This window comes from Marichromatium gracile, assembly GCF_004343155.1.
Taxonomy (GTDB): domain Bacteria; phylum Pseudomonadota; class Gammaproteobacteria; order Chromatiales; family Chromatiaceae; genus Marichromatium; species Marichromatium gracile.
In genome coordinates this window covers 457,221-572,563 of sequence record NZ_SMDC01000002.1, presented here as the reverse complement: position 1 = coordinate 572,563, position 115,343 = coordinate 457,221, and the positions used below count along the sequence as shown (strand labels likewise).

Sequence of the window (115,343 nt, the reverse complement as noted above, 5' to 3'; positions counted from 1 at the left end):
TATTGCGCACGCGGCGGCTGGCAGGGATTGAACGGCCATTATGCGGCCGGAATCCTCGAGGGGGTGGCGCACTTCCACCCCGAGCTGGCCGAACGACTGCTCGCGGCCCCGGAGACACCCGCCGGACCGCCGGCCCTGTGAACGAACCCTCCAGCGAGGAGCCCGCTATCGTGCACACATCGCCACTCTGTATCTTCGGCGAGGTCCTGTTCGACCACTTCCCAGACGGTCGTCAGGTCCTCGGCGGCGCCCCCTTCAACGTCGCCTGGCACCTCCAGGCCTTCGGCGCCGACCCGCGCTTCGTCAGTGCCGTCGGCGCCGACGCCGAGGGCGCGCGGGTGCGCGCCGCCATGGCCGACTGGGGGATGGACACCGGCGCACTGCAGACCGCCCCCGCACACCCCACCGGGCGGGTCGAGGTCAGCCTCGAGCGCGGCGAGCCGAGCTACGACATCGTCGCCGACTGCGCCTACGACCACGTGCGCGCGGCCTCCGAGCCAGCCCCCTGCGGCCTGCTCTATCACGGCACCCTGGCGCTGCGTCACGCCGACGCCCGCGCGGCGCTGGAGGGGGTCCGCAGCGCCGGGGTCGATCAGGTCTTCGTCGACGTCAATCTGCGCGATCCCTGGTGGTCACGCGAGCAGACCCTGGCGCTGATCGGCGCGGCCGACTGGGCCAAGCTCAACCACGACGAGCTGGTGCTGCTCGACGACGCCGACACCGATGCCGACACCCCGCTGGCCAGCCGCGCCCGCGCCTTTCTCGAGCGTCACCGGCTCAGTGGACTGCTGGTCACACTCGGCGGCGACGGGGCGCTCGGACTCGGGGTCGACACGGCACCGGTCCACGTCGCCCCGCAGCCGGCGCAGGAGGTCATCGACACCGTCGGCGCGGGCGATGCCTTCGCCGCAGTGACCATCCTCGGACTGCTCCAGGACTGGCCGCTGCAGGCCACCCTCGAGCGCGCCCAGGCCTTCGCCTCGCGTATCGTCGCCCAGCGCGGCGCCACCGCCGCCGAGCCGGAGCTCTACCAGCCGTTCATCGAGCGCTGGGGACTAACCACCTAACCCGAGCGCCAGCCGCCCGTCCGGTCGCCGAGACCCGGGCGGACACGCCCCCGTCCATCTGGAGCATGCATGTACGAACAGGTTTCACACGCCCTGCTGAACGACATCCTCGATGCCTTCAGTCATCAGCTCAGACGTGAGGACCTCCGGCACTTTTATACCCGCCTGGGGGCGAACTTCTACGCCATTCACTCGCTGTTCGGGCACCTCTACGGGCACCGTCAGGACTTCAAGGAGCAGACGGTCCGGCTCACCGAGCGACTGGCGCGCGCCTATATCGAGCGCCCGGCGCCGCTCAAGGAACTCGACATGGCGCGCGAGGCCGACCACAACTGGTTTCTCGACCAACAGTGGGTGGGGATGGCGCTCTATGCCGACGGCTTCGCCGGCAACCTGCCGGGACTGATCGAGCGCCTGCCCTATCTGCAGGAACTCGGGGTCAACATGGTGCACGTGATGCCGATCCTGCGCTGTCCGCAGGGGGCGAGCGACGGCGGCTATGCGGTGAGCGACTTCCGCGACATCGACCCGCGCATGGGCACGGTCGAGGACGTGCGCGCGCTCGGCGCGCGGATGCGCGAGCGCGGCATGCTGCTGACCCTCGACGTGGTGGTCAACCACACCTCCGACGAGCACGACTGGGCGCGACGCGCGCGCGCCGGCGAGCGCGCCTTCCAGGACTTCTACTACACCTTCCCCAACCGCGACGTGCCCGACATGTTCGAGGCGACCATGCCGGAGATCTTCCCCGAGACCGCGCCGGGGAACTTCACCTGGGACGCCGAGATGCAGCGCTGGGTGATGACCGTCTTCAACAACTACCAGTGGGATCTGAACTACGCCAACCCGGCGGTGTTCATCGAGATGCTCGACATCATCCTGTTCTGGATCAACCAGGGCGCCGACATCATCCGCCTCGACGCCGTGGCCTTCCTGTGGAAGAAGATCGGCACCACCTCGCAGAACGAGCACGAGGCGCACCTGATCCTGCAACTGATGAAGGACTGCTGTCAGGTGGTCGCGCCGGGGCCGCTGTTCATCGCCGAGGCGATCGTCTCGCCCTCGGAGATCATCAAGTACTTCGGCGAGGACGCGGTGATCGCCAAGGAGTGCGAGATCGCCTACAACGCCACCTTCATGGCACTGCTGTGGGACGCGGTGGCGACCAAGAACGCCAAGCTGCTCAACCAGGGCATCCAGAGCCTGCCGCACAAGCTCGACCGCGCCACCTGGCTGAACTATGTGCGCTGTCACGACGACATCGGGCTCGGCTTCGACGACGCCGACATCCGCGCCAGCGACTACGATCCCTATCACCACCGGCGCTTCCTCATCGACTGGTTCACCGGGGTCTACGCGGGCTCGCCGGGGCGCGGACGCCCCTTCGGCGTCAACCCCAAGACCGGGGATGCGCGCATCTCCGGGGCGCTGGCCTCGCTCGCCGGGCTGGAGGCCGCGCTCGAGAGCGGCGATCAGCAGGCCATCGACCAGGCCGTCGACCTGATCCTCACCCTGCACGCGATGATCCTCTCCTTCGGCGGCATCCCGCTGATCTGGTACGGCGACGAGCTCGGCACCCTCAACGACAACTCCTTCCTCGAGGACGCCACCAAGGCCGGCGACAGCCGCTGGATCCATCGCCCGCGCATCGACTGGGGACGCGCCGAGCGCCGCCATCAGCCGGGGACGGTCGAGCAACGCATCTTCGACGGGCTGAGACAGCTGATCGAGGTACGCAAGCACACCCCGGCGTTCGCCGATTTCAACAACCGCGAGCTGATCGAGGTCGCCAACCCGCACCTGTTCGTCTTCCTGCGCGCCCACCCGACGCTGCAGAGCGGCGCGGTGGTGGTGGCGGCCAACTTCGACGCCAACCCGCAGTTCCTCGACCTCGACGTGCTCAATCAGCGCGGGCTGTTCCGCCAGGGCCAGATCGAGGACCTGATCACCGGCGAGTCACCGGCGCTGTTCAACAACCGCATGGTGATCCCGCCGTTCCACTTCTACTGGCTCACCAACCAGCGCGCACGCGCCCAGCTCTGAGCCGGGCGACACACCGACGCGAATCGGCTCAATACCCCCAGCCCCCCGGGTGGGGGTGCTGGACCGGGTGGTGCGGCGGATAGGGCGCCGGCATCCCGCCATGCGGTGGATAGGGCGCGGCGGGATGACGCGGCGGGTAGTAACCCTGCGGCGGATACCAGGGCGTCTGCGGCGCGACCGGGGGCGCGGCGGGGACGGCGTCCTCGGTCGGCTCGAGGGCAACGGCCCCATCCGCCGCCGCCCCGGAGGTATCGGCCTGATCGGTGCTCGTGTCGACGCTGGTCGCAGGTTCGACGGCCTCCGTCTTCACCGTCAGCGTCTCGAGCGTCTCACCGTCGTCATCGCGCGTCTCGGCGTCGGGGTCGGGCGCGGCGACCTCCACAGCGGCGGCGCGACCCGTCTCCTCGCTCTGCGCCGGCTCGATCTCATCGACCAGCGCCGAGGCTTCCGGCTCGGCATCGACGTCCGGCGTCTCGCTGGCGGACTGCGTCTCTACCGCCGGCACGACCTCCGGGGCATGCACCACACGGCCGATCGGCGCCAGCGACGGTGCCTCACGCTTCGCCTGCGTCCACCACTCGGGATGGAAGTCCACCAGATAGACGTAGACGCCCCCGAGCAGGGTCGCCACCAGCACCGTGCGCACCAGCAACCGCTCCCAGTCGAGCCGGCGCAGACGGTCGAACAGATTCAACAGCTGTTTCATCACTCTCGTCGCGAGAACCCGGTCCGACAGACCAGGGGGATAGCTCCCGCCCGCAGGCGGCCTCTCTCGCTTACCTCCATCGTGATCGGCGCTATCTCTTCGGGTGAATGTGTCCGACGACCAGGCCGCCGGCACCGGGGATTGAACCGCGAAGCCGCCAGCGACACAAAGGGCTCGACGCTCAAAGCCCCGCCAGCGGTCTCTCTCCCGTCGTGGCGGCCCCTGACCGCACCCCCCCTCGGGGGTACGGCGGTCCGGGCCGTACCGGGCGAAGCGAGTGACAGAGCACGACTTGAGGCCGAGCGGGAGTCTGGTCGCGCGGTCACGCATCCCAGTCTACGACGCTGGAGCAACAGCCAGCGACCAGCGGGGAGCTGGCGCCAGGATATCGAAAAAAGCCCTCCGCGCGTTCCGCGACCTCGCGGATCAATCCCGCGGGTCGCCGGCCGCCCTCTACCCTTCGTGGACGGAAGCGTTATTATGTAAGGTTTCCCACGATCAAGACCTTCGAGCAGACGCCGCCATGACGAACCCATCCCAGACAGGTGCCTCCATCTTCTTCGACGTGCTCGCCGATCTCGGGGTCGAGCACCTGTTCGGGCACACCGGCGGTGCCATCATCCCGCTGCACGTCGAACTCAACCGACGCATGCGCGCCGGCCAGGCGACGCCGCAGTTCGTCCTCTGTCGCCAGGAGGGCGGCGCCGGGCATGCCGCCGAGGGCTATGCCCGCGCCAGCGGTCGGGTGGGTGTCTGCATCGTCACCTCCGGCCCGGGCGCGACCAATCTCGCCACGCCGATCGCCGACGCCTACAAGGACTCGCTGCCGACCCTGTTCATCACCGGTCAGGTGCCGAGCGCGGCGATCGGCTCCGACGCCTTCCAGGAGGTCGACACCGTCGGCATGACCCGACCGATCTCCAAGCACAACTATCTGATCAAGGATGTCGGGGATCTCGAATGGGTGTTGCGCGAGGCCTATGAACTGGCCACCCATGGCCGCCCCGGCCCGGTGGTGATCGATCTGTGCAAGGACGTCCAGCTCACCGAGCGCACCAGCATCAACCCGCCGCGGATCCGTCACCGCGAGCAGCCGGCCTTCGACACCGCGCGGGCCGATGCCATCCTCGAGGCGCTGGCCAGCGCCGAGCGCCCGGTGATCAAGGCCGGCGGCGGGGTGATCCACGCCGATGCCGCCGCCCGGCTGGCGCAGCTGGCCGAGCGCTTCGAGGTGCCGGTGACCACCACCTTCAACGCCCTCGGCGCCCTGCCCTTCGAGATGCCGCACAACCTCGGCATGCCGGGGATGCACGGTACCATCCCGGCCAATTATGCACTGCGCGAGGCCGACTTCATCCTCAGTCTCGGCGGTCGCTTCGATGACCGTGTCGCGGTCAAGGGCTTCGCCGCCGGCAAGCGCATCGCCCATATCGACATCGACCCCTCGGAGATCGACAAGACCATCTCCAGTCATCTCAACCTGGTCGCGCCGCTCGACGTTTTCCTCGACCACGCGCTCGCCACCAACCGCTCGGCCCGCCACGCCGAGTGGCTCGCGCAGGTCAGCGCATGGCGCGAGCAGATGCCCAAGTCCTACGGCGAGGGCGACTACATCAAGCCGCAGGCGGCCATCGAGGTGATCTCCGAGCTCACCGAGGGCCTGGCCACCGTCTCCACCGGCGTCGGTCAGCACCAGATGTGGGCGGCGCAGTACTACCGCTTCCGCCGTCCGCGTCAGTGGATCAGCTCCGGCGGTCTCGGCACCATGGGCTTCGGCCTGCCGGCGGCGATCGGCGCCTGGTACGCCGACCCCGAGCACCCGGCGGTGCTGATCGACGGCGACGGCAGTTTCCAGATGAACATCCAGGAGCTCGGCACCGTGGTCGCCAACCGCATCCCGCTGAAGATGTTCGTGCTCAACAACAGCTTCCTCGGCATGGTGCGTCAGTGGGAGGACATGATGGACGGCGGTCTGCACTACGAGACCTGTCTGGCGCGCAACATCGACTGTCCGCCCGACTGCACCGAGCTCGACCAGACCTGCCGCCGCCAGATCCCCGATCTCAGCGGGCTCAAGCACGTCTACCCGGGGTTGAAGACGATCCGCATCCAGCATGTCGACGAGCTGCTCCCGGGCATCGCCGAGGCCCTCGCCGAGCCCGGCCCAGTGGTGGTCGACGTGTGGATCGACAAGGCCGAGAACGTGGTGCCGATGGTGCCGCCGGGCCAGGGTCTCAACGAGATGATCATCGACTGCTGAGTCCGCCCCCGTCCCCGGGCCGCGCGCCCGGGGCGACTTGCCCCGCCCCGCCCGTCCGACACCATTGCATTGTCATTGCGAATCCTCAAGCTTGAAAGAATCAATCACTGGATTGTTGCACCTGCGAAAAGCGACCTGATCTACTGCTGACCCTGGGTCGGACAGGCCATGCGTGCCCGTCCCGGGCGTGCGGCGTGCCGCGAGCGTGCGCCCCGGTCGGCCCGACGGCGACACCGAGGATCATCGAATCGCCCCTCGTCGCACGAGGGAGGGAGAGGTAGCTAGGATGAACGAACGCATCGAGATCGGCGGTCTGCGCATCGCCACGCCCCTGTACGCGCTGGTCCGCGACGAGATCGCGCCCGGCACCGGGATCGACCCCGAGGCCTTCTGGCACGCCTTCGCCGAGCTGGTCGGCGACCTGACGCCGCGCAACCGCGCGCTGCTCGCCACCCGCGACCGGCTGCAACGCCAGATCGACGACTGGCATCGCGCCCGTCGCGGCCAGCCGCACGACGCCGCGGCCTACCAGGCATTTCTCACCGAGATCGGCTATCTCCAGCCCGAGGGGCCGGACGTCCAGGTCGAGACCCGCGACGTCGACCCCGAGATCGCCGCGCTCGCCGGCCCCCAGCTGGTCGTCCCGGTGAGCAACGCCCGCTATGCGCTCAACGCCGCCAACGCCCGCTGGGGCAGCCTCTACGATGCGCTCTACGGCACCGACGCCATCGCCGAGGACGACGGCTGCGCGCGCGGCGCCGAGTACAACCCCAAGCGCGGCGCGGCGGTGGTGGCGCGCGCCGCCGAGCTGCTCGATCAGGCCGTGCCGCTCAACCGCGGCTCGCACCGGGACGCCTGCGGCTATCGGGTGCTCGACGGCACGCTGCTCGTCGACCTCCCCGACAACAGCCAGACGATGCCGCGCGACCCCGCCCAGTTCGCCGGCTATCGCGGCGACCCCGATCAGCCCGAGGCGATCCTGCTGGTCAACCACGGGCTCCACATCGAGCTGGTGATCGACCCCGAGCGCGGGGTCGGGCGCGAGAGCAAGTCGGGGCTCGCCGACGTCCTGCTGGAGTCGGCGCTGACCACCATCCAGGACTGCGAGGACTCGGTCGCCGCGGTCGACACCGAGGACAAGGTCGGGGTCTATCGCAACTGGCTGGGGCTGATGAAGGGAACGCTCACGGCACGCTTCGACAAGGGCGGACGCAGCCTCGAGCGCAGTCTCGCCGAGGACCGTCACTACACCCGCCCCGACGGCGCCGCGCTGACCCTGCCCGGGCGTGCGCTGATGCTGGTGCGCAACGTCGGCCACCTGATGACCACCGACGCGGTGCTCGACGCCGCCGGCGAGCCGGTGCCCGAGGGCATGCTCGACGGCATGGTGACCGCACTGTGCGCGCTCCACGACATCCACCCCGAGCACGGCCGCCACCGCAACTCGCGCGCCGGCAGCCTCTATATCGTCAAGCCGAAGATGCACGGCCCCGAGGAGGTCGCCTTCGCCGTCGAGCTGTTCGCCCGCATCGAGGACGCCCTGGGGCTGGCGCGCAACACCCTCAAGATCGGCATCATGGACGAGGAGCGGCGCACCACGCTCAACCTCAAGGCATGCATCGGCGCCGCGCGCGAGCGGGTGATCTTCATCAACACCGGCTTCCTCGACCGCACCGGCGACGAGATCCACACCGACATGGAGGCCGGGCCGGTGCTGCGCAAGGCGGAGATGAAGCAGGCCGAGTGGCTGCGCGCCTACGAGGACTGGAACGTCGACGTCGGGCTGGCCTGCGGGCTGCGCGGACGCGCCCAGATCGGCAAGGGCATGTGGACCATGCCCGACGAGATGCGCGCCATGCTCGAGACCAAGCAGGCCCACCCCGCCGCCGGCGCCAACTGCGCCTGGGTGCCCTCGCCCACCGCCGCCACCCTGCACGCGCTGCACTATCACCAGATCGACGTCGCCGCGGTGCAGGCCGAGCTTGCCGCCAACGGCCCGCGCGCCCGGCTCGAACAGCTCCTCGAGATCCCGCTCGGCGACCCCGCCGGCTGGACCCCGGAGCAGATCCAGCAGGAGCTCGACAACAACTGCCAGGGCATCCTCGGCTATGTGGTGCGCTGGATCGACCAGGGCGTCGGCTGCTCCAAGGTGCCGGACATCACCGACGTCGGACTGATGGAGGACCGCGCCACCCTGCGCATCTCCAGTCAGCACCTGGCCAACTGGCTGCATCACGGGGTGGTCGATCGGGCCCAGGTGCGCGCCGCGCTCGAACGCATGGCCGCGGTGGTCGACGCCCAGAACGCCGCCGATCCCGACTACCGGCCGATGGCGCCCGATTTCGACGGCGTCGCCTTCACCGCCGCCTGCGAGCTGATCTTCGCCGGACGCGAGGCGCCCAGCGGCTACACCGAACCCACCCTCCATGCCATGCGCCGGCGCTTCAAGACGCAGCAGACCGCCGCCTGAACCCGCCCACCGCCCCGACCGCGCGTCGGGGCGGAACATCTCCAGCCCGCGCCTACACTAAGTCGGTACCGGTCCCGGTCCGCCACCCGCCGCGCGACCGGCGCGGGTCGCCCCAGCCTGGCCCGCGGGGAGGCGTCCATCAGGGAAGAGCCATCAGCGACAACGGGCGGCAGCCAACCACCACAGGAGCCAAGCCATGACCGCTACCCAGATCGCCGGTCGCGCGCTGGAGTTCGACAACAAGGGACACCTGGTGCACTTCGAGGACTGGGACCGCGAACTCGCCGAGGCCCTGGCCGAGGAGGAAGGACTGACCCTCGGCGAGTGCCACTGGAAGGTGATCGAATTTCTCCGCGCCTACTACGCGATGCACGAGATCCCGCCCTCGCCCAAGGTCGTGATCCGCAGCATCGGCAGCGAGGTCTCGGCCCACGTCCCCTGCACCCGCAAGCACCTCGAGGGGCTGTTCCCCGGCGGCGGCTGCAAGCAGGCCTGCCGGATCGCCGGACTGCCGCGCTACTATTGTCACTCCTGCTGACCCGATGAGCCGGGGCGCGCGACGCGCCCCGCCCCGAGCCGATGACCACACCCACCGACGCGAAGAAACCACGCCGCCGCCAGCTGTGGCGCTGGGGCCTCAACCTGCTGCTGTTCGTCGCCGCGCTCCAGGCGATCGACTGGTGGAAGACCCGGCCGCTGCCGAGCGGCGAGGCGCCACCGCTGCAGGGCATCGCCCTCGACGGCGAGAGACGCACGCTCGCCGACTATCGCGGCGCGCCGCTGCTGGTGCACTTCTGGGCGAGCTGGTGCCCGATCTGCCGGGTCAGCGAGGGCGCGATCGCCGCCGTCGCCGAGGACCACCAGGTACTGACGGTGGCGATGCAATCCGGCAGCGACGCCGACATCGCCGCCTATCTCGACGCCCAGGGGCTCGATCTGGTGGTCATCCCCGACCCCGACGGGGCGATCGCCGCGCGCTGGGGCGTCGGCGCGGTGCCGACCAGCTTCGTGCTCGACGCCACGGGCGCCATCCACAGCTCGACCATGGGGCTGAGCACCGCCCCGGGGCTGCGCGCCCGACTGTGGGCGGCGGCGCAGGGCGCACCCGCGGCGGAGACTTTGCCGCCCCCCGCGGCTCGCCTATAATCGCCCGCATTAGCATTCATCGATATACCAGACCAGACACGGAGTGCAGCGATGCCGACCTACGACTACCGTTGTGACGCCAACGACCGGGTGATCGAAGTCAGCCACCGCATGAGCGAAACCCTCTCGACCTGGGGCGAGCTGTGCGCGCGCGCCGGCATCGAGCCCGGCGACACCGCGCCCGAGGCGCCGGTACACCGTCTCGCCACCGGCGGCAACCTGGTGACCAGCACCAGCCTCGGCAGCGGCACCGCCCCGAGCTGCTGCCCCAGCGCCGGCGGCTGCTGCAGCAACGGCATGTGCGGGCTCTGAGCCGCGCCACGGCGCCGGGCGCTCAGCGCCCGCGCGCCACCAGCCACCCGGCGAGCAGGATCGCCCCGCCCCCCAGCAGTTCACGCCAGCCCAGCGCCTCGCCGGCCAGCCAGGCCGCGGACGCCACCCCCACCACCAGCTCGAGCAGCAGCACCAGCGCCGACAGCGCCAACGGCAGGCGCGCCATGCCGTACTGCAGCGCGGCCATCATCAGCCCCACCCATAGCGCGCCAATCAACAGCGCGACCAACACCGGCACGAGCGCCGAGGGCGGCGGGGTCCCCAGCACCAGCGCCAACCCCACCGCCAGCGGCGGCGCCAGCGCCCAGGCGGCGAGGTTGCGCACCGCCGCCGGCAGCGCGCGCGCGGCGCGCACCTGCACCGTGGTCAGCGCGAAACCGACCCCGGCGACCAGGCCGAGGGCGGCGCCCCGCCCGGCATCGTCCCCGGCGAGCGCGGCACCGCCGAGCAGCGTCCACACCCCGAGCAGCGCCACCACCAGCGCCGCCAGGGTGCGGCGCCTCGGGCGCTCGCCGAGCAGCGCCCAGCCGAGCAGCAGGGTCCACAGCGGGGCGAGATAGAAGAGGATCAGCACCGGCGCCACCGCGCCCTCGAGCACCCCGAGGCTGACGGCGAGCACCGAGCCCGCGGCGCTCGCGCCGATGCCGAGCAGCCGCCAGGGCGCGCGCCGCGCCACCGCCAGCTGATCGCGGGCGAACCACAGCCCGACCAGCGCCGCGCCGCCGTAGAACAGTGCCACCGCCCAGGGCCCGTCGACCCCGGCGCCGGCCACCAGCCGCAGCGGCAGCCAGTAGAGCCCGCACAGGGTGGCGCCGAGGATCAGCGCGAGCAGCGCCCGGCGCCGTTCAGCGATGACGGGGGCGGCGGCCGGCATCAGGCGTGCGGCAGGTCTCGCGGCAACCCGACCCCGGTCTGGGGCAGACCCTCGCCGAGGGTCACCGGCAACGAGAAGCGCTCGCCACCGCGCACCACCTCGAGTTCGATGCGATTGCCCGGGGCATAGTTGTCGAGCACGTCGAGCAGGTCATCGAGCGAGCGCACCCGCCGCCCGGCGGCGGCGACGATGAGATCGGCGGCGACCAGCTCGCCCTCGCGCGAGATCAGCGCCGAGCGCAGCCCGGCGGTGGCCGCCGGCGAGCCGGGGTCGACCTTGAGCACCACCACGCCGGCGGTGCCGAGCAGCGCGCCGACGCGCTCGCTGAGGGCGCGGTTGGTGACCACACCCAGGGTCGGGCGCAGATAGCGCCCCTGGGCGATGAGCCGCGGCACCACCCGGTTGATGGTGTCGACCGGGACGGCGAAGCCGATCCCGGCGAAGCTGCCCGAGGGGCTGAAGATCGCGGTGTTCATGCCGATCAGACGCCCGGCGCTGTCGATCAGCGGGCCGCCGGAGTTGCCCGGGTTGATCGCCGCGTCGGTCTGGATGAGGTGATCGATGGTGCGCCCGTCATCGCCCGGGATGCTGCGATCGAGCGCCGAGATCACCCCGGCGGTGAGGGTGTAGTCGAGCCCGAAGGGGTTGCCGATGGCGAACACCTTCTGCCCCACCCGCAGGTCGTGACTGCTGCCGAGCGAGAGCGGCGGCGGACCGGCGATCGAGGTGGCGATGCGCAGCACGGCGATGTCGTGCTCGGGGCTGACCCCCACCAGCCGCGCGGCATAGGTGCGCTGATTGGAGAGACGGACATAGGCCGCCTCGATGTCGGCGACCACGTGATAGTTGGTCACCACATGCCCGGCGCGGTCCCAGACGAAGCCCGAGCCGGTACCGCGCGGCACCTCGAGCACGTTGCGGGTGAGCAGGTCGAGCACCCGCGCCGAGGTGGTGATATAGACCACCGAGGGGTTGGCGCGCTCGAAGATCGCGATGGTGGTGCGCTCGTCGGCGGCGAGTTCGCCGCGCGCCTCGATCTCGCGCGGCTCGGCGTAGTGGGCGAAGATCAGGTCCTCGACCCAGGGGCGCAGAAACAGCGCCACCAGGAAGAAGACCACGAACCAGAAGAGAAAGCGGGAGAGCGCGAAGGCGTGCATGGCGATGGCCGGCCGGTTGCTTCGGTCAGCAATTGTATACCGCAGCCGCTCGCCGGTGACCTCTCGGCCTCAGGCCGGGCTCGGCGGACCATCCTCGACGCCGCGCCGCGGCCAGGAGGAGAGGATCGCCTTGACCAGGGTCGCCAGCGGGATGGCGAAGAACACCCCCCAGAAGCCCCACAGCCCGCCGAACACCAGGATGGCGACGATGATCGCCACCGGGTGCAGGTTGACCACCTCGGAGAACAGCAGCGGCACCAGCACGTTGCCGTCGAGCGCCTGGATGATGAAATAGGCCACCGTCAGCCAGGCGAAGGACGGTCCCCAGCCCCACTGGAACCAGGCCACCAGCAGTACCGGCACGGTGACCACCGAGGCGCCGATGTAGGGGATGATCACCGACAGCCCCACCAGCAGCGAGAGCAGCATCGCGTAGTTCAGGCCGAAGGCGTAGAAGGTGGCATAGCTCACCCCCCAGACCACCAGGATCTCCCACACCTTGCCGCGCACATAGTTGGAGATCTCGCGATCGACGTCCTTCCACACGTGCCCGGCGATGCCGCGATGACGCGGCAGCAGACGACGGAACCAGTCGAGGATCAGGTCCTTGTCCTTGAGGAAGAAGAACACCAGCAGCGGCATCAGGATCAGATAGACCATCACCGTGATCACCCCGACCACGCTCGCCAGCGACCACGACAGCACCTGCTGGCCGAAGGAGATGACCTCGGAGCGGATCGCCGCGATCAGCTCCTCGACCTGCTCGACGGTGACCAGCTCGGGGTACTGCTGCGGCAGCGCCAGCAGCGCGTCGGTGCCCTCGGCGATCATCGAGGGCAGCTGCTGGACCAGCTCGGTGATCTGGCGCGAGACCAGCGGCATCACCCCGAACAGCACCAGGGCGACGAAGGCGATGAACAGCAGGTAGACCACCAGCACGGCGGGCAGGCGCGGCATGCCGCGGCGCTCGAAATAGCCGGCGAGCCCCTCGAGCAGATAGGCGATGACGATGCTCGCGAGCACCGGCGCGAGCGCGTCGCCGAGGAAGAAGACCACGGCGAAGACCACCAGCAGCAGCAGCGCGAGAAACACCACCTGAGGGTCGGAGAAATGACGACGGAACCAGTCGGTGATGATGTTCATGGGTCGGGGGCTCAATCCTGCACGGGCTCACTGGCCCGCAGTTGCTGATAGTAACGCTCGAACAGGGCCTCCAGGTCGTCGATCACCGCCGGCGCCGGGCGCCCCTGCAGCACGTGCTCGGACATCAGCGCCGAGGTCTCCTCGAGCATGGCCGCGCGATCGAGCATGGGATAGCCGCGCGACAGCCGCTTGATCGCCGCCACCACGCTCTCGCCCTCGGGGCGCGGCTCGGGGGCGGGTTCGGGCTCGAGGACGGCCGTCTCGTCGAGGCGAGCGGCGCGATCGGCCAGGAACTCGGCGAAGGCGAGCAGGGTCTCGCGCTCGGCGGCGGGCAGCGCACGGAACAGTCGCAGCAGCCGGGTGGCGGGTGCGGAGCGCGGGGTGATCGGCGTCAGCATACACGCGCGCCCCGCCCGGAGCACCGTCGCGCGCACCGCGCCGGCTCGCTCGACGCGGCACGGCGGACGTGGAGCAGAGTCATGATTCGTCCTGGGACTGATAGTGGACCTGGAAGTAGGTGCGCGCGAAGTCGAACAGCTCATCCACCACGCGCAGCCGGAACTTCTGTTTCTGGTGCACGAATGAGAACGGACGATAGAGCGGGGGGTCAAGCGGAACGGCCGCCAGGGTGCCGAGCTTGAGCTCCTTGGCGATGGTGGCGCTGGAGAGCACCGAGACCCCCATCCCGACCTCGACCGCACCCTTCACCGCCTCCGGGCTGCCCAGCTCCAGCACCACCTTGAGCGCCTCGAGACAGAAGCCCTGTTCGCGCAGGTACTCGCGGATCACGTTGCGCGTCCCCGAACCCTCCTCGCGACAGATAAACGGATGTTCGAGCAGGCGCTCGAAGGGGACCGCCTCGAGCGCGGCGAGCGGGTGTCCCGGGGGCATGATCGCCACCAGGCGATCGCGCTGACAGGACTCGACGACCAGATTCTTGTTGCCCACCGGGGCCTCGACGATACCGAGATCGATGGCGTTGGTCTCGACCAGCGAGACCACGGTGTCGGTGTTGGCGACCTTGAGCTGGATGGAGACGTCGGGATAGCGCGCCTTGAACTCGCCGAGCAAGGGGGGCAGCAGATACTCGGCGATGGTGGTGCTGGCGCCGATGGTGAGGGTGCCGCTGACCTCGCCGGTGATCTCGCGCACCGCATTCTCCATCTCGGCATAGAGCTCGAAGATGCGGTCGGCGGCCTCGAAGACCACCCGCCCGGCGTCGGTCAGGCTGATGCGGTTGTGGGTACGATCGAACAACCGGGTGTCGAACTGCTCCTCGAGCTGACGCACCTGAAAGGTGACCGCCGGCTGGGTCATGTGCAAGGCCTCGGCTGCCTTGGTGAAACTCAACAAGCGTGCAACCGTATGGAACACCTGGAGTCTGCGATCCGCCATCTCGATCCGGGCCTGATCCGATTTGCCTGAATAAAAAATGCTTATATCACAATGAGCTGATATCCACACCCCCGAGATCAGCCATTCCGCCCGAACGGCGCCACCGTACACCCTTGGTATTCGGGCAGCGCACGCACCGCTGATTCCCTCAATCCATGGGTGGATTAGCGTCAGCGCTTCGCATACAGTTGTGCGCCGCCGCCCGGGAGTAACAGAACGGCAACATGGCGCAACCCGTATCCCGTCCGTGCGCCCGCTGCATGTCGGCGGTTCTCGCGAACCCGCTGCTGTTTCGCCCGACCGGCTCCGCGGTCGAGAAGACCGTCCCGAGACGGCACCGACACGGTCACCGGCCAACAGAGATCATCGTCGATTCGACCTCATCCAGAGACAGCAAGCACAGAGGGATATCCATGTTCCAACGCCAGCTCCCCCATGCGGTCGCCCTGACCGCAGCCGTCGGCGCATTCGCCGTCCAGGCCCCGGCACAGGCCGCCGGCTTCGCCCTGCCCGAGGCATCGATCGCCGGTCTCGGTACCGCCAACGCCATGGTCGCCAACCCCGACGAGACCGGCGCCTTCGCCTACAACTCGGCGGCGATCGCCTTCCATGACAACTCCAGCATCGCCGTCGGCGGGCTGCTGATCAGCCCGTCCTTCTCGGTGCGCACCGCCAGCGGCGAGCACGAGAGCCAGGGCGCCGACTGGCTCGCCACCCCGCAGATGCAGATCGCCGCACGGATCAACGAGCGCTGGAGCCTCGGACTCGGGGTGAGTGCACCCTTCGGGCTCGAGACCCGCTGGGAGGACGGCACCTTCCCGGCGGTCAGCGGCACCCGAACCCTCGCCGTCCCGGCACCGCTCGACCCCGAGGTTCCGCTCGGCCAGCCGACCGCGAGCAAGCTCGAGGTGATCCAGATCGCCCCGACGGTGGCCTACCGGGTCAACGACGCGCTCAGCGTCTCGGCCGGACTCGATCTCTACTGGGGCAAGAGCGCCAAGCTCAACTCCACCGCCGGACAGCTCAGCGGCGACGGCGCCGGGGTCGGCTTCAACCTCAGCGCGCTCTACGTCCAGGGCCCCTGGAGCCTGGGCGCCTCCTTCCACTCCGCCTCCAGCGTCGGTCTCGACGGTCACTATGTCGCCAACAGCCAGACCCTGGTCGCGATCGGCGCCGCCGAGCAGAGCCAGGCGGCCAAGATCGACTTCGACCTGCCCTGGCGCCTGCAGCTCGGCGTGCGCTATGAGTTCAACCCGCAGCTCGCCGTCGAGTTCGACTGGACCCGCACCGGCTGGACCGAGTTCGACACCCTGGAGATCAAGGGCCGCACCACCGGCGATCTGATCTTCGCCGACACCAACGGCTGGACCGACACCAACGCCTACCGTCTCGGCGTGACCTATCAGCTGCGTCCCGACACCCAGTTGCGCTTCGGCTACGCCTTCGACGAGACCGGACAGGGCGACGACCACTTCAGCGCCCGTGTGCCGGACAACGATCGTCATCTGTTCAGCATCGGCGTGGCGCACAGCCTCGACCGCGGCCTCTCGCTCGAGGCCGGCTACATGTACGTGATGGCCGAGGACCGCAACTATCGCAGCAACACCGCCTACAGCGGCCACGGCGTCAACGGTACCGATGCCCTCGACGGCGACTACGAGATGGATGCCCACATCTTCGGTCTCGAGCTGGTCAAGGTCTTCTAGGAGCGTCAGGAGCCGGGCGCGGGGACCGATCGTCGGCCCGCGCCGGAAACGAAAAACGCCGCCCGTGCGGGCGGCGTTCGAAGACAGCGGCAAGGGTTCGCCGAGTCAGATATAAAGACAGATATCGCTTTCGCCGGCGAACTCGAAGAAGGACGTGGCCCCCGCGTACTCGACCCCATCGATGAAGTCATCGGTGTCCATGTCGAAGAGATCGACGGTCATCTGACAGGCAACCAGCTTGACCTCGGCCTCGAGACAGAGTTCGCGCAGCTCCTCGATGCTCGCCACGCCCTTGCTCTGCATCTTCTTCTTCATCATCGCGGTCATCATGCCCTGCATACCGGGCAGCGCCAGCCCCAGCACCGGGAACCACTTGTCCATGCCCAGCGGCATCGGCATCCCCGGGTTGCCCAGCGGCGTGACCTCGAGCTTCGGCTCCTTTTTCAACAGCTGCAGCCCGTAGAAGGTGCAGAAGATCTGGGTCTCGTAGCCCAGTGCCGCCGCGGTGGACGCCAGGATGAAGGGCGGATAGGCCCAATCGAGCGAACCCTTGGTGGCGATGATCGCCAACTTCTTGTCTTCCATTCAGTCCTCCTCGTGGGTCACATCGAGGCGCGCGTGCGTCGCGCGCGATACAGCCGGCGTCGAAACCGTCAGGACTTCTTGATCAGGAAGTGGAACTTGCCCCCATCCTCCTTGGATTCCATCAGCTCATTGCCGGTCTGCTTGGCAAAGGCGTCGAAGTCGCGCACCGAGCCCGGATCGGTCGCCACCACATGGAGTACCTGACCGGCACTCATCGCGTTCAGGGTCTTCTTGGCGCGCAGGATCGGCAACGGGCAGTTGAGGCCGCTCGCGTCGAGTTCTTGGTCGAAGTCTGCCATCGGGTACCTCCGGTTCAGGGGCTGGTGGGTGAAAGAACGGATGTGAATCCGAGGGTTCGGCGTCATAGGCGAACCCCAATTAAAAAGGCAACATATCAGGTTGATGAGTCAACCGTTTCCTGATCAGCAAAGCCCTGACGCCAGCTTCATGCAGGTGGCGCGACCGGATAACCGTGGCGTGCCCAGGCAATGATCCCGCCACGCAGATTGATGACGCGGTCATAGCCCTGCTGCTGCATGTAGGCACAGGCCTGATAGGAACGCGCACCACTGCGGCAGTAGAGCACGATATCGCGATCGCGCGGCAGTTCGGCGAGACGCAGCGGGATCAGGTGCATCGGCAATTGCATCGCATCGGGAATCATGCCCTGCGCCATTTCGGCGGGCGTGCGGATGTCGACCAGTAACTGATCCGCTCCATCGCTGATGCGTTGCTGTAATGATTCGGAGTCGATCTCGTTGATCACCGGGGCTTCTACCACAATTCTAAGTATTTAAGTATATTAATGACTTTTGACAACCAACTCAATGACGCTGTGGGGCCTAAACCCCTGAGATGACCATGGAACTTCTCCCCATCTTTCTCGACATGCAGGGGCAGCCCTGTCTGGTGGTCGGCGGCGGCACCACGGCGGCACGCAAGGCCGGCAACCTGCTGCGCGCGGGCGCCGAGCTCACCCTGATCTCCCCGACCCTGAGCGATGAACTCGCCGAGCTGGCCGAGAGCGGCAAACTGCGCCATCTCGCGCGCTGCTTCGCGCCCGAGGACATCCCCGGCAACCGGCTGGTGATCGCCGCCACCGATGACCGCGACACCAATCATCGCATCGCCGAGATCGCCAAGGGACACGGCATCCCGGTCAACGTGGTCGACGACCCCGAGGCCTGCAGCTTCCTGCTGCCCTCGATCGTCGATCGCTCGCCGGTGGTGATCGCCGTCTCCACCGGGCGCGCCTCGCCGGTGCTCGCCCGATTGCTGCGTACCCGGCTAGAGGGGCTGATCCCGGCCGGCTACGGGCGGCTCGCCGAACTCTGTCGCCGCTACCGCGCGCCGGTCAAGCAACGTTTCGACGACGCCCGCGACCGACGCCGGTTCTGGGACCGGGTGCTGCTCGGCGGGGTCGCCGAGCGTATCTTCGCCGGCCAGCAGGACGCCGCCGAGCGACTGATCCGCCAGGAGCTCGACGCCGACCCCGAGCACAGCGAGCTGGGCGAGGTCTATCTGGTCGGCGCCGGTCCCGGCGACCCCGATCTGCTCACCTTCCGTGCCCTCAGGCTGATGCAGCAGGCCGACGTGGTGGTCTACGACCGTCTGGTCTCCACCCCGATCCTGGAGATGACCCGCCGCGACGCGCGCCGCATCTATGTCGGCAAGCAGCGCAACCATCACGCCATGCGTCAGGAGGAGATCAACCGGCTGCTCGCCGAGCTGGCCAAGGACGGGCACCGGGTGCTGCGTCTCAAGGGTGGTGATCCCTTCATCTTCGGGCGCGGCGGCGAGGAGATCGACACCCTCGCCGCCGAGGGCGTGCCCTTCCAGGTCATCCCCGGGATCACCGCCGCCTCCGGCTGCGCCTGCTACAGCGGCATCCCGCTGACCCACAGAGACTACGCGCAATCGGTGACCTTCGTCACCGGCCATCTCAAGGACGGCACCATCGACCTCAACTGGCCGGCGCTCGCCCAGCCCAACCAGACGGTGGTCTTCTACATGGGGTTGGCGGGGCTGCCGGTGATCGTCGAGCGACTGCGCGAGCACGGCGTGGCGGGCGACATGCCGGTGGCGCTGGTGCAACAGGGCACCACCCACATGCACCGGGTCTATGCCGGCACGCTCTCGACCATCGTCGAGCAGCTCGCCGCCGATCCGCCGGAGCCGCCGACGCTGATCATCGTCGGCGAGGTGGTGCGCCTCCACGACAAGCTCGGCTGGTTCGAACCGCCCGAGACCGCCGCCCCGGCCACCGGCGCGCCGATCCCCTGAGCGTTCGCGCACCGAGCCACGCCATCGGGCGCGGCTCGACGGCCTGATCGTCTCGGGTTCGGCGAGCGCCGCCGCTCGCACCCCAGCGGCGCCAGCACAACGACTGAGGCCGCAGCCGGGTCAGCCCCCGAACAGCGCCTTCAACCGCGCCCGCGACGACTTCGCGCGAAACGCCCCGAAGACCTCGTCGAAGGCGGCGCGATCGCCCTGCTGCTGCGCCAGCAACTGGCCGACCAGGGCGCCGATGGCGAGCAGGGTGTCGCTGTCGGCCTCGCCCGCCTCGAACATCCGTCGCGCCAACAGGCGCAGACGCTCGGCCTGCACCGCCCGATCCTGGAAACCGCCGAGGTTGTCAAGGAGGTCCTTGGTCTGACGGATCGCCTTGCGGATCTCGCGACGCGGATAGAGGCTGTGGAAGAACTCCATCATGTAACGCAGCTTCTTGCAGCGCTTGCGCAGCGCGTGCAGCGCCTCCGGCGGTGAGTCCACGCCGATCGCCGCGCCCTCGCGCAACACCTGGCGCGCCAGCCGCCGCAGCCGGGCGTCGACCACCGCCTTGACCGGGCGCCGCGCGGCGGGACCCAGCGCCTCGGGCGCGAGCGGGGTGTCGAGGAAGTCGTGCCAGTCGGCGAGCAGCCGCGCGCACGTCTCGCCGCCGAGTTCGTCGGCCAGCGCCCGCTGCGCCGCGGCGTGATCGGCGTGCAGACGCTCACCCAGGGGATCGAGGGCGCCGCGCAGCGCCTCGGGCAGCCCGGCACGCTGGTGCGCGAACTGCTCGAGCTGGACGTCGAGATCGCGCACCGGCCCGGTGACCCGCTGCAGCCAGGCAAACCCCTCGCGAAAAGGCCGCAGCCGCGTCTCCGGGAAGATCGCCCCGAACTGACCGAGCGCCGAGCGGGTGCGCCGGGTCGCCACCCGCAGATCATGGAGGAACTCGGGATCGATCGCCTCGCGCGCGCCCTCGACATTGGCCTCGAGCGTCCCGAGCAGCTCGCGCAGCACCGCGCGCGCGGCCTCTTCGGCACGGGTCTCGGGAGCGATGTCGAGATCGAGCTTGGAGGAATAATCGCCCGGATAGCGTCCGATCGCCGCGAGCGCCTCGACCACCACCGAGACCCTGGCCGGGCGCAGCGCGAGCGTCCGTTCGAGCCCGTCGATCAGACGCTCGCGCTGGCGCCGCGCGCCCTGACCGGGCAGCACCCGCAACCGCGGCGCCAAGGCCCCCGCCGCCGCGCCGTTCGGGTCGCGATACCGCGTGCGCTCGATGGCGAACCTGAGCAGGGTATGATCGTCGTCACCCAGCACGCGATGGATCTCGGCCTGGGTGTCGAGCTGTATCAGCGGCAACAGACGACGCCCCCCGCAGCAACCGAGCAGCCGCTCGCGCAGCGCCCCCGCCGGGAGATGCGCCGGGAAGTCCGGTGGCGCGTCGAGCTCGAGCACCAGCTGGCGCTCGCGCGGATCGAGCGGCAGGCGGATCAGGTGCCAGCGTGGGCCGCGCCCCTGACAGGCGAGCATGGCGCCGTCGCCATGGACCGCCCAATCGAAGGTGTCGTAATGGATTCGTCGGGTCGATTCGGTCGAGGACGGCGCCAGCCGCCCCTGCCCCCGGACCCAGGTCTCGAGACGTGCGAGCGAGACATCCGCGGGCAACAGATAGTCATCAGATTCCGATTCGCGCATGAACAGCTCCTGCAGACGGCACCGGCCCCGATTGACACAGCAACCGCTGGCGCGAGGCGTGCATTCAACGGGGTGTCGGTGTCATTATGGAAAATTTTCCGGGCAAGGGTGTGCCGGTCCGGCCCGCAGAATCGGAATCGTCACCATTTTGGGCTAGGGTCAATGGAACCGGCGGCGCGGCGACGCGCCCTAAATCCATCGACCTCATCCCGAAATCCATACAAGGACATCGCATCATGAGCAAGCTCGATCAACTGCGCTCCATGACCACCGTGGTCGCGGACACCGGCGACTTCGAGTCGATCGTCGAGTACCGCCCCCAGGACGCCACCACCAACCCCTCGCTGATCTACAAGGCGGCGCAGATGCCGCAGTACCGCGAGCTGGTGGAGGACGCACTCGATTTCGGCCAGACCAAGGGCGAGGGCGAGGAACGCACCCGCTGGAGCATGGACAAACTGGCGGTGAACTTCGGCACCGAGATCCTCAAGATCGTCCCCGGCCGGGTCTCCACCGAGATCGACGCGCGGCTGTCGTTCGACACCGAGGCCACGGTGCGTCGTGCCGAGGGCCTGGTCGAGCTCTACGAGGCCGCCGGCGTCGATCCGCGCGAGCGGGTGCTGTTCAAGATCGCCTCGACCTGGGAGGGCATCCGCGCTGCCGAGCGACTCGAGCGCCAGGGCATCCACTGCAACCTGACCCTGCTGTTCAGCTTCGCCCAGGCGGTGGCCTGCGCCGAGGCCGGGGTCACCCTGATCTCGCCCTTCGTCGGTCGCATCCTCGACTGGTACAAGAACGCCGAGAACGTCGCCGGCTACCCCGCCGACGAGGACCCGGGCGTGTGCTCGGTCACCCGTATCTACAACTACTACAAGCGTCACGGCTACGAGACCGCGGTGATGGGCGCGAGCTTCCGCAATCTCGACGAGATCCTCGAGCTTGCCGGCTGCGACCTGCTGACCATCTCCCCGGCGCTGCTCGGCGAGCTGGCCTCGACCGACGGCGAGGTCTGCCGCCGACTCGACCCCGAGCGAGCCCAGGGCATGGAGATCGAACGGGTCAGCTTCGACGAGACCAGCTTCCGCTGGGCGCTCAACGAGGATGCCATGGCCACCGAGAAGCTCGCCGAGGGCATCCGACTGTTCGCCGCCGACACCCGCAAGCTCGAGCAGTTCACCCGCGAGGTCTGTCAACATTGCTGACACCACACCAGCCCCGTAAGCGCTTCGGGCAGAACTTCCTCCACGACCAGGGCGTGATCGCCCGTATCCATGCCGCCATCGCCGCGCGCCCCGGCGAACGCCTGGTCGAGATCGGTCCCGGCCAGGGGGCGATCACCGCCGGACTGCTCGAGGCCGTGGGGGAGCTCGACGTGGTCGAGCTCGATCGCGACCTGATCGAGCCGCTGCGCGCGCGACTCGGCGGGCGCGGCACCCTGCGCATCCACAATGTCGACGCGCTGAAGTTCGACCTCTGCGCGCTGCGCCAGGGGCCGGAGGAGCGGGTGCGGGTGGTCGGCAACCTGCCCTACAACATCTCCACACCGCTGCTGTTCCACTTTCTCGCCCAGTCGCACTGTCTCGCCGACCTGCACCTGATGCTGCAGAAGGAGGTGGTCGATCGCATGGTCGCCGAGCCCGGCAGCAAGATCTATGGCCGGCTCTCGGTGATGGTGCAGACCCAGTGCCGGGCGCGCAGCCTGTTGCGCATCGGGCCCGGCGCCTTCACTCCAGCCCCCAAGGTCGACTCGGCCGTGGTACGTCTGGAGCCGGTCGCGGACCTGTATCCGCTCGCCGATCCCGAACGCCACGCCCGGATCGTCGCCGCCGCCTTCGGCCAGCGACGCAAGACCCTGCGCAACAGCCTCTCCGGGCTGGTCACGCCCGAGCAGTTCGAGCGCGCCGAGATCGATCCGATGCGCCGCGCCGAGACCCTCTCGGTGACCGAATACGCCACCCTGGCCAATGCCGCGACTTGCCAAGACGGACAAAAAACAGAAAACTAAAGGGTTTTTCGAGCAGCGACGCGAAACGAGGTACCGACATGCCGGAGGAGCGACTGGACGACAGCGATGACGTGATCGAGGCCGAGGCGGAGACATCCTCCGGACTCGAGACCGTCACGCTGGCGCGCGCCAACGACGTCCTGCCGACCGAGCTGCCCCTGCTCCCGGTCGCCGCCCGCCCCTTCTTCCCCGCCCAGGCGGTGCCGCTGACGATGAGCGCCGAGCACTGGGCGCCGACGCTGCAGCGGGTGGCCGACAGCGAGCACAAGATCCTCGGCGTGGTGCTGGTCGGGGTCGAGCGCTCCGAGGACGCCACCGCCGATGACTTCTACGCCATCGGTACCGCCTGCCGGGTGCACCGCATCCATCACCAGGACGGCCAGCTGCAGGTGCTCGTCGAGTGCCTGCAGCGCTTCCGCCTCGCCGGCTGGCTCGCGCGCGAGGCGCCGTTCAGCGCCCGGGTCGAGTATCTGCCCGAGCCCGACGGCGGTCCCGACAGCGAGGTCAAGGCCTATGCCATGGCGGTGATCAACACCATCAAGGAGTTGCTCCCGCTCAATCCGCTCTATGTCGAGGAGCTGCGCATGTTCCTCGACCGCTTTGGCCCCGATGATCCATCGCGACTGGCCGACTTCGCCGCCAGCCTCACCACCTCCAGCGCCGAGCAGCTCCAGGAGGTGCTCGAGACCCTGCCGCTGCTGCCGCGCATGGAGAAGGTGCTGGCGCTGCTCAACACCGAGCTCGAACTGGCGCGCGCGCAGCAGAAGATCCGCCGCAGCGTCGAGGAGAAGATGCAGAAGCATCAGCGCGAGTTCTTCCTCCGCGAGCAGCTCAAGGCGATCCAGAAGGAGCTGGGCATCGCCAAGGACGACCGCACCGCCGAGATCGATCGTATCGAGGCGCGCATCGCCGAGCTCGATCTCACCGAGCAGGCGGCCAAGCGTGTCGAGGAGGAACTCGACAAGCTGCGCATCCTCGAGACCGGCTCGCCGGAGTACGCCGTCACCCGCAACTATCTCGACTGGGTGAGCCTGCTGCCCTGGGGCCGTCACTCCACCGACAAGCTCGACCTCAAGCGCGCACGGCGCATCCTCGACCGCGACCACTACGGGCTCGAGGACGTCAAGCGGCGCATCCTCGAGTTCCTCGCCGTCGGCATCCATCGCGGCGAGATCGCCGGCTCGATCATCCTCCTGGTCGGCCCGCCCGGGGTCGGCAAGACCTCGATCGGGCGCTCCATCGCCGATGCGCTGGGGCGACGTTTCTATCGCTTCTCGGTCGGCGGCATCCGCGACGAGGCCGAGATCAAGGGCCACCGACGCACCTATATCGGCGCCATGCCCGGCAAGTTCGTGCAGGCGATGAAGGATGCCGGTACCGCCAATCCGGTGATCCTGCTCGACGAGATCGACAAGATCGGCGCCTCCTACCACGGCGACCCGGCCTCGGCGCTGCTCGAGGTGCTCGACCCGGAGCAGAACGGCGACTTCCTCGATCACTATCTCGACCTGCGCTTCGACCTCTCCAAGGTGCTGTTCGTGTGCACCGCCAACCAGCTCGACACCATCCCCGGTCCGCTGCTCGACCGTATGGAGGTGATCCAGCTCTCGGGCTACATCGCCGAGGAGAAGCTGCAGATCGCGCGCAAGTACCTGCTGCCGCGCCAGATCGAACGCGCCGGTCTGGAGAAGGGTGCGGTCAAGCTCGACACCCGCACCCTGCGCGCGCTGATCGAGGGCTATGCCCGCGACGCCGGGGTGCGCCGGCTCGAGAAACAGCTCGGCAAGATCGTGCGCAAGATCGCCGTCGAGCTGCTCGAGGACGCCGAGGCCCCGGTCGCGGTCGGTCGCGACCAGCTCCAGGGCTATCTCGGCAGTCCGGTGTTCCGCGACGAGCGCAAGCTCTCCGGACCGGGCGTGGTCACCGGGCTGGCGTGGACGGCGATGGGCGGCGCCACCCTGTCGATCGAGGCGGCGCGCACCCACGGCTTCAATCGCGGCTTCAAGCTCACCGGCCAGCTCGGCGAGGTGATGAAGGAGTCGGCCGAGATCGCCTACGGCTTCCTGGTCGGCAACGCCGAGCGCTTCGGCGTCGACCCGGCGTTCTTCGAGCAGTCCTTCATCCATCTCCACGTCCCCGCCGGTGCCACCCCCAAGGACGGCCCCTCGGCCGGCATCACCATCGCCAGCGCGCTGCTCTCGCTGGCACGCGACGAGCCGGTACGGCGCATCGCCATGACCGGCGAGATCACCCTCACCGGCGAGGTCTTCCCGGTCGGCGGCATCCGCGAGAAGCTGATCGCCGCGCGCCGTGCCGGGATCAAGGAGATCGTGCTCCCGGCCGACAACCGCGGCGAGTTCGACGAGGTCCCGGAACATGTGCGCAAGGGCCTGACGGTGCACTTCGCCTCGCGTTTCGACGACCTGCTGGCGCTGCTCTTCGAGCCGTCGACCAAGCGGCGCGGCACGCGCCGGGGCACGCGTCGCTGATGCCGCTCCAGACCATCGAGCGGCGCCTGGTCCGCGCGCTCGTCGCCGGCTGCGGTGACGGGCGTCCGAGCGACGCCCCGGCGCTCCGTCCACCCTGCCACGACTGACCCCATCCGGAAGACGCTGAGGGACTCCTTCAGGGATGAACTCAGCGTGGCCAGGAGCCGTCCCCGTGCCACCGCGCGACTCGGGACGACAGCCGCCCATCTCAGTGTCTTCCCGGCGCGCTCCCCGATCCGCCCGCCATACCGACGGCCCCGGGTCCCCCCGCAGCAAACGCGCCCGATCCCGTGAGACCACCATCTCGCACCACGATCGCACGCCCGTCCCGGCCCGATCCCGGCCAGCGGCGGCGTCACCATCATCCGACATTGCAGAGGGCATCGATCATGCGCCAGACGCATACCGCCTATATCGACGGTCGTCCGACCCCGCGCCGCGACGACCAGGCCAGCTTCGCGACCATCAACCCAGCCGACGGCTCGGTGCTCGCCGAGGTCCAGTCCTCCGACGCCGCCGAGATCGAGGCCGCGGTGGCCGGCGCCCGCGCCGGTCAACGCATCTGGGCCGGCTACACCGCCGTCGAGCGCGCCCGGGTGCTGCAGCGCGCCGTGGCGCTGCTGCGCGAGCGCAACGACGCGCTCGCCGAACTCGAGACCCGCGACACCGGCAAGCCGCTCTCCGAGACCCTGGCCGTCGACATCGTCACCGGCGCCGACGTGCTCGAGTACTACGCCGGGCTGGCCGCCGCCATCGAGGGCACGCAGATCCCGCTGCGCGAGACCAGCTTCGTCTATACCCGGCGCGAACCGCTCGGCGTGGTCGCCGGCATCGGCGCCTGGAACTATCCGATCCAGATCGCGCTGTGGAAGTCCGCCCCGGCGCTGGCCGCGGGCAACGCCATGGTGTTCAAGCCGAGCGAGGTCACCCCGCTGAGCGCGCTCGAGCTGGCGGCGATCTATACCGAGGCGGGACTGCCCGACGGGGTGTTCAACGTCGTCCAGGGCGACGGCGCGGTGGGCGCCATGCTCACCGCCCATCCGGGCATCGACAAGGTCTCCTTCACCGGCGGCGTCGACACCGGCAAGCGGGTCGCGGCGGCGGCCACCGGCTCCACGCTCAAGGAGGTCACCATGGAGCTCGGCGGCAAGTCGCCGCTGATCGTCGGCGAGGACGCCGACCTCGCGCTCGCCGCCGACGTGGCGATGATGGCCAACTTCTACAGCTCCGGTCAGGTCTGCACCAACGGCACCCGGGTGTTCGTGCCGACGGCGCGCCTGGCCGAGTTCGAGGCGGCGGTGCTCGAGCGCGTCGCACGCATCCGCGTCGGCGACCCGCTCGACCCCGAGACCAACTTCGGCCCGCTGGTCGGTTTCGAGCACATGGCCCAGGTGCTCGATCATATCGACGCCGGCAAGCGCGAGGGCGCGCGGCTGCTGTGTGGCGGCGAACGGCTCACCACCGGCGCGCTGGGAGACGGCGCCTATGTCGCGCCGACGGTGTTCAGCGACTGTCGCGACGACATGCGCATCGTCCGCGAGGAGATCTTCGGCCCGGTGATGAGCATCCTCGGCTACGCCACCGAGGACGAGGCCGTCGCCCGCGCCAACGCCACCGACTACGGCCTGGCCGCCGGCGTGGTCACCCCCGACCTCAAGCGCGCCCATCGTCTGATCCACCGTCTCGAGGCCGGCATCTGCTGGGTCAACACCTGGGGCGAGTCGCCGGCACAGATGCCGGTGGGCGGCTACAAGCACTCCGGCATCGGTCGCGAGAACGGTATCGAGACCCTGATGCACTACACCCGCACCAAATCCGTCCAGGTCGAACTCGACACCTTCGAGTCGGTGTTCTGACCTGCGCCCGGGCGGCCCCGCGCCGCCCCTCGACGACCACCATCCCAAGCCTGCGCTTCCCCCGACCGTGCCCAGCCGGCCGGCGCGGGAGCGCTCGCCACCACAGGAGCCCCCATGCACGAGAACAATGAATACGACTACATCATCATCGGTGCCGGTTCGGCCGGTAACACCCTGGCCGCGCGACTGACCGAAGAGGCCGGGGTCTCGGTGTTGCTGCTCGAGGCGGGCGGACGCGATCACCGACTCGACTTCCGCACCCAGATGCCCGCCGCCCTCGCCTACCCGCTGCAGGGCCGACGCTACAACTGGGGCTACCAGACCGACCCCGAGCCGCACATGGACAATCGCCGCATGGACTGCGGACGCGGCAAGGGGCTGGGCGGCTCGTCGCTGATCAACGGCATGTGCTACATCCGCGGCAACGCCCTCGACTTCGACCACTGGGCCCGGCGCGACGGACTCGAGGACTGGACCTACCGCGACTGCCTGCCCTACTTCAAGAAGGCCGAGTCGCGCGACATCGGCGGCAACGACTATCACGGCGCCAGCGGCCCGATCGGGGTGGCCACGCCCAAGGCCGGCAACAACGAGCTGTTCGCGGCGATGATCGAGGCCGGGGTACAGGCCGGCTATGCGCGCACCGACGACCTCAACGGCTATCAGCAGGAGGGCTTCGGCCCGATGGACCGCTTCGTCACCCCGCAGGGGCGGCGGGCGAGCACCGCGCGCGGCTATCTCGACATGGCCCGTCACCGCCCCGGCCTGGACATCCTCACCCGCGCCACCACCGACCGTATCCTGTTCTCCGGCAAGCGTGCCGTCGGCGTCGCCTTCGAGCATCGCGGCAAACAGCAACAGGCCCATGCCCGCCGCGAGGTGCTGCTCTGCGCCGGGGCCATCGCCTCGCCGCAGATCCTGCAGCGCTCCGGGGTCGGCCCCGGCGCCTGGCTCGCCGAGCACGACATCCCCGAGGTGCTCGATCTGCCCGGCGTCGGCAACAACCTCCAGGACCATCTCGAACTCTACATCCAGTACGAGTGCCGCCAGCCGGTCTCCATCGCCCCGGCGCTCAAGCCCTGGAACCAGCTGCGCATCGGCGCCGAGTGGCTGTTCGCCGGCAGCGGACTGGGCGCGAGCAACCAGTTCGAGGCCGGCGGCTTCATCCGCTCCCACGCACGCTTCGAGTGGCCCAACATCCAGTACCACTTCCTGCCCATCGCGGTGCGCTACGACGGACGCAACGCGGTCAAGGCCCACGGCTTCCAGGCCCATGTCGGCTCGATGCGCTCGCCCAGCCGCGGCCGGGTGAAGCTCAACTCGCGCGACCCCAAGGCGGCCCCGAGCATCCGCTTCAACTACATGTCGCAGCCGCAGGACTGGGAGGAGTTCCGCGCCGCCATCCGCATCACCCGCGAGATCTTCGCCCAGCCGGCGCTCGCCCCCTACACCGGCCGCGAGATCGCGCCCACCGCCGAGCTGCAGAGCGACGCCGAGCTCGACGCCTTCGTCCGCGCCCACGGCGAGACCGCCTATCACCCCTCCTGCACCTGTGCCATGGGCAGCGGCCCCGACAGCGTCGTCGACGGCCAGGGCCGGGTGCACGGGCTCGAGGCGCTGCGCGTGGTCGATGCCTCGATCATGCCGCAGATCATCACCGGCAATCTCAACGCGACCACCATCATGCTCGCCGAGAAGATCGCCGACCGTATTCGCGGAATCGACCCGCTGCCACGCGCCGAGGTGGATTACTACCAGGCCCAGGGCGCGGCTCCGCGACGCGACGCCTGATCCGGCGTCCGGGGCGTGACGCCGCGACGTCACGCCCGCCATCCGGTCCCGTGGCCCCGCGGCCATCAGCCCGACCCATCGGCGGGTCGAGGAAACGCGCTCCGTCACCGCGACGGGACGCGTTTCCCGGCACCGAGCGAGGGTCCGGTCAGGGACCGATCCCTTCCAGCAATCGATACCATCAACCATGCAAAGCTTCATCGACGACGACCACGGCCAGCGGCCGCTCGAGGTCAATCGCACGGTGTTCATCGCCTCGGCGGCGCTGACCGCGCTGCTGATCGCCATCACCATGCTCTTCCCCGCCAGGACCGAGGCACTGCTCGGGCTCGCGCTCGGCTGGGTCTCCGACCACTTCGGCTGGTACTACATGCTCGCGCTCGCCGCCTATAGCGGCTTCGTGCTGTTCATCGCGCTCTCGCGCTACGGCGACATCCGTCTCGGCCCGGATCACGCCACCCCGGACTTCAACTATGTCACCTGGGCGGCAATGCTGTTCTCGGCGGGCATCGGCATCGACCTGCTGTTCTTCGGCGCCTCCGAGCCGCTCGCCCACTTCCTCACCCCGCCCGGCGGCGCGGAGACCGCGCTGCAACCGGCCGAGCGCGCCGCCATCGCCCAGACCTTCCTCCACTGGGGGGTGCACGGCTGGGGGCTCTACGCCCTGATGGGCATGGCGCTGGCCTACTTCGCCTATCGCCACAAGATGCCCCTGGCGCTACGCTCGGCGCTGGTGCCGCTGATCGGGCGCAAGCGCGCCGCCGGCTGGATCGGTCACACCGTCGACACCTTCGGCGTGGTCTGCACCCTGTTCGGCATCGCCACCAGCCTCGGTATCGGCGTGCTCCAGGCCAACGCCGGCATGACCCACATCTTCGGCATCGAGTCGAGCAAGCTGGTCCAGGCGGCGATCATCGTCACCGTCATCATCCTCGCCGGCCTGTCGGCGATCTCCGGGGTCGAGCGCGGCGTGCGCCGACTCTCGGAGATCAACATGGGCTTCGCCACCCTGCTGCTGATCGCGCTGCTGTTGATGGGACCGACGCTGTACCTGCTCAACGGTCTGGTGCAGAACATCGGCGACTACTTCCAGGGCCTGATCGGCAAGACCTTCGACGTCTACGCCTATGACGGCGCCGAAGGGGCCTCCTGGAAGGCCGGCTGGACGGTGTTCTTCTGGGCCTGGTGGCTGGCCTGGTCGCCCTTCGTCGGGCTGTTCATCGCGCGCATCTCGCGCGGGCGCACGCTGCGCGAGTTCGTGCTCGGGGCGATGTTCATCCCGCTCGGCTTCATCTTCGCCTGGTTCTCGATCTTCGGTAACAGCGCCATCGACCTGGTCAACAACGGCGCCGTCGAACTCGGCGAGATCGCCGTCAACGACCCGGCAATGGGCCTGTTCGCCTTCTTCGACCACTATCCGGCCGCCTCGCTGTGGTCCGGCCTGGCGGTGGTGCTGGGGCTGATCTTCTTCATCACCTCGGCCGACTCCGGCGCCCTGGTGCTGGCCAACCTCAGCACCAAGGGCCTGACCTCGGAGCAGGATGCGCCGATCTGGCTGCGCCTGTTCTGGGCCGCGCTCACCGGGTTGATCACCCTCGGGCTACTGTTCGCCGGCGGCTTCAACTCGCTGCAGTCGGTGGTGGTGGTCTCGGCGCTGCCCTTCTCGGTGATCCTGCTGCTGTTCATGTGGTCGCTGCACTACAGCCTGCGTCAGGAGGCGACCAAGCGGAAGGCCGAGAACATCGACTTCGCCCCGGCGATCTCGGACAAGGGGCTGGGCTGGAAGGAGCGGCTCTCGCGCATCGTCCACTTCCCCTCGCGCCAGTTCGTCGAACAATTCCTGCACGAGACCGTGGAGCCGGCGATGGCGGAGGTCTCGCAGGCGCTCAATCAGCGCGGACTCGACACCGAGCTGAGCCATGACACCGAGGACCACCGGCTGTGTCTGCAGGTCAAGCACGGCAACGAGATGGACTTCTTCTACATGGTCAACCTGATCGGCTCCGCCAAGCCGGTGTTCGCGCTCGGCCAGTCCGGCAACATCGCCGCGCACCACGAGAACGAGCGCTACTACCGCGCCGAGGTCTTCCTCCGCGAGGGGGGCCAGGAGTATGACCTGGTCGGCTATAGCAAGGCCCAGGTGATCAACGACATCCTCAACCAGTACGAGCGGCACATGCAGTTCCTGCATCTCGACCGCTGATCCCCCCCGCACCCGCGCGCCCGGCGCGGGTGTCCAGCTCCGGCGCCCAGCGGCGCCGGGGCCACTCGCCCTCCCCGGCGCGGATCGCGACCACCCGGGCGTCGATTTGACAACCGCCGCGCCGACTCGACAGGATGACGGGGACATATCCGATGCGTCCCATCCGGCACCAAGCGCGTGCCGCACCATCCATGACCCGGTCACACCAGGCCAGGACGCATCATCACCCGGACGCACAAGCACGCGTCCCGAGTCGCGGGAATGCCCGCGCTCGTCCAGCCTCCAGGAGTCCTCGATGAGCGACCACCACGACATCCTCGAACGCGCACTCGCCTCCGGCGACAAGGACGCGATCACCAGCGCCTATCGCGAGTGGGCGGCCAACTACGACGCCGATCTCACCGGCAAGATGGACTATGTCGCCCCGGCGATCGCCGGGGGATTGCTGATGGAACACCTCGACGACCCGAGCGCCGAGGTGCTCGACGCCGGTTGCGGCACCGGACTCGCTGGCGCTTGCCTCCATCGGGCGGGCTACCGCCTACTCGACGGTCTCGACTACTCGGTCGACATGCTCGAACAGGCCCGCGCCAAGGGCATCTATCGCAGCCTCGACCAGGGCGACCTGACCAGCCGCCTGGCAATCGCCGACGACCGCTACGATGCCGTGCTCTGTGTCGGCACCTTCACCTGTGGCCATGTCGGTCCGCAGGCGCTGCACGAGCTGATTCGCATCACCCGCCCCGGCGGTCACATCTGCTTCACCGTGCGCGACCGCGCCTGGGCAGAGGACGACTACGCCCGCGAGATCGCCGCGATCACCGACGCCGGGCGGTGGCAGGAGATCGAGACCCGCACCACCGACTATATCCGCGAGGAGGGCTCGCAGGGTCAGGTCTGTCTCTACCGCGTCGCCTGATCGCCCTCAGTCGCCGGCCAGCTCGCGCGCCAGCGCGCCGAGCCGGCGCAGCGCCCGTTCCACCGCCGGGGTCCAGGGCACCGCGGCATTGAGCCGCAGACAGTCGCGATACTTGCCGCTGGCCGAGAACATCGGCCCCGGGGCGATGCTGATCCCCTCGCGATGGGCGCGCGCGTGCAGCGCCATGCTGTCGATCCCCGCCGGCAGCTGCAGCCACAGCAGGAAACCGCCGCTCGGTCGCGTCACCCGGGTGCCGGGCGGGAAGTGACGCTCGACGGCATGACGCATCCGCCCCACCGCCAGCGCAAACCCCGCGCTGACCTCGCGCAGATGACGCAGATAGGCACCGCTGGCGAGCAGCTCGGCGAGGGCGAGCTGGAGCACCGAAGGTGCGGCCAGGTTGGTGGCGTACTTGAGGAATTCGATGCGCTCGAACTCGACGCCCGGCGCGACCCAGCCCACCCGCATCCCCGGCGACAGGGTCTTGGAGAAGGAGCCGCAGTAGATCACCCGCCCCTCCCGGTCATAACACTTGGCGGTGTCCGGGCGCACACCCGAAAAGGCCAGATCGCCGTAGATGTCGTCCTCGATCAGCGCCACCCCATGAGCGGCCAGCAGCTCGCTCAGGGCACGCTTGCGCGCGCTCGAGAGCACCGCGCCGAGCGGGTTGCTGAAGTTGGTGGTGACGATACAGGCGGCCACCGACCACTGTTCCAGGGCGAAACCGAGCGCCTCCAGACTGATGCCCTGGGCCGGGTCGGTGGGGATCTCCAGCGCCTGCAGCCCGAGCGCATCGAGCGCCTGCAGCAGCCCGTAGTAGGTCGGTGACTCCACCGCCACCACATCGCCGGGACGGGTGAGCGCGCGCAACGCCAGCGTCACCGCCTCCAGACAACCGCTGGTGATCAGCAGCGCGTCCGGGTGCAAGGGGGTACCGTGTGCGCTCAGGTGGCGGGCGACCTGGCGACGCAATGCCTCGAGTCCGGGCGGGAAGGCGCAGTCGATCGCCGCGTCGGGATAGCGCCGGTAGGCGCTGGCCACCGCCCGCGCCAGCGCCTTGCGCGGCAACAGCCGGGGATCGGGCACCGCCGCGCCGAGCTGGACGAAGGCCGGGTCGTTGGCCGCCTGCAGCAGCCGCAACACCATGTCCTGCCCGCGCACCGGCGCCGGTGCCGGGGGTGGCGTCGAGATCGCCGGCTGGGCCGAGCGGGTCGGCGCCTGCACGTAATAGCCCGAACGTGCCCGCGCCCGCACCCGCCCCTGCGCCTCGAGCCGGTGCAGCGCTTCGAGCACGGTGCCGATACTCACCCCGAACTCGCGTGCCAGCCGGCGTACCCCGGGCAGCCGCTCGCCCGGGCGGTAGAGCCCGTCGCGCATCCGCGCCTCCAGCGCGGCGGCGATCTCGGCATAGCGATAGGATGTCGACATAACAGGTACAGTTTCCCGACAACCGACCGGTACAGATGGCGCGAGAGCGACAACTGTATCGGTCATTTTCCTTGGATTTGTCTCTGTGCCCGCCGCAGCGGGCCGCCTAGCCTAATGACTCGCAAGCTTAGGCAGGAGGAACACGGGATGTCGACATCGAAGGGACGACAGGCGTTGGGATGGTTCGCAGCGCTCGCGGCACTGCTCGCCATCGTCGCGCTGGGCACGGAGATCGGCCCGCCAGTGGCCGGGGAGGCAAGCCCCACGTGCCGCGCCTGTCCCTGAGCGGTGTCCGGCGGGCGACGGCGCCGCCGGAACGGTGGCTCAGTCGAGCTCCTCGAGACACTGCGCCAGCGAGTCGCGCCAGTGCGGCATCGCCAGCCCGAAGGTGCGCTCGAAGTGACCGTTGTCGAGCACCGAGTAGGCCGGACGCGGCGCCGGCGCGGGATACTCCGAGGAGGGGATCGGGGTGAGGTTGCAGCCCTCGCCACAGGCCTCGAGGATGGCGCAGGCGAAGCCGTACCAGCTCACCTCGCCGCCGCCGGTGAGGTGATAGAGACCGCCGACCTCGTCGAGGTCGAGCTCGCCGCGCAGCACCCGGTAGAGCACCTGGGCGGTCATCTCGGCGAGCATCCGGCTCCAGGTCGGCGAACCGATCTGGTCGTCGACCACGCGCAGCTCGTCGCGCTCGGCGAACAGCCGGCGCATGGTCAGCAGGAAGTTCGCGCCGCGCGCGCCATAGACCCAGCTGGTGCGGAACACCAGGGCGCGGGCGCCGGCGTCGAGCAAGGCGCGCTCACCGGCGAGCTTGGTCTCGCCGTAGACGTTGAGCGGATCGGGCTGGTCATCCTCGGTGTAGGGACGCCCGAGGGTGCCGGAGAAGACGAAGTCGGTCGAGTAGTGCACCACCGGGACGGCGCGCTTGGCGAGCAGCACGCCGAGTTCACCGACGGCATCGGCGTTGATCCGCTGGGCGCTGTCGCGGTCCTGTTCGGCGCGATCGACCGCGGTGTAGGCCGCGGCGTTGATCACCGCGTCGGGACGCGCCTCGTCGACCAGCCGCGCCAGCGATTTCGGGTCCATCAGATCGATGGTCGGCCCGTATTCGCCCTCGAGCGAGGCGGCCACCACCTCGCCCAGCCCGGCGAGGGTGCGACGCAGCTCCCAGCCGACCTGGCCGTTGGCGCCGATCAGCAGCAGGCGTGGACGCTCGGGGGTCTGGTGTTTGTGACTCATGCGTAATCCTCGTAGCCGGGGAGACGATCCGCCGGGATATCGGCCAGACAGCGCGCCGCGCCGTCCTTCTGCGACAGCGACGGCGCGCCCTCGAGCGGCCATTCGATACCGATCGCGGGGTCGTCCCAACGGACGCTGAACTCGGTCTCGGGACTGTAGTAGTCGGTGTTCTTGTAGACGAACAGGGCATGCTCGCCGGTCACCACGAAGCCGTGGGCGAAGCCCGGCGGCACCCAGAACTGGCGCTTGTTCTCGCCCGAGAGGGTCACCCCGGTCCAGCGGCCGAAGTGCGGCGAGCCGCGGCGAATGTCGACGGCGACGTCGAACACCTCGCCCTCGAGCACCTGTACCAGCTTGCCCTGGGCGTGCGGGTGCTGCACGTGCAGGCCGCGCAGCACGCCGTGGGTCGAATAGGACTGGTTGTCCTGCACCAGCGGCGGGATGCCGAATTCGGCATAGCGGTTGGCGCGATAGGTCTCCAGGAAGTAGCCGCGCGCGTCCCCGAACACCTTGGGTTCGAGGATCAGCACGCCCGGCAGTTCGGTCTCGATCACCTGCATCATTGCACCCGTTTCAGCAGTCCCAACAGATACTCGCCATAGCCGCTCTTGCGCAGCGCCTCACCGGTGGCGCGCAGGGCCGCGGCGTCGATCCAGCCGTTGAGATAGGCGACCTCCTCCGGACAGCAGATCTTCAGCCCCTGGCGCTTCTCGATGGTCTCGATGTACTGCCCGGCCTGCATCAGCGACTCGTGGGTGCCGGTGTCGAGCCAGGCGGTACCGCGACCGATGCGATCGAGATAGAGCTCGCCGTGCTCGAGATAGCGCGAGTTGAGATCGGTGATCTCGAGCTCGCCGCGCGCCGAGGGACGCAGCGTGCGCGCCAGCTCGCAGACCTTGCCGTCGTAGAAATAGATCCCGGTCACCGCCCAGTTGGATTTGGGGGCGGTGGGTTTCTCCTCCAGCCCGATCACCCGGCCATCGTCGTCGAACTCGGCCACGCCGTAGCGCTCGGGATCGGAGACGTAGTAGCCGAACACCGTCGCCCCCGACTCGCGGGCGCTCGCCGCCTTGAGCTGATTGACCAGACCGTGACCGTAGAAGATGTTGTCGCCGAGGATCAGGCAGCTGGGGTCGCCGGCGATGAACTCCTCGCCGATCAGGAAGGCCTGCGCCAGTCCGTCCGGGCTCGGCTGCTCGGCGTAGGAGAGCTTGATGCCCCACTGACTGCCGTCGTCGAGCAGCGCGCGAAAGTGCGGCAGATCGCGCGGGGTGGAGATGATCAGGATGTCGCGAATCCCCGCCAGCATCAGCGTCGCCAGCGGGTAGTAGATCATCGGCTTGTCGTAGACCGGCAGCAATTGCTTGCTGAGGGTCCGGGTGAGCGGATAGAGACGGGTGCCGGATCCGCCGGCGAGGATGATTCCCTTTCTGTTCATGCGTCGCTCCTCAGTTGTCGGCACCACCGAGACGCTCGCCGCGATAGCTGCCGTCGGTCACCCGCGCGCACCACTCGGGGTGGCCGAGATACCACTCGAGGGTGCGCCGCAGCCCGCTCTCGAAGGTCTCCTGCGGCGTCCAACCGAGCTCGCGCCGGAGCTTGGAGGCGTCGATCGCATAGCGACGGTCGTGACCGGGGCGGTCCTTGACGAAGGTCTTGAGCGCGGCGTGGGGGCGGTGCGGGGCGTCGGGCAGCAGCTCGTCGAGCAGCGCGCAGAGGGTATCGACCACCTCCAGGTTGGTGCGCTCGCTGTTGCCGCCGACGTTGTAGACCTCGCCCGGGGTACCGGCCTCGAGCACCCGCCAGATCGCCCGGCAGTGGTCCTCGACGAAGAGCCAGTCGCGCACGTTGCCGCCGTCGCCGTAGATCGGCAGCGACTCGCCGCGGCAGGCCTTGAGGATCATCAGCGGGATCAGTTTCTCGGGGAACTGATAGGGCCCGTAGTTGTTCGAGCAGTTGGTGGTGAGCACCGGCAGGCCGTAGGTGTGGAACCAGGCGCGTACCAGGTGATCGGAGCCGGCCTTGCTCGCCGAGTAGGGCGAGTTGGGGGCATAGGGCGTGGTCTCGGTGAAGGCCCCGGTGGGGCCGAGCGAACCATAGACCTCGTCGGTGGAGACATGGAGGAAGCGGAAGCCCTCCGGCTCGCCGCGCTCGGCCCAGTAGGCGCGCGCGCTCTCGAGCAGATTGAAGGTGCCGACCAGGTTGGTCTGCACGAAGTCGCCGGGGCCGTCGATCGAGCGATCGACATGGCTCTCGGCGGCGAAGTTGACCACCGCGTCGACCTGATGCTCGCGCAGCAACCGCGAGACCAGCTCGCGGTCGCCGATGTCGCCCTGCACGAAATGATGACGCGGCTCGTCCCCGAGGTCGGCGAGCGAGTCGAGGTTGCCGGCATAGGTCAGCAGATCGAGGTTGACCACCCGGACATCGGACTGGGCGAGCGCGAGGCGCACGAAGTTGCTACCGATGAAACCGGCACCACCGGTGACGAGCAGGGTCTGCATGGATCTCTCCTTGAGGTTCGGATCAGAACGGGATGTCGTCGTCGAAGTCCGCCCCGCCGCCGAACCCGCCCGAGGGTGCGCCACCCGAGGGTGCGCCGCCGCTGCCACCGCCGGCATAGCCGCCACCGGAGTAGCCACCGCCCTGGGGCGCGGCCTGAGGCCCCCCCTGGCGGGCGCCGCCCTGGGGCGCGCCGCGCGGCGGCTCGTCGTCGAAGGGCGCGGAGCTGCCGTAGCCGCTGCCACCGCCGGCGCGACCATCGAGCATCTGCATGGTACCGCTGATGTCGACCACCACCTCGGTGGTATAGCGGTCCTGGCCGTCCTGGCCCTGCCACTTGCGGGTACGCAGCTTGCCCTCGATATAGACCTTCGAGCCCTTGCGCAGATACTGCTTGGCGACCTCGGCGACCTTGCCGAAGATGGCCACGTTGTGCCATTCGGTGCGCTCGCGGGTCTCGCCGGTGGCGCGGTCGCGCCAGCTCTCGCTGGTGGCCAGACGCAGGTTGGCCACGGCGTCGCCGCTGGGCATGTAGCGGATCTCGGGGTCGGCCCCGAGGTTGCCGATCAGGATCACCTTGTTGACACCACGTGTCGCCATCTCTTCCTCCCGCCTGACGCGGCGCGCCGGGCGTGTTGCATTCGTTTCGAGTGATACAGGAGGATCGACGCGCGCCCGTCCCCGGGCGGCGCCGATCCGATATTCGGTTCGTCTCCGTCGTCACCGCCGCGGGCGATGACCCTGCGGGGCCTGCGCGGGGTCGGATCTCAGGCGCCGGCCGAAAGGGTCTGCAATCTTGCCCAATCGAGTCGACGACTGTCCACCTTCAGGTAGGCCACGCCCTCGTCGAGCGCCACCACCGCCTCGCGCACCCCGGGCTCGGCGAGCAGCCGCCGCTCCAGCGCCGCCGCATCCCCCGCCCCCGGCGCCAGCGTCAGCACCCGCCGCCCCAGGTCCTCGGGCATGCGCATCCCCGCCACCAGCGCGACCCAGGCCAGCGACACCAGCACACCGACCAGATAGACGGCATCCGGGCCGAAGCGCTCGTGTGCCCAGCCGCCGAGCACGCCACCGAGGAAGGCGCCGACGAACTGGGCGCTGGAGAACACCCCCATGGCGGTGCCCTTGGCACCGGCGCGCGCGCTCTTCGAGACCAGCGAGGGCAGCACCGCCTCGAGCAGGTTGAAGATGGTGAAGACCACCACCAGCAGCGCGCCGAGCACCCACAGCGACTGCCCGAACAGGGCGAAGCCGAGCATCGCCGCGCCGAGCGCGATCACCGAGCCGAGCAGCACCCCGCGCGCCTGACCACGGCGCTCGGCGAGGACGATGAAGGGCACCATCGCCGGGATCGCCAACAGCACCACCGGCAGGTACAGCCGCCAGTGCGAGGCCGCCTCCAGCCCCGCCGCCTCGACCGAGAGCGGCAGCACCACGAACAGGCTGACCATGGTCAGGTGCAACATGAAGATCGCCAGATCGAGCCGCAGCAGGGTCGGGTTGGCGAGCACCCCGCGCAGCTGATCGAGCGCCGGCTGGGCGTCGCGATGGAGCTGCGAGCGCTCGGGATCGGGCACCAGGGTGTAGAGCAACACCATCCCCGCCACCGCCAGCACCGCGGTGAGCCAGAAGATGCCCGAGACCCCGATCCAGCGCGCCAGCACCGGGCCGAGCACCAGCGCCGCGGCAAAGGACAGCGCCACGCTGATGCCGATGGCGGCCATGCCCTTGGTGCGCACCTCCTCGCGGGTGAGATCGGCGGTCAGCGCGATGATCGCCGCGGCGATCGCACCGCTGCCCTGCAGCACCCGACCGACGATCACCCAGTGGATGCTGTCGGCCAGCGCCGCCACCACGCTGCCGGCGGCAAACAGCAGCAGGCCGCCGAGGATCACCGGCTTGCGCCCGATGCGATCGGAGAGCAGCCCGAGCGGGATCTGCAGCAGCGCCTGGGTCAGGCCGTAGGCGCCGATCGCCAGCCCGATCAGCAGCGGGGTGGCGCCACTGAGCTCGTGCGCATAGAGCGCGAACACCGGCAGGATCATGAACAGACCCAGCATCCGGGTGGAGAAGATGGCGGCGAGTCCGGCGGCGGCGCGCCGTTCGGTGGGTGAGAGGGGCGGGCTCGGTATCTCTGTCTGGCTCACGGCCGCTGGCCTTTGCTTCTGGTACGCGAAGCTTCGCATAATAGCAGTTTGCCCCGGGCCGGCGCAGGCCGGACCATCGGCGCGACGGCGATCGCGTCGCCCGCCATCGACATCGAGACCTCTGCGGCCAGCCCATGGACACCATCCGCATCCGCGGCGCACGCACCCACAACCTCAAGGGGATCGACCTCGATCTGCCGCGCGAGCGGCTGATCGTCTTCACCGGGCTATCGGGCTCGGGCAAGTCCTCGCTCGCCTTCGACACCCTCTACGCCGAGGGTCAGCGGCGCTATGTCGAGTCGCTCTCGGCCTATGCCCGGCAATTCCTCTCGGTGATGGACAAGCCCGACGTCGACCACATCGAGGGGCTCTCGCCGGCGATCTCGATCGAGCAGAAGACCACCTCGCACAACCCGCGCTCGACCGTCGGCACCATCACCGAGATCTACGACTATCTGCGCCTGCTCTTCGCCCGCGCCGGCGAGCCGCGCTGCCCCACCCACGGCGTGGCGCTCGCCGCCCAGACGGTCAGCCAGATGGTCGATCAGGTGCTCGCCCGCCCCGAGGGCGAGCGGCTGATGCTGCTCGCCCCGGTGGTGCGCAACCGCAAGGGCGACCACCAGCGCCTGCTCGGCGAGCTGCACGCCCAGGGCTTCGTGCGCGCGCTGATCGACGGTGCCATCCACGAGCTCGACGCACTGCCGGCGCTCGATGCCAAGCGCCGACACGACATCGCCCTGGTGGTCGATCGCTTCCGCGTGCGCGCCGACCTCGCCAGCCGTCTGGCCGAGTCCTTCGAGACCGCGCTGGCGCTCACCGAGGGCGTCGCCAGCCTCGTCGCCCTCGACGCGCCCAATCAGCCGTTGCTCACCTTCTCGGCCAACTTCGCCTGCCCGCACTGCGGCTACAGCATCACCGAGCTCGAACCCCGCGCCTTCTCCTTCAACAACCCCGCCGGCGCCTGCCCGGAGTGCGACGGTCTCGGCATCGAGCAGTTCTTCGACCCCGACAAGGTCGTGATCCACCCCGAGCTGAGCCTCGCCGGCGGCGCGGTGCGCGGCTGGGACCGGCGCAACGCCTATTACTTCGGGCTGATCCGCGCGCTCGGCGCGCACTACGGGTTCGACGTCGAGACCCCCTGGCGCGAGCTGCCCGAGACGGTGCGCGAACGGGTGCTGTTCGGCAGCGGCGAGGAGCGCATTCGCGTACGCCTGCCCAACGAGCGCGGCCCGGGGCGCGAGCGCCCCTTCGAGGGGGTGATCCGCAACATGGAGCGGCGCTACCGCGAGACCGAGTCGAACACCGTGCGCGAGGAGCTGGCGCGCTATCTCTCCCACCAGCCCTGCCCCGCCTGTCAGGGCTCGCGACTCAACCAGGCGGCGCGTCACGTCTTTCTCGGCGAGTACAACCTGCCGGCGCTGACCGCGCTGCCGGTGGGCGAGTCGCTGCGCTTTTTCGAAGGGCTCAGGCTCGCCGGCGCACGCGGCGAGATCGGCGCCAAGGTGATCGACGAGATCGCCACCCGGCTGCGCTTCCTGGTCGATGTCGGACTCGACTACCTCACCCTCGAGCGCAGCGCCGACACCCTCTCCGGCGGCGAGGCCCAGCGCATCCGCCTGGCCAGCCAGATCGGCGCCGGGCTGGTCGGGGTGCTCTACATCCTCGACGAGCCCTCGATCGGGCTGCACCAGCGCGACAACGCCCGGCTGCTGCGCACCCTCACCCATCTGCGCGACCTCGGCAACACGGTGATCGTGGTCGAACACGACGAGGACGCGATCCGCGCCGCCGACCAGGTCGTCGACCTCGGCCCCGGCGCCGGCACCCACGGCGGTCGGGTGATCGCCCAGGGCAGCGCCGCGGAGATCGCCGATGATCCCGCCTCGCTCACCGGACGCTATCTCAGCGGCGCCGAGCGCATCGCCATCCCGACACAGCGCCACCCCCCCGACCCCGAGCGCCAGCTGCGCATCCTCGGCGCGCGCGGCAACAACCTGCGCGCGGTCGACGTCGCCATCCCGGTCGGCACCCTGTGCTGCGTCACCGGGGTGTCGGGCTCGGGCAAGTCGACGCTGATCAACGACACCCTCTACCCGGTCGCCGCGCGTCACTTCAACGGCGCCAGCCTGCGCCCGCGCCCGCACGGCGCGATCGAGGGGCTGGAACACTTCGACAAGGTCATCGACATCGACCAGAGCCCGATCGGGCGCACCCCGCGCTCCAACCCCGCGACCTATACCGGGCTGTTCAACATGGTGCGCGAGCTGTTCGCCAGCGTCCCCGAGGCGCGTGCCCGGGGCTATGGCCCGGGGCGCTTCAGCTTCAACGTCAAGGGCGGACGCTGCGAGGCGTGCAAGGGCGACGGGCTGATCCGCGTCGAGATGCACTTCCTCCCCGACGTCTATGTCCAGTGCGACACCTGCCAGGGCCGACGCTACAACCGCGAGACCCTGGAGATCCGCTACAAGGGCAAGCGCATCGACGAGGTGCTCGACCTCACCATCGCCGAGGCGCTGGAGTTCTTCGCCGCCATCCCGCTGATCCAGCGCCGGTTGCAGACCCTCGTCGACGTCGGCCTCGCCTATGTCCGCCTCGGTCAGAGCGCCACCACCCTCTCCGGCGGCGAGGCGCAGCGCGTCAAGCTCAGCCGCGAGCTGGCCAAGCGCGGCAGCGGGCGCACCCTCTACATCCTCGACGAGCCGACCACCGGGCTGCACTTCCACGACGTGCGCCAGCTGCTCGAGGTGCTCCACCGGCTGCGCGACCAGGGCAACACCGTGGTGGTGATCGAGCACAACCTCGACGTCATCAAGACCGCCGACTGGATCATCGACCTCGGCCCCGAGGGCGGCGACAAGGGCGGCGAGATCGTCGCCACCGGCACCCCCGAGGCGATCGCCGCCGAACCGCGCTCGCACACCGGGCGCTTCCTCGCCCCGCTGCTCGCGCGCGGCTGGTAGCCGAGACCCGCTTCACACGACGCCGGCACACCGAGGCCGGCGAGGAGTCCATTCCCAGGTGCAAGAGACACCCCTGCAGATCCTCAACCGCGTCTTCGGCTACGAGCGCTTCCGCGGCGATCAGGCCGAGATCATCGACCGCCTGCTCGACGGCGACGATGCGCTGGTACTGATGCCCACCGGCGGCGGCAAGTCGCTGTGCTATCAGATCCCGGCGCTGCTGCGCCCCGGCACCGCCATCGTGGTCTCGCCGCTGATCGCGTTGATGCAGGATCAGGTCGACGCGATGCGCCAGCTCGGCGTCGCCGCCGCCTACCTCAATTCATCCCTCGACCCGGAGGCGGCGCAGGGCGTCGAGGAGGCGCTGCGCGCAGGCACCCTGGATCTGCTCTACGTCGCCCCCGAGCGGCTGCTCACCGAGCGCTTCCTCGGCCTGCTCGGCGAGGCGCGCATCGCGCTCTTCGCCATCGACGAGGCGCACTGCGTCTCGCAGTGGGGGCACGACTTTCGCCCCGAGTACATCCAGCTCGGGCTGCTCCACACGCGCTGGCCCGAGGTGCCGCGCATCGCCCTCACCGCCACCGCCGATGCGCCCACCCGCGCCGAGATCGTCTCGCGCCTGGGGTTGGAGCGGGCGCACCAGTTCGTCTCCAGCTTCGACCGCCCGAACATCCGCTACCGGGTGGTGGAGAAGGCCAACCCGCGCCAGCAGCTGCTCGACTTCCTCCGCCGCGAACACCCCCAGGACGCCGGCATCGTCTACTGTCTGTCGCGCAAGCGCGTCGAGGAGACCGCCGCCTTCCTCGCCGCCGAGGGCTTCACCGCTCTGCCCTATCACGCCGGGCTCGCCGCCGAGCAGCGCCGCGCCCATCAGGCCCGTTTCCTGCGCGAGGAGGCGGTGGTGATGGTCGCCACCATCGCCTTCGGCATGGGCATCGACAAGCCCGACGTGCGCTTCGTCGCCCATCTCGACCTGCCCAAGAGCCTCGAGTCCTATTACCAGGAGACCGGCCGCGCCGGGCGCGACGGCCTGCCCGCCGATGCCTGGATGACCTACGGCATCGGCGACCTGGTCACCCTCAGACGGATCATCGAGGACTCCGAGGCCGACGAACGCTTCAAGCGCATCGAGCGACAGAAGCTCGACGGCATGCTCGGCTACTGCGAGACCATCGCCTGTCGCCGTCAGGTGCTGCTCGAGTACTTCGGCGAGCACCTCGCCGAGCCCTGCGGCAACTGCGACACCTGTCTCGAGCCGGTCGACACCTGGGACGGCACCGAGGCCGCGCGCAAGGCGCTCTCGTGCATCTATCGCACCGGCCAGCGCTTCGGCAGCGCCTATCTCACCGACGTGCTGCTCGGCAAGGACAACGAGCGCATCCGCCGCTTCGGTCACGACCGGGTGAGTACCCATGGCATCGGCCAGGAACTCGGCGCGGCGCAGTGGCGCTCGGTCTATCGCCAGCTGGTCGCCGCCGGGCTGGTCGAGGTCGACCACCAGGGCCACGGCGCGCTGCGCCTCACCGAGCGCAGCCGCCCGCTGCTGCGCGGCGAGGCCCGCATCGAGCTGCGCCGCGACCCCGAGCCGCGACGCGCCCAGCGCGCCCGCCAAGGCGCCGTCGAGACCGCGCCGCGCGACGCCGAGGCCCAGGCGCTGTGGGAGGCGCTGCGCGGCCATCGTCGCGAACTGGCCCAGGCCAACAACGTCCCGGCCTATGTGATCTTCAACGACGTTACCCTGCAGGAGCTGCTCGCCCACCGCCCGCGCGATCTCGACGAACTCGCACGCATCAGCGGGCTCGGCGAGGCCAAGCTCGAACGCTTCGGCGCCGGACTGCTCGCCGTGCTCGGGGCCCATGCCGCCGAACACGGCCGCCCCGAGGGCACCGCTGCGCCGCCACCGCGCGCCACGCCCCGGCCCCGCGCACCGCGCGGGCTCGGCGACAGCGAGCGCGAGACCCTGACGCTGGTGCGCGCCGGCGCCGATGTTGCCACCATCGCCGCGCGCCGCGGTCTCAAGCCGCGCACCATCCACGGTCATCTCGCCCGCGCGGTGGCCGCCGGCGAGCTCGACGCGGCCACCGCCACCGGGCTCGACGCCGCCAGCCTGAAGCGCATCGAGACGGCCTTCGCCGCGCTGCCCGAGAACGCCATCAGCCCGCTGCGCGCGCTCCACGAGGCCCTCGGCGGTGAGTTCGACTACGGCGTGCTGCAGTGCGTGCGCGCCGCCCTGGAGCGTGATTGATCCGATGTCCCGACTGATCCTGCTCAACAAGCCCTATGGCGTGCTCTGCCAGTTCTCCGGCGAGGGCCCAACCCTCGGCGACCACGTCCCGCTGCCCGGCGTCTATCCCGCCGGGCGGCTCGACAAGGACAGCGAGGGGCTGCTGCTGCTCACCGACGACGGCCAGCTCCAGCACCGCATCAGCCACCCCCGACACAAGGCCTGGAAGACCTACTGGGTGCAGGTCGAGGGCACCCCGGAGGCCGCACAACTCGACGCACTCGCCGCCGGCGTCACCCTCAAGGACGGCCCGACCCGTCCGGCACGGGTGCGCGCCATCGCCGAGCCCGCGCTGTGGCCGCGCGAGCCGCCGGTGCGCTTTCGCAAGTCGGTGCCCACCGCCTGGATCGAGATCGCCATCCACGAGGGCCGCAACCGCCAGGTGCGGCGCATGACCGCCGCCGTCGGGCTGCCCACCCTGCGTCTGGTGCGCATGGCCATCGGCCAGTGGCGGCTCGACGGTCTCGAGCCCGGATGCTTTCGCGTGCTCGAGCTGCCGGCCACAGGCCGTCGCTCGAATGCGCGTCGCAGGACCGCAAGGCGTCCCCGCTGAGCCAACCGACGCCATCACAATCCCCGACACGGATGCATGCGACCCGCCGCGGTATTGCGTAAACGCAATAAATCGACGCATCTCCCAGGATACCCACCCCGATCGTCATACACTGGGCGCCCAGGGCGCTGCCGAAGCGGCCCGCGCCCTGCTCAACCAAGGCCCAGGTCTCCAGCGTCCCGCCGCGGAGACCTGGGTCGACAGCTGCATACCGGATGCGAAGACCGGGGCCCGTGCGCCCCTGCCCGGCACGCTCTCAGGAAGGAGACGACCGCCGCATCTGGCCGAAGTCAGGACATCAAGTGTTTCCGGCACAAGGAGAACGCCTTCATGGACAGGCTCCATCACCATCTCCCGGCGCTCGCCCTCGGCGACCCGCTGCACCATCTCAACATCGGCCTCACCCCGATCTGCGACCCGCGCCCGAGCGCACCCGACCATCTCACCCTGAGCGCCGCGATCAAGACCGGTCAGGCGCACCTGCAGACGCACGATGCCCGCGCCCAATCGCCAGGGGCGAGACTCGACAACCAGAGCACGCGTCCGCTGCTGCTGCTCGAGGGCGAGTCGCTCAGCGGCGCAGCGCGGGATCAGGTCCTCGATCACAGCCTGCTGGTACCGCCACGCAGCACCATCGGGCTCGCCCTCTCGCCGCTCGGACGGTCATCCGCCCAACAACCGGGCAACCGCCCCCGATCCTCCGGCCAGCTGCTGTTCGCCAGCGCGCGCGCGCGCAGCGCAGCGCGGCTCAGCACCCGACTGTTCGGCGAGCCCCCCTATCCGGGACGGCCGCAGGAGCTGTGGGAAGAGGTTGCGCACAAGCGCGCGCGCATGGACTGTGACGATCCGGCGCGCCCCGGCCTGGAGGCGCTCTACGACGAGTACGCCGAGTTCATCGCGCAATACGTCGCGGCCCTGCCGCCGCGACCCGACCAGATCGGCGCCATCCTCGCCATCAATGGTCGGGTCTGCGGCTTCGAGCTCTTCGCCCATCCGGCCATCCTCCATGAGCTGCTGCCGCGGATCATCGCCAGCTATGCGCTCGATGCCATCGAGTGCCTGAACTTCACCCTCCGGCGTCCCCGGCCGGAGAACCCCGGCACCCTGCTCGACGCCCTGAGCAGCGCCCCGGTGATGCCCCTGCCGCTCGGCGCCGACAGCGAACTGCTGCGTCTGGCCGCGCCGGGGCTGAGCGGCGGCGCACTGATCGCCGAGGGACGACTGCTGCACCTGCACGCCTATCGCAGCCCCTTCCCCGCTCAGCCCGAGGAGCCTCCGAGCGCACCACCACAGCTCAACGGCTGAAGGACGGCGACGAGCTTCCAGCCGCCAGCCGCCAGCAACCAGTGGGTGCCCGACCCCACCATCGCCGTCAGAGACACGCGCTGACCGGCGGCTGGTCGCTGAAGGCTGGCGGCTGACTTCCCCGTCGCCTTGTCGCAAACCCCGCAAAGACGTCGAGTGTCCTACAGCACAGTGCAGCGGCCGCGACGATTACGCTTTCGATTCATGTGGTTAGGATACGGCACACTCCGTGCTTCCCACTCTCCTGCAAGAGGATCTCGCCAGGAGTGACCGATGAAGCAGAGAGAGATCGCCGCGCTGCTCGACGCGCCGGCCTGCGCGCACAACCACAAGAGCAAGTCGGGATGCGCGCGACCCAAGCCGGGAGCGACCGCCGCCGACCTGCTGGTCGGCTGGACCGAGCTGCTCGTCGGGGTCGGCGCCGAGACCATGACCGCGGTCGCCCCGGGCAATGTCCCGGTGCTCGTCCGCGCCCGGTGCGCCGAGATCCGCACCGGCGATCTCGAGGACCTCGGACGACAGGCCGGGACCGCGCGCCGAGCTGCTGGTGACCAAGGCCCACGGCGCGCAGAGCGCCGCACGGCTCGGCATCGCGCTGTTGCGCAACGGCTTCCCGCAATCCGATCGGCTCGACGGTTGCCACCGCACCTGGATCGGCGACCGCTGGACTCGCGACACCCGCTTCGAACTCGCCAACCTGGCGCTCGAACGCGAGCGCGGCGAGCTCCATCCCTATCGCTCGCGCCTCAAGCAGTGGTCCGAGCACGAACGCACGGCGGCCTGGCCGGGAGGCACGGATGCAACGACGACTGAGGCTGCTCGAGAGCGCCACCGCAACGACCGAGCACCCGCTGCGCGTGGCCTTCGCCAGCAGCGATCGCGCGCGGATCGACCAGCACTTCGGCGCCGCCCGGGCCTTCACCATCCACGGCGTCGACCGCACCAGCCACCGGCTGCTGGAGGTCATCGAGTTCAAGACGGGCGTGCTCGACGGCAACGAGGACAAGCTCGGCGAGCGCATCGCCGCGCTCGAGGGCTGTCTCGCCGTCTATTGCGAGGCGATCGGCGCCTCGGCGGTCAGGCAGCTCCGTGCCGTCGGCGTCCAGCCGGTCAAGGTCCCGTACGGCACCCGGATCCGCGCCCAGATCGCCGCCCTGCAGGGCGAGCTGCGCGGGCGGCCCAGCCCCTGGCTGGCACGCGCGCTCGCCCCGCCCAGGCGCGGTGAAGCGCAACACGCAAGCGTCGACCAGATGGAGGCAGAGGGATGGAGCGAATGATCGAGACCGTCGCGGTGGTGACCGCGAGCGCCCCGCCACGCGCCTGGGTCGCGCCCGGCAGTGCCAGCGCCTGTTCCGGCTGCGCCCAGTCGGGCTATTGCGCCGGGGCCACGACAGGACGCCGCGGACGCGCCCGGCAGATCGTCATCGACGACCCGCTCGGACTCAGCCCCGGCGAGTCGGTGGTGATCGGCATCCCCGGCGCCGGGCTGCTGCGCGCCGCCACCCTCGCCTATCTGCTGCCGCTGCTGGCGCTGGCCGCGACCGCCTGGGCCGGCACCCGCTTCGCGCTGCCGCTGTGGGCCACGCTCGGCGGCGCGCTGCTGGCACTCGGCGCCGGACTGTGGCTGGCCGAGCGGCTCGGGCGCGACGCGCCACGCCCGGTGGTGCTACGCCGCCTGTCCTGACCCCATCCCCCAGATCCCAGCAGGAGAGAACACGATGAGCGACACCCCAGCCGCGCCACTGCCCACCCGCGGGCTGCTCGAGAGCGACTTCATGGTCGAGATGGTGCGCCAGATGCGCGCGCTCGACGCCTATGGCCAGTACGAGCACCTCGCCAACGCCGACCTGCTCGAACCCTTCGTGCTCACCAAGGAGATGCGCCGCGAGATCCCCATCGTCGGCGATCCCGACGAGATCGTGGTCGAGCGGGTCAAGGCCTTCTACAACGCCATCGCGGCGCTGATCGAGGCCGAGTGCGGGCTGATGGCGGTGCCCCTGGTGCACCTCAGTCACGAGGGCTTCGGTCGGGTGTTGATCACCACCGGCAAGCTGGTGGTGCTCGACCGCACCCTGCGCGACGTGCACCGCTTCGGCTTCCCCAGCCTGTCGCGGATGAAGGACGAGGCCGACAAGTATCTCTCCGTCGCCATCGAGCTGATCGGCGAACACCCCAAGGTCGCCGGACTCTGAGCCGCCCTGACACAGACGAGACAGAGACCATGGATCCGCAACACCGTCAGGGGCTCGAGCGCGCCGCGCGCAAGGCCAAGCGCATCGCCAACGAGCGCGCCGCCGAGCTGCACGATCTGGTCGAGGAGCGCCTGCCCGGCGCCTATGCCGAGCTGCCGGCGCTCGCCCAGGCCACCTACGACGCCTGTCTGGCGTGGGCCGAGGCCGACGCCAGACTCAAGGCCGCCGACGGGGCCTGACCCCGTCGCGATCATCGAGGATCAACACGCGACCGGCCCGGCGCCGATCGCGCCAACCGTACCGCGCGGCCGGTCGAGAGCCGCGGATTGGGAGCACTGCACCATGACTGTCATCACCGGTATCACCCGGGGCGGGGTCGAGTGGACACCGTCGTTCGTCATCACCATCGACCAGACCAGCTGCATCGGCTGTGGCCGCTGCTACAAGGTCTGTCCCCGCAAGGTCTTCGAGCTGATCGATCGCGACGAACTCGATCTCGACGAGATCGAGGACGATGACGACGATTTCGACGACGCGCCCGGCATGGTCATGAATCTCGCCGATGCGCTCGATTGCATCGGCTGCGCCTCCTGCTCGCGGGTCTGTCCCAAGGGCTGTCTCAGCCACCAGCCGAGCCCGGTGGCGGCCTGAGCCCGACGCGGACCCGGTGGGTCCGCGTCCCTCACTCCCGGACTCAGTCGCGCTCGCCCATCGCCACATAGTCGAGCGACTCGGGTCCGACATAGAGCTGACGCGGCCGGGCGATGCGCCCGCCCGCGCCGGCCTGCTCCCACCAGTGGGCGATCCAGCCCGGCAGCCGCCCCATCGCGAACATCACCGTGAACATGTTGGTGGGGATGCCCACCGCGCGGAGGATGATGCCGCTGTAGAAATCGACGTTGGGATAGAGCTGGCGCTCGACGAAGTAGGGATCCTCGCGCGCGATCTCCTCGAGCCGACGGGCGATGTCGAGCAGCGGATCGCGCCGCCCGAGCTGGGCGAGCAACCGCTCGGCCACCCGGGCGAGGATCTGCGCGCGCGGGTCGAACTGCTTGTAGACCCGGTGACCGAAGCCCATCAGCCGCACCTTGCTGTCGCGGTCCTTGGCCAGACGCACGTACTCCTCGGGGGTGATCCGCCCCTGATGGATCTCCTCGAGCATCTGCAGCACCGCGACATTGGCGCCACCGTGCAAGGGTCCCCACAGCGCGCACACCCCGGCGGCACAGGCGGCGAACAGGTTGGCCTGGCTGGAGCCGACCATGCGTACCGTCGAGGTCGAGCAGTTCTGCTCGTGATCGGCGTGGAGCAGCAGCACCAGGTTGATCGCGTCGCGCACCAGCGGCTCGCAGACGTACTCGGCATAAGGATCGGAGAACATCATGTGCAGGAAGTTGGGCACATAACGCTGCTCGGGGTGGGGATAGATATAGGGCCGCCCGATGGAGTGCCGATAGGCGTAGGCGGCGATGGTGCGGATGCGGCTGATCAGCCCGGCGGCGGCGGCGCGGAAGCGCTGCTCGTCCTCCAGCTCGAACAGCTCGGGGTGGAAGCAGGAGAGCGCGTTGATCATCGCCGAGAGGATCGCCATCGGCGGTGCGGCGCGCGGGAAGCCCTCGAAGTGATGCTTCATGCCCTCGTCGAGGTTGGCGCAGGCGGTCAGTTCGGCGGAGAAGTCGGCATACTCGCGGGCATTGGGCAGATGACCGAAGATCAGCAGCCAGGCGACCTCGACGAAGTTCGGGCTGTGCTCGAACTGCTCGATGGGGATGCCGCGATAGCGCAGGATGCCCCGTTCGCCGTCGATATAGGTGATGGCGCTGCGACAGCTGCCGGTATTGGCATAGCCCGGATCGAGTGCGATCAGCCCGGTGCGGGCGCGCAGCGTCTGGATGTCGAGCGCGCGCTCGCCGGCGCTGCCGGTGACGATGGGCAGTGAGTGGTGCGCGTCACCCAGGATCAGGGTCGCTTGGTCGGACATGGAGAGAGACTCCGAGAAGATACACAGGGACCGGGTGGCGCGCCCCGGAGAGGGCGCGCGCGCTCGGGATCGGAGTCGATGGTGTAGCGCGATCGCGCCCGTCTGGCAAGAGGCCGGATGGCGGGGCGATCGCAGGGCCCCTTGGGGCGTCGGCCGGCGGCCCGAGGGCCGGCGCCGCGAACAGGCTAGGTCATCACCTTGACGAAGGCCGCCATGTCGCGGGCGCGACCGGCCGCGCCCCGTGCCTTTCAGATCTCGGCGACGAGCTTGTCGTAGAAGCCGAGGAAGTCTTCCGGGGTCGGGCCCTCGCGCCACTCGATCGCCGAGCGCGGGTGCTGGTTGAGCTGACCGGTGAGGTTGTAGGGCAGCGAGGGACCCCAGTCGAGCTCCTTGCGCAACGGCAACATGTACTTCTGGATCACCTCGACGATCGGACGAACGTCGAACTTGGGATTGCGCAGGAAGCCGAGCAGCAGCTCGGTGTGGCAGTTGCCCGCGCCGCGGCCGAAGCCGTAGATGGTCGAGTCGACGCGGTTACAGCCGAGGATGATCGCCTCGATGGTGTTGGCGAAGGCCAGCTGCAGGTTGTTGTGGGCGTGGATGCCGATCTCCATGCCCTTGCCGGCGAGCGCGTCGGTGTACTTGTGGTAGAGCCGGTCGATCTGCTCGCGGTAGAGGTAGCCGAAGCTGTCGACGATGACCATGGTCGAGGCTGGGGTGTGGGAGACGGCCTCGAGGACCTTGTCGATCTCCTCCTCGGTGATGTTGGAGACCGCCATCAGGTTGGCGGTGGTCTCGTAACCGAGCTCGTGGGCGTGGTGGATCATGTCCACCGCCTCGGAGACCTGGTGGGCATAGAAGGCCACGCGGATCATCGACAGCGGGCTGTCGGCCGCCGGCACCAGGTCCTGCTCCCAGTCGCTCTTGCCGGCATCGGCCATGGCCGCGAGCTTGAGCCCGGTCTTCTCGGCGTCGTGGTCGCCGACGATACGACGCATGTCGGCCTCGTCGCAGTGACGCCAGGGGCCGAACTTGTCCTTGGGGAAAACCCGCTTCGAGTTCTTGTAGCCGATCTCCATGTAGTCGATCCCGGCATCGATACAGGCGTGATAGACGGCGCTGACGAAGGCATCGTCGAAGCGATGGGCATTCACCAGCCCCCCGTCCCGAACCGTGCAGTCGAGGACCTTGAGTTCAGGCCGGAAGGTGATCCAGGGGGCCTTTTCGGACATCGTTCGTATCTCCGCGAATTCCAATGGTTGACAGATCATTATTGAGCGCCCCGGCCCGCCGATCAAACCGATCTGGCCGAGGGTGGTCGCAGGGGCGGGGCAATCCCGCCGCAACCGATCCGCAACCGTCCCGTCGCGGACGCGCCACGCCACGGTCACTTCCCCAATCTATCCTGACGCGACCTGCGTGAACACGCATTGCGAAAACCCGATCCGGTCCACCCGCCTGGAGCCCACGCTTGAAAACCGCACCGACACTCGCCGACCGCATCGACCAACGGGTCTTCGACGCCATCTATTCGCGCGCCCTGGTCTACAACACCTGCTGGGAGGATCCGGCGGTCGACCGGCTGGCCCTCGAGCTGACCCCGGACGACACCCTGCTGGTGATCACCAGCGCCGGCTGCAACGTGCTCGACTACGCCCTCACCGGGCCGCGACGGATCCACGCGGTGGACGCCAACCCGCGCCAGAACGCACTGCTCGAACTCAAGCTCGCCGGCATCCGCGCGCTCGACTTCGACGACTTCTTCGCCGTCTTCGGGCACGGCTACCACCCGGCGTTCCGCGACCTCTACCACGACGCCCTGCGCCAGACCCTCTCGCCCTTCGCCCGCGCCTTCTGGGACCGGCGCGCGGCCTGGTTCGGCAACCCCGACGGCAGCTTCTACTTCCACGGCCTGTCGGGCATCGTCGCACGGCTCTTCCACGCCTATCTGCGCGCCCGGCCCCGGCTCGCCGACAGCGTGCGCGCGCTGTTCGCCAGCGCCGATCTCGATCATCAGCGCGAGATCTACGACACCCGCGTCCAGCCGCTGTTCTGGACCCCGGCGCTCAACTGGACGCTCTCGCGCCAGCTCACCATGAGCCTGCTCGGCGTCCCCCACCCTCAACGCAAGGAGGTCCAGGCACAGCACGCCCAGGGCGTCGCCGGGTTCATCCGCGAGGCGCTCGAATACGTGCTGCGCCAGCTGCCGATCGCCGACAACTACTTCTGGTCGGTCTATCTGCGCGGTCGCTACACCCCGGCGTGCTGCCCCGAGTATCTCAAGCGCGACAACTTCGCCGCGCTCAAGGCCGGGCTGGTCGAGCGCATCGTGCCGCACACCTGCACCGTCACCGAGTTCCTCCACGCCACCGACGAGTCGATCTCCAGGTACGTGCTGCTCGATCACATGGACTGGATGAGCTCCTACCACCCCGAGGCGCTCGCCGAGGAGTGGCAGGCGATCCTCGACCGCGCCAGCGCCGATGCGCGGATCATCTTCCGCAGCGCCCATGTCGCGCCGCGCTATCTCGAACGGCTCGAACTCGGTCCCGAGCGTACCCGCTTGAGCGAGCGTCTGCGCTTCCACCCCGAGCGCGCCGCCGCGCTCAACCGCCTCGACCGCGTACACACCTACGCCGGCTTCCACATCGCGGACGTGCGCGCATGATCGGCAGCGACGCGCGCATCCTCCTCCACCTGCTGCGCGGCCAGCGTCGCCAGGGCTCGCACGCCGAACGGCTACAGCACTTCTACGCCCCCCAGGCGGCACACTACGACCGCTTCCGCGAGCGCCTGCTGCACGGGCGCGCGCAGCTGATCGCCGCACTCGACCCGGCGCCCGGCGCCTATCTGGTCGAGCTCGGCGCCGGCACCGGACGCAACCTGCTCTATCTCGGAGAGCGCCTCGACAGCCTCGGCCGGATCGACCTCGTCGACCTCTGCCCGGCGCTGCTCGACGAGGCGCGCCGGCGCACCGCCGGCCTCGCCAGGGTGCGGGTGATCGAGGCCGACGCCGCCGACTATCGTCCCGAGGGGCCGGTCGACTGCGTCTACTGCGCCTACTCGCTGACGATGATGCCCAACTGGCGGGCGGTGCTCGCAAACGCCCTCGCCATGCTCAGCCCCGGCGGCACCCTGGGGGTGGTCGACTTCTACGTCTCCGACGCCCGAGGCGGCCCCGGCAACGCCCGCCACGGCGCTCTCGCCCGCGTCTTTTGGCCCCGCTGGTTCGCCCACGACGGCGTCCACCCCAGCCCCGAGCCGCTGCGCTGGCTGCGCGACCACCTCCCCGACCACCAGCTCGACGAACACCTCGCCCCGGTCCCCTACCTCCCCGGCCTGCGCGTGCCCTACTACCGCTTCGTCGGGCGCAAGTCGCTCGCGGACAGCCGTCAAGACTGAACCGCAAAGACACCAAGAACGCAAAGATTTCGAGGGTTGAGTTGTCGCCGGAAGATCGAACCACGAAGCTTCGTAGGTCGGGTTAACCGTCAGTCGACCGCCCGATCGACGAGGCGGTGACATTCGTGGACGGTTACGTTTTGTACGAAAAGTAATGCCTGAGGCATCTGCGGATGCAAGCAAGCGTGAACATTGCCGAGAAACTGGTCGCCAACTTGTCGTAACGGATGGCGATTCGTCGACAGGATTTGAGCCAGCTCTCGGTCGGGACATTGTCCCAGCAGTTGCCGCGCCTTCTCATCGAGCAGCGCATACCGTAGCGACGTAGGCGCTGCTGGAAGGCGTGGCTGGCGTACTGGCTGCCTCGGCTGGAGTGGTACAGCAGCCCCGGTGGCGAAGGGCGCCGAGCATAGGCCATGTCGAGGGCACTGGTGACCAGCTCGGTATCCATGTACGCCGTCGCTTTTCGCAGGGTCGTGTTCTCTTCGCGAAGCTCGGCAACCTCGGCGCGTAGCCGCGACAGCTCCACCTTCTCGGGCGTTACGCCTTGCCCGCACTCGCTTCCAGCTTCCCCGCCTCGCTGCGCCGCAGCCAGTTGCGCGCTGTCTGCTCCGCCAAGCCCATCTCGCATGCCACCGAGGCGATGTTGTACCCCGACTGCACCCGTTTAACCGCCTGCTCCTTGAACTCCAGCGTGTATACCCGCTTCGGGATCTTCTGCATCGTGCCCTCCAAGATTTGATCGTCAGTCTACGTCAATCCTTGGGGGACGAAATTCGGGGGGAATCTCACCTCGGAGACCTTCACCGCACGGGCAATTCCGGCCAGGGAGATTTTTTCCAGCAGCAACCGATCGATTAGTTCGAGGGTTTCCTGAGAAACCGGTCCCTTGGCAGGATGGAGAACGAACTGACGACCGCAATCTTGACACTTGTACAACTGCTTGTTCAGCCGGTTGAATCCATTTTTGTTCACATGGTTGGAGTGACACTGCGGACATGTCAGATACATCTCATTCATCCTTAAAGCAAGAGATTCTGATCTTATCGAAACCTATCGGTCAGGGCACTACCCGAGATTTTAATTTCTCCATCAATAGGTAACTAAAGAGTAGCGGCTAGATGTTGAAGCGCCTTTTCTGTGACAGGGTGTCCTGGTTAAGTGCGCCGTTGACTTTAAGATTTTATTAGCGTTAATGAGGTGACGCTGCGGCGGGTTACGTTGACAACTTAAATCTCAATTAGCTGGCCATGCTATTTGAGGCCGAGGTATAAGCTCCAGGTGAAGTTGCAGTATAAATGCCGTGCATAATGGGGTAGAATTATGCGCCATGAGAATTAGTTGTCTTTTTGAAAAGGGATTTGTTAAGCCATGTTGGTCTACAACGCCACCAAGCAGCAATTTATCGACGATGTGCGAGCCAACATCATCGCCGACGCCATACAGAACGAGGTGGCGAGAAAACTGAACCGAAACTCGCCGCGCAATGAGGTGAAATCTTGGGAATGTTCTCTCCGTTTCATGATGAGCGCCCTGCTCGATGAAGGTATTCCCGCATCGGCTGGCGTGGCCATCGAGTATAACATTCCGCTGACCAATCGCCGGGTTGACTTCATTCTGACCGGCAAAAACCATCAACGGGATGATGTAGCGGTCATCGTGGAACTGAAACAGTGGCAGTTCGTCGAAGTGACGAAGAAAGATGCCATCGTGCGCACCCAACTGGGCGGCAGTGTACGCGAGACTAATCATCCTTCGTATCAGGCGTGGTCTTATAGCGCGCTGATCGCGGACTACAACGAGACAGTACGCTCCGAGTCGATAAGATTGGTGCCCTGCGCCTATCTGCACAATATGAAGCAAGCAGATGAAATCAATGATCCATGCTACGAGCCGCACACCAGTCTGGCTCCAGTCTTCATCTCGCCAGACGCCCTGAAGCTCTCGGAGTTTCTGAGCAAGCACATTAAGTATGGCGACAGCAACGGAATTATGTATCGCATCGAGCATGGTGTGATAAAGCCGAGCAAAAACCTGGCGGATGCGCTGGCATCTATGATGCAGGGAAACGCCGAGTTCCTGATGATCGACGAACAGAAGCTAGTCTATGAAACCGCTATCGATCTTGCGCATCGTGCAGGTAGCGAAAACAAGAAGTGCCTGATCGTCAAGGGCGGGCCGGGCACCGGCAAGTCGGTGGTTGCCATCAATCTGCTGGTAGAGCTGACAAAGCGCGAGATGATGACGCAATACGTGTCACGTAACTCTGCACCTCGGGAGGTCTTCAAGAAGAAGCTGACCGGCACGAGCAAAAAGACCCATATCGACAACCTGTTCAAGGGCTCAGGCAGCTACGTCAACGCAAAGCCTGATACTTTCCATGTGCTAATCGTGGATGAAGCGCACCGCCTGAACGAAAAGTCCGGCATGTATCAGAATCTGGGAGAGAGCCAAATAAAAGAGGTGATCACTGCGTCTCGCTTATCGATTTTCTTCATCGATGAGGCACAGCGCGTGACGCTCAAGGACGTGGGCACGGTTGAGGAGATCCGGCGGCGGGCTGCTGAATGTGGGGCCGACGTGCAGGAGTTGGAGCTGGCGTCGCAGTTTCGCTGTAATGGTTCGGATGGTTACCTAGCATGGCTAGATAATGCCCTTCAGATTCGCACTACGACCAACATCGATCTGAGTGACATCGATTACGAATTCCAAGTGTTTGATGACCCGTCAGCGATGCGCCGGGCGATTATCGAGAAGAACCGAAAGACCAACAAGGCGCGCATGGTAGCGGGTTATTGCTGGCCCTGGGCGAGCAAGAAGGACAAGCACGCCATGGATATCGTCCTCCCCGAACATGGCTTCGAGGCCCAGTGGAACCTTGATGATGACGGCATGCTGTGGGCCATCGCTGAAGACTCCGTCGACCAGATCGGCTGCATCCACACCTGTCAGGGGCTCGAGTTCGACTATGTGGGCGTCATTATCGGAGAGGACTTCGTTATTCGCGGCGGTCGCGTGGTGACAGACGCTGGGAAGCGGGCAGAGCAGGATCGTTCCGTTCGTGGCTACAAAAAAATGTTCAAGGAGCAGCCCGAAAATGCTCGAGTCCTAGCGGACCAGATCATAAAGAACACCTATCGCACACTGATGACGAGGGGGCAAAAGGGCTGTTACGTCTATGCTACCGATCTCGAGACTCGAGAGTACTTTTCGGCTTTTGTTCGTTCGCAAGAAGCGACCGAGCCACTGGACGTGGCAGAGGATACCGGTACACTGGATGATTTGCATCTTCCCATCATGACGCGTGATGAGGTAGTGCCATTCGAGCGCCACGTACCCGTGTACGACCTAAGCATCGCCGCTGGAGAATTCGGAGAGATGCAGATCGCCAACGCTGAATACTGGGTCGAGCTGCCCGACTTCATGCGAGTAAGCCCCGACCTGTTTGTCAGCCGGGTGGTGGGGGAGTCTATGAATCGACGCATCCCTAATGGTGCCTGGTGTCTGTTCCGTGCGAACCCTGGCGGCACACGGCAAGGTAAGGTCGTCGTGGTGCAGCATCGCGCTATTGAAGACCCTGACCACGGCGGTAGCTTCACGATCAAACTGTACCAGAGCGAAAAGATCGAAGAGTATGGCGAGTTGATGAATAAGCGCATCGTGCTAAAGCCCCAGACCAATGCCTTCGGCTATAAAGATATCGTGCTTGAGGAGGAGCTTGATGATCTAAAGGTCATAGGCGAATTCCTTTCCGTGCTGTGAACGAGTAGGTGACTGAATGGTTGCCTATGCCGATGTCGACTGGATAGCGAACAGCAGAGTAGGCATGCCACCGCTATCCGATACTGCAGAGTAAGGTGATTCTAGAGATGTCAGATCCGTTCAAGCAGTTCCGTGATGCCATGGATCAGTTTGCCGCCGAGCGCGACTGGGACCAGTTCCACTCGCCCAAGAACCTAGCCATGGCGCTGACGGTAGAGGCAGCTGAGTTGCAGGAGTGCTTCCAGTGGTTGACCGAGGCGCAGTCGAGGGAGCTAGATGAGCTACAATTGGCCGCAGTGCGCGAGGAAATTGCCGATGTCCAGCTCTATCTGATTCGGCTGGCGGGCAAGCTAGATGTGGATATCGAAGCGGTATGCCGGGAGAAAATGGAGAAAAATGCGGAGAAATATCCCGCAGACCAAGTGAAAGGCAGCGCAAAAAAGTACACGCACTATCAGAATTGATTTAAGCATGAGCCCATGCTCGCGCTCGCGACGTTCTGTACGAAAACTCTGCTTGTTACACTGACCTCGTTCTTGCAGAAGAAGATGTCAGGTGTCGAGACGCTGCGAACTCCCAGAAGACGCCTGGGAGTTGATCGCCGATCTGTTTTCCCGTCCGCAGCATACCGGTCGCCCGCGCCGGGATGGCCGCCTGATGCTCAACGGCATCTTCTGGGTACTGTGCTCGGGGGCAGCGTGGCGTAACCTGCCCAGCGTTTCGGTCCCTGGTCGACGGTCTACCAGCGGTTTCGCGACTAGCGTGACGACGGCACCTTCACCAAGGTCCGGGAGCGATTGCAAACCCGCCTGCGCGAGGATGGGCTGATCGATCTGCTCTGCGACGCCAAGGGTGTCCCTTTGAATTTTCTGCTCTCCACAGGCCAGCACAGCGACATTCGCTATGCCCAAACGCTCCTCGATCAGGTCCGCTTGCCCAGCGCTCACCGAGATCGCCCGCGCTCCCGCTGCCGCCAACTGCTCGCCGACAAGCGCTACGATGCCGAGGACTTACGCCGCTATTGCGATCGGCGCGGCATCCGTCCGGTGATCCCACAGCGCAAGGGCGTGCGCAAACCCAAGCCCGGCCGCCCTCGGACACTCAACAAGCCCAGCTATCGCAAGCGTAATATCATCGAGCGGTTGTTCGGCTGGCTCAAGTTCTGCTAACGAATCGCCACCCGTTACGACAAGTTGGCGATCAGCTTCTCGGCAATATTCACGCTTGCTTGCATCCGCAGATGCCTCAGGCATTACTTTTCGTACAAAACGTACGGCGCTCAGAGCGTTGCTTCGGGGGCGGCGATCAGGGCCATGCGGACGAGTTCGGCGAGTGAGCCGGCGCGCATCTTTTCCATCACCCGGGCGCGGTGGGCCTCGACGGTCTTGGCGCTGACGCCGAGCGCGGCGGCGATCTCCTTGTTGGACTTGCCGTCGGTGACCATCGCCATGACCTCGTGCTCGCGCGGGGTGAGTTCGGCCAGGCGCATGGCGATCTGGGCGCGGGTGGCCTGGGAGGCGCGGTGGCGCTCGTCGTAGTCGAGGGCGTTGCGGATGCTGTCGAGCAGGTCCTCGTCGTGGAAGGGCTTCTCGATGAAGTCGAAGGCGCCGGCCTTCATCGCCTTGACCGCCATGGTCACGTCGCCGTGGCCGGTGATCAGGATCACCGGCAGACGGTAACCCTCGCGGGCGAGATAGCTCTGCAGCTCCAGCCCGCTCATCCCCGGCATGCGCACGTCGAGCAGCAGGCAGCCGGCGCGCCCCGGGTAGTGGTTGGCGAGGAAGGCGTCGGCCGATTCGAAGGTCTGTACCGACATCCCCGTGGACTCGATCAGCCACTGCAACGAGGTGCGCATGGCCTGGTCGTCGTCGACGACGAACACGGTCGCGTCATGATGCATTGCTATTCCCAACTTGCGATGGTTGCTGCGCCGTCTCCTCCGCCTCGGCGGCGGCGAGCGGCAGCGCGATGAAGAAGGTCGAACCGCGCCCGGGCATCGACTCGGCCCAGATGCGGCCCTCGTGATTCTCGATGATGGTCTGGCTGATCGCCAGCCCCATCCCCATGCCGCTCTCCTTGGTGGTGACGAAGGCGTCGAACAGCTCCTCGATGCGCTCCGGGACGATGCCCGGGCCGCTGTCGCGGATCGCTACCCGCGCCTCGCCGGCTTCCTGCCAGGTGCGGATGCTCAGCTGCCGCGTGAACGCGTCGACCTCTTCGAGGGCGTCGAGCGCGTTGCGCACCAAATTGAGCAGCACCTGTTCGACCTGGACCAGATCGACCCGCACCGGGATCGGCTCGGGGGCCAGCGCCAGCGCGATCGCCAGATCCAGGCGCCGGGTCTCGAACTCGACGAAGGAGCAGACCTCGCGCACCAGGTGGTTGAGATCGGCCTGGGCGCGGATCGGCGGTTGCTTGCCGACCAGGGCGCGCAGCCGGCGGATGATCTCGCTGGCGCGCTGCGCCTGGGCGGTGATCTGCCCCATGGCGCCGATCAGCGCCTCGGTCTCGCCCGCCCCGCCCTGCAGCCGCCGCGTACAGCCGCTGGCATAGTTGACGATCGCCGCGAGCGGCTGGTTGAGCTCATGGGCCATGCCGGTGGCCACCTCGCCCATGGTGCTGAGACGACAGACATGGACCAGCTCGGCCTGGTGCTGGCGCGACTCCTGCTCGGCACGGCGCACCGCGGTGATGTCGCGGGCGTAGATGTTGACATAGCCGAGGTCGGCGATGGGCGCGAACAGCAGCGAGAACAGCTGACCGGCGACCTCGAGCTCGCACTCGCGCTGCTCGGCGTCATCGAGCGCCTGGGCGACCTCGGCGCGCCACGGCTCGGGGAGCAGGTCGCCGGGCTGCGCCGCCCAGGCGGTGAGCAGCGGACGCGAGGCGTTGTTGGCATAGACCAGCAGCCCGCTGGCGGTGACGCGCAGGATGGGGTTGGGGCTCTCGCTGGCGAAGCGCGCCAACCCCTTGATCTCCTGCTCGGCCTGCTTGCGCTCGGTGATGTCGTGGATATAGAGGGTGTAGAACCGCTCGGACTCGAGCACGATCGGGGCGATCGAGATCTCCACCGGCACCTGCTCGCCGTCGGCGCGCAGCGCGCGCAGCTCGCCGCGCCCCTGGGGTCCGGCGTCGGGACGACGCGAGCGCTCGAGCAACACGCTGAAGCCCTCGCGTGCGGTCTCGGGCAGACAGTCGCGCACGAACACCAGCCCCAACGCATGTTGACGACGATGGCCGAGCAGACGCTCGGCGGCGGGGTTGAACTCGATGACGTGACCGGCGTGGTCGAGGGTGACGATGGCATCGAGCGAGGCCTCCATCATCGCCGCCTTGAGCGCCTCGCTCTCGCGCATCTCGGCCTGATGACGACGGTTCATCTCGTCGCGCGCGGCCAGTACCAGCTGACTGAAGTGCTGGATCCACTCCTCGAGCAGCACCAGCTGGTTGCCGCCATGGTAGTCGAAGCCGGGCTCGGCGATGCCGAGGGCGCGCTGGGAGAAGCGCGTCATCCGCTTGAGCACCTTGTTCAGCCGCGAGGAGACGAGATAGATCACCGCGGTGAAGACGATGATGAACACCGCCGCGGCGATCCCGCGCTGGCGCCGCTCGAAGATGCTCACGTGGCGCGACATCTTCTCCACCGCCGCCTGCGAGACGAAGGTGGCGAACAGCAGATTGGAATCGGCGCCCTCGTACTCGGGCAGGGTCTGGGAGGTGATGACGTAGAGCGCGTGCCAACGATCGAGCGTGGTGCCCGGCGGCAGGCTCGCGGTATCGAGGCTGGCGACGATGCGCTGGTCGTCGCCGTCGACCAGCGCCACCGCGGCGCGACCGACGTCGACCCCGCGCTGCGAGGCGGCGAGGAAGTCGTCGTCGACCGGCACCAGCACCACCAGATGTCCCATGTCGTAGCCCCCGGCGTCGATCACCGAGTCGCTGACGATCAGATAGAGCTGCTCGCCGAGACGATCGATCACGGTACGCACGTCGCGGGTGTCGAGCAGGTTGGAGGGCACCTGTACGGCGAGACGCTCGGGCACCGGGCGATCGCCGGCCTGATAGAGCTCGCGCACCCGCCCCTCGACATCGGTGAGCAGCACATGGCTCGGCGGGCTGAGGGCGTCGCGCTCGAAGAAGTCGGGCAGCCAGTGCGGGCGGAACTCCTTGTAGAGCACCGGCGGGTCGGTCGTCTCGCGCGACCAGAACAAGGGCTCCAGATACTCCGAGAGACGCTGATAGTTGGCCAGCAGCCGGGTGGTGGCGGCATAGCTCGAGAGATAGCGATCGAAGCGGATCAGGCTCTCGCGGGCGCGCAGTTCGAGCTGTGCCTCGAGCTCCTGGCCGAAGATCTTGTTGACCTGCCGACTCTGGATCTGCTCGAGCATCGCCCACACCACGAGCCCCGCCGTCAGCCCCACCACGATCGAGATCAGTGGCATCGGCACGCGTCGCAACAGACGGAACAAAAATGGTTTAATGACGATCCGCTTCAAGCTTGGCAACTCAACTCAAACAACCAAAACACACCAATGGACACCATGGACTTCGATATCACCCGCGCCCAGACCCCTTCCCTGCTGCGACGTCTCGGCGCGATCTGCTACGACGGCCTGCTGCTGGTCGGCATCCTGATGATCGCCACCGGGCTCGTCTCCATCCCCTATGGGCTGATCACCGGCAGCGACTACTACCACAACGCCCTGGCGCTCAACCTGATGCGCCTGATCCTGGTGGCCGTGGTCGGCGCCTTCTTCGTCTACTTCTGGACCCACGGCGGTCAGACCCTGGGGATGCGCGCCTGGCGCCTGCGCGTGCTCACCGACGAGGGCCAGCCGCTGACCACCGGCGCGGCGATCAAGCGTTTCGGCTGGGCCTTCGTCAGCCTGCTGCCGGCCGGCCTGGGGCTGCTGTGGAGCCTGTTCGACGGTGACAAGCTCGCCTGGCACGATCGCAAGTCGCAGACCCGACTGGTGCTGGTCGCCAAGCAGTGAAGCGTCGCACCGGGCGCCGCGCGGCGCCCGGTGCGTTCAGCCGACCCGGCGCAGCAGCACCATCGCCCCGGCGCTGAACAGCAACGGCGGGGCCAGTGCCGCAAGCAGCGGGCTCAAGCCGAAGAGCAGCGCCAGATAGGCCAGCGTCCGGCTGATCAGATAGTACAGGATGCCGATCAACACCCCGGCGAAGATCCGCCGCCCCATCCCCGAGCTGCGCGCCGAGCCGAGCAGGATCGGGATCGCCACGAAGATCATCGACAGCGTCAGCACCGGGTGCAGCACCTTGCCCCAGAAGGCGACCTCGTAGGCGCCGGCGTCCTGACCATTGACGCGCATGAAGCGGATGTATTTGTAGAGCCCCCACACCGGCAGCGCCTGGGGCTCGGCCACCACCACCTTGAGCAGTCCCGGGTCGAGCATCGAGTCCCAGCGCGCCTGGGCGATGCGCTCGACCTCCACCCCGTCGGGCCGCACCCGACTGCGCGCGATGCCCTGCAGCACCCAGCCATCGTCGACATAGCGCGCCCCGTCGGCATGGGTCGACACCAGGGTGCCGGCGGCGGCATCGACCTGGAAGATCGAGATATCGCTCAGGCTGGTGCCGGAGCGGATCTCGCGGATATTGACATAGGCGCCGTCGTCGACCGCCCAGAAGCCGTCGGCGGTCTGCTGCGCCACCTCACCGGAGAGCGCCTCGCGCCTGAGCTCGGCGCCGCGCTGCTCGGCCAGCGGCGCGAGCACCTCGCCGAGCACCACCGCCAGCAGCGCCAGCAGCACCCCGCCGAGCATCGCCGCGCGCACGATCTGCGCCACCGACACCCCGGCGGCGCGCAGCGCCACCAGCTCCGAGCGGCTCGCCAACGTGCCCAGGCCGACCAGGGCACCGATCAGGGTGGCGATGGGAAAGAGCTGATAGGCATAGCCCGGCAGGCTCAACAACATGAAGGTCATGGCCCCGCCGAAGCCGAAGCCGTCGACTCCGGCGGCTTCCATCTCATCGGCAAGGACGAAGAACCCGAGCAGGGGCAGCAACACCCCGAGCGTCACCAGGGTGCCGACGACGACGGCGCCACCGAGGTAGCGATCGATGATCCGCATCGCTCAGCCCCGCCCCCGACGGGCGATGCGAGACGAACAGGGGGCCAGGAGGCCGAGTTTCAGCACGCGCATTTCTTCCGGTAGACTCGATGCCCACATCCTAACATCCGCGCGCGGGCCGACCCTCACCCGATCGCCCCGACGACGCCGGATGATGCACGTCGAGTACACACCTCTCGCGGCCCCGGCTGCGGCACCCGACCGGGCTGCCGATCCGTGCCGCCATTGCAGGAGTCCAGCATGGAATTCAAGATCAAGACCGGCGACCTCGCCAAGCAGAAGACCCCCTGTCTCGTCCTCGGCGTGTTCGAGAAGCACAGGCTCGGCGCCCCCGCCGAGGCCGTCGACAAGGCCTGCGACGGCCAGCTCACCGCGCTGCTGAAGAAGGGCGACATGAGCGGCGAGAACGGTCGCACCCTGCTGCTCTACGGCCTGCCCGGGGTGGCCGCCGAGCGGGTGTTGCTGGTCGGTTGCGGCAAGCGCAAGGAGTTCGACCGCGCCGCCCAACGCAAGGCCGTCACCGCGGCGGTCGACGCCCTCGCCCAGCTCAACGCCGGCGAGGCGCTGTGCACCCTCGCCGAGCCACTGCCGCGCGAGGCCGATCGCTATCTGGCGCTGCGCGACATCGTGGTCGCCGCCGCCGCGCGCGACTATCGCTACAGCCGCACCAAGGACACCGACAAGCTGCCCAAGGTCACGCTCAAGCGCCTCGCGCTGTGGGTCGAGAAGAAGGCGCAGCAGACCGAGGCCGAGCAGGCGATCGCCCATGGTCGGGCGATCGGCGATGGCGTCGCGCTGGCGCGCGAACTCGGCAACCTGCCGGGCAACATCTGCACCCCGAGCTATCTCGCCGAGCAGGCCGAGACGCTGGCCGCCGATCATCCCAAGCTCACCACCGAGATCCTCGACGAGGCGGCGATGGCCGAGCTCGGCATGGGCGCCCTGCTCTCGGTCTCGCGCGGCAGCCGCCAGCCGGCGAAGCTGATCGTGATGCACTACCGCGGCGGCGCCGAGGACGCCAAGCCGGTGGTGCTGGTCGGCAAGGGGCTGACCTTCGACGCCGGGGGCATCTCGCTCAAGCCCGCAGCGCAGATGGACGAGATGAAGTACGACATGTGCGGCGGGGCGAGCGTGTTCGGCGCGCTGCAGGCGGCCTGCGCGCTGGGCCTGCCGATCAACCTGATCGGCGTGGTGCCGGCCTCGGAGAACCTGCCCGACGGCGCCGCCAACAAGCCCGGCGACATCGTCACCAGCATGTCGGGCCAGACCATCGAGATCCTCAACACCGACGCCGAGGGCCGGCTGATCCTCTGCGATGCGCTCACCTACAGCAAGCGCTTCGACCCCGAGCTGGTGATCGACCTGGCCACCCTCACCGGCGCCTGCGTGATCGCACTCGGCGCCCACGCATCGGGACTGTTCACCGCCGATGACGCGCTGGCCGAGGAGATCCTCGGCGCCGGCGACCGCGCCGGCGACCGCGCCTGGCGGATGCCGCTGTGGGACGACTACCAGCCCCAGCTCGACAGCAACTTCGCCGACATGACCAACGTCGGGGGTCGCGAGGGCGGTGCCATCACCGCCGCCTGCTTCCTCTCGCGCTTCACCAAGGACTACCGCTGGGCGCACATCGACATCGCCGGCACCGCCTGGCTCGGCGGCAAGGAGAAGGGCGGCACCGGTCGCCCGGTGGCGCTGCTCACCGAGCTGCTGCTGACGCGCGCCGGGGTCGCGCCCAAGGCCGGCTGAACGAGACGCGCCCCGCCGGACCGGGTCCGACGGGGCGCGCATCGGGCCGGGGATGATCCCCGGCCAACGGCTCAGGCGGCGCGCTCAGCGCGACCAGTCGCGCATCAGGTACTCACGCAGCATGGCCTCGGCATCGATCCGTTTCAGCCCCTCGTTGAGGGTCTGACGCCAGCGATCGCCCTCGGGCCCGTTACGAAAGGCCGCAAGCAGTGCCTTGGACTCGAGCAGCCGGGCGTTCATCCGCACCGCCCCGGGCTCAACCGGTTCGAGCAACGGATCGCGCGCCAGCAGATAATCGAGCACATGGCTGTCGATCACCGCGGCATCGAGGCGCTCGGCGGCCACCTTGCGTGCGTTCTGCGCATCCGAGACCACCGTCTCGACCTGGATGCGCTCCTCGGCGACGGCGGCATCGAACGCCGCGGTATTGACATAGCCCTGCACCACGCCGATGCGATAACGCTCGAGATCCTCGATCGTTTCCCAAACGACCGGCTCGGCGCTGCGCTCCACCAACCCCAGTGGCCCGTACCCGAGTGGCTCGGAGAAGGTGAACTCCTCGCTCTCGTAGGCATACTCGGGCAGGTAGGCGACGAACCCCGTGCCCGGGGTCGTCACCAGCTTCACCGCCCGCGACCAGGGGTAGAACTCGACGATCAGTTCATCGCCCATGGCAGCAAAGGCCGCCCGCGCCACCGCGATCACCGCCCCCTGTTGCGGCAGCTCGGCACCCGAATAGGGTGGCCATTCGAGCGAGGTCATCCGTACCGTTTCGGCGGCGGCCGGGGCCGCAACCAGCATGCCCAACAGGGCTGCCAACACCTTGCCGTTCATGAGTCCTCCTTAGAGATGGCTACAGGGCGAAGCTCCGTGAGACGCTGAACAGCACACGGGTGTCGCCCGCCGCATAGCTCAAATCGGTGCCACTGACCCCGAGCGAGAAGTCGAAATCCTGCCACGAGCGGTTGGCCATCACCTGCCAGTGGAGATAGCTGTCCTCGCCCTCGTCCCAGGCGAAGCGATCGCTATCGAGGCTGGTCGAACGGTCGACCCAGGCCGAGACCGACCAGTCGTCGTTGATCTGGAGGTCCTTGCGCAGCATCACCACCACGTGGCCGACGTCGAGGCCGAAATAATCGTAGGTGTACCAGACATTGAGGTTGAAGCCGGCGTAGCCGAGCTTGACGTAGGCCTCAGGGTAGTTGCCGTCGCTGCTGTGGGTGGCGCCGTGATAGGTGTAGACGGCCACCCCGGTGTCGAGACTGATCCCGGTGTCGAACTCGGTGGCATAGCCGAGATAGGTATCGAACTCGACATGGGTGTCGTCGTCGAAGTCGACGTTCGAGGCCCAGGCGCCACCGTAGATGCCGCTCTCCCCGGCCCAGTCGAGACTGGCCTGGAGCGCCGGCTTGTGGCCGGTCTGGGTGACGCCGTTGAACAGATAATCGGAGACGCCGGTGAAGGTCGCCGACCAGTCCGCGTGCGCCGGACCGGCGAGCGTGGCCCCCAGAACGGCGGCGAGGGCGGCATGCTTGATGGTGTCGTTGTCTTGTTTCTGCATGTATTTCTCTGGCTGTTGAGACATGGGCGCAACACCGCACCTGGCCACGCGATTGAGCGGGCCATTTCGGGAGAGCGCACCCCCCGAGTCACGCACGGAATTGCACCCGGTCCGCGAGCGGGCGCCACGATGGCCCGCCCCTGGCTGAGATCAACTCGGATCCCTTGTGAGACGTCACACCGGAAGGCGTGACGGTGGCGCGAAACCTCGCGCGCACCCAAATCCATTGGGAGCGGAGCAGCGTCCGCCCTGCCTGGCCGACACCGATCCGGGCACCGACGGGCGCCTCCTGATGAAATGGACGAGCCTCCCGTGGCCGTCCAGGGTCGCTCAGAGCCGGAACTTACCAAACAGCGCGCGCAATCGCGTCACGCTGGCCGCCAACCCCTCGCCCGAGTCGCTCGTGGTCTGCGAGGCGGCGACGGTGCGCTCGTGGACCTGCTGAATATTGCCAACGTTGCGCTCGATCTCGGCGACCGTGGCGCTCTGCTGCTCGGCGGCGGTAGCCACGCTGCTCATCATCTCGATGATTCGCTTGATCGCGGCATCGATCTCCTCGAACGCCTGACCAGCGGCGGAGGCCTGGTCGACACTATGGCGCGACTTCGCCCGCCCCGCTTCCATCGCGCTCACCGCTTGTTCGGTGCGCCGCTGCAGACCGGCGATGGTCTCCTGGATCTGCGTCGTCGACTCCTGGGTACGCTGCGACAACACCCGCACCTCGTCAGCCACCACCGCGAAGCCGCGCCCCGCCTCACCGGCGCGCGCCGCCTCAATCGCGGCGTTGAGCGCGAGCAGGTTGGTCTGATCGGCGATGCCGCAGATCACATCGAGGATGCCGGTGATCGCCTCGGTGCTCTGGCGCAGTTCACCGATCACATCGGCGGCCTGATCGACGCTCTCTGCCAGCTCACCGTTGGACAGATTGGCCGCGCGCACCTGATCGAGACCGGAGCCGGCACGCGTACCAGCCTCTTCTCCAGCCTCGGCCACCAGCGCGGCGTTGCGCGCCACCTCGTCGGCGGTCGCGCTGAACTCGTTGAGCGCGGTGGTGAGCATATAAAGGTCTTCCTGCTGCTGGGCGAGCTGACGGCTGAGATCGCCTGCGGTGTCACTGGTGCGCTGCGCAGTGCCGCTCAACCCGCCGATCACCGTCTCGACCTCGATGACGATCTCGCGGATCGAGCCGATGAAACGGTTGAGCGCCTGTGCCAGCTCTCCGAGTTCATCGGCGCGGTCGCTCTCGACCTGCTTGCTGAGGTCGCCCTCGCCCTCGGCGATATCGCGCACCCGCGTCAAGATCCCGGCCAGCGGCTTCAGCACCAATCGGGTCAGGGCGAAGCTCACCGAGACCACCAGCACCAGGTTGAGCACGAGCACGATCAACACGTTGCGCACCAGCGCCTCGTGCACGGCCTGGCGCAGCGGCTCGGGCGAGACGAAGAGCGACACCCTGCCCAACGGATTCTCCAGCCCGTTACCGGTATAGACCAGCTCGCGCGAGACCACATCCACGCCCTCGGGCTGTGGCATGCGCTCAATCGAGGCGACCTCGGGCCGAGCGGAAAAGCCGGCGACGAACTCGCCATCCACCCCCTCGACGGCCACGGCGACGATCGCGGGATGCCCCATCTCGCCACGCAGGATGTCATCGACCGTGGCCATCGCGAAATCCCACAGCGGTTTGGGCAGACCGGTCTCCAGCCGCTCGAAGGCGGCGGTGATGTCATGCTGCTGACGCGCCGTCTCGGTAGCCTCGACCCGCATCACGTCCCAGACGCCATAGCTGACCAGCACCACCGAGACCACGAGGATGAGTGCCAGATTCAGTTTCGTCTTCAGACCGCTTGTCATCTTGATCAAATCCCTCGGTGGCAGTTGGCGAATCGCTATCATCGGGTCGGGAGCGGCGGGGCATCATAGAGACCGCAACCTGGCCATCGCCCCTGACGACATCGCCGATCAGCAATGGCACCGCCAAGCGATCCGGCCAATGAGACGAAACGGTGAAAGAGGTCGGGCAGAGACGGCATTCGGTCGCCCGAGCCGCGGGATCCGGTTGCAGATAGCTGCCGTCCATATCCGGACTATTCTGTATAAGCGCATCGTCGCGAAGGGCCGGATCGGCAGAAACAGGCGGGTGCCGCTTGACAATAGCCACGGCGACATGACTTAAGACAGGATCCTTGCATGCCCACGGCGATCCACCACGCAGCGATTGAGCACTTGGAATCCCCATGCGGGACAGCAGCGACAGCTCGAAGCCGGCCAGGGCCAATGGTGACACAGACGTTTGCGCGCATCATCACATGCCCCACGTCGCAAACTCAACCATCGAGGCATGTCATCACAGGTTCACCAGCGCTGATGACTGGACGAGGGCGCACGCGCCAGGCGCGGTCATGCGTTGCTCCCTACAGGGACGGGGAGCGCGCGAGGAGTGCATCCAACCCCATTGACATGCGCAGCGGCAATCCATGCCCGAGGCTTCGCAGACTGAGAAGTTGAGCAGCATGATTCATAAGAATTCCATCAAATTCAAATTGATATTCGTGATCTCGGTGATCACGCTGCTGCTGATGTGCGTCCTCTTCTTCCTCCAGCTCTACAACTCGTTCCGGCTCGAATCGGCGATCGAGCGCAGCAGCCTCAGCACCCTGCAGGACTATATCGAGCAGGAACACACGGCCATGGTCGACAAGTTCGAGGAGGACATCGAGCACTACCTGCAGATGATGGCCCTCACCGTCGCCCACGAACTCTACAATCTCAACCTGCTCTCGCTCCAGGACAAGACCGACAAGCTCGTCCAGCACCAGGCGGTGTGCTCGATCGCAGTGATCGACAACCTCACCCACGAGGCGATCGCCAGCGCGCGCCGCCAGGGGGTGAGCGGCTGCATGCCGCGCACCCTGGAGATCGTCTACAACGACGAGTCGATCGGTCGGCTCGAGGTCGAATACACCCTGGCGCCGATCCAGCAACTCATCGGGGAGAAACGACGCCAGCTGCACGAGACCCGCGAGCATCTGCACGAGGACATCGCCAGCGCCACCCGTGAGAGCATCATCGTCCAGACCCTGATCTATCTGTTCGTCACCCTGATCCTGGTTCGCCTGACCGCGCGCCAGATCAATCGCAACATCATCAACCCCATCTACGCCCTGATGGACGACATGCAGCGCATGCACAGCCAGGACCCGGTCGCGCTGCAGCTCAGGAATCGCCCCCACAGCAACGACGAACTCGGCAAGCTCAGCCGCTATTTCTACGACAACATCGCCGAGCTGATCTCCCAACTCAACCAGCGCGCCAACTACGACAGCCTCACCCGCCTGCTCTCGCGCCAGCGCCTGATCTACGACATCGAGCACGCCGCCAGTTTCAACCTCGCGATCCTCGACATCGACCGCTTCAAGGAGGTCAACAACTTCCTCGGCATGAACGCCGGCGACGACTTCCTGCGCTCGACCGCCACCCTGCTGCGCCAATTCTTCGCCCACCAGCCCTACGCCATCTACCGCCTCAACGGCGACGAGTTCGCCATCTTCGACAGCCGAGGCGATGCGCTGGAAGCGTTCGAGATGCACATCCTGGCCTTCGTCGAGCGCTTCGGTAACAAGGAGCAGACCGTCAAGGGCGAGACCATCACCGCCTCGATCAGCGCCGGCATCGCCAGCAGTCGCCACCCCAGCCCGATCGTCGCTGCCACCACCGCACTCAAGTACGCCAAGCTCAAGCACACCAAGATCGCCACCTTCCAGGAGGACCTGCCGATCCTCAAGGAGTACCAGCAGAACCTGAAGACCACCCGGATCATCCGCAAGGCGATCACCCAGGACTGGATCACGCCTCACTTCCAGCCGATCCAGGACGTCCGTACCGGTCGGATCTGCAAGTACGAGGCACTGATGCGCATCAGCGACGCCGAGGGCACCCTCTACACCCCCGCCGAGTTCCTCGCCGTCTCCAAGCGCTCGGGCAACTACAAGGAGCTGTCGGCGAGCATGCTGCGCAAGTCGGTCGCCTGCTTCAGCGCCACCGAACTGGCCCTGAGCATCAACCTCGCGATCGAGGACATCGAGGAGAGCGACATCCTCGACACCCTCGAAACACTGCAGCGCCAGCACGGCGTCATGGACCGGCTGATCTTCGAGATCACCGAGCAGGAGGGCTTCTCCAGCCCGGAGCGGATCAAGGCGTTCATCGATCAGGTCAAGCGCCTCGGCGCACGGGTGGCGATCGACGACTTCGGCAGCGGCTACTCCAACTTCGAGACCCTGATCCACCTCGATATCGACTTCCTCAAGATCGACGGCTCGCTGATCAAGAACATCCTCACCGACCCTCATGCCGAGGTCATCGTCGAGACCATCGTCGACTTCGCCCGACGCCTCGGCATCAAGACCATCGCCGAGTTCGTCAGCGACGAGGCGATCTATCGCAAGATCGCCTCCCTGGGAATCGATTTCGCCCAGGGTTACTACATCGGCAAGCCCGCGCCGCTGATCAGCCACAAGGTGCGCAGCGCCGATCTCTGATCCATCACTGGGGTCAGCCGCGGGCGCTGGGCTATAATCCGGCGCCATGAACCCGCTCTCGCTGCTGCACCTCTCCTCCGGGCCGATCCGCAACCGTCTGCTGCGCGATCTCATCCTGCTGGTCGCCGGCACCGTCGGCCTGCTGGTGCTGATCAACGTGTTGCTGATCGACGACATCAAGCACGACCTCGCCGGCAACCGCATCGAGTCGGCCTCGGCGCTGGTGCGCGACGAGGTGCGCGGCCTGCTCCTCCCGGTGCAGCAACAGCTGCTGATCGTGCGCGACGGCATGGAGAGCGCCGGGCTCGGCCCGCTCGACGAACAAGCGCTCAACGAGCGTCTCACCCCCATCCTCGCCCACATGCCCCAGGTCGCCGGCGCCATCGAGGCCGGCGCCGACGGCGCCGAATACTTCCTCGGGCGTACCCGCGAGGGCTGGCTGACCCGGGTGCGCGACCCCGAGGATCCGCAGCGGCTGCGCATCACCCGCTGGGACGCTCAGCTCAAGGCGCTCGAGACCCGTGAACAGGGCAGCGATTACGATCCCCGCGACCGCCCCTGGTATCGCAACGCCACCGCCCACCCCGACACCCAGGTATGGAGCGCGCCCTACATCTTCGCCTCGCTCGGCGTCCCCGGCACCACGGTCGCGATCGCCCGCGAACAGGCGGGCGAGCTGCGGGTGAGCGCGCTCGACGTCACCCTCGAGCGCATCGTCGGCACCATCGAGGGGCTCGATCTGCCACCGGGGGGCTACGGCTTCCTGTTCAACGGCGACGGCGGCGTCTTCGTCCCCTCGCCCGAGGTCAGCGGCAGTCACGCCAGCGATCGCGCCGCCAGCTTCTTCTCCGCGCACGAGCGCCTCGGCGGCCCGCTGGCCTTCGATGCCGTGGCCGCCTGGAAGGACGCCGACCGTCCCGCCGACGGGCTGGTGCGCTTTCGCAGCGGCGGACGCGACTGGTGGGGCGGCTTCCGCCCGCTGACCGACCACCCCGAGGGCGCCTGGGTCGCCGTCGCGCTGCCGGTCTCGGCCACCCTCACCATCCTCCAGAGCCGCTGGCACATCGTCGCGCTCACCGCGTTCGCCATCCTCGCCGCCAGCCTCACCATGGCCTCGGTGGTGGTGCGCAAGTACAGCCGCCAGCTACGCGACCTGCCCAGGCTCACCATCGATCGGCGCCATCCGCAGCAGGACCTGCGCGAACTCATCCGCAGCGGCGAGGGCGCGCACCTGGAGTTCAAGTCCACCATGCGGATGAACCTCCACACCAAGACCCCGGGCAAGGAGATCGAGCTGGCCTGGCTCAAGGGCGTGACCGCCTTCCTCAACACCGAGGGCGGCATCCTGCTGATGGGCGTGGCCGACGACGGCACCCTGCTCGGCATGGACGCCGACAAGTTCGAGAACGACGACAAGTGCCAGCTGCACTTCAAGAACCTGCTCAACCAACACCTCGGCCCCGAATACGCCCGCTACGTGCGCTTCTTCCTCCTCGAGCTCGACGGCGTGCGTCTCGGTGCGGTCGAGTGCGAGCGCGCCGATGCGCCGGTGTTCCTCCACGACGACAAGAAGCGCGAGCTGTTCATCATCCGCAGCGGCCCCTCCAACATCGAGCTGTCGATCAGCCGTGCGCTGAAATACATCCGTACCCGCTTCTGAGTCCGGTCTCCACAATCTTTCCGCAATCCCTGCACCGAGCCTGCACCCGCCCCACCTAACCTGAAGGTGTCGGAGCAAACGGGCTCCACCGCCGCCGAGCGGCGCGCCCATTCCAACCAGCAGGAGCGCAGAAGATCATGAACACCCGACTCGACACCCCCCGCATCCGTGGCATCGCACTCGCCGTCGGCCTCGTCGTCGCCGCCCCGATCGCACTCGCCATGCCCTTCGGCCCCGGATACGGCTACGGCCCGGGCGACGAGTTACCCATGCCCATGGCGCGCATGGCCGACCGCCTCGACCTCGACGACGCCCAGCGCGACCAGGTCCGCGTCATCCTCGACGAGGCCCGTCAGGCCCGCGAGCAACAGCAGCTCGAGACCCGCAAGCGCATCAACGAGCTGCTCACCGACGCGCAGCGCGCCGAGCGCGACCGGCTCAGCGAGCGACGCATCGAACGCCGCGTCGACCGACTCGACGAGCGCGTCGGCCTCACCGCCGAGCAGACCCAGACGCTCACCGAGCTGTTCCAGCGCCAGCACCAGCAGCTCGACCTCACCCGCACCGAGCTGCGCGAGGCGGTCGCCGAGATCCTCACCGAGGAGCAGCGCGCCGCCCTCGACACCCCGATGCAGCGCCGCGGCCACCACGCGCCGATGCGCCACCACGGCCCGGGCCCGATGCCCGGCGGCTACCCGATGATGCCCGGTGATTGCGATCGGTTCTGAACACTCAACCAATCACTGCAAAAGGAAACCGGCGCGCCCTATGTAGACGCGCCGGTTTTTTGTGGAATAGGCCGAGGTCCCCCCTGAATTTCGTCCCCCAAGGATTGACGTAGACTGACGATCAACGCTTGGAGAGCACGATGCAGAAGATCCCGAAGCGGGTATACAGGCTGGAGTTCAAGGGGCAGGCGGTCGAACGGGTATAGTCGGGGCACAACAGCTACAGAATACATGTGGCGGGGTCCTCATCGTCGAGTCCGAGCTCCAGCCCTATATCCGGTTGGTAGTAACCAGAGCGAAGTCGCCAAAAATATCCGATCGGATCGGCATAGTCCTCGGGATGAAAACCACGGCGAGTATAAACCGTGACGGTGCGCTGCTGGATATCGGCCGCCAGCGCACGCAGCGCTTCGCGGCGCTCCCAGCGGTCTGGGACCGCGAGCGCGCATTCCAGCGCGAGCCTTAGCCAGTCCTCATCCTCGGCCAGCGCCAGAAAAGACGTTTGCTCGCCCGTCTTTCCCCGTAGCAGGCTTTGAATATCCGGCAGTTCACCCCAACGGGCGAAGGCTTCGGTCAGCTCCGCCCCCGTGTTTTTGCGCGACCGGATGAGATCGAAATAGCGCCGACTCAGGTCCAACACAGCATCCTCACCCAGGGCCTCTGGTTGCTCCGCGAGCACCTCGCGGGTCGCGTCGAGCAGGACCTGATCATAAATGATACCGGCATACTCACGGCCCTTCGGGCTGCTGAGCGAGACGATCTCGACCTCGCCACCCTGATCGCCGAGACGATTGTGGCGGTTGCAGCGCCCGGCGACCTGAATCAGGGCATCCAGCGGCGCAAAGTCGCGGATCACGATGTCCATGTCGATATCCACGCCGGCCTCGATCGTTTGCGTCGAGACAACAATGCCCGGTTCGCCCGGACGCAGCGCTTTGATGGCCGCGATCTTCTTCAACCGGTCGCGCGGCGTGACATCGGCGCTGATGAGCCAGACGGGAATGTCCGGGAATTGTGCGCTGACGGCCCGCCACACAGCCTTGGCGCTGGCCCGTGTATTGAGGGTGATCAGCACGCGCCGTCCTTGCGCTCGCCACTCCGTCAGTCGCGGCACGAGCGCCTGAATGAAGCCGTTCAGATCCTGACGTTCACGGTGACGAAACCGAAGCCGATAGCGCCTGAACTGCCCGAAGATCGCGGCAACCCGCGCGCCATCGCCTGCCAGCTCGCGCGCGCCAGTGAGCAGCGCCGGCTGCGTGGCCGACATCAGCAGCACCCGCGTCGTGCTCTCCGCGCACAGACCACGCAAGGCGTGGTCGACCAGATCCCAGAGCCGGCAAGGCAGCGTCTGCACCTCGTCGAGGACAATCAAGGCATCCATCAACGCATGAAAGCGCATCTGATGCCGCGTCTTCGGCGAGCAGAGCGCCAACAGGAGCTGATCGAAGGTGGTGACGATGATCTCGGAGCGCCAGGTGTCGAGATAGAAGCGGGTATAGGCCGAGCCGAGCGCGGCGCCTTCCACCTCGTACTCGGCGTGCGAGAGCGAATGGCTGGCGAGCAATCGATCGGATTGGGCGCAGCCGGCGGGGTCCAGCCCCAATAGGGTGCGGTATTCCTGCTCGGTCTGGTCGACGATGGAGAGAAATGGCAAGGCGATGATGATGCGCGGTGGCGGGCCGTCCTCGGCCAGCCGGGCGCGCTGGGCCAGCGCCCAGGTGGCCGCCAGCAGGGTCTTGCCGGTGCCGGTGGGGAGGGTCAGGGTGCAACAGGGATGCTCGGCATCGGTGGTGGTCAGGATCTGGGTGCGCAGTTCATCGCGCAGACGGTTCAGGGGCGTCTCGGGTAAGCCTGCCAGTCGGGCGTCGACGCATTCGGGTGCGAGCTGTGGACGCGGCTGCTGGAAGTAGCGCCGCAACTGCTCCTCGCGCAGCGCCAGAAACGCCTTGTCCGACTCCAGCAGCAGCGCAAAGAGGAACTGGCTCCAGAGGCGGAAGCCAACCGCCTCGGCGAGCGGCAAGGCTTGCAGACGCTCGCCGACACGCTGGCGGCGAAACAGCCAGCGGCGGGCGTCCTCGAAGTCGCCCTCCGTCGCCGCCAGATCCAGGCCGCTGGCCCGCCCGAGGGCCTGCCGGTCGAGCGAGGCCCACTGCTCCAGTAGTGCATCGCCTTCTTCGAGAATCAGGCGGTCTTCCAGATAATCCAGCGTAGCGAAGCCCACATGATGCCCGGCGATCGCCTGAGTCAAGGCCAAGGCCGGCAGGGCGTCCCAGCCCTGGGCCTTGGCCCACAGCAGCATCAGGGCAGCCGATAGAGTCGAATGTTCTTTGGCATGGGCCTCACCGCGATAGCGGGCGGGATCGGCAATATAGTCCTGGAAGGCTAGGCTACCCTTGCCGAGATCGTGACCCCGAACCAGGGCCGACAGCACAATCGCGGTCTCAGGGCGCTGCGTACGGACTCTGAGCGAATGCCCCGCAAGCAGAAACTCCCCTGCTGCGCGGACTTGTGCCAGGTGCTGAGGCAAGCGCAGAGTGGGCTCGAAGTGCGATAGCAGCTCGGCATCGCTCATAGAAAGAGCCCCGTCCAGTTTCCGACTCGCCACGCGGCCTGGGTATCGACCGGAAACGGCTGACCGCGATGCTCTAGGTAATAGGACGCATGCTGGAATACACGCTCCGCACTGACGTGACGCGGCATCCGCATCAGATGCACAGCCACCTCCTCCTCGGCCAGAACGCGTACCTCGCTCGCCGAACAGATACCCTGAACGAGATGCCGCCCCACGGGAAGCGCAACGGCATGCTGACGGGAGATGAACTCGACATCACACAGCAGCTCGGACAGCCCCATGCAAGGCGTGAAGTGCCAGCGCCGATCGCGGATGCGCCCGGCCAGCTCGTCGAAGCGATCGGGCTGGTCGGGCCAGGCGACATGGACCCGGTAGCGCGGAGCGAGCAGCCATTCCTGATTTAGCAGCGTTGCCTTTTCCTGTGTCGGGCGTTCCGCGCCGCGCTGGGTGCGCTTGACCTCGCGTGACAAGGCAGCGGGGGGATGCTTGCGAATCTTGACTCGATGCCAGAAGCGACGTGGCATCGGACCGCTCACCGCAACCCGTGTCTCAGCCAGATCGACCGCCAAGGCATCCTTTTCCAGTCCGAGGATCGCGCCAAGCAGACCCAAGACGGCGGTGCGGGGCGGCATGGGATAGCTGAGCGCGTTGACGGTCGCTTCGGCTCGCAGGAAGTGGCCGTATTTGGCCGACCAATCGAAGCTGAGGGTGTCCATGGCATCACTCACGCCGGTCGGTCGAAGCCGAGGGGTTGCCAGTCGGCTGGAAGCCCCGAGCCGGTGAAGCACAGGTCGGGCGAGACCTCGCAGCGCACACGGTTAATGCGCGCGCGCTGGCCATCGAGCCGCTCGAGTAAGCGCGTGAGGTCGACTCGGTAGTCGTCCGGCGAGGCCCAAGTCCGCTCCGCCTTACCGGCGGATGCCTGGAGCTTGACGTAGTCCATGAGGTTGCCGAACTGGAATTCCTCGCCCGGATTGTACTCGACCGAGACCAGCAGCCTTGGAACCTGACCGACCTTGGTGCGGGTGTTACCAGCGGCGCGCACACCGTTCCAGAAGGCACGCAGCAAGGTGTCGTAGTCGGCGTCGCTCAGACGCGATTTCTTCGCGGCATGCTCGTTGGCCACACCATGGAAGGCGATCAGGGCATAGCGCAGTGCGGCATAGTTAGTGAAGGTGCCCTGCGCCTTGTCCTCGTCGCTGCCGAACACGGATGTGCCCTGGATCTGGATTTCACTGGCCTCGTGCAACACCTCGCCCATGTTGAGCTGCACCGCACCGGTCAAGGTCTTGGGCGAGGGCTTGGGCTCCCAGCCGTCCTGCTTTTTGAACGCTAGCGAGGAGCCGAAGCAGCGCGCATCGACGAAGCTGTCGAGCAGGATGTTCACCAATTCCTCGCCGTTGGCCTTGGCCTTGCCGATCGTCTCCAGGTGATGCGCGACCCGGCCGGTCAGGTTAGTGGTGCGGCCCTCGATGTTGCCGACCAGGATCTCCTGGCCCTGGGCAGCAAGATAGTCGCGGGCAAAGCGCTTGAGGCGCACGTCGGTGACATAGAAGCGCCCATCGGGCAGGCTGCGCGGACGGTTCTCGTCCGGGTCACCGTTAGGGTTGCCCATGCGAATGTCGTAGAGAAACAGCAGTTCGCGGCGCGAAGACAGGGTCGTCATGGAATCATTCCTCATTCTTTTTGGCTTTGGACGGCAGAACCTCGGCCGTCACCGACTGGCCGAGCAACAGGAAATAGCAGGTCGCGGTCTGATCCAGGGTGATGCTGTCCCCCAAACGCCCAGCGCCGAGACGCCCCAGATCCTGCACGATGGCACGAACGTCGGCGTTGCCCTCAACCTCGTAGGTCAGGAGTTTTTCGCGAACCTTGTTATAGAGATCCGGCAAATCGCGGCCGTCGAGACGAAGACGCTTGAGCCAGGTCAAGGCGTTGGCGGCAACGTTGACCCCGCGCGCCGCCTGGACCTGGATCACCTTGCCGTAGAGGATGCCGAGCAGAAAGACAAAGGCCCGCTCGGGACTGCTCAGGCCCGAACCCGGCTGGAAATAGGGTTTGAGCGTCGGCAGGGTCGGCTCGAACGGGTCGGCGGTGGTCTCCATGGGTAACACTCCTGTCAGATCTAGGTAATAGAGCAGGCGGGCCAGGTGTCTGATCCAACCGGCCAGGGTCCAGTAACGCGTTTGTTTCTTACCTTTCTCGCTATGCCCTTCGTGCAGCAGCCCCCAGGCGCTGTCCGAGTTGGCGATATCGTCGAGATACCAACGGGCCGTGGTCAGAATCTCGCTCCAGAATCCAGCTTGTGCCGCCCCTAATGGAGTGCCGTGGTAGATGGACTCGGCGAGCTGGCGTTTTATGGTGAACAACCGGCTGCTCTCGTTGGCACTGGCTGCACGACGTCCGCCGGGCCGCTTGAGGAGCGCAAGCAACATGTTCAGACCAAGGTCGAACGCGGCCTCATCCATCGGATAGCGCGGTGCGAGCGGATGTAGCCAGTCTTTGGCCTGTCGGTTGGCCTGTGTCAGTCGGCGCAGGCGTGACGGCAGAATGTCATTAACCAGGCCACGGACCTCATCGACCACCTGGCCGAAGGTCGCCCAGAGGATGTGCAACACGATCTGAGCGTCTTCGCGGTCTTGGACGAATTCCAGCAGGTCTTTTTCGTAGGACGAAACCTTGTTGCTCTCCAGATGGTGCAGATATTTGCGCCAGTCCTCCATGAATTGCCGTCGACCATCGGGGTTGCCTAGCAAGCTGGGCAACAGCAGGGCCTTGTCGCCCGCGACGCTGCCGAGAAACTGCTGACCGAGCAGATGGTTCTTGAAAACATAGAGCAGGTCGGCGCAATCCAGGCAGAGGCCATAGCCCTTCCAGGCATCACCGGTGTCTAGCCCAGGAAAGGCGCCGGCCCGGTCCATGTTGGCGAAATTGATCCCGGTACCGCGCAGATTGGGATAGAGGGTGACGCCGCGCGCACCGCACAGCGGACAGTCGGCGGGACCGTACTCGCGCGCCTCACCCGTCACGTATTTGATCGAGGCCAGTGCCTGGGCCAGATAGGCTTGATACTCAGGCCGATCGCCCGGCCAGCGTCCCTCGCTATCTACAACACTGAGAAACACTGTCTCCTTTTCTGGAATCAGCCGAATGGCGGCAGACAGGATGTTAGGATCGGCTTGTCCACCGATCGGATAGACTGCATCGCCATAGCGTAACTCGTTCTTTTCAAACAGGATCGCGCAGATTTCTCGAAAATAGTCACTCCAGACGGCATCCGCTTTAGCCTGAGCACCAAAGTCCTTAGCCGTGGTTTTCTGAATCTTCAAGCTTGGCCCGAACGGAGGATTACCTTTCGGCTTGCTGGTGCGCTTGAAGACGGGACCCAAAGCGGATGACTGGGCACCGCTAGGCTTGTTGAACGGCAATCGAAGACGCTTATCCTCATCCAAATCCTCGACCCACATCTTGACCATATCCGGTTGACCCGGAACTGCTTGTAGCAGATAAACGCGCGCGACCTTTTCAGCGGCCTCGACGAGAAGTGGAGCAAGTTGCTCGCCATGTCGCGCACGGATCTCAGACAAGCCAAGCGCGGTTTCTCCGCAGCGACGGTTCAGTTCCAATAACGCCAGTTCCCGCATTGCCCCGAACATGCCTATTTCCTCCTGAGGTTCCCTTTTTTCGTCCCTCAAGGTGTTGGTCTCATGCGCCCGTCTGGTCGCGACTCTGACTCGCCTGCCAATGTTGCATGAACTCGACGGGGGATCAATAGCTGAGAGCCGATTTCACCCGCTTGACTGCCTAGTTCTTGAACTCATCTCGTTACACATACTTATCTACCGCCACCAGCTATCCTGATCGCCTTGTAGTCATCAGCAGAGCAGAACGCGTGAGATGATTTGGGCCGCCGCCGAGTTGATCACGACCGATCTGGGAGACGAGCGGTTGAGCGCCCGCCCGGTCCGGAACCATGCCACCCGATTTCAATCCTTGTTGTAGTGGATTGAGCATTGCGGCTCGTCTCGACCCCGACCATCCATAGCCTCTCGGTCATGTTTCAATCCTTGTTGTAGTGGATTGAGAATTGAGGCGATCAGCACGATCTCCATCGACAGTTCATCGTCGCGTTTCAATCCTTGTTGTAGTGGATTGAGAATTGCGGCCAGGCGAAAGCCGCCTATGTCTGCTGGTACCTCATGTTTCAATCCTTGTTGTAGTGGATTGAGCATTGCGGCATCGCCACGGTGAGCGGGCGCGTGAGCAGCATGTGTGCGTTTCAATCCTTGTTGTAGTGGATTGAGCATTGCGGCGCTTCACGGGCGGCGCGCCACACACCTCGAGTTTCGTTTCAATCCTTGTTGTAGTGGATTGAGCATTGCGGCGTGTTTTCTCTCTCGGTCTGGGCCGCATTGTGAAAGAGGTTTCAATCCTTGTTGTAGTGGATTGAGCATTGCGGCATCCCGAGCAGCGTCGTCTATTTCGCGAGTGTTGCGGTTTCAATCCTTGTTGTAGTGGATTGAGCATTGCGGCGGCAGTTTCACCGCTGCCTGGAAGGCGAGGGAGGATGTTTCAATCCTTGTTGTAGTGGATTGAGCATTGCGGCTTTTTGGCCCAGTGTGGGCCGTGCGGCTCATCCTGGTTTCAATCCTTGTTGTAGTGGATTGAGCATTGCGGCCTTTCCGCCTCGGCCACCATCTGCGCCGCATCCTGGTGTTTCAATCCTTGTTGTAGTGGATTGAGCATTGCGGCACAACACCGTCATCAATGACAGCAGCCCAATTCAGGTTTCAATCCTTGTTGTAGTGGATTGAGCATTGCGGCTTTTTCAGGCTCGCGGTCTGATATGCAACTACTAATGTTTCAATCCTTGTTGTAGTGGATTGAGCATTGCGGCGAGCCGCTGACCCGTGCAGTCGGTGGCCAGCATTTGTTTCAATCCTTGTTGTAGTGGATTGAGCATTGCGGCACTCTTCCAAGGTCGCCGGCGCGTCGACCCAGGGTGTGTTTCAATCCTTGTTGTAGTGGATTGAGCATTGCGGCCCAGGTTGGCATCGAGTTCGGCGCGGTCACTTGGGGTTTCAATCCTTGTTGTAGTGGATTGAGCATTGCGGCATCCCGAGCAGCGTCGTCTATTTCGCGAGCGTCGCGGTTTCAATCCTTGTTGTAGTGGATTGAGCATTGCGGCGCCCAACGCATCCAGCTTCGCCGCGGCCTCGCCGCGTTTCAATCCTTGTTGTAGTGGATTGAGCATTGCGGCCTGCTGGTGGGGGGGTATTGATATGGCTATCACCGAGGTTTCAATCCTTGTTGTAGTGGATTGAGCATTGCGGCGCCAATGGCGATGTCCGCGGCGGCGACGTGAGCCTGGTTTCAATCCTTGTTGTAGTGGATTGAGCATTGCGGCCCGCGCCGCGCTGGCCGCGCGCTATCCCGGCCTGGTGTTTCAATCCTTGTTGTAGTGGATTGAGCATTGCGGCTCTGACTGAACCGACCCAAGCTCTCGGCCAATCCTTGTTTCAATCCTTGTTGTAGTGGATTGAGCATTGCGGCATGTTCTCGATCAACACGGCCGCGCCGAAATCCTCGAGTTTCAATCCTTGTTGTAGTGGATTGAGCATTGCGGCGCTCGGACAATCGTCCGGGCTTGAGTCTCGAAAGTGTTTCAATCCTTGTTGTAGTGGATTGAGCATTGCGGCGCCCGTAGCCGACGGCCACGAGGCGACCGCCTCGATGTTTCAATCCTTGTTGTAGTGGATTGAGCATTGCGGCGCGGCATGGCGCGGCCGGATGTCGAGGTTGAGGCGATGTTTCAATCCTTGTTGTAGTGGATTGAGCATTGCGGCATCGGCGATCGGGCACCCGGACACCGCGCGCTTGGTGTTTCAATCCTTGTTGTAGTGGATTGAGCATTGCGGCTTTCCCCGATGGCACGATGCTGATTACCCCGCTGCGGTTTCAATCCTTGTTGTAGTGGATTGAGCATTGCGGCCGCCGGCGCGACTGGACGGCATTCGCGCGCGGCTAGTTTCAATCCTTGTTGTAGTGGATTGAGCATTGCGGCCGCGCGAGCCAGCGCCGCCGTGTCGCCGCCCAGCGGTTTCAATCCTTGTTGTAGTGGATTGAGCATTGCGGCCGCAAATTCTCTAAAAAATCATAAAATTCAGTTACATAACCCTGAAAAACAAGTGCTCTAAAAGTGCGTTTCAGAGTGGGAATCGGCTGAAAAACACCTGAAAAAAGCGCTCCCCGCATCGAAAAAACTCACAAAAAATCAAAACATTCAAAGACTTGCAATACACGGGCGATCAAGCGCAGATATTTTTGTAACAGCAGTCTTCACAACGCAGGGGCGAGCGGGTGCGCGCCGGTAGTCTGCCTGTCTCGATGATATCAAAGATCTCGTCAATCAGATGCCGGGTCTGCGTGATCCTCACCGTGCTCACGGGCACTTCGATCAGATGGCTGCCGTCGCGAATATAGGCGACGAACCCACGCTCGACCGGCAACCCATACGTCTCGGTGATCAGCATCGCATACAGCAGGATCTGTGTTTCATGGGTCTTGAACACCTGCTCGCGGCGCGGGGTGTATTTGTAGTCCAGTGGCGCCATGGTGCCGTCGGCAAGCCACAGCACCTCGTCGACGATACCGCGCAGCCGCAACCTCGGCGATGCCAGATAGACCTCGGTTTCGCGTCGGGTGGCGCCGATGCGCCGACGCAGATAATCGCGATTCTCGACCGAGCGGCGCCGATGTACCTCGCGCCCACGCAACACCTTGTAGCGCTGGTCTTCGTGCTGGGCGATGTGCTGCACGTTCATGAACCAGGTGAAGCGTGGGCAATAGACGTGTTCGAGCACCTCCGACGGCGTCACCATCGGCGTCGTCTCGGTGTCGTCGGACCACTCGCTCATAGGAACAGCGCCCGCACCTGGTCGGTCACCAAGCGCTTGTCGAAGGCCTGACCGAGCACCACCACCTTTCTGAAGTCGCTCTCGCACAGCGGGAAGATGTAGACCGAATCCACCTCGGAATCGATCTGCTCCTCGACCTGCAGCCGCAGCTCGTCGAGCCGGTTACGCTCGATGGTGCCGAGGAACACCGATTTCTGTACTCGGTAGAGACCGGCCTCCTTGCACAGCTTGGCGATGCGCCCGCGCGGCTTGTCGGCGACGATGTCGTAGATGATCCACACCAGGGTCTCAGTCGTCTTCATCAGGCCCCCTCCCGATCCAGTCGTTGGCGAGTCGATGGCAGTCGAGCTGTACGCTGTCGCGTCGCTTGATACGACGGTTGCGATAACGGATCTGCTCATCGAGATGGGCTCCGAAGCGCTCCATCAGCACCGCCTTGCCCTGCTTGTTGAGGATCAGCCCGTTGTGCAGCGGGTCGAACAGCTCGGGCTTGACCTTGCGCGCGGCGAACAGCCCGACCACGGTCTCGTCGGCCCAGATGCGATAGCACTCGATCAGGTCGAAGACCAGCGACTTCTTGCGGTAGTGGTCGGTGTGAACGAAACCGACGTAGGGGTCGAGCCCGGCGAGAATGCAGGCACGCTCGACGGTACCGTAGAGCACCCCGTAGCTGTAGTTGAGCAGGCAGTTGAAGGGATCGCGCGCGGGGTTGCGCGAACGCGCGTCGAAGCGCTGCGACTCGGGCAGCAGCAGATTCACCGCCTCCCAGTAAGTCCGCCCCGCCCGTCCCTCGATCCCCATGACGGTCTCGCGCTGCGCGTCGAGCAGCCCGTCGAGCGCATCGAGCGCGTCGCGATGAACGCGCAGCGCCTCGATGCGCCGGGTCAGCTCGGCGCTCAACCGGCTGCGCCGCGAGCGCGCCTCGCCGAGAAAGCGGATCTGGTTGTCGAGCTTGCGCACGACCCAGCCGAGCGCCAGGCGCAGGCCCGCCTCGGTATCGGCCAGCCGTAGCTGGGCACGGCGGATCGCGGTGGTCGAGCCGGGACGCCCATGCCAGACCCGCGCGTAGGGATCACCCACGCGGTCGAGGAAGACGATATCGATGTTCTTCTCGATTGCCAGCTGAATGGCATCGGTCGACAGGCTCGCCCCGGTGGTGATGAGGATCGAGCGTACCTTGCGTGCGGCGACCTCCTGCTGCTGTTCCTTGATGCGCACCACGAACAGCTCGCCCCGGCGGTGCAGATAGGTCCCGAAGGTGGTGAGGATCAACTCCATCGATCGACTCCCGGGCACAGGCCCGAACAACGCTCAGCCAAGCAGTGACGGGGCACACCGCCCCAAGACGTCACTCGCTGGCGACGAGACAGCCATAGCCATGGCTGACGGCGTGCCCACAGGCCACGCCGTCGGGCAGCACGGCGTTGGTGGCGAACTCACCGACCAACCCGAGCAACCGCTCACCCTTGTAGTGACAGGTGCGCCGGCGGTGGGCGATGAAGGTCACATAGAGCCGCTCCGGGAAGGTGACCCCCAGACCGCGCAGCATCATCAGCAGGCTCGCGGTCAGCAACCGCTCGCACTCACGGCGCTGGGCCGGCGCATCGAGCTGGCGATAGCGCCGATAGTTCTCCTGGTTGAACAACAGCACCGGGGTGTCGAACCGATAGCGCAGCAGCCGCGTCGCCACGCCGAAGGTCCCGGTCCCGGCGCGTACCGTGGCATCGGTCACCTGTACCGGCTCGTCGCCGAGGCGCAGCCTCAGATCGAGCCAGGGCAGATCGAGTAACCGTTGCACCGCCTCGGCCCAACCCACCACCAGCCCCTGCCCCGCGTGCCAGCGATACTGCACCCGAGGGTAGCGAAAGAGCAGCCGACCGGTGGCCGGGTCGTGCTGGTGGAAGAGCGCGTCCTCGCGAAAGGTGTTACCCAACGCACCGCGTAGCTGGCGGATACGCGGCTCGGCCTCGCCGCTGAGTTCGCGATCCCAGCGCAGACCGATCCGAGCCTGGGGGATCTCGGCTAGAAGATGCATGATGACTCCTCGATGGGTAGTGCGACGAAGCCGGCGGCGCGATCATAGGTCGCGGGACCGGCCTCGATGCGGTTGATCTCGTCGCGGTCGATCCCCTCGCCATCGCGAACATGGACCTGGATCACCCGCTCGTGGAAGGCACGCTTGAAGGCGCGGAAAGCGCGTTTCTGCTCGGCCGGTCCGAGCGTCGGATCGTCGCGCAGGGCGCGGTAGCGCGCCCACAGCCGGGCATCGGCGGGGCGACGCACCACGAACAACGCCACCAGTGCCGGCGCCGACTCGATCAGCCGAAAACCTTGCTCGACCCCGAGCAGGTCACCGCGCGCGAGCAGCTCGTCGACCCGCGTCTGGTCCTGGCGTGCCCAGCAACCGCTGAAATAATCCTGGCTGAGGCTGAGGAACTCGGCCTCGTCCCAGTAGGCGCGCGTGCCCAGACAACCCTGGGTGACATCGATCAGCGCCGCGTCGTAGACACGCCGCCACAACGGCTCGCCGGGGGTGGCATCGGCACGCGTGGCGCACAGCTGCCACAGATGCACCTCGCCGGCGCCATCGGCGGTAGAATTGTTGAAACATCTTGGCTCCTCTCGTCTCCGCACCGCGGTCTCTGCGACGATCATCCAACCACGGCGACCTCGTCGAGTCCATCGCCACAAGCTTGCCGAAAGACCGTACACATCCCCATGCTATAGCATCGTGTGACACCATCGATTGGCCCCGGTCAATCCCGGCAAGGCATCGCTCCGTGCCGATCGCACCACACCCCGACCCCGACGCCCCGGCAAACACCCGGGGCGTCGCCGATTCAGGACACCGCAACCCCGTGAACGACACCATCCGCCTGCGCGGCGTGCGCCAGAACAATCTCAAGGATCTCGACCTCGACCTGCCGCTCGGCGAACTGACGGTGGTGACCGGGGTCTCGGGCTCGGGCAAATCGTCGCTGGCCTTCGACACCATTTATGCCGAGGGTCAGCGCCGCTATGTCGAGACCTTCTCGCCCTATGCGCGTCAGTTCCTCGACCGCATGGACCGCCCCGCCGCCGAGCGCATCGAGGGCATCCCGCCGGCGATCGCCATCGATCAGACCAACCCGGTGCGCACCTCGCGCTCGACCGTCGGCACCATGACCGAGCTCAACGACCACTTGAAGCTGCTGTTCGCGCGCGCCGCGCGGCTGTTCTGTCACGGCTGCGGTCGGGCGGTGCGGCGCGATCGCCCCGAGGACATCTGGAAGGCCCTGCTCGCCAGCCATCGCGACGCGCGCGCGCTGATCTGCTTCGAGGTCGAGGTGCCCGAATCGCTGGGGGTGGAGCAGGTGCGGGCGATGCTCGCCCAGCAGGGTTATGTACGGCTGCTGGAGGAGACCGATACCCGCATCACCGTGATCCAGGATCGGCTGCGGATCGACCCCGAGCAGCGCGCGCGCGCCCTGGAGGCGCTGGAGGCGGCGCTGGAGAAGGGCCACGGCCGGGTGCGGGTCCACCCGCTCGATGACGCGCGCGCGCCCGGCCCGGCTCTGCGCTTCTCCGCCGAGCTGCACTGCCCCGACTGCGACATCCGCTATCGCGAGCCGAGCCCGGGGCTGTTCTCCTTCAACTCGCCGGTGGGGGCCTGCCCGAGCTGTCGGGGCTTCGGGCGCACCATCGGCATCGACTGGGATCAGGTCGTCCCCGATCCCGCCAAGACCCTGCTCGGCGGCGCGATCAAACCGATCCAGAGCGACAGCTATGCCGAGGTCCAGGACGACCTGCTGCGTTTCGCCCACGCCCGTGGCCTCCCCACCGACATCCCCTGGTCGGCGCTCACCGCGACCGACCGCGACTGGGTGATCGACGGCGAGGGCGAGTGGGAGGACGGCGTGTGGTACGGGCTGCGCCGCTTCTTCGCCTGGCTGGAGGGGCGCAGCTACAAGATGCACGTGCGGGTGCTGCTCTCGCGCTATCGCGCCTACGCGCCCTGCACCCAATGCAACGGGGCCAGACTCGAAGACGAGGCGCTCGACTGGCGACTCGGCGACGCCGAGCTCGCCGCGCGCACCCTGCCCGTGGCGGCGCGCTTCCGTCACGACCGCGTCAGCATGGAGGCGCAACGCTGGGCGGCGCTGCCGGGGCTCGCGCTGCACGACCTGATGTGTCTGCCGCTGGCGCGGCTGCGCGACTTCTGCGATGCGCTCACCCTCGACGCCGGGCTCGATCAGGCGCTCGACCAACTGCTCGGCGAGATCCGCGCGCGGCTGCGCTATCTGTGCGCGGTCGGGCTCGGCTATCTCACCCTCGATCGGCAATCGCGCACCCTCTCCGGCGGCGAGGTGCAGCGCATCAACCTCACCACCGCGCTCGGCACCTCGCTGGTCAACACCCTGTTCGTGCTCGACGAGCCGAGCATCGGGCTGCACCCGCGCGACATGGCACGACTGGTCGCGGTGCTGCAGCGGCTGCGCGCGGGCGGCAACTCGCTGCTGGTGGTCGAGCACGACCCGCAGGTGATGCTCGCCGCCGACCGTATCGTCGACATCGGCCCGGGGCCCGGCGAGCACGGCGGCGAGGTGGTGTTCTCGGGCAGCCCACAGGCACTGCTCGCGGCCCCCGACTCGCTCACCGGCGACTATCTCGCCGGGCGCCGCCGCGTCGCCCCGGAGCGCGCGGCGCGCCCGATCGACGAGGCCACCCGCTGGCTGCGCCTGCGCGGGGCGCGCGCGCACAACCTCAAGGGGGTCGATGTCGACATCCCGCTCGACCGGCTGGTGGTGCTCACCGGGGTCTCGGGCTCGGGCAAGTCGACCCTGCTCCACGAGGTGCTCTATCGCGCGCTGTGCCAGCGCAAGGGCCACCCCGACGGCACACCGGGGGCGTTCGAGAGCCTCGCGGGCGATGACGCGATCGGCGACGTCAGCCTGCTCGATCAGTCGAGCATCGGGCGCAGCTCGCGCTCCAACCCGGCGAGCTATGTCGGCGCCTTCGACGTGCTGCGCAAGCGCTTCGCCCGCGCCCCGCTGGCCGCCGCGCGCGGCTACACCGCCGGCACCTTCAGCTTCAACAGCGGCGACGGGCGCTGCCCGGGCTGCGGCGGCACCGGCTTCGAGCACGTCGAGATGCAGTTTCTCGCCGACGTCTATCTGCGCTGCCCGGACTGCGACGGGCGTCGTTATCGCGACGAGGTGCTGGAGGTCCGCCTGCCCGGCGCCGATCCCGAGGCGCGCCCGCGCTCGATCGCCGAGGTGCTGGAGATGAGCGCCACCGAGGCGCTCGCCTTCTTCGCCGGCGATGCCGAGATCGCCCGCGCCCTGGCCCCGCTGCAGGCCGTCGGGCTGGGCTATCTGCGACTCGGCCAGCCGGTGCCGACGCTCTCCGGCGGCGAGGCGCAGCGGCTCAAGCTCGCCGCCCATCTGGGTAAGCGCGCGCGCCGGCGCAAGGACGCGCCGGGGCTGCTGTTCCTGCTCGACGAGCCGACCACCGGGCTGCACTTCGCCGACATCGCGGTGCTGCTCGAGGCCTTCGAGCGGCTGATCGAGCAGGGCCACTCGCTGCTGGTGATCGAGCACAACCTCGATGTGATCGGCGCCGCCGACTGGCTGATCGATCTCGGTCCCGAGGGCGGCGAGGACGGCGGTGAACTGGTCTGCTGCGGCACGCCCCGGCAGGTCGCCGAACACCCCGGGAGCCACACCGGACAGGCGCTGCGCGAGAGCTGGGCCGCTCCCCAGATGATCGCCGAGAGCGGCGTCGACGATCAGGCCGTGACCGCGCCCGCGGCGATCGAGATCCGTCACGCCCGCGAGCACAACCTCAAGGATCTCACCCTGTCGATCCCGCGCGACCGGCTCACGGTCATCACCGGGGTCTCGGGCAGCGGCAAGAGCACCCTGGCCTTCGACATCCTCTTCGCCGAGGGCCAGCGGCGTTATCTGGAGTCGCTCAACGCCTATGCCCGCCAGTTCGTGCAACCGGCCGCGCGCGCCGAGGTCGATGCCATCCACGGCATCCCGCCGACCGTGGCGATCGAGCAGCGCACCAGTCGCGGCGGGGCGAAGAGCACCGTCGGCACCCTCACCGAGATCCATCACTATCTGCGCCTGCTCTATGTCCGTCTCGGGGTGCAGCACTGCCCCGACTGCGGGGTGGCGATCGAGCCGATGTCGGCGGCGGCGATCCTCGCCCGCATCCTCCGCGAGCACCGTGGTGAGCGGGTGGAGTTGCTGGCCCCGCTGGTGAGCGCGCGCAAGGGCATCTACAAGGAGCTGGCGGCCTGGGCCGCGAGCAAGGGCTGGCAGCGGCTGCGGGTCGACGGCACGGCGTTGCCGACCGACCCCTGGCCGGTGCTCGATCGCTTCCGCGAGCACGACATCGAGCTGCCGCTCGGCGCGCTGCGGGTCGATCCGGCGCACGAGGTCGAGCTGCGCGCCGCGCTCGATCAGGCGCTCGAGCTCGGCAAGGGCGTGGTGCGGGTGGCGCGGCTCGACGCCGCCGGCGACTGGGGCGCCGAGCAGGTCCACTCCACCGCACGGGCCTGTCCCGACTGCGGGCGTGCCTTCGCCGAGCCCGACCCCCGGCTGTTCAGCTACAACTCACGCCACGGCTGGTGCCCGAGCTGTCTCGGCAGCGGTCGGCTGATCGCCGGGCTCGACGACAGCCACAGCGGCGAGGAGGCGCAGTGGCAGGAGGGCGAGATCGGCGCGGCCGCGGTCTGTCCGGCCTGTGACGGCGCGCGGCTCAACCCGGTGGCGCGCGCGGTGCGCTTCCACGACCAGTCGATCGACGGGCTCTCGGCACTGAGCGTCGAGCGGGCGGCGGCCTGGCTCGATGCGCTGGTGCTCGATGCCCGTGAGCAGGCGATCGCCGGCGATCTCATCCATGAGGTGCGCGACCGGCTCGCCTTCCTCGCCGAGGTCGGGCTCGGCTATCTCGGACTCGACCGCGCCGCGCCCAGCCTCTCCGGCGGCGAGGCCCAGCGCATCCGTCTGGCCGCGCAGCTCGGCTCCAACCTGCAGGGGGTGTGCTACGTGCTCGACGAGCCGACCATCGGTCTGCACCCGCGCGACAACGCCCTGCTGCTCGCCAGCCTCGAACGGCTGGAGGCCAAAGGCAACACCATCGTGGTGGTCGAGCACGACGAGGAGACCATCCGTCGCGCCGGTCATGTCATCGACCTCGGCCCCGGCGCCGGGGTACGCGGCGGCCAGGTGATCGCCGAGGGCGACGCCGCGGCACTGATCGCCAACCCCGACTCGCTCACCGGGCGCTACCTCGCCCGCGCCCACGGTCGCGACCGCCCGCCGCGCCCCGCCCCCGGCGAGCGCCAGCGGCTGCGCGTCGAGGGCGCGCACCGCAACAATCTCCGCGACCTCGACGTCGAGCTGCCGCTGGGACGGCTGGTGGCGGTCACCGGGGTCTCGGGCTCGGGCAAGTCGACCCTGGTGCGCGAGGTGCTCGGCGCCACCCTCGGCAACCTGCTCGGCGCCGATCGGCCGACGCGCGCGCGCAAACGCGACCTGATCGGCTGTCGCGCGATCCACGGCTGGCAGGCGCTCACCCGGGTGCTGGAGGTTGATCAGACCCCGATCGGGCGCACCCCGCGCTCCTGTCCGGCGACCTATGTCGGCATCTGGGACCGGGTGCGGCGGCTGTTCGCCGCCACCCAGGAAGCGCGCATCCGCGGCTGGAGCGCGGCGCGCTTCTCCTTCAACACCGCCGGCGGGCGCTGCGGCGCCTGCGACGGCCAGGGGGTGCAGCGCATCGAGATGAGCTTCCTGCCCGACGTGCGCATCCCCTGCGAGCAGTGCGACGGCTCCCGCTTCGACCGCGAGACGCGCGCGGTGCGTTATCTCGGGCTCGACATCGGCCAGACCCTGGCGCTGAGCGTCGACGAAGCGGTCGAGCACTTCGCCGCCCACCCGGCGATCCATCACCCGCTGACCCTGCTGCAGGACGTCGGGCTCGGCTATCTCACCCTCGGCCAGCCGAGTCCGACCCTCTCCGGCGGCGAGGCGCAGCGGCTCAAGCTGGTCACCGAGCTGGCGCGCGCGCGTCCCGGCGCCGATGGGCTGACCGACCGCCCAACCCTCTATCTGCTCGACGAGCCGACGGTGGGGCTGCACATGGCCGATGTCGAACGTCTGCTCGGGGTACTGCAACGGCTGGTCGACGCCGGGCACAGCGTGGTGGTGATCGAGCACAACCTCGACCTGATCGCCGCCGCCGACTGGGTGCTCGACCTCGGCCCCGAGGGCGGCGCGGCCGGCGGACGGCTGGTCGCGACCGGGACGCCGGAGACGATCGCCGCATACCCCGAGCTGCCGACCGGGGCGGCGCTGCAGGCACACCTGGACTGAGCCGCGCCGTCAATCACATTGAGTGTGCGCGGGAACTCCCCGACTGCGATCCGTCAAACCCTGCGCGACGCAAAGCTGGCACACTGCCCAGCCCGCAGCTGCCAAGACATCAAGGAGATATCGCCCGATGAAGACATTGATCCAGTGGTCCCTCGCTCCCGCCCTGCTCATCGCCGCCGGCGCACACGCCGAGACCGCGCCCGATCCGCGCGTGGCCGAGGCCAAGACGCTCATCCAGCAGTTCGCCGGCACCCTCCAGGGCGAGCTCAAGGAGGCGCTCGAGGCCGGCGGTCCGGTACGCGCGATCGAGGTCTGCGAGGAGCGCGCACCGGTGATCGCCGACGAGCTGAGCGCGCAGAGCGGCTGGTCGGTCGGGCGCACCAGCCTCGGGGTGCGCAACGCCGCGCGCAACACCCCGGATGCCTGGGAGCGCGAGATCCTCGACCAGTTCGAGGAGCAGCGCGCCGCCGGCGAGTCGGTGGCCGGTCTCGCCCACGCCGAGGTGGTCGAGGATGAGGACGGCCGCCGCTTCCGTTTCATGAAGGCGATCCCCACCGCCGAGGTCTGTCTCGCCTGTCACGGCGATCACCTCACCCCCGAGGTGGCGGCCGCCCTGGACGAGCGTTATCCTGAGGACAACGCGCGCGGCTACCGCGCCGGCGACATCCGGGGTGCCTTCACCCTGGCCAAGCCACTCTGATACCTATCGCGCCCGGCGCCCGTGCGCCGGGCGCACGCAGGTGCGAGCCCATGGCCGACGAACTCTTCGATCTCTGCTATACCGGCGCCATCGCCACCGACGCCGACCCCGCCCAGGTCCGCGAACGGCTCTGCGCCGTGTTCAAGCTCGCCGGTCCCGGCTGCGAGCGGCTGTTCAGCGGCAAGCGGGTGGTGGTCAAGCGCGGCGTCGACGCCGCCACCGTCGCCCAGTACCGCCAGGTCTTCAGCCGGGCCGGCGCGGTGCTGGAGGTGACCCCGAGCGAACGCGCCGCCCCCGCCCCGCAACCGGTGCGCCCGGCGCCCGACGGCCCGGTGGAGGACCCCGCCGGCTCCCCCGAGACCCTCGCCCGGATCGATGGCGAGGCGCTGGCACTGGCCCCACAGGACGGCTTCCTCGAACCCTCGCGCACGGTTAAGATGCCCGCCATCGACACCAGCCACCTGACCCTGGTGCAAGGCGCCGATTGGACCCTGGCCGATTGCGAGCCGCCGCCGACGCCGATCCCGACGCCCGACATCGATCATCTCTCGCTGGTCGACATCGAGCCCGAAGAACAACGACAGGAACGCAGCGACTGACCCCTCCATGACCATCGACTTCGAGCATCTCGTCATCGGCGCCGGCATCAGCGGACTCGGCGCCGCGCACTTCTCCGCACGTCGCGGCCACTCCACCCTGGTGCTGGAGGCGCGCGATCGCGTCGGCGGCTGCATCAACAGCCAGGCCTTCGAGGACCAGGACGGTTTCTGGGTCGAGTCGGGCGGACATACCTGCTTCAACAGCTACGGCAACCTGCTCACCATCCTCGACGATCTAGGGCTGACCGCGCTGGTCCAGCCCAAGCTCAAGGTCGGCTATGCGCTGTGGCAGGACGGCAAGCGTCGCCCGATCCGTTCGGCGCTGCACCTCGGCGAGGCGATCCGCTCGCTGCCGCGGATGTTCCGCGAGCCCAAGGCCGGACGCAGCGTCGCCGACTACTACAGCGCCATCCTCGGCCGGCGCAACTATGACGACCTGTTGCGTCACGCCTTCCAGGCGGTGATCTGCCAGCCCGCCGACGACTACCCGGCCGAGGCGCTGTTCCGCCGCAAGCCGCGGCGCAAGGAGGTGATCAAGGCCTTCACCTTCCCGAGCGGGCTCTCGACCATCCCCCAGGCGATCGCCGATCAGCCGGGGATCGAGGTGCGCACCGGCCAGGAGGTCGAGCGCATCGCGCGTACCGACGCGGGCTTCCGGGTCCACCTCGCCGATGGCGAGAGCATCGGCGCCGCCCGGCTCACCCTGGCGGTGCCGCCGCCGGTGGCCGCCGCGCTGATGCCCGAGGGCTTCGAGCAGGCGCGCGCGGCGATCGACGGCATCGGCATGGCCGAGATCGAGACCCTGGTACTGGTGTTCCGCGCCGCCGAGGTCGACATCAAGCCGATGGCCGGGCTGATCGCGATCGAGGACGCCTTCTACTCCTCGGTCTCGCGCGACTTCCTCCCCGATCCCGAGCTGCGCGGCTTCGCCTTCCACTTCCGTCCCGGCGCACTCGACGCCGAGGCCCAGATCGCGCGCGCCTGCGCCACCCTCGACCTGCGCCCCGATCAGGTGCTCGACCAGGCGCGGGTGCACAACCGTCTGCCGGCGCTGCGCGCCGGTCACGCCGAACGGGTCGCCGCGCTCGACGCCGCACTCGCCGGCACCCCGCTGGCAGTCACCGGCAACTGGTTCCTCGGCGTCTCGATCGAGGATGCGCTCACCCGCAGCCGCAGCGAACACGACCGCCTGTTCGGGGCCTGATGACCAACCACCCGTTCGCACAAGGAGCCGCCCGCATGCGCAAGCTGCTGACCGCCATCGCCCTACTCGCCCTGAGCGCCCCGCTCGCGGCCGAGGTCATCGGCAGCGTCTCGACCAAGTTCAAGATCCTCGGGCCCAACGACAAGATCGTCGTCGAGGCCTTCGAGGACGAGGACATCCCCGGTGTCGTCTGCTATATCAGCCGCGCCAAGACCGGCGGGGTCTCCGGCGCGGTCGGGGTCGCCGAGGACACCTCGGACGCCTCGATCGAGTGCACCCAGGTCGGCCCGATCACGCTGCCCGACGCGGTGCGCGACGGCAAGCAGGACGGCGAGGAGGTGTTCAAGAAGCGCACCTCGCTGCTGTTCAAGAGCCTGCAGGTGGTGCGCTTCTACGACGCGCCGCGTCACGCCCTGGTCTATCTGAGCTACAGCGACAAGATCATCGAGGGTTCGCCGAAGAACAGCATCTCGGCCGTCGCCATCCAACCCTGGCCGACCCAGGCGCGCTGAAGCGATGATGATCAGCCGCCCCCACCGTCTGCTCCCGCTGCTGCTGCCGCTGGCGCTGCTGCGCCCGGCTCCCGCGCTCGCCGACAACGCCTTCGTCACCGACCCCGAGGCGCCCACGCCCTCGAGCGTGCGCGAGGGCGTGCGCTGGCAGGAACGCGCCACCCCGCCGCCGCCCTGGCCCGAGGAGTCCGACCTGATCGAGCTCGAACTCGATCGACCGCATGCCGGTTTCCGCTATTTCATCGATGGCCGTCACCTGCAGATCGGCGACGACGGCGTGGTGCGCTACACCCTGGTCGCCCAGGGGCCGAGCGGCGCCCGCAACCTCTCCTTCGAGGGGCTGCGCTGCACCCCGCGCGGCACTTACAAGACCTACGCCTACGGCGCCGCCGGGCGCTTCGTGCTGCTCGACGAGCCGCAGTGGCAGCCGCTCGGCGAGCGCGACCACGAACGCTTCCGCAAGGCGCTGTGGCGTCATCACTTCTGCGTCCCGCGCGGCTTCGCCCCGCGTCCCCGCAAGGACATGATCCGCTCGCTGCAGGGGCGCATCGCCCCCCTGCAGAACAGCGGCTTCCTCACCGACTGAGGGCGCGCGGACCGCGCGCCGGTCGCCGCCGCGCTGGAAGCGGTATGCGGCAGTCGCCATATCCGACCCTATGTTGCACAGGATTCACAGGTCCCCCGATGTCGAACCCCCTGCTTGAAACCCAGACCCTGCCGGCCTTCTCCCGGATCGGCCCGGAGCACGTCGAGCCCGCGCTCGACGCTCAGCTCGCCGAGTGTCGCGCACTGATCGAGCGACTCACCCGCGAGATCGCGGTGCCGACCTGGGAGAACTTCATCGAGCCGCTGGAGGAGAGCGAGGACCGGCTCGGCCGGGTCTGGTCGCCGGTCAGCCATCTCAACAGCGTGCTCAACAGCGAGGCGCTGCGCACCGCCTACAACGCCTGTCTGCCCAAGCTCAGCGACTACGGCACCGAGGTCGGGCAGAACGAGGCGCTGTTCCGCGCCTATCGCGCGGTGGCCACCCAGGAGCATCTCGACGCCGACCAGCGCCGGGTGCTCGACAACGCGCTGCGCGACTTCCATCTCTCCGGCGTCGACCTGCCGGCCGACAAGAAGGCCCGCTACAAGGAGATCAGCCAGTCGCTGAGTGCGCTCACCAGCAAGTTCGCCGAGAACGTGCTCGATGCCACCAACGCCTGGGAGCTGCACCTGGAGGACGAGTCGCGCCTCGCCGGGCTGCCCGAGTCGGCGCGCGCGCTGCTGCGCCAGAACGCCGAGCAGCGCGAGCTGCCGGGCTGGCTGCTGACCCTGCACATGCCGAGCTATCTGCCGGTGATGACCTATGCCGACGACCGCGAGCTGCGCGCCGAGTGCTATCGCGCCTTCGCCACCCGCGCCTCGGACCAGGGCCCGCACGCCGGTGAGTGGGACAACAGCGAGATCATGGAGCAGATCCTCGCGCTGCGTCACGAACAGGCCCAGCTGCTCGGCTTCGCCAACTATGCCGAACGCTCGCTGGCGACCAAGATGGCGCGCACCCCGGAAGAGGTGATCGGCTTCCTCGGCGATCTGGCCGAGCGCTCGCTGCCGCAGGCGCAGCGCGAGCTCGACGAGCTGACCGCCTTCGCCCGCGAACACCACGGTGTCGACCAGCTCGAACCCTGGGACGTCGGCTACTACGCCGAGAAGCTGCGCCAGCACCGCTACCAGATCAGCGACGAGGAGCTGCGTCCCTACTTCCCGCTCTCGCGCGTGCTCGACGGACTGTTCGGCGTCGCCGAGCGGCTCTTCGGGGTGCGCTTCCAGGAGGTCGAGGCGTTCGACACCTATCACCCCGACGTGCGCTTCTTCGAGATTCGCGACGCCGAGCACGGCGCGCTGCGCGGTCAGTTCTATCTCGACCCCTTCGCCCGGGCGCACAAGCGCGGCGGGGCCTGGATGGACACCTGCAGCGATCGCATGCACAGCGCCACCCGCGACCAGATCCCGGTGGCCTATCTGGTGTGCAACTTCGCCCCGCCGGTCGGCGCGCGCCCGGCGCTGCTCACCCACGACGAGGTCGAGACCCTGTTCCACGAGTTCGGCCACGGTCTGCACCACCTGCTGACCAAGGTCGACTATCCGGCGGTGGCCGGGATCAACGGGGTGCCCTGGGACGCCGTCGAGCTGCCCAGTCAGTTCCTCGAGAACTGGTGCTGGGAGCGCGAGTCGCTGGACCTGTTCGCGCGCCACTGGGAGACCGACGAGCCGCTGCCCGAGACCCTCTACCAGCGCATGCGCGCGGCCAAGCACTTCCAGTCGGCGATGCAGATGGTGCGTCAGCTCGAGTTCGCGCTGTTCGACTTCCGCATCCATCTCGAATACGACCCGGCACGCGGCGGGCGCATCCAGGAGATCCTGCAGTCGGTGCGTGAGCAGGTCGCGGTGATCCACCCGCCGGCCTTCCACCGCTTCGCCCACGGCTTCTCGCACATCTTCGCCGGGGGCTATGCCGCCGGTTACTACAGCTACAAGTGGGCCGAGGTGCTCTCGGCCGACGCCTTCTCGCTGTTCGAGGAGCGCGGGGTGTTCGACCCCGCCACCGGGCGCGCCTTCCGCGAGCACATCCTCGAGCGCGGCGGCGCCGAGGACGCGATGACGCTGTTCGTGCGCTTCCGCGGGCGCGAGCCCGACACCGAGGCGCTGCTGCGTCAGTCAGGGATCGCGGCATGAAGTACCGCGACCTGCGCGACTTCATCGCCCAGCTCGAGGAGCGCGGCGAGCTGGTGCGGGTGCGCGAGCCGGTCGACCCGCACCTGGAGGTGACCGAGATCTGCGACCGCACCCTGCGCGGCGGCGGTCCGGCGCTGCTGTTCGAGCGCCCCAAAGGCTCGGAGATCCCACTGCTCGGCAACCTCTTCGGCACCCCGCGCCGGGTGGCGCTGGGGATGGGCGAGGACTCGGTCGAGGCGCTGCGCGAGGTCGGTCGGCTGCTCGCCTTTCTCAAGGAGCCGGACCCGCCGAAGGGGATGAAGCAGGCCTGGGAGAGCCTGCCGATCTTCAAGAAGGTGCTCGACATGGCCCCCAAGGTGCGGCGCAACCCGCCCTGCCAGGCGCACCAGCTCAGCGGTGAGGCGGTCGATCTGGGGCGCCTGCCGATCCAGCACTGCTGGCCGGGCGATGTCGGTCGTCTGATCACCTGGGGGCTGGTGATCACCCGCGGTCCGGAGAAGCCGCGCCAGAACCTCGGCATCTATCGCATGCAGGTGCTCGATCGCAACCGGGTGATCATGCGCTGGCTGGCGCACCGCGGCGGCGCGCTCGACTATCGCGACTGGCAGCGCGCCCACCCCGGCAAGCCCTTCCCGGTGGCCGTCGCGCTCGGCGCCGATCCGGCGACCATCCTCGGCGCCGTCACCCCGGTGCCCGACACCCTCTCGGAGTACGCCTTCGCCGGGCTGTTGCGCGGCAGCCGCACCGAGCTGGCACGCTGTCAGGACTCCGACCTGCAGGTCCCGGCGAGCGCCGAGTTCGTGCTCGAGGGCCACATCCATCCCGACGACATGGCCCCGGAGGGCCCCTTCGGCGACCACACCGGCTACTACAACGAGGTCGACCGCTTCCCGGTGTTCACCATCGAGCGCATCACCCATCGCGAGCGCCCGATCTATCACAGCACCTATACCGGCCGGCCGCCCGACGAGCCGGCGATCCTCGGGGTGGCGCTCAACGAGGTCTTCGTGCCCATCCTGCAGAAGCAGTTCCCGGAGATCGTCGACTTCTACCTGCCGCCCGAGGGCTGCTCCTACCGCCTCGCGGTGGTGAGCATCCGCAAGCAGTACCCGGGACACGCCAAGCGGGTGATGATGGGGGTGTGGTCCTTCCTGCGCCAGTTCATGTACACCAAGTTCGTCATCGTCGTCGACGAGGACGTCTGCACCCGCGACTGGAAGGACGTGATCTGGGCGATGACCACCCGGATGGACCCGGCGCGCGACACGGTGACGATCGAGAACACCCCGATCGACTATCTCGACTTCGCCTCGCCGGTCTCCGGACTGGGTTCGAAGATCGGCTTCGACGCGACCAACAAGTGGCAGGGCGAGACCGACCGCGAGTGGGGCGAGCCGATCCGCATGGACGAGGCGGTGCGCGAGCGGGTCGACCGCATGTGGGATCGGCTGGGCATCGAACTGCCCGAGGCGTGAACGGCAGGATGGCGCTCGTCCTGAGCGCCCTCCCCGACGCCCACCGACCGGCTGGCCGGTGGGCGTGGGCATGGTTGCGGCGGGATCAGTAGCGCCCCCCTCCACGCGGGCGCTCCGCCCGCGGCCTGGCCTCGTTGACGGTGAGCTTGCGACCCTTCATGTCGCTCTCGTTGAGGGCCTTGATCGCGGTGTCAGCCTCCGAGTTGTTGGGCATGTCGACGAAGCCGAAGCCCTTCGACTGACCGGAGAACTTGTCCTTGATCACCTCGGCGCTGGCCAGTTCACCGAATCCGCTGAAGATGTCCCTCAGCTCGTCATCGGTCACGCTATAGGGGAGATTTCCTACGTAGATCCTCATCGCTATCTCTCGGGCTCGTGTGTGTTGATCGAACGAAAACTGCCGGTCGGCCAACACACAAGCCATCCCGACAGTGGACGATGTCCAAGCCCGCGGCCCGGCGAGGAAGGCGCTTCCTCGGGGATCACGACCGGCCAATGCGTACACCAAAAGTGAAAAGACGCGCGTTCGGGAGAGAGGGAGCGATGCGGGGATAAGGATGGGAGCGCATCCGGCGCTCGACACCGACCGAGCTGGAGACGGTCAGGCTAAGCGATCAGGAGAGTTCGGATCCCAAAGGAAAAACCCGTAGACACTCCGACGTGTCTTTAACACTTGAATGCTCGCTTGGGGTAGTTCGAGATCCTGGCAGGCGCCGCGATTGACTCTGGTGGAAAGCTAGTGGATCGGGAACGGGGCGTCAACCGAGAGACCATAGAAATTATCTGGTCAAGGATAAGTCGATTCGAGGCCACCGCAGCCGTTCGGGACGGCCACGGTGGCAGGGTGCACAGCTAGCGCGACTGCCCGGGATCGCTGTCGAAACCGGCCTGGCGGATCGCCGCGACCAGCTCGCTGACGTCGAGGTGCGCGCCGCGCACCCGCACCAGCCCGGCGCCGAGATCGGGTTCGGCGGCCTCGACCGCGTCGATGCGCTCGAGCGCCTGACGAACGCTGGCGACACAATGATTGCAGCTCATCCCCGAGACCGGCAGGGTCAGATCCGCGGCCACGGCGGGCGCCGGCGCGAAGCGGGCACGCAGGCGCCGCACGGCGAGCAACAGCAGCAGCGCGGTGAGCAGCAGCGCCGCGCTCACCCCCAGCCAGTCGCCCTCGGCGCCGTGGAGATGCCCGGCATGTTCTGCCGGACTCTGCAGCAGGGCGTCGAACAACAGCCCGAAGGCCATGCTCATCACCACCACCACGGCGAGATAGATCGCCAGGATGCGGCCGCCGAGGGTGCGATAGACGGCCCCGAAGGTGGCGATATTGGTCGCCGGACCGGCCATCAGGAACACCAGCGCCGAGCCCGCCGGCAGCCCCGAGGCGATCAGCGAGGCGGCGATCGGCACCGATCCGGTGGTACAGACATAGAGCGGTAGCGAGATCGCCAACACCACCAGCATGCCGAGCAGCCCCTGGGCCCAGGACTGCGAGGCGAAGTAGTCGGCGGGCAGCACGACGGTGAGCAGCGCCGCCAGCGCCACGCCGGCGAGCACCCACAGATCGATCGCCCCGAGCAGATCGAACACCGCATAGCGCAGCACCGGGCGCCAGCCGCGCGGCCGCGCCCCGTCATCATCCGTCGCCGTCTGTTGCGCGGGTGCCGGATCGGGACGGGTGAAGCGGTTGACCAGCCCGCCGCCGACCAGCCCGGTGACGAAGGCCGCGACCAGCTTGAACAGCGCGAAGGGCCAGCCGAGGAAGGCCGCGCTCACCAGGATCGAGTCGACCCCGGTCTGCGGGGTACTGATCATGAAGGCGGTGGTGGCGCCCTTGGAAGCGCCTTCGTTACGTAGCCCCAACGCCGTCGGGATCACCCCGCAGGAGCACAGCGGCAGCGGCACCCCGACCAGGGTGGCGCGGGTCACGCTCGCCATGTCGGGGCGGTTGAGCCCGCGATGGACGAAGCCACGCGGCAGATAGACGTGCATCAGCCCGGCGATCAGCAGGCCGAGCAACAACGAGGGGGAGAGTTCGACCATCACCTGCCAGAAGGCGGCGAGGAACTGCGCGATCATACGGCGGGACTCCAGGGTGGACCCCGCCGGCCATCACGACCGACGGGGCGAGGTGGATCGATCGATGACGACTCAGTCGAAGTGGCCCTTGGCGTGCTCGTCGACGAGGCGACCGCCGAGCGCGCCGACGCCGGCGCCGATCAACGCACCGGCGCCGGCGTCGGCGCCGAACGAGCCGATGATCGCACCGGTGGCCGCGCCGATGGCGGTGCCGCTCGACACCCGGGCACCGGTGGTATTGCCGCAACCGGCGAGCGCCAGAGTGAGGACCAGCGCCAGGGCGGGAAAGAGGATCTGCTTCACGGCTCGACTCCTGCAAGGCATTGGAAAGGTCGGGACGCCAACTGCCGGTCGCGCCCGACAACCGGAACCATCCCTGATCACCGCTGACCGGCTCAACGACAGGGATAACGCTCGGCCAGCGCCCGCACCACGCCCTTGACCGGCACCTCGTCCATCAGCGCTCCCTCATCGGCATGCTTGCCGGCCCAGTCGAGAAAGGCCGTCTGGGCATCGGCCAGGGTGGCCTTGGGCGGATGACAGACCAGCGGCTCGAGCGCCTCGTGGGCGGAGACCGCGTCGTGATACTGCATGGTCGCCTCGATGAAGGCGCGACAGGCCAGTGCGGCGGTCATCGCGTGGGCGTCCCCGGATGGGACCGAGCAGATGTTGTAGAGGTTCCTGGTGGTCTCGTAGTCGAAGTCCTGGCGCTCGAGCGCCAGCGCCGGGGCGGCCAGCAGCGGTAGCAGACAGGCGGTAAACAGCCGCTGACGAAGCGATGGGGTCGATCTCATCACGGGTCCTCCGGATGGTTACGCATACGGGCGCCACTGCCGGGGCGCGGCATCGCGCCCCGGCTCCCTGGTGTCAGACACCTCGGCCTGCGCCCGGTCGGCCACCGCCAAGCATAGCAGCCCGCCCTCAGGACGCCTCGGCCAGCGCCGCGCGCAGCCCGGCCTCGAGGTCCGGATAGCGCAACTCGACCCCCAGCGATTCGCGCAGCTTGCGATTGGAGAGTCGGCGCGACTCGGCCATGTAGGAGCGCATCCCCGCCGAGAGCTGACCCATCGCCTCGGCCAGCGGCAGCTCGGGCGCGCGCGCCAGCCCGGCGGCGTCGGCCACCGCGCGGAAGTACTCGGTCATGGTGCTCGGGCGGCCGTCGCTGACGTTGTAGACCTCGCCGTCGCCACCACGCGCCATCGCCGCCCGGCAGGTGGCGACCAGATCGTCGACATGGATACGGTTGGAGTACGGCGCCTCCTCGGCCCGCACCAGCGGCTGGCCACTGCGCAGTCGCGCCAGCGGCAACCGGTCGGGGCCGTAGATCCCGGCCACGCGCAGGATCACCAGCTCGCCGCCGCTGCGCGCGCGCCACTCGCGCAGCACGCACTCGGCGTCGAGACGCCGCCAGGCGCGATCGGCCACCGGGCGCAACGGCTGCGACTCGTCGACCCAGGCCCCGTCACAGTCGCCATAGACCCCGGTGGTACTGACATAGACCAGTCGACGCGGATCGCCGACGCGCGCGAAATGCTCGACCAGGGCGCGGGTGACGCCGTCCTCTCGCCCCTCGCCCGGCGGCGGCGCGAGATGGAAGACCTCGGCCCCGGCCCAGTCGAGTGTGTCGACCACACCGGGCTCGCCGAGCGGCAGCCGCGCCGCCTCGATCCCCGCCGCGCGCAGCCGCGCCAGACCCTGTTCGCTGCGCACCACACCGCTGACCGGTTCGCCCGCGGCCTGGTATTGGCGCGCCAGCCGGGTGCCCACATATCCACATCCAAGGATCAACTTCACCCTGTCGTACTCCGCATGGGTTATCGATGGTGACACTATCGGCGGCGAGCAGGACGGATTGCAAGACGGTCGGGACCATGGGATTTCAGATCAGTATCGACGCCGACGGAGCACGTTTCACCACCGAGCCCGGCGAGACCGTGCTCGACGCCGCGCTGCGCCAGGGCATCGCCCTGCCCCACGGTTGTCGCGACGGGCGTTGCGGCAGCTGCGCCGCAACCCTCGGCGCCGGCGAGATCGACTACCCCGGCGGCACGCCGCCGGCGCTCGCCGGGCTCGGCGCCGAGCAGTGTCTGACCTGCCGCGCCGTCCCCCGCAGCGACCTGCATCTCGACCTGCCGGCGCGCACCCGGCCCGACGAACCGCAACAGGTGCGCACCCTGCCCTGCCGGGTCGAGCGCATCGAGCGGCTCGCCCCCGAGGTGATGGGGCTCAGCCTCAAGCTCCCCGATCACGACCCGCTGCGCTTTCGCGCCGGACAATATCTCGACGTACTGCTGCGCGACGGCAGCCGCCGCGCCTTCTCCTTCGCCAGCGCCCCGGCGCTCAGCCCCTATCTCGAACTGCACATCCGTCGGGTACCGGGCGGACGCTTCACCACCGAGGTCTTCGAGCGCCTCGGCGAGCGCGCGCTGCTGCGCGTCCAGGCCCCGCTCGGCGACTTCGGGCTCGATCCCACGAGCACGGCGCCGGCGATCCTGATCGGCGGCGGCACCGGCTTCGCCCCGCTCAAGTCGATGATCGAGGACGCCATCGCCCGCGGCCTGCAGCGCCCGCTGCTGCTCTATCGCGGCGCGCGCACCCGCGCCGATCTCTACCTCCCCGACCTCGCCCCGCGCTGGGCTGCCGAGCACCCCTGGTTCGGCCACCAGGCGGTGCTCTCCGAGCCCGAGCCGGACTGGGACGGGCGCCGCGGACTGGTCCATCAGGCGGTGATCGAGGACTTCCCCGACCTCGCCGGCCACCAGGTCTACATCAGCGGCCCGCCGGCGATGATCGAGCACGCCCGCCCCGCGCTGCTCGCCCGGGGCCTCGACCCGGCGGCACTGTTCACCGATGCCTTCGTCGACACCAGTCACGGCAACTGAGCGCAGACACGCTTGTCGACAACGCCTCTGAGCGGCGACACTCCGGATCCTTTCCGTCCGTCGCTCACGAGGAGCCCGCCCGATGCGTGTCGTCTTGTCATTTGTCCCGCTGTTGCTCGCCACCCTGTTGACGACCGCCTGTACCCCGGCACGCATCGTCTCGACCTGGCAGGACCTCGCCACCCCCACGCCCCACTACCCCAGCCTGGTGGTCTTCGGCGTCGCCGACAGCCCGCTGGTGCGCCGCGCCTACGAGGAGCACTTCGCGCGCGAGCTGCGCCAGCGTGGCCTCGAGGTCACGCCCGGGCACCGCCTGCTCGCCGAGGCCGACGTCACCCGCGGCAAGGCGCTGCGCGCGGCGATCGGGCGCTCGAGCGCGGCCGGTGTGGTGGTGATCCATCTGCGTTGCGACGAGCCCGGCGACGGTGGCATCAACCCCTTCAGCCATGTCCGACTCGCCGAGGACGGCAGGCTCTACCCCTATTACACCCGGGTCCATCAGGCGGTGAGCGGCGCCGACTACTATGCCCGCGAGCACACGCTGAGACTGGAGACCAGCCTCTATGACGCCGAGGACGCCCATCTGGTGTGGTCGGGCCGCTCGGCGCCACTCGCGCCCGACTCGGAGCAGACCACCATCGGCGACCTGATCGCGGCGACGGTGTCACGGATGCAGCGCGATGGGGTGATCGCGGCGAAGGGAACGCCCGAACGATCGGGCAGGGATTGATGGGAAAAGGCGGGGCCGGACGGCCCCGCCCGATGGGTCGATCGCCTCTCAGCGTTCGGCGCAGAGCCGGCACAGTGCGGCGAGCATGCCCGGATCGTCGGCACGATCGGCGACCTCGACCCGCGCGAAACCGATCTCGCCGGCATGGCGCGCGGTGCGCTCGGCGATCACCGCCAGCGGGGTGGCGAGGAGCGGTGCGCGACCGGCCGGGCCGATCAGCTCGACGAGGTTGTCGAGCACGCGGTTACTGGTGGCGAGCGCCAGCCCCACCTCAGCGTCCCAGTCACGCAACAGCGCGGCGACGTCGTGCGCCGGGCACACCCGCCGATAGACCTCGGCGAAGGCCACCTCGGCGCCACGCTCGGTGAGGGCGTTGGCGAACACCGCACGGCCACCGTCGCCGCGCACGATCAGCACCCGTTGCCCGGCCATCTCGGCCAGCGCCGGATGACGCAGCAGGGTCTCGCTGTCGTAGCTGTCGCTGGGCACCAGGTCGGGCGCGCGACCGGCAGCGGCCAACGCCTCGGCCGTGGCCCGCCCCACCGCGGCGATCCGCGCCGCGCGCGGCCAGTCCGCCGCCGGGACCAGCGCCAGCGCCTGTTCGACGGCATTGACGCTGACGAAATAGAGCAGATCCCAGTCGGCGCGGAGCAAGGCCCGCGCGGGCGCCGGATCGACGGGAGGCACGATCTCGATGGTGGGCAGCCGGATCGGCCGACCGCCGGCCTCGGCGATCAGCGTACAGAGCCCGTCGGCCTGCGCCGCCGGCCGCGTCACCAGGACGCCGCGGCCACCGAGATCGCAACCGACCATCTCAGTGCGACTCATAGAGCGCGGCCAGGATCTCGCCGGCGCCCTGGCCGAGCAGGTCCTCGGCCACGCGCAGGCCGATCGCCTCGGCCTCGGCACGCGGGCCGCTGGCCTCGGCGCGCAGGATGCGCTTGCCGTCGGTGGTGCCGACCAGGCCCTTGAGGGTGAGCTGATCGCCGTCGAGCACCGCGTGACCGCCGATCGGCACCTGGCAGCCGCCGTTGAGACGCGCGTTCATCGCCCGCTCGGCGAGCACCCGGTCGGTGGTGTCGCGATGCGCCAGCGGGGCGATCAGGTCGTGGACACGCTGATCGTCGCTGCGGCACTCGATGCCGATGGCACCCTGACCGATCGCCGGCAGGCTGTCGACCGGATCGATGCAGCTGCGGATGCGCGACTCGAAGCCGAGGCGGATCAGCCCGGCGGCGGCGAGCACGATGGCGTCGAACTGACCGCTGTCGAGCTTGGCCAGACGGGTGTTGACGTTACCGCGCAGCGGCTTGATCTGGAGGTCGGGACGACGGTCGGCGAGCTGGCACTCGCGACGCAGGCTGGAGGTGCCGACCACCGCACCCTCGGGCAGATCGGCGAGGCCCTCGTAGTTGTTGGAGACGAAGGCGTCGTAGGGGTTCTCACGCTCCATGATCACCGCCAGGTGCAGCCCCTCGGGGAACTCGACCGGCACGTCCTTCATCGAGTGCACCGCGATATCGGCCGTGCCCTCGAGCATCCCCTGCTCCAGCTCCTTGACGAACAGCCCCTTGCCGCCGACCTTCGACAGCGGCGAGTCGAGCAGCTGGTCGCCCTTGGTGGTCATGCCCACGATCTCGACCTCGAGACCGGGGTGGAGCGACTTGAGCAGCGCCGCGGTGTGCTCGGCCTGCCACATGGCCAGGGGGGATTTGCGGGTGGCGATACGGATGCAATTCGACATGTTCGGTCCTGAGGACTAGAGCTTTGATGGATAGCGCCGTCGCCCGCCGGGCGATGCGCGGACGGCGCATGATTGTGTCACAGCGAGGCGGCTCGGCACAGTGACGCTCTCACCCTCGCGGCGCGACTGCGATGATCCCAGTCAATTGGGACGTGAACGAGTGGGCTCGGGCAACAGCTGGCGAAAGGTCTCGGGCACCGGGTCGGCCTCGGCATGCAACCAGTGCGGCCAGGCCCCGAACCCGGGGTGGGCGGGGATGGCGATCAGCGCACTCGAACGGGTCGTGAAACCGTCGTCGCGACACTGCACCATCGCCGCCTCGGGCGCCAGACCCGCCAGCGGCTCGCGCCCGGCGAGCAGCCGCTGCCAGTCCTCCCAGTCGCCGCGCAACGGGTCCGGCGGCTCGGCATTCCGAAACCGCGGCAGCTGCGCGGCGATGCGCGGATCGCCGGGATCGTCGAGCTCGCCGGCGCAGAGCATGTGCAGCCCCGCCGGGATCGGCGTGACCCGGATCCTGCCGGCGCCATCATGGCGCAGCCAATGGGCCGCGCGCGGATCGGCGACGACCAGGTTGAAGGGGCGATAGGCGGCGGGGTGGAGATCGGCGAGCGCCTCGGCGGCGGCATCGGCCTCGGCGTGATCGAGCGCCTCGAGCACCAGCTCGCCACGACTGCGCTTGCCCGGGGCCGGACCGAGACTGGCACGGCGATCGAGCACCGCCGCCATCAGGCCATGGTCGTTGACCCCCAGCCAACTGCCCTCGCCGACCAGGTCGAGTCCGGCGAACACCTCGGGACGATCCGGCCAGTGCCGCCCGGGCGCACGCGCCGGGCGGGCGCGCTGCTCGTCACGGTTGGCACCGAGCAGCAGCGGCCAGTCCTCGCCGGGACGGCGCAACATCACCAGGGTACACACTCAACGGCCCTCCTTCACTTTCTGCCGGGCTCGCCGGATGCGCTGCGCGAGCACCTCGGCAAGCATTTTGAACGCCTTGCGCTGGGCCAACTGGTTGGCGCTGCGAGGCGCGCGCAACAGCTCCAGACGCGCCTGGAAGTAGGCCAGATCGGCCTCGAGGCGCGCAATCTGGAGGCGGCGCCGATGCCGCGTCTGTGTCTGAGCATCGGATTTTCGATACGCCATCTCGCACCAGGCTTCGGGCAGGGACGCGGGGTCCCGCCGTCAAAGAGTCGTGTTCACCGGCTCCGATGATATGGTATTAGGGGGATGTGGGAAGCATCTTCCGTGAGACATGTCCGAACCGGGGACTGGCGAGGACCTCGGGGCGGGTCCCGAGACGCGCAGCGTCCACGGCAACCATGTACCACGGACCTCGGAGCGGCCTCGGCCGCGATTGTCTGGCACCCTGCGACCCAGAAGTCACCGACCCGACGACACGCCGTGGCGGACGCGACGGCGTGCCCGAGGGGTCGTCACTGCGGAGCCACTCAGGAACCGGCTTCGACTCAGGCCCATTCTATCAAAGGCAGATCAAGACACAGCATGAGCGCAATCCTAGAACTGTTCCGGAGTTCCGGCGCGCTTTATGGAGGCAACGCGGCCTTCATCGAGGATCTCTACGAACGCTATCTGCAAGACCCCGAGAGCGTCGATCTGGCCTGGCGGGAACGCTTCGACGCCATGCGCAAGGAAGCCGCCAACGAGGTCCCGCACGGACCGGTGCGCGAGAACTTCCTGCGTCTGGCGCAGGAGAGTCGCTCGCGCGCGCGCACCCGATCGACCGAGCACCTGGAGCCGGCCGCCGCCGAGAAACAGTATGCGGTGCTCAGCCTGATCAACGGCTACCGCTATCGCGGCCATCAGGTCGCCGACCTCGACCCGATCACCCTGCGCGAGCAGCGACGCATCGCCGATCTCGATCCTGCCTATCACAACCTCGACCAGGGCGACATGGATCAGGTGTTCCACACCGGGTCGCTCTATGCCCCCGACCGCATGCCGCTGCGCGACATCCTCGAGATGCTCGAGCAGATCTACTGCGGCACCGTCGGCTCGGAATACATGCACATCACCAACACCCTCGAGAAGCGCTGGATCCAGAAGCGTCTCGAGGGCTATCGCGCCACCCCCGAGCTCAACACCCAGGAGCGGCGCTGGCTGCTCACCCTGCTCACCGCCGCCGAGGGCATCGAGCAGTATCTGCATCAGCGCTATGTCGGCCAGAAGCGCTTCTCGCTCGAGGGCGGCGACGCGCTCATCCCGCTGCTCGACGAGCTGATCCAGCGCGCCGGGCGCAAGGGCCAGAAGGAGGTGGTCATCGGCATGGCCCACCGCGGCCGGCTCAACGTGCTCACCAACATCTTCGGCAAGCCGCCGCAGGACATCTTCGCCGAGTTCGAGGGCCGGGTGGCGATGGACTCGCGCAAGATGGCCGGCGACGTCAAGTACCACATGGGCTTCGCCACCGACATCGACACCCCCGGCGGTATCGTCCACCTGGTGCTCGGCTTCAACCCCTCACACCTCGAGATCATCGATCCGGTGATCGAGGGCTCGGTGCGCGCACGCCAGCGCCGCCGCCGCGATCGCACCGGCGATCAGGTGCTGCCGGTACTGATCCACGGTGATGCCGCCTTCGCCGGTCAGGGCGTGGTGATGGAGACGCTGCAGCTGTCGCAGACGCGCAGCTACGCCACCGGCGGCACCGTGCACATCGTCATCAACAACCAGATCGGCTTCACCACCAGCCACCCGCTCGACACCCGCTCGACGCTCTACTGCACCGACGTCGCCAAGATGGTTCAGGCGCCGGTGTTCCACGTCAACGGCGACGACCCCGAGGCGGTGATCTTCGTCACCCGCATGGCGCTCGACTTCCGCAACCAGTTCCACAAGGACGTCATCATCGATCTGGTCTGCTACCGTCGTCTCGGTCACAACGAGGCCGACGAGCCGGCGGTCACCCAGCCGATGATGTATCAGAAGATCCGCCAGCACCCCACCCCGCGCGCGGTCTATGCCGAGCGTCTGATCAGCGACAGCGTGATCGAGCGCGAGGAGGCCGAGGCGATGGTCGCCGACTATCGCGACTCCATGGAACAGGGCGTGGTGGTCGCCCGTCCGGTGCTCTGCGGGCTCGACCATGCCTACCGGGTCGACTGGAGGTTCTGTCGCGACCAGCACTGGGAGCAGGACGTCGACACCGGGGTGCCGCTCGAGCAGTTGCGCGCGCTCGCCGAGCGTCTGCTCGCCGTCCCCGAGGGCTTCAAGCTCCACCCGCGGGTGGCCAAGCTGTGGGACGAACGGCGCAAGATGGCCCAGGGCGATCAGCTCGCCAACTGGGGCTTTGCCGAGAACCTCGCCTACGCCAGCCTGCTCGACGCCGGCACCCCGGTGCGTCTCTCCGGTCAGGACGCCGGGCGCGGCACCTTCTTCCACCGTCACGCCAAGATCCACGACCAGCTCACCGGCGAGTCCTACACCCCGCTGCAGCACCTCGGCCCCAACCAGGGCGCCTTCATCGCCATCGACTCGATCCTCTCCGAAGAGGCGGTGCTCGGCTACGAGTACGGCTTCGCCACCGCTGAGCCGCACGCGCTGACGCTGTGGGAGGCGCAGTTCGGCGACTTCGCCAACGGCGCCCAGGTGGTCATCGACCAGTTCATCACCTCGGCCGAGACCAAGTGGGGCCTGCTCTGCGGACTGGTGATGCTGCTCCCGCACGGACTCGAGGGTCAGGGCGCCGAGCACTCCTCGGGCCGGCTCGAGCGCTTCCTCCAGCTCTGCGCCGAGCACAACATCCAGGTCTGCACCCCGACCACCCCGGCACAGATCTTCCACCTGCTGCGCCGTCAGATCGTCCGCGACTATCGCAAGCCGCTGGTGGTGATGACCCCCAAGAGCCTGCTGCGCCACCGCCTCGCCGGCTCCTCGCTCGAGGAGCTGGCCAGCGGCCAGTTCCAGCCGCTGCTGCCCGAGGTCGACCCGATCGACCCGGCCGAGGTCGAGCGCGTGGTGTTCTGCAGCGGCAAGGTCTACTACGACCTGCTCGAGGCGCGGCGCGCGCGCGGCCTGAGCAATGTCGCCATCGTCCGCATCGAACAGCTCTACCCCTTCCCCAAGCGTCAGTTCGCCGAGGTGATCGAGACCTACGCGCACACCGAGGAGATCGTCTGGTGTCAGGAGGAGCCGCAGAACCAGGGCGCCTGGGACCAGATCAAGCACCGCTTCCACTGCCTGATCCAGGACGGCAAGCGCCCCTACTACGTGGGACGCCCGGCCTCCGCCGCCCCCGCGGTCGGCCATCGCGCGGCCCATGTCGAGCAGCACGAGCGCCTGATCGATGAGGCGCTGAGCGGTCGTTTCAACCCGAGCATGAACAGAAGGATCCCGCCACAATGAGTGAAGTCCGCGTACCCGCCCTCCCCGAGTCCGTCGCCGACGCCACTGTGCTGACCTGGCACAAGCAGCCCGGCGAGCGCGTCTCACGGGCAGAGACCCTGGTCGACCTGGAGACCGACAAGGTGGTGCTCGAGGTCCCGGCGCCGGCGGACGGCGTCCTGGGCGAGATCAAGGCCAAGGAGGGTGAGCTGGTCACCTTCGACACCGTCCTCGCAGTGATCACCGAAGGCGCCGCACCGAGCGCGCCGGCAGCCCCCAAGACGGCGCCGGCCAAGTCGGCCCCAGCGGCGCCGGCGGCCGCCACGCCCGCACCGGCGCCGACTCGCCAGACGCCTCCGGCCGCCGCGCCGGAGCCGGCGCCCGCGCACGAGCCGATCATCACCCCGGCGGCACGGCGGCTGGTCAAGGAGATGGCGATCGACCCCAGCCAGATCCACGGCAGCGGCAAGGACGGCCGGGTGCAGAAGGCCGATGTCATCGCCTTCCTCGACGAACGCGAACGCCAGGCCCCCGAGGCCACCGACGAGCACCTGCTCGAGCAGCAGGCACCGGCCTCGCCGAGCCTCACCGGCGAGGCCGGGCGTCCCGAGCAACGCGTACCGATGACCCGGCTGCGCGCGCGCATCGCCGAGCGGCTGCTCGAGGCGCAGCGCAACGCCGCCATGCTGACCACCTTCAACGAGGTCAACCTGTCGGCGCTGATGACGCTGCGCGGACGCTACAAGGACCGCTTCGAGCAGCAGCACGGGGTGCGTCTCGGGCTGATGTCGTTCTTCGTCAAGGCCACGGTCGAGGCGCTCAAGCGCTACCCGGTGCTCAACGCCACCGTCGACGGCGAGGACATCCTCTACCACGGCTATTACGACATCGGCATCGCGGTCAGCTCGCCGCGCGGTCTGGTGGTGCCGATCCTGCGCAACTGCGACCAGCTCACCATGGCCGACATCGAGGGCGGCATCGCCGAGTTCGCCACCAAGGCCCAGGACGGCTCACTGAGCTACGAGGAGCTGACCGGCGGTACCTTCTCGATCACCAACGGCGGGGTGTTCGGCTCGATGCTCTCGACGCCGATCCTCAACCCGCCGCAGAGCGGCATCCTCGGCATGCACAAGATCCAGGAGCGCCCGGTGGTGGAGAACGGCGAGATCGTCGTCGCGCCGATGATGTATCTGGCCCTCACCTACGACCATCGCATCATCGACGGTCGCGAGGCGGTGCAGTTCCTGGTCGCGATCAAGGAGCTGCTCGAGGACCCGGCCTTGCTGTTGCTCGGGGTCTGACCCCAAAGCGCGCCCAGCACCGGGCGCGCAATCACGTCACTGCACGCCCCCCGCCCCGAGGGGGCGCGCTACTCCTCCAGCTCCCGTCCCCAGCGTTCGAGCAGGTCGTGCTCGACACCGAGATGATCGAGCACCCGCGCCACCATGAAATCGACCAACGCCTCGACGCGCTGCGGACGGTGATAGAAACCAGGGCTGGCGGGCATGATCACCACCCCGTTGCGCGACAGGCTGAGCATGTTCTCGAGATGGATGCTGGTATAGGGGGTCTCGCGCACCACCAGGATCAGCTTGCGCCGCTCCTTCATCGCGACATCGGCGGCGCGGTCGATCAGACAGTTGGAGATGCCCGCGGCGAGATTGGCGAGGGTCCCCGTGGTGCAGGGACAGACCACCATCGCATCGGGCGGGTTGGAACCGCTGGCCACCGGCGCCGTCCACTGCTGACGACCGAACACCCGCAACTGACCGACCTCGGCATCGAAGCGATCGCTGAAGAAGCGCTCGGCCTCGGCCGGTCGCGAGGGCACCTCCAGCCCCAACTCCATCTGCAACACCACCTGCGCCGCCTGCGAGACCATCACATAGACGCGCATCCCGGCGCCGACCAGGGTCTCGATCAGACGCAGCCCGTACTGCGCCCCCGAGGCACCGGTCAGCGCCACCGCGACGGTCTGCGGCCATTGGCTCGGAACATGGGTCATCGAAGCATCTTCCCGTGATTGACTGAGTGGTTGCCGTGCGCTGGACGTGGTCACGACGCGCGGGCACGCCCGAGGGCATCGAGCAGACGCTGGTGGATCCCACCGAAACCGCCGTTGCTCATCACCAGCACCTGATCGCCGGGGCGCGCCTCGGCACCCACTCGCGCGACGATCGCCGCGACCGAATCGAGTACCGCGCCGCGCTCGCCGAGCCCGGCGAAGACCGCGCCGGCGTCCCAGCCGAGATCATCCGGGGCGTACACATAGACCCGGTCGGCGGCGGCCAGCGAGTCGACCAGGGCGGCGTTGTGCACCCCCAGGCGCATGGTGTTGGAGCGCGGTTCGAGCACCGCGAGGATGCGCGCCGCGCCGACCTGCTGGCGCAACCCGTCGAGGGTGGTGGCGATCGCCGTCGGGTGATGGGCGAAGTCGTCGAACACCCGCACCCCGCCGACCTCGCCGCGCAGCTCCATGCGCCGCTTCACCCCGCCGAAGCGGCTCAGCGCCGCCAGCGCCTGCGCCGGCACCACCCCGGCGTGACGCGCCGCGGCGATCACCGCCAGGGCGTTGTCGACGTTGTGCCGACCGGTCAGCGCCCAGTCGACCTCGCCGACCGGCTGCCCGTGATGGAACACGCCGAAGCGCGAACCGTCGGCCGCGAGCAGCTCGGCGCGCCACTCGCCGTCGCCACCGAAGCGCGCGGTCGGCGTCCAGCAGCCCATCTCCAGCACCGTCTCGAGCGCGGCGTCGCCGTCCGGGTGGAGGATCAGGCCGGAGCCGGGCACGGTGCGCACCAGATGGTGGAACTGACGCTGGATCTGGCCGAGGTCGTCGAAGATATCGGCATGATCGAATTCAAGATTATTGAGGATCAGGGTGCGCGGTCCGTAGTGGACGAACTTCGAGCGCTTGTCGAAGAAGGCGGTGTCGTACTCATCGGCCTCGACGACGAAGAAGGGCGTCTCACCGAGCCGCGCCGAGACGTCGAAGTCGCGCGGCACCCCGCCGATCAGAAACCCCGGGGCGAGCCCGGCCTCCTCCAACACCCAGGCGAGCATGCTCGCGGTGGTGGTCTTGCCGTGGGTGCCGGCCACCGCCAGCACCCAGCGCTCGCGCAGCAGGTGCTCGCGCAGCCACTCGGGGCCGGAGCAGTAAGGCAGCCCGCGATCGAGCATCGCCTCCACCGCGGGGATGCCGCGCCGCATCGCGTTGCCGACGACGACCACATCGGGGGCGGGATCGAGATGGGCGGCGTCATAGCCCTCCATCAGCTCGATCCCGGCCGCCTCGAGCTGGGTGCTCATCGGCGGATAGACGTTGGCGTCGGAGCCGGTCACCCGATGGCCGAGGGCGCGCGCGAGCTGCGCCACCCCGCCCATGAAGGTGCCGCAGATGCCGAGGATATGCAGATGCATGCGAGACGGTTCTCCCGAACGACGAGGACGCGGGCCGCGCGGGCCCGCACGAGGATTCAGCGGCGACGGCGCTCAGCCGCCCCCGAACAGCGCGCCGATCAGCGCCACCGCGAACAGCTCGAAGGCCAGCGCAATGGCCACCCCCTGACCGAGGCCGATGACGAAGGCATGGCGCAGGATGTGCCCGGTCACCACCAGGCTCCACACCACCAGGGCGAGAAACAGCAGGGCACCGAGCGCGGCCAGCTCGGTCTCGCGACTGCCGGTCGGCTGCAGCCCCAGCGGCACCAGCGCGAGCAACCCGAGCAGCGCGCCGGCGCCGAGCAGCGCGGTCGCCGTCTGCAGGAAGCGCCGGGCGTGACGCACCGCGCTCAGACCGACATAGAGCGCGGCCAGGGTCAGCGCGATCTCGGCAAGCGCCTGCAACAGGCTCGGCCACCAGCCGATCCCCGCCGAGACCCCCACCAGCATCCCGACCAGCAGATCGGCCAGCAACACGACAACGAACAGGGTTTCCGAGGCCGGGAGCTGCTGCGGCGTACGACGCAGCCAGCACAGCTCGGCGAAGAACATGATTAGGGCCTGCACGACGATCACCTGCAGCGGGACATGGCGCCAATGATAACCGCCGGGACCACGACGACCGCAAGTTCAGCGGTCAGCTATCAGCCGCCAGTGGGCGTGGTACTCAACGACAGCGCCACTTGCCACCAACGGTCGGCGACCGGCAAGCGCACATTCTCGGCACCAGTGTTCGAGGGCAGGCCGCCACTGGAGGCTGGCGGCTGATCGCTGGCGACTGGCGACTGGCAGCCGTCCGCTCAACGCCGCGCCAGCGCGATGCCGAGCGCGAGCATCAGCGCGGCGAGGACGACGACCGGTGCGTT

95 protein-coding genes, 3 pseudogenes and 1 CRISPR repeat array (2 of these 99 cut by a window edge) are annotated in these 115,343 nt (G+C 67.7%); of the genes and pseudogenes, 48 read left to right on the top strand and 50 right to left on the bottom strand.

The window, feature by feature from the left end:
* The 3 genes from EDC29_RS05530 to EDC29_RS05520 all read left to right on the top strand — a co-directional run.
* On the top strand, positions 1–141 hold the end of the coding sequence (locus tag EDC29_RS05530; RefSeq protein ID WP_132228919.1) for an HAD-IIB family hydrolase. 726 nt of this gene lie to the left of the window's left edge; the window shows 141 of its 867 coding nt (coding positions 727–867); its start codon lies off the left edge, out of view; the stop codon is at positions 139–141.
* 29 nt (positions 142–170) lie between these two features.
* The gene (locus tag EDC29_RS05525) at positions 171–1,067 is read left to right on the top strand and encodes a PfkB family carbohydrate kinase (RefSeq protein WP_123139675.1); all 897 of its coding nucleotides are present in this window, start codon (positions 171–173) and stop codon (positions 1,065–1,067) included.
* A gap of 69 nt (positions 1,068–1,136) precedes the next feature.
* Complete coding sequence (locus EDC29_RS05520; RefSeq protein WP_123139674.1) at positions 1,137–3,110, top strand: amylosucrase; 1,974 nt, start codon at positions 1,137–1,139, stop codon at positions 3,108–3,110.
* Positions 3,111–3,138: 28 nt separating this feature from the next.
* On the opposite strand, the gene EDC29_RS05515 is transcribed toward EDC29_RS05520, so the two are convergent.
* Positions 3,139–3,816, bottom strand: a complete 678-nt coding sequence (locus EDC29_RS05515; protein WP_132228917.1) for a hypothetical protein — start codon at positions 3,814–3,816, stop codon at positions 3,139–3,141.
* A 523-nt stretch (positions 3,817–4,339) separates the two neighbouring features.
* Here EDC29_RS05515 and ilvB point away from each other — a divergent pair.
* The 5 genes from ilvB (at position 4,340) to EDC29_RS05490 (ending at position 10,004) form a co-directional block, all read left to right on the top strand.
* Positions 4,340–6,076 carry a biosynthetic-type acetolactate synthase large subunit gene (ilvB, locus tag EDC29_RS05510; protein ID WP_123142621.1) on the top strand — a complete coding sequence of 579 codons (1,737 nt, stop codon included), beginning with the start codon at positions 4,340–4,342 and terminating at the stop codon, positions 6,074–6,076.
* A 286-nt stretch (positions 6,077–6,362) separates the two neighbouring features.
* Entirely contained in the window at positions 6,363–8,546 is a 2,184-nt protein-coding gene (locus EDC29_RS05505) for a malate synthase G (RefSeq protein WP_132228915.1), read from the top strand.
* 196 nt (positions 8,547–8,742) lie between these two features.
* Complete coding sequence (locus EDC29_RS05500; RefSeq protein WP_123142619.1) at positions 8,743–9,084, top strand: TusE/DsrC/DsvC family sulfur relay protein; 342 nt, start codon at positions 8,743–8,745, stop codon at positions 9,082–9,084.
* 41 nt (positions 9,085–9,125) lie between these two features.
* Positions 9,126–9,692: a protein disulfide oxidoreductase gene (locus tag EDC29_RS05495; RefSeq protein ID WP_123139669.1), complete on the top strand. Its 567-nt coding sequence runs from the start codon at positions 9,126–9,128 to the stop codon at positions 9,690–9,692.
* A gap of 51 nt (positions 9,693–9,743) precedes the next feature.
* A complete protein-coding gene (locus EDC29_RS05490) occupies positions 9,744–10,004 on the top strand; it encodes a zinc ribbon domain-containing protein (protein ID WP_123139668.1) in 261 nt (86 codons plus the stop codon).
* A 22-nt stretch (positions 10,005–10,026) separates the two neighbouring features.
* Here EDC29_RS05490 and EDC29_RS05485 read toward each other — a convergent pair whose 3' ends face one another.
* The 5 genes from EDC29_RS05485 to EDC29_RS05465 form a co-directional block, all read right to left on the bottom strand.
* The gene (locus EDC29_RS05485; RefSeq protein WP_123139667.1) at positions 10,027–10,899 is read right to left on the bottom strand and encodes a DMT family transporter; all 873 of its coding nucleotides are present in this window, start codon (positions 10,897–10,899) and stop codon (positions 10,027–10,029) included.
* The gene (locus tag EDC29_RS05480; RefSeq protein ID WP_062271861.1) at positions 10,899–12,056 is read right to left on the bottom strand and encodes a S1C family serine protease; all 1,158 of its coding nucleotides are present in this window, start codon (positions 12,054–12,056) and stop codon (positions 10,899–10,901) included. Before EDC29_RS05480 ends, EDC29_RS05485 begins: the two co-directional genes overlap by 1 nt.
* Before the next feature lie 69 nt (positions 12,057–12,125).
* Entirely contained in the window at positions 12,126–13,199 is a 1,074-nt protein-coding gene (locus EDC29_RS05475) for an AI-2E family transporter (RefSeq protein WP_123139666.1), read from the bottom strand.
* 11 nt (positions 13,200–13,210) lie between these two features.
* Positions 13,211–13,597, bottom strand: a complete 387-nt coding sequence (locus EDC29_RS05470) for a hypothetical protein (RefSeq protein ID WP_123142627.1) — start codon at positions 13,595–13,597, stop codon at positions 13,211–13,213.
* A 79-nt stretch (positions 13,598–13,676) separates the two neighbouring features.
* On the bottom strand, positions 13,677–14,594 hold the full coding sequence (locus EDC29_RS05465) for a LysR family transcriptional regulator (protein ID WP_123142615.1): 918 nt from the start codon (positions 14,592–14,594) through the stop codon (positions 13,677–13,679).
* 413 nt (positions 14,595–15,007) lie between these two features.
* Here EDC29_RS05465 and EDC29_RS05460 point away from each other — a divergent pair, with 413 nt between their 5' ends.
* A complete protein-coding gene (locus EDC29_RS05460) occupies positions 15,008–16,300 on the top strand; it encodes an OmpP1/FadL family transporter (protein WP_132228913.1) in 1,293 nt (430 codons plus the stop codon).
* A 105-nt stretch (positions 16,301–16,405) separates the two neighbouring features.
* Here EDC29_RS05460 and dsrE2 read toward each other — a convergent pair whose 3' ends face one another.
* The 3 genes from dsrE2 to EDC29_RS05445 all read right to left on the bottom strand — a co-directional run bounded on the left by dsrE2 (position 16,406) and on the right by EDC29_RS05445 (position 17,651).
* Positions 16,406–16,885, bottom strand: a complete 480-nt coding sequence (gene dsrE2 / locus EDC29_RS05455; RefSeq protein ID WP_123142614.1) for a sulfur carrier protein DsrE2 — start codon at positions 16,883–16,885, stop codon at positions 16,406–16,408.
* A gap of 68 nt (positions 16,886–16,953) precedes the next feature.
* Positions 16,954–17,184 (bottom strand): sulfurtransferase TusA family protein, encoded by a 231-nt coding sequence (locus EDC29_RS05450; RefSeq protein ID WP_062271871.1) that lies wholly within the window; start codon positions 17,182–17,184, stop codon positions 16,954–16,956.
* Between the two features lie 146 nt (positions 17,185–17,330).
* Positions 17,331–17,651: a rhodanese-like domain-containing protein gene (locus tag EDC29_RS05445; protein ID WP_062271873.1), complete on the bottom strand. Its 321-nt coding sequence runs from the start codon at positions 17,649–17,651 to the stop codon at positions 17,331–17,333.
* A gap of 95 nt (positions 17,652–17,746) precedes the next feature.
* Here EDC29_RS05445 and cysG point away from each other — a divergent pair, with 95 nt between their 5' ends.
* A complete protein-coding gene (gene cysG, locus EDC29_RS05440; protein WP_123139662.1) occupies positions 17,747–19,168 on the top strand; it encodes a siroheme synthase CysG in 1,422 nt (473 codons plus the stop codon).
* Between the two features lie 120 nt (positions 19,169–19,288).
* Here cysG and EDC29_RS05435 read toward each other — a convergent pair whose 3' ends face one another.
* Positions 19,289–20,851, bottom strand: a complete 1,563-nt coding sequence (locus tag EDC29_RS05435; RefSeq protein WP_132228911.1) for a CYTH and CHAD domain-containing protein — start codon at positions 20,849–20,851, stop codon at positions 19,289–19,291.
* 236 nt (positions 20,852–21,087) lie between these two features.
* On the opposite strand from EDC29_RS05435, the gene tal reads away from it, so the two are divergent.
* From tal to EDC29_RS05400, 7 genes are all read left to right on the top strand, one after another.
* Complete coding sequence (gene tal, locus EDC29_RS05430; RefSeq protein ID WP_123139660.1) at positions 21,088–22,053, top strand: transaldolase; 966 nt, start codon at positions 21,088–21,090, stop codon at positions 22,051–22,053.
* Positions 22,047–22,856 (top strand): 16S rRNA (adenine(1518)-N(6)/adenine(1519)-N(6))-dimethyltransferase RsmA, encoded by an 810-nt coding sequence (rsmA, locus tag EDC29_RS05425; RefSeq protein WP_123139659.1) that lies wholly within the window; start codon positions 22,047–22,049, stop codon positions 22,854–22,856. The genes tal and rsmA overlap by 7 nt, the downstream gene beginning before the upstream one ends.
* Positions 22,857–22,894: 38 nt before the next feature.
* Positions 22,895–25,345: an endopeptidase La gene (lon, locus tag EDC29_RS05420; RefSeq protein WP_132228909.1), complete on the top strand. Its 2,451-nt coding sequence runs from the start codon at positions 22,895–22,897 to the stop codon at positions 25,343–25,345.
* Between the two features lie 389 nt (positions 25,346–25,734).
* Entirely contained in the window at positions 25,735–27,201 is a 1,467-nt protein-coding gene (gene betB / locus EDC29_RS05415) for a betaine-aldehyde dehydrogenase (RefSeq protein WP_132228907.1), read from the top strand.
* Positions 27,202–27,315: 114 nt separating this feature from the next.
* On the top strand, positions 27,316–28,992 hold the full coding sequence (gene betA / locus EDC29_RS05410; protein ID WP_062271885.1) for a choline dehydrogenase: 1,677 nt from the start codon (positions 27,316–27,318) through the stop codon (positions 28,990–28,992).
* Between the two features lie 187 nt (positions 28,993–29,179).
* Positions 29,180–31,195, top strand: coding sequence for a choline BCCT transporter BetT (betT, locus tag EDC29_RS05405; protein WP_123139655.1), 2,016 nt, complete (start codon positions 29,180–29,182; stop codon positions 31,193–31,195).
* A 295-nt stretch (positions 31,196–31,490) separates the two neighbouring features.
* Positions 31,491–32,114, top strand: a complete 624-nt coding sequence (locus tag EDC29_RS05400; protein WP_132228905.1) for a class I SAM-dependent DNA methyltransferase — start codon at positions 31,491–31,493, stop codon at positions 32,112–32,114.
* A 6-nt stretch (positions 32,115–32,120) separates the two neighbouring features.
* Here EDC29_RS05400 and EDC29_RS05395 read toward each other — a convergent pair whose 3' ends face one another.
* The 7 genes from EDC29_RS05395 to EDC29_RS05365 all read right to left on the bottom strand — a co-directional run bounded on the left by EDC29_RS05395 (position 32,121) and on the right by EDC29_RS05365 (position 39,466).
* Positions 32,121–33,542 (bottom strand): aminotransferase-like domain-containing protein, encoded by a 1,422-nt coding sequence (locus EDC29_RS05395; RefSeq protein ID WP_132228903.1) that lies wholly within the window; start codon positions 33,540–33,542, stop codon positions 32,121–32,123.
* Positions 33,543–33,866: 324 nt separating this feature from the next.
* Complete coding sequence (gene rfbD / locus EDC29_RS05390; protein ID WP_123142605.1) at positions 33,867–34,778, bottom strand: dTDP-4-dehydrorhamnose reductase; 912 nt, start codon at positions 34,776–34,778, stop codon at positions 33,867–33,869.
* Positions 34,775–35,338: a dTDP-4-dehydrorhamnose 3,5-epimerase gene (gene rfbC, locus EDC29_RS05385; RefSeq protein ID WP_123139762.1), complete on the bottom strand. Its 564-nt coding sequence runs from the start codon at positions 35,336–35,338 to the stop codon at positions 34,775–34,777. Before rfbC ends, rfbD begins: the two co-directional genes overlap by 4 nt.
* On the bottom strand, positions 35,338–36,216 hold the full coding sequence (rfbA, locus tag EDC29_RS05380) for a glucose-1-phosphate thymidylyltransferase RfbA (protein ID WP_132228901.1): 879 nt from the start codon (positions 36,214–36,216) through the stop codon (positions 35,338–35,340). The genes rfbC and rfbA overlap by 1 nt, the downstream gene beginning before the upstream one ends.
* A 10-nt stretch (positions 36,217–36,226) precedes the next feature.
* Positions 36,227–37,282 carry a dTDP-glucose 4,6-dehydratase gene (gene rfbB, locus EDC29_RS05375; RefSeq protein WP_132228899.1) on the bottom strand — a complete coding sequence of 352 codons (1,056 nt, stop codon included), beginning with the start codon at positions 37,280–37,282 and terminating at the stop codon, positions 36,227–36,229.
* Positions 37,283–37,304: 22 nt separating this feature from the next.
* Positions 37,305–37,880 carry a single-stranded DNA-binding protein gene (ssb, locus tag EDC29_RS05370; protein WP_132228897.1) on the bottom strand — a complete coding sequence of 192 codons (576 nt, stop codon included), beginning with the start codon at positions 37,878–37,880 and terminating at the stop codon, positions 37,305–37,307.
* 167 nt (positions 37,881–38,047) lie between these two features.
* Positions 38,048–39,466 (bottom strand): MFS transporter, encoded by a 1,419-nt coding sequence (locus tag EDC29_RS05365; RefSeq protein WP_123142602.1) that lies wholly within the window; start codon positions 39,464–39,466, stop codon positions 38,048–38,050.
* 95 nt (positions 39,467–39,561) lie between these two features.
* Between EDC29_RS05365 and uvrA (EDC29_RS05360) the strand changes: the two genes are divergently transcribed.
* The 9 genes from uvrA (EDC29_RS05360) (at position 39,562) to fdxB (ending at position 49,372) form a co-directional block, all read left to right on the top strand.
* Positions 39,562–42,387, top strand: a complete 2,826-nt coding sequence (gene uvrA / locus EDC29_RS05360) for an excinuclease ABC subunit UvrA (RefSeq protein ID WP_132228895.1) — start codon at positions 39,562–39,564, stop codon at positions 42,385–42,387.
* Between the two features lie 58 nt (positions 42,388–42,445).
* Complete coding sequence (recQ, locus tag EDC29_RS05355) at positions 42,446–44,632, top strand: DNA helicase RecQ (protein WP_132228893.1); 2,187 nt, start codon at positions 42,446–42,448, stop codon at positions 44,630–44,632.
* Between the two features lie 4 nt (positions 44,633–44,636).
* A complete protein-coding gene (locus EDC29_RS05350) occupies positions 44,637–45,224 on the top strand; it encodes a pseudouridine synthase (RefSeq protein ID WP_132228891.1) in 588 nt (195 codons plus the stop codon).
* A gap of 330 nt (positions 45,225–45,554) precedes the next feature.
* The gene (locus EDC29_RS05345; RefSeq protein WP_123142598.1) at positions 45,555–46,529 is read left to right on the top strand and encodes an ARPP-1 family domain-containing protein; all 975 of its coding nucleotides are present in this window, start codon (positions 45,555–45,557) and stop codon (positions 46,527–46,529) included.
* Positions 46,530–47,326: 797 nt separating this feature from the next.
* Positions 47,327–47,806: a NifB/NifX family molybdenum-iron cluster-binding protein gene (locus tag EDC29_RS05335; protein WP_132228887.1), complete on the top strand. Its 480-nt coding sequence runs from the start codon at positions 47,327–47,329 to the stop codon at positions 47,804–47,806.
* Positions 47,794–48,213 carry a SoxR reducing system RseC family protein gene (locus EDC29_RS05330; RefSeq protein ID WP_132228885.1) on the top strand — a complete coding sequence of 140 codons (420 nt, stop codon included), beginning with the start codon at positions 47,794–47,796 and terminating at the stop codon, positions 48,211–48,213. The genes EDC29_RS05335 and EDC29_RS05330 overlap by 13 nt, the downstream gene beginning before the upstream one ends.
* Before the next feature lie 34 nt (positions 48,214–48,247).
* A complete protein-coding gene (locus EDC29_RS05325; RefSeq protein WP_123139640.1) occupies positions 48,248–48,721 on the top strand; it encodes a NifX-associated nitrogen fixation protein in 474 nt (157 codons plus the stop codon).
* Positions 48,722–48,750: 29 nt separating this feature from the next.
* The gene (locus EDC29_RS05320; RefSeq protein ID WP_062271915.1) at positions 48,751–48,960 is read left to right on the top strand and encodes a CCE_0567 family metalloprotein; all 210 of its coding nucleotides are present in this window, start codon (positions 48,751–48,753) and stop codon (positions 48,958–48,960) included.
* 103 nt (positions 48,961–49,063) lie between these two features.
* A complete protein-coding gene (fdxB, locus tag EDC29_RS05315; protein ID WP_132228883.1) occupies positions 49,064–49,372 on the top strand; it encodes a ferredoxin III, nif-specific in 309 nt (102 codons plus the stop codon).
* Between the two features lie 43 nt (positions 49,373–49,415).
* Here fdxB and EDC29_RS05310 read toward each other — a convergent pair whose 3' ends face one another.
* Both EDC29_RS05310 and EDC29_RS05305 read right to left on the bottom strand, forming a co-directional pair.
* The gene (locus EDC29_RS05310) at positions 49,416–50,702 is read right to left on the bottom strand and encodes a citrate synthase (protein ID WP_123142594.1); all 1,287 of its coding nucleotides are present in this window, start codon (positions 50,700–50,702) and stop codon (positions 49,416–49,418) included.
* A 248-nt stretch (positions 50,703–50,950) separates the two neighbouring features.
* Positions 50,951–51,934 (bottom strand): aldolase catalytic domain-containing protein, encoded by a 984-nt coding sequence (locus EDC29_RS05305; protein WP_062271937.1) that lies wholly within the window; start codon positions 51,932–51,934, stop codon positions 50,951–50,953.
* Between the two features lie 239 nt (positions 51,935–52,173).
* Between EDC29_RS05305 and EDC29_RS05300 the strand changes: the two genes are divergently transcribed.
* The gene (locus EDC29_RS05300; protein WP_123142593.1) at positions 52,174–53,370 is read left to right on the top strand and encodes a BtaA family protein; all 1,197 of its coding nucleotides are present in this window, start codon (positions 52,174–52,176) and stop codon (positions 53,368–53,370) included.
* Entirely contained in the window at positions 53,367–54,104 is a 738-nt protein-coding gene (locus EDC29_RS05295) for a class I SAM-dependent methyltransferase (RefSeq protein ID WP_132228881.1), read from the top strand. The genes EDC29_RS05300 and EDC29_RS05295 overlap by 4 nt, the downstream gene beginning before the upstream one ends.
* A 249-nt stretch (positions 54,105–54,353) precedes the next feature.
* Here EDC29_RS05295 and EDC29_RS17455 read toward each other — a convergent pair.
* From EDC29_RS17455 to EDC29_RS05280, 3 genes and pseudogenes are all read right to left on the bottom strand, one after another.
* Positions 54,354–54,555, bottom strand: a pseudogene (locus EDC29_RS17455) (DDE-type integrase/transposase/recombinase); the annotation flags it as partial.
* 89 nt (positions 54,556–54,644) lie between these two features.
* Positions 54,645–54,827, bottom strand: a complete 183-nt coding sequence (locus EDC29_RS05285; RefSeq protein ID WP_132228879.1) for a transposase — start codon at positions 54,825–54,827, stop codon at positions 54,645–54,647.
* Positions 54,828–54,896: 69 nt separating this feature from the next.
* Positions 54,897–55,109, bottom strand: a pseudogene (locus EDC29_RS05280) (IS1/IS1595 family N-terminal zinc-binding domain-containing protein); the annotation flags it as partial.
* Positions 55,110–55,475: 366 nt separating this feature from the next.
* Here EDC29_RS05280 and EDC29_RS05275 point away from each other — a divergent pair.
* The 3 genes and pseudogenes from EDC29_RS05275 to EDC29_RS05265 all read left to right on the top strand — a co-directional run.
* Positions 55,476–57,866, top strand: coding sequence for a DNA/RNA helicase domain-containing protein (locus tag EDC29_RS05275; protein ID WP_132228875.1), 2,391 nt, complete (start codon positions 55,476–55,478; stop codon positions 57,864–57,866).
* Positions 57,867–57,973: 107 nt separating this feature from the next.
* The gene (locus tag EDC29_RS05270; RefSeq protein ID WP_123139761.1) at positions 57,974–58,330 is read left to right on the top strand and encodes a nucleotide pyrophosphohydrolase; all 357 of its coding nucleotides are present in this window, start codon (positions 57,974–57,976) and stop codon (positions 58,328–58,330) included.
* 91 nt (positions 58,331–58,421) lie between these two features.
* Positions 58,422–59,137, top strand: a pseudogene (locus tag EDC29_RS05265) (IS5 family transposase); the annotation flags it as partial.
* Between the two features lie 8 nt (positions 59,138–59,145).
* Here EDC29_RS05265 and EDC29_RS05260 read toward each other — a convergent pair.
* Positions 59,146–59,766, bottom strand: coding sequence for a response regulator transcription factor (locus EDC29_RS05260; RefSeq protein WP_062271942.1), 621 nt, complete (start codon positions 59,764–59,766; stop codon positions 59,146–59,148).
* On the bottom strand, positions 59,756–62,308 hold the full coding sequence (locus tag EDC29_RS05255) for a PAS domain-containing sensor histidine kinase (protein WP_132228873.1): 2,553 nt from the start codon (positions 62,306–62,308) through the stop codon (positions 59,756–59,758). The genes EDC29_RS05260 and EDC29_RS05255 overlap by 11 nt, the downstream gene beginning before the upstream one ends.
* A 99-nt stretch (positions 62,309–62,407) precedes the next feature.
* Here EDC29_RS05255 and EDC29_RS05250 point away from each other — a divergent pair, with 99 nt between their 5' ends.
* A complete protein-coding gene (locus EDC29_RS05250) occupies positions 62,408–62,860 on the top strand; it encodes an RDD family protein (protein WP_165913438.1) in 453 nt (150 codons plus the stop codon).
* Between the two features lie 36 nt (positions 62,861–62,896).
* Here the strand turns inward: EDC29_RS05250 and lptG are convergent, their stop codons facing one another.
* Positions 62,897–63,961 (bottom strand): LPS export ABC transporter permease LptG, encoded by a 1,065-nt coding sequence (lptG, locus tag EDC29_RS05245; RefSeq protein ID WP_132228872.1) that lies wholly within the window; start codon positions 63,959–63,961, stop codon positions 62,897–62,899.
* Positions 63,962–64,201: 240 nt separating this feature from the next.
* On the opposite strand from lptG, the gene EDC29_RS05240 reads away from it, so the two are divergent.
* The gene (locus tag EDC29_RS05240) at positions 64,202–65,710 is read left to right on the top strand and encodes a leucyl aminopeptidase (RefSeq protein ID WP_132228870.1); all 1,509 of its coding nucleotides are present in this window, start codon (positions 64,202–64,204) and stop codon (positions 65,708–65,710) included.
* Between the two features lie 84 nt (positions 65,711–65,794).
* Here the strand turns inward: EDC29_RS05240 and EDC29_RS05235 are convergent, their stop codons facing one another.
* From EDC29_RS05235 to EDC29_RS05225, 3 genes are all read right to left on the bottom strand, one after another.
* Positions 65,795–66,544 carry a substrate-binding periplasmic protein gene (locus EDC29_RS05235; RefSeq protein ID WP_123139626.1) on the bottom strand — a complete coding sequence of 250 codons (750 nt, stop codon included), beginning with the start codon at positions 66,542–66,544 and terminating at the stop codon, positions 65,795–65,797.
* A gap of 19 nt (positions 66,545–66,563) precedes the next feature.
* A complete protein-coding gene (locus EDC29_RS05230) occupies positions 66,564–67,271 on the bottom strand; it encodes a TorF family putative porin (protein ID WP_123139625.1) in 708 nt (235 codons plus the stop codon).
* 330 nt (positions 67,272–67,601) lie between these two features.
* Positions 67,602–69,125, bottom strand: a complete 1,524-nt coding sequence (locus tag EDC29_RS05225) for a methyl-accepting chemotaxis protein (protein WP_165913437.1) — start codon at positions 69,123–69,125, stop codon at positions 67,602–67,604.
* A 698-nt stretch (positions 69,126–69,823) separates the two neighbouring features.
* On the opposite strand from EDC29_RS05225, the gene EDC29_RS05220 reads away from it, so the two are divergent.
* From EDC29_RS05220 to EDC29_RS05210, 3 genes are all read left to right on the top strand, one after another.
* Positions 69,824–71,812, top strand: coding sequence for an EAL domain-containing protein (locus EDC29_RS05220; RefSeq protein WP_165913436.1), 1,989 nt, complete (start codon positions 69,824–69,826; stop codon positions 71,810–71,812).
* 46 nt (positions 71,813–71,858) lie between these two features.
* Positions 71,859–73,472, top strand: coding sequence for an RNA-binding domain-containing protein (locus EDC29_RS05215; protein WP_123142756.1), 1,614 nt, complete (start codon positions 71,859–71,861; stop codon positions 73,470–73,472).
* Between the two features lie 137 nt (positions 73,473–73,609).
* Positions 73,610–74,200, top strand: a complete 591-nt coding sequence (locus EDC29_RS05210; RefSeq protein WP_123139621.1) for a Spy/CpxP family protein refolding chaperone — start codon at positions 73,610–73,612, stop codon at positions 74,198–74,200.
* 220 nt (positions 74,201–74,420) lie between these two features.
* Here the strand turns inward: EDC29_RS05210 and cas3 are convergent, their stop codons facing one another.
* The 9 genes from cas3 to EDC29_RS05165 form a co-directional block, all read right to left on the bottom strand.
* Positions 74,421–76,772 (bottom strand): CRISPR-associated helicase Cas3', encoded by a 2,352-nt coding sequence (gene cas3 / locus EDC29_RS05205; protein WP_132228866.1) that lies wholly within the window; start codon positions 76,770–76,772, stop codon positions 74,421–74,423.
* The gene (gene cas5, locus EDC29_RS05200) at positions 76,769–77,488 is read right to left on the bottom strand and encodes a CRISPR-associated protein Cas5 (RefSeq protein WP_132228864.1); all 720 of its coding nucleotides are present in this window, start codon (positions 77,486–77,488) and stop codon (positions 76,769–76,771) included. Before cas5 ends, cas3 begins: the two co-directional genes overlap by 4 nt.
* A gap of 8 nt (positions 77,489–77,496) precedes the next feature.
* On the bottom strand, positions 77,497–78,438 hold the full coding sequence (cas7b, locus tag EDC29_RS05195; protein WP_200189253.1) for a type I-B CRISPR-associated protein Cas7/Csh2: 942 nt from the start codon (positions 78,436–78,438) through the stop codon (positions 77,497–77,499).
* A gap of 4 nt (positions 78,439–78,442) precedes the next feature.
* Positions 78,443–80,428, bottom strand: a complete 1,986-nt coding sequence (locus EDC29_RS05190) for a TM1802 family CRISPR-associated protein (RefSeq protein WP_132228862.1) — start codon at positions 80,426–80,428, stop codon at positions 78,443–78,445.
* 327 nt (positions 80,429–80,755) lie between these two features.
* A CRISPR array of direct repeats spans positions 80,756–82,908; the repeat unit is 37 nt; unit sequence GTTTCAATCCTTGTTGTAGTGGATTGAGCATTGCGGC.
* 172 nt (positions 82,909–83,080) lie between these two features.
* Positions 83,081–83,689, bottom strand: a complete 609-nt coding sequence (cas4, locus tag EDC29_RS05185; RefSeq protein ID WP_132228860.1) for a CRISPR-associated protein Cas4 — start codon at positions 83,687–83,689, stop codon at positions 83,081–83,083.
* A complete protein-coding gene (gene cas2 / locus EDC29_RS05180) occupies positions 83,686–83,991 on the bottom strand; it encodes a CRISPR-associated endonuclease Cas2 (RefSeq protein ID WP_123142755.1) in 306 nt (101 codons plus the stop codon). The genes cas4 and cas2 overlap by 4 nt, the downstream gene beginning before the upstream one ends.
* On the bottom strand, positions 83,978–84,967 hold the full coding sequence (gene cas1, locus EDC29_RS05175; protein ID WP_132228858.1) for a CRISPR-associated endonuclease Cas1: 990 nt from the start codon (positions 84,965–84,967) through the stop codon (positions 83,978–83,980). The genes cas2 and cas1 overlap by 14 nt, the downstream gene beginning before the upstream one ends.
* 70 nt (positions 84,968–85,037) lie before the next feature.
* Entirely contained in the window at positions 85,038–85,724 is a 687-nt protein-coding gene (locus EDC29_RS05170) for a CRISPR-associated endonuclease Cas6 (RefSeq protein WP_132228856.1), read from the bottom strand.
* The gene (locus EDC29_RS05165; RefSeq protein ID WP_132228854.1) at positions 85,712–86,344 is read right to left on the bottom strand and encodes a hypothetical protein; all 633 of its coding nucleotides are present in this window, start codon (positions 86,342–86,344) and stop codon (positions 85,712–85,714) included. Before EDC29_RS05165 ends, EDC29_RS05170 begins: the two co-directional genes overlap by 13 nt.
* Positions 86,345–86,547: 203 nt before the next feature.
* On the opposite strand from EDC29_RS05165, the gene uvrA (EDC29_RS05160) reads away from it, so the two are divergent.
* The 8 genes from uvrA (EDC29_RS05160) to ubiD all read left to right on the top strand — a co-directional run bounded on the left by uvrA (EDC29_RS05160) (position 86,548) and on the right by ubiD (position 99,263).
* Entirely contained in the window at positions 86,548–92,055 is a 5,508-nt protein-coding gene (uvrA, locus tag EDC29_RS05160; protein ID WP_132228852.1) for an excinuclease ABC subunit UvrA, read from the top strand.
* A gap of 127 nt (positions 92,056–92,182) precedes the next feature.
* Positions 92,183–92,755, top strand: a complete 573-nt coding sequence (locus EDC29_RS05155) for a Tll0287-like domain-containing protein (RefSeq protein WP_123142747.1) — start codon at positions 92,183–92,185, stop codon at positions 92,753–92,755.
* Between the two features lie 50 nt (positions 92,756–92,805).
* Positions 92,806–93,354: a hypothetical protein gene (locus tag EDC29_RS05150; protein WP_123139610.1), complete on the top strand. Its 549-nt coding sequence runs from the start codon at positions 92,806–92,808 to the stop codon at positions 93,352–93,354.
* Between the two features lie 7 nt (positions 93,355–93,361).
* Positions 93,362–94,558 (top strand): protoporphyrinogen/coproporphyrinogen oxidase, encoded by a 1,197-nt coding sequence (locus EDC29_RS05145; RefSeq protein ID WP_123139609.1) that lies wholly within the window; start codon positions 93,362–93,364, stop codon positions 94,556–94,558.
* Positions 94,559–94,593: 35 nt separating this feature from the next.
* On the top strand, positions 94,594–95,070 hold the full coding sequence (locus EDC29_RS05140; protein WP_132228850.1) for a CreA family protein: 477 nt from the start codon (positions 94,594–94,596) through the stop codon (positions 95,068–95,070).
* 4 nt (positions 95,071–95,074) lie between these two features.
* Entirely contained in the window at positions 95,075–95,656 is a 582-nt protein-coding gene (locus EDC29_RS05135) for a CNP1-like family protein (RefSeq protein WP_223806107.1), read from the top strand.
* Positions 95,657–95,754: 98 nt separating this feature from the next.
* Entirely contained in the window at positions 95,755–97,788 is a 2,034-nt protein-coding gene (gene prlC, locus EDC29_RS05130) for an oligopeptidase A (protein WP_132228848.1), read from the top strand.
* A complete protein-coding gene (gene ubiD / locus EDC29_RS05125) occupies positions 97,785–99,263 on the top strand; it encodes a 4-hydroxy-3-polyprenylbenzoate decarboxylase (RefSeq protein ID WP_123139606.1) in 1,479 nt (492 codons plus the stop codon). The genes prlC and ubiD overlap by 4 nt, the downstream gene beginning before the upstream one ends.
* Before the next feature lie 85 nt (positions 99,264–99,348).
* On the opposite strand, the gene EDC29_RS05120 is transcribed toward ubiD, so the two are convergent.
* The 5 genes from EDC29_RS05120 to EDC29_RS05100 form a co-directional block, all read right to left on the bottom strand.
* On the bottom strand, positions 99,349–99,621 hold the full coding sequence (locus EDC29_RS05120) for an RNA recognition motif domain-containing protein (protein WP_005224745.1): 273 nt from the start codon (positions 99,619–99,621) through the stop codon (positions 99,349–99,351).
* Positions 99,622–100,115: 494 nt separating this feature from the next.
* Positions 100,116–101,342 carry a permease gene (locus tag EDC29_RS05115; RefSeq protein ID WP_132228846.1) on the bottom strand — a complete coding sequence of 409 codons (1,227 nt, stop codon included), beginning with the start codon at positions 101,340–101,342 and terminating at the stop codon, positions 100,116–100,118.
* Positions 101,343–101,414: 72 nt separating this feature from the next.
* Positions 101,415–101,645, bottom strand: a complete 231-nt coding sequence (locus EDC29_RS05110; RefSeq protein WP_123142744.1) for a glycine zipper domain-containing protein — start codon at positions 101,643–101,645, stop codon at positions 101,415–101,417.
* A gap of 92 nt (positions 101,646–101,737) precedes the next feature.
* Positions 101,738–102,136, bottom strand: a complete 399-nt coding sequence (locus EDC29_RS05105; RefSeq protein ID WP_123140906.1) for a Rap1a/Tai family immunity protein — start codon at positions 102,134–102,136, stop codon at positions 101,738–101,740.
* Between the two features lie 127 nt (positions 102,137–102,263).
* A complete protein-coding gene (locus EDC29_RS05100) occupies positions 102,264–103,136 on the bottom strand; it encodes an SDR family oxidoreductase (protein ID WP_132228844.1) in 873 nt (290 codons plus the stop codon).
* Positions 103,137–103,213: 77 nt separating this feature from the next.
* Here EDC29_RS05100 and EDC29_RS05095 point away from each other — a divergent pair, with 77 nt between their 5' ends.
* Positions 103,214–104,224 (top strand): 2Fe-2S iron-sulfur cluster-binding protein, encoded by a 1,011-nt coding sequence (locus EDC29_RS05095; protein WP_132228842.1) that lies wholly within the window; start codon positions 103,214–103,216, stop codon positions 104,222–104,224.
* Positions 104,225–104,306: 82 nt separating this feature from the next.
* Positions 104,307–104,954, top strand: coding sequence for a hypothetical protein (locus EDC29_RS05090; protein ID WP_123140903.1), 648 nt, complete (start codon positions 104,307–104,309; stop codon positions 104,952–104,954).
* Between the two features lie 48 nt (positions 104,955–105,002).
* On the opposite strand, the gene EDC29_RS05085 is transcribed toward EDC29_RS05090, so the two are convergent.
* From EDC29_RS05085 to EDC29_RS05070, 4 genes are all read right to left on the bottom strand, one after another.
* Positions 105,003–105,782 (bottom strand): uroporphyrinogen-III synthase, encoded by a 780-nt coding sequence (locus EDC29_RS05085; RefSeq protein WP_369957918.1) that lies wholly within the window; start codon positions 105,780–105,782, stop codon positions 105,003–105,005.
* Positions 105,769–106,698 (bottom strand): hydroxymethylbilane synthase, encoded by a 930-nt coding sequence (gene hemC, locus EDC29_RS05080; RefSeq protein ID WP_123140901.1) that lies wholly within the window; start codon positions 106,696–106,698, stop codon positions 105,769–105,771. The genes EDC29_RS05085 and hemC overlap by 14 nt, the downstream gene beginning before the upstream one ends.
* Before the next feature lie 141 nt (positions 106,699–106,839).
* A complete protein-coding gene (locus tag EDC29_RS05075) occupies positions 106,840–107,613 on the bottom strand; it encodes an NRDE family protein (RefSeq protein ID WP_132228840.1) in 774 nt (257 codons plus the stop codon).
* Positions 107,614–107,838: a hypothetical protein gene (locus tag EDC29_RS05070; RefSeq protein WP_123140899.1), complete on the bottom strand. Its 225-nt coding sequence runs from the start codon at positions 107,836–107,838 to the stop codon at positions 107,614–107,616.
* A gap of 360 nt (positions 107,839–108,198) precedes the next feature.
* On the opposite strand from EDC29_RS05070, the gene EDC29_RS05065 reads away from it, so the two are divergent.
* Together EDC29_RS05065 and odhB are read left to right on the top strand one after the other, a co-directional pair.
* Positions 108,199–111,057 (top strand): 2-oxoglutarate dehydrogenase E1 component, encoded by a 2,859-nt coding sequence (locus EDC29_RS05065; protein ID WP_123140898.1) that lies wholly within the window; start codon positions 108,199–108,201, stop codon positions 111,055–111,057.
* A complete protein-coding gene (gene odhB, locus EDC29_RS05060) occupies positions 111,054–112,337 on the top strand; it encodes a 2-oxoglutarate dehydrogenase complex dihydrolipoyllysine-residue succinyltransferase (RefSeq protein ID WP_123140897.1) in 1,284 nt (427 codons plus the stop codon). The genes EDC29_RS05065 and odhB overlap by 4 nt, the downstream gene beginning before the upstream one ends.
* A 68-nt stretch (positions 112,338–112,405) precedes the next feature.
* Here the strand turns inward: odhB and EDC29_RS05055 are convergent, their stop codons facing one another.
* The 4 genes from EDC29_RS05055 to lnt all read right to left on the bottom strand — a co-directional run.
* Positions 112,406–113,041 carry a flavin prenyltransferase UbiX gene (locus EDC29_RS05055; protein ID WP_005224732.1) on the bottom strand — a complete coding sequence of 212 codons (636 nt, stop codon included), beginning with the start codon at positions 113,039–113,041 and terminating at the stop codon, positions 112,406–112,408.
* A gap of 50 nt (positions 113,042–113,091) precedes the next feature.
* A complete protein-coding gene (gene mpl / locus EDC29_RS05050) occupies positions 113,092–114,456 on the bottom strand; it encodes a UDP-N-acetylmuramate:L-alanyl-gamma-D-glutamyl-meso-diaminopimelate ligase (RefSeq protein ID WP_132228838.1) in 1,365 nt (454 codons plus the stop codon).
* Positions 114,457–114,528: 72 nt separating this feature from the next.
* Positions 114,529–115,044, bottom strand: a complete 516-nt coding sequence (locus EDC29_RS05045; protein ID WP_223806106.1) for a hypothetical protein — start codon at positions 115,042–115,044, stop codon at positions 114,529–114,531.
* A gap of 233 nt (positions 115,045–115,277) precedes the next feature.
* A protein-coding gene (lnt, locus tag EDC29_RS05040; protein ID WP_132228835.1) for an apolipoprotein N-acyltransferase crosses the window boundary here: on the bottom strand, positions 115,278–115,343 show its 3' portion. It continues 1,437 nt past the right edge of the window; only the last 66 of its 1,503 coding nucleotides appear in the window; its start codon lies off the right edge, out of view; the stop codon is at positions 115,278–115,280.

Bases quoted from the DNA above. Each gene is read 5' to 3' on its own strand.
- EDC29_RS05335 (WP_132228887.1), top strand. From the start codon at position 47,327: ATGCAACGACGACTGAGGCTGCTCGAGAGCGCCACCGCAACGACCGAG.
- EDC29_RS05305 (WP_062271937.1), bottom strand. From the start codon at position 51,934: ATGTCCGAAAAGGCCCCCTGGATCACCTTCCGGCCTGAACTCAAGGTC.
- EDC29_RS05210 (WP_123139621.1), top strand. From the start codon at position 73,610: ATGAACACCCGACTCGACACCCCCCGCATCCGTGGCATCGCACTCGCC.
- EDC29_RS05350 (WP_132228891.1), top strand. From the start codon at position 44,637: ATGTCCCGACTGATCCTGCTCAACAAGCCCTATGGCGTGCTCTGCCAG.
- EDC29_RS05275 (WP_132228875.1), top strand. From the start codon at position 55,476: ATGTTGGTCTACAACGCCACCAAGCAGCAATTTATCGACGATGTGCGA.
- EDC29_RS05085 (WP_369957918.1), bottom strand. From the start codon at position 105,782: ATGAGTCGCACTGAGATGGTCGGTTGCGATCTCGGTGGCCGCGGCGTC.
- ssb (WP_132228897.1), bottom strand. From the start codon at position 37,880: ATGGCGACACGTGGTGTCAACAAGGTGATCCTGATCGGCAACCTCGGG.
- dsrE2 (WP_123142614.1), bottom strand. From the start codon at position 16,885: ATGGAAGACAAGAAGTTGGCGATCATCGCCACCAAGGGTTCGCTCGAT.
- EDC29_RS05270 (WP_123139761.1), top strand. From the start codon at position 57,974: ATGTCAGATCCGTTCAAGCAGTTCCGTGATGCCATGGATCAGTTTGCC.
- EDC29_RS05095 (WP_132228842.1), top strand. From the start codon at position 103,214: ATGGGATTTCAGATCAGTATCGACGCCGACGGAGCACGTTTCACCACC.
- EDC29_RS05135 (WP_223806107.1), top strand. From the start codon at position 95,075: ATGATGATCAGCCGCCCCCACCGTCTGCTCCCGCTGCTGCTGCCGCTG.
- EDC29_RS05465 (WP_123142615.1), bottom strand. From the start codon at position 14,594: ATGGCGGATCGCAGACTCCAGGTGTTCCATACGGTTGCACGCTTGTTG.
- EDC29_RS05090 (WP_123140903.1), top strand. From the start codon at position 104,307: ATGCGTGTCGTCTTGTCATTTGTCCCGCTGTTGCTCGCCACCCTGTTG.
- EDC29_RS05065 (WP_123140898.1), top strand. From the start codon at position 108,199: ATGAGCGCAATCCTAGAACTGTTCCGGAGTTCCGGCGCGCTTTATGGA.
- EDC29_RS05365 (WP_123142602.1), bottom strand. From the start codon at position 39,466: ATGCGAAGCTTCGCGTACCAGAAGCAAAGGCCAGCGGCCGTGAGCCAG.
- rfbB (WP_132228899.1), bottom strand. From the start codon at position 37,282: ATGCAGACCCTGCTCGTCACCGGTGGTGCCGGTTTCATCGGTAGCAAC.
- EDC29_RS05460 (WP_132228913.1), top strand. From the start codon at position 15,008: ATGTTCCAACGCCAGCTCCCCCATGCGGTCGCCCTGACCGCAGCCGTC.
- hemC (WP_123140901.1), bottom strand. From the start codon at position 106,698: ATGTCGAATTGCATCCGTATCGCCACCCGCAAATCCCCCCTGGCCATG.
- EDC29_RS05150 (WP_123139610.1), top strand. From the start codon at position 92,806: ATGGCCGACGAACTCTTCGATCTCTGCTATACCGGCGCCATCGCCACC.
- rfbD (WP_123142605.1), bottom strand. From the start codon at position 34,778: ATGAGTCACAAACACCAGACCCCCGAGCGTCCACGCCTGCTGCTGATC.
- tal (WP_123139660.1), top strand. From the start codon at position 21,088: ATGAGCAAGCTCGATCAACTGCGCTCCATGACCACCGTGGTCGCGGAC.
- EDC29_RS05515 (WP_132228917.1), bottom strand. From the start codon at position 3,816: ATGAAACAGCTGTTGAATCTGTTCGACCGTCTGCGCCGGCTCGACTGG.
- EDC29_RS05225 (WP_165913437.1), bottom strand. From the start codon at position 69,125: ATGACAAGCGGTCTGAAGACGAAACTGAATCTGGCACTCATCCTCGTG.
- EDC29_RS05235 (WP_123139626.1), bottom strand. From the start codon at position 66,544: ATGAACGGCAAGGTGTTGGCAGCCCTGTTGGGCATGCTGGTTGCGGCC.
- cas1 (WP_132228858.1), bottom strand. From the start codon at position 84,967: ATGGAGTTGATCCTCACCACCTTCGGGACCTATCTGCACCGCCGGGGC.
- EDC29_RS05120 (WP_005224745.1), bottom strand. From the start codon at position 99,621: ATGAGGATCTACGTAGGAAATCTCCCCTATAGCGTGACCGATGACGAG.
- EDC29_RS05155 (WP_123142747.1), top strand. From the start codon at position 92,183: ATGAAGACATTGATCCAGTGGTCCCTCGCTCCCGCCCTGCTCATCGCC.
- EDC29_RS05250 (WP_165913438.1), top strand. From the start codon at position 62,408: ATGGACTTCGATATCACCCGCGCCCAGACCCCTTCCCTGCTGCGACGT.
- EDC29_RS05490 (WP_123139668.1), top strand. From the start codon at position 9,744: ATGCCGACCTACGACTACCGTTGTGACGCCAACGACCGGGTGATCGAA.
- EDC29_RS05215 (WP_123142756.1), top strand. From the start codon at position 71,859: ATGAACCCGCTCTCGCTGCTGCACCTCTCCTCCGGGCCGATCCGCAAC.
- uvrA (WP_132228895.1), top strand. From the start codon at position 39,562: ATGGACACCATCCGCATCCGCGGCGCACGCACCCACAACCTCAAGGGG.
- EDC29_RS05230 (WP_123139625.1), bottom strand. From the start codon at position 67,271: ATGCAGAAACAAGACAACGACACCATCAAGCATGCCGCCCTCGCCGCC.
- cas2 (WP_123142755.1), bottom strand. From the start codon at position 83,991: ATGAAGACGACTGAGACCCTGGTGTGGATCATCTACGACATCGTCGCC.
- cysG (WP_123139662.1), top strand. From the start codon at position 17,747: ATGGAACTTCTCCCCATCTTTCTCGACATGCAGGGGCAGCCCTGTCTG.
- EDC29_RS05345 (WP_123142598.1), top strand. From the start codon at position 45,555: ATGGACAGGCTCCATCACCATCTCCCGGCGCTCGCCCTCGGCGACCCG.
- EDC29_RS05395 (WP_132228903.1), bottom strand. From the start codon at position 33,542: ATGTCGACATCCTATCGCTATGCCGAGATCGCCGCCGCGCTGGAGGCG.
- EDC29_RS05190 (WP_132228862.1), bottom strand. From the start codon at position 80,428: ATGTTCGGGGCAATGCGGGAACTGGCGTTATTGGAACTGAACCGTCGC.
- EDC29_RS05495 (WP_123139669.1), top strand. From the start codon at position 9,126: ATGACCACACCCACCGACGCGAAGAAACCACGCCGCCGCCAGCTGTGG.
- EDC29_RS05240 (WP_132228870.1), top strand. From the start codon at position 64,202: ATGGAATTCAAGATCAAGACCGGCGACCTCGCCAAGCAGAAGACCCCC.
- EDC29_RS05485 (WP_123139667.1), bottom strand. From the start codon at position 10,899: ATGCCGGCCGCCGCCCCCGTCATCGCTGAACGGCGCCGGGCGCTGCTC.
- EDC29_RS05435 (WP_132228911.1), bottom strand. From the start codon at position 20,851: ATGCGCGAATCGGAATCTGATGACTATCTGTTGCCCGCGGATGTCTCG.
- rfbA (WP_132228901.1), bottom strand. From the start codon at position 36,216: ATGAACAGAAAGGGAATCATCCTCGCCGGCGGATCCGGCACCCGTCTC.
- mpl (WP_132228838.1), bottom strand. From the start codon at position 114,456: ATGCATCTGCATATCCTCGGCATCTGCGGCACCTTCATGGGCGGGGTG.
- EDC29_RS05320 (WP_062271915.1), top strand. From the start codon at position 48,751: ATGGATCCGCAACACCGTCAGGGGCTCGAGCGCGCCGCGCGCAAGGCC.
- EDC29_RS05145 (WP_123139609.1), top strand. From the start codon at position 93,362: ATGACCATCGACTTCGAGCATCTCGTCATCGGCGCCGGCATCAGCGGA.
- EDC29_RS05400 (WP_132228905.1), top strand. From the start codon at position 31,491: ATGAGCGACCACCACGACATCCTCGAACGCGCACTCGCCTCCGGCGAC.
- EDC29_RS05325 (WP_123139640.1), top strand. From the start codon at position 48,248: ATGAGCGACACCCCAGCCGCGCCACTGCCCACCCGCGGGCTGCTCGAG.
- EDC29_RS05295 (WP_132228881.1), top strand. From the start codon at position 53,367: ATGATCGGCAGCGACGCGCGCATCCTCCTCCACCTGCTGCGCGGCCAG.
- EDC29_RS05480 (WP_062271861.1), bottom strand. From the start codon at position 12,056: ATGCACGCCTTCGCGCTCTCCCGCTTTCTCTTCTGGTTCGTGGTCTTC.
- prlC (WP_132228848.1), top strand. From the start codon at position 95,755: ATGTCGAACCCCCTGCTTGAAACCCAGACCCTGCCGGCCTTCTCCCGG.
- EDC29_RS05505 (WP_132228915.1), top strand. From the start codon at position 6,363: ATGAACGAACGCATCGAGATCGGCGGTCTGCGCATCGCCACGCCCCTG.
- EDC29_RS05255 (WP_132228873.1), bottom strand. From the start codon at position 62,308: ATGCCACTGATCTCGATCGTGGTGGGGCTGACGGCGGGGCTCGTGGTG.
- EDC29_RS05140 (WP_132228850.1), top strand. From the start codon at position 94,594: ATGCGCAAGCTGCTGACCGCCATCGCCCTACTCGCCCTGAGCGCCCCG.
- EDC29_RS05260 (WP_062271942.1), bottom strand. From the start codon at position 59,766: ATGCATCATGACGCGACCGTGTTCGTCGTCGACGACGACCAGGCCATG.
- betA (WP_062271885.1), top strand. From the start codon at position 27,316: ATGCACGAGAACAATGAATACGACTACATCATCATCGGTGCCGGTTCG.
- fdxB (WP_132228883.1), top strand. From the start codon at position 49,064: ATGACTGTCATCACCGGTATCACCCGGGGCGGGGTCGAGTGGACACCG.
- EDC29_RS05475 (WP_123139666.1), bottom strand. From the start codon at position 13,199: ATGAACATCATCACCGACTGGTTCCGTCGTCATTTCTCCGACCCTCAG.
- EDC29_RS05310 (WP_123142594.1), bottom strand. From the start codon at position 50,702: ATGTCCGACCAAGCGACCCTGATCCTGGGTGACGCGCACCACTCACTG.
- ubiD (WP_123139606.1), top strand. From the start codon at position 97,785: ATGAAGTACCGCGACCTGCGCGACTTCATCGCCCAGCTCGAGGAGCGC.
- EDC29_RS05165 (WP_132228854.1), bottom strand. From the start codon at position 86,344: ATGATCGTCGCAGAGACCGCGGTGCGGAGACGAGAGGAGCCAAGATGT.
- EDC29_RS05285 (WP_132228879.1), bottom strand. From the start codon at position 54,827: ATGCAGAAGATCCCGAAGCGGGTATACACGCTGGAGTTCAAGGAGCAG.
- EDC29_RS05500 (WP_123142619.1), top strand. From the start codon at position 8,743: ATGACCGCTACCCAGATCGCCGGTCGCGCGCTGGAGTTCGACAACAAG.
- ilvB (WP_123142621.1), top strand. From the start codon at position 4,340: ATGACGAACCCATCCCAGACAGGTGCCTCCATCTTCTTCGACGTGCTC.
- EDC29_RS05070 (WP_123140899.1), bottom strand. From the start codon at position 107,838: ATGGCGTATCGAAAATCCGATGCTCAGACACAGACGCGGCATCGGCGC.
- cas7b (WP_200189253.1), bottom strand. From the start codon at position 78,438: ATGACGACCCTGTCTTCGCGCCGCGAACTGCTGTTTCTCTACGACATT.
- rfbC (WP_123139762.1), bottom strand. From the start codon at position 35,338: ATGCAGGTGATCGAGACCGAACTGCCGGGCGTGCTGATCCTCGAACCC.
- cas5 (WP_132228864.1), bottom strand. From the start codon at position 77,488: ATGGACACCCTCAGCTTCGATTGGTCGGCCAAATACGGCCACTTCCTG.
- EDC29_RS05055 (WP_005224732.1), bottom strand. From the start codon at position 113,041: ATGACCCATGTTCCGAGCCAATGGCCGCAGACCGTCGCGGTGGCGCTG.
- EDC29_RS05470 (WP_123142627.1), bottom strand. From the start codon at position 13,597: ATGCTGACGCCGATCACCCCGCGCTCCGCACCCGCCACCCGGCTGCTG.
- odhB (WP_123140897.1), top strand. From the start codon at position 111,054: ATGAGTGAAGTCCGCGTACCCGCCCTCCCCGAGTCCGTCGCCGACGCC.
- cas3 (WP_132228866.1), bottom strand. From the start codon at position 76,772: ATGAGCGATGCCGAGCTGCTATCGCACTTCGAGCCCACTCTGCGCTTG.
- EDC29_RS05330 (WP_132228885.1), top strand. From the start codon at position 47,794: ATGGAGCGAATGATCGAGACCGTCGCGGTGGTGACCGCGAGCGCCCCG.
- lptG (WP_132228872.1), bottom strand. From the start codon at position 63,961: ATGCGGATCATCGATCGCTACCTCGGTGGCGCCGTCGTCGTCGGCACC.
- betB (WP_132228907.1), top strand. From the start codon at position 25,735: ATGCGCCAGACGCATACCGCCTATATCGACGGTCGTCCGACCCCGCGC.
- betT (WP_123139655.1), top strand. From the start codon at position 29,180: ATGCAAAGCTTCATCGACGACGACCACGGCCAGCGGCCGCTCGAGGTC.
- EDC29_RS05450 (WP_062271871.1), bottom strand. From the start codon at position 17,184: ATGGCAGACTTCGACCAAGAACTCGACGCGAGCGGCCTCAACTGCCCG.
- EDC29_RS05520 (WP_123139674.1), top strand. From the start codon at position 1,137: ATGTACGAACAGGTTTCACACGCCCTGCTGAACGACATCCTCGATGCC.
- EDC29_RS05115 (WP_132228846.1), bottom strand. From the start codon at position 101,342: ATGATCGCGCAGTTCCTCGCCGCCTTCTGGCAGGTGATGGTCGAACTC.
- EDC29_RS05105 (WP_123140906.1), bottom strand. From the start codon at position 102,136: ATGAGATCGACCCCATCGCTTCGTCAGCGGCTGTTTACCGCCTGTCTG.
- cas4 (WP_132228860.1), bottom strand. From the start codon at position 83,689: ATGAGCGAGTGGTCCGACGACACCGAGACGACGCCGATGGTGACGCCG.
- lon (WP_132228909.1), top strand. From the start codon at position 22,895: ATGCCGGAGGAGCGACTGGACGACAGCGATGACGTGATCGAGGCCGAG.
- EDC29_RS05170 (WP_132228856.1), bottom strand. From the start codon at position 85,724: ATGCATCTTCTAGCCGAGATCCCCCAGGCTCGGATCGGTCTGCGCTGG.